108 protein-coding genes, 1 tRNA gene and 1 riboswitch (2 of these 110 cut by a window edge) are annotated in these 115343 nt (G+C 56.9%); of the genes, 62 read left to right on the top strand and 47 right to left on the bottom strand.

Annotated elements, in window-relative coordinates; all coding sequences use genetic code 11:
- On the bottom strand, window positions 1-942 hold the 5' portion of the coding sequence (locus IM314_RS07275; RefSeq protein ID WP_193358478.1) for an ABC transporter substrate-binding protein. The gene continues 648 nt to the left of window position 1, outside the view; only the first 942 of its 1590 coding nucleotides appear in the window; the start codon lies at window positions 940-942; the stop codon falls past the left edge of the window.
- A 245-nt stretch (window positions 943-1187) separates the two neighbouring features.
- On the opposite strand from IM314_RS07275, the gene yghU reads away from it, so the two are divergent.
- Both yghU and IM314_RS07285 read left to right on the top strand, forming a co-directional pair.
- A complete protein-coding gene (gene yghU / locus IM314_RS07280) occupies window positions 1188-2054 on the top strand; it encodes a glutathione-dependent disulfide-bond oxidoreductase (protein ID WP_028014407.1) in 867 nt (288 codons plus the stop codon).
- A 158-nt stretch (window positions 2055-2212) separates the two neighbouring features.
- Complete coding sequence (locus tag IM314_RS07285) at window positions 2213-2545, top strand: glycine zipper domain-containing protein (RefSeq protein WP_041908148.1); 333 nt, start codon at window positions 2213-2215, stop codon at window positions 2543-2545.
- 49 nt (window positions 2546-2594) lie between these two features.
- Here the strand turns inward: IM314_RS07285 and IM314_RS07290 are convergent, their stop codons facing one another.
- Window positions 2595-4142 (bottom strand): methyl-accepting chemotaxis protein, encoded by a 1548-nt coding sequence (locus tag IM314_RS07290; RefSeq protein ID WP_045260793.1) that lies wholly within the window; start codon window positions 4140-4142, stop codon window positions 2595-2597.
- A gap of 677 nt (window positions 4143-4819) precedes the next feature.
- Between IM314_RS07290 and IM314_RS07295 the strand changes: the two genes are divergently transcribed.
- Window positions 4820-7240: an autotransporter domain-containing protein gene (locus IM314_RS07295; RefSeq protein ID WP_370529576.1), complete on the top strand. Its 2421-nt coding sequence runs from the start codon at window positions 4820-4822 to the stop codon at window positions 7238-7240.
- Window positions 7241-7422: 182 nt separating this feature from the next.
- On the top strand, window positions 7423-8463 hold the full coding sequence (locus IM314_RS07300; protein ID WP_041908142.1) for an aldo/keto reductase: 1041 nt from the start codon (window positions 7423-7425) through the stop codon (window positions 8461-8463).
- 76 nt (window positions 8464-8539) lie between these two features.
- Here IM314_RS07300 and IM314_RS07305 read toward each other — a convergent pair whose 3' ends face one another.
- Window positions 8540-9028, bottom strand: coding sequence for a TIGR00645 family protein (locus IM314_RS07305; protein WP_003862473.1), 489 nt, complete (start codon window positions 9026-9028; stop codon window positions 8540-8542).
- Between the two features lie 81 nt (window positions 9029-9109).
- Window positions 9110-9613 (bottom strand): ESA_00282 family adhesion-associated protein, encoded by a 504-nt coding sequence (locus IM314_RS07310; RefSeq protein WP_041908140.1) that lies wholly within the window; start codon window positions 9611-9613, stop codon window positions 9110-9112.
- Between the two features lie 103 nt (window positions 9614-9716).
- Between IM314_RS07310 and IM314_RS07315 the strand changes: the two genes are divergently transcribed.
- Together IM314_RS07315 and IM314_RS07320 are read left to right on the top strand one after the other, a co-directional pair.
- Window positions 9717-10121 carry a hypothetical protein gene (locus IM314_RS07315; RefSeq protein WP_041908138.1) on the top strand — a complete coding sequence of 135 codons (405 nt, stop codon included), beginning with the start codon at window positions 9717-9719 and terminating at the stop codon, window positions 10119-10121.
- Window position 10122: 1 nt separating this feature from the next.
- Entirely contained in the window at window positions 10123-10572 is a 450-nt protein-coding gene (locus IM314_RS07320; RefSeq protein WP_041908137.1) for a hypothetical protein, read from the top strand.
- A gap of 42 nt (window positions 10573-10614) precedes the next feature.
- On the opposite strand, the gene exbD is transcribed toward IM314_RS07320, so the two are convergent.
- Both exbD and exbB read right to left on the bottom strand, forming a co-directional pair.
- Complete coding sequence (gene exbD, locus IM314_RS07325) at window positions 10615-11040, bottom strand: TonB system transport protein ExbD (RefSeq protein WP_032643392.1); 426 nt, start codon at window positions 11038-11040, stop codon at window positions 10615-10617.
- Window positions 11041-11044: 4 nt separating this feature from the next.
- Window positions 11045-11776, bottom strand: coding sequence for a tol-pal system-associated acyl-CoA thioesterase (gene exbB, locus IM314_RS07330; RefSeq protein ID WP_028014417.1), 732 nt, complete (start codon window positions 11774-11776; stop codon window positions 11045-11047).
- Between the two features lie 251 nt (window positions 11777-12027).
- Here exbB and metC point away from each other — a divergent pair, with 251 nt between their 5' ends.
- Together metC and yghB are read left to right on the top strand one after the other, a co-directional pair.
- A complete protein-coding gene (gene metC / locus IM314_RS07335) occupies window positions 12028-13215 on the top strand; it encodes a cystathionine beta-lyase (RefSeq protein WP_041908135.1) in 1188 nt (395 codons plus the stop codon).
- 142 nt (window positions 13216-13357) lie between these two features.
- The gene (yghB, locus tag IM314_RS07340) at window positions 13358-14017 is read left to right on the top strand and encodes a DedA family general envelope maintenance protein YghB (RefSeq protein WP_060572143.1); all 660 of its coding nucleotides are present in this window, start codon (window positions 13358-13360) and stop codon (window positions 14015-14017) included.
- A 45-nt stretch (window positions 14018-14062) separates the two neighbouring features.
- Here the strand turns inward: yghB and IM314_RS07345 are convergent, their stop codons facing one another.
- A complete protein-coding gene (locus IM314_RS07345) occupies window positions 14063-14962 on the bottom strand; it encodes an AraC family transcriptional regulator (RefSeq protein WP_060572141.1) in 900 nt (299 codons plus the stop codon).
- A 195-nt stretch (window positions 14963-15157) separates the two neighbouring features.
- On the opposite strand from IM314_RS07345, the gene yqhD reads away from it, so the two are divergent.
- Window positions 15158-16321 (top strand): alcohol dehydrogenase, encoded by a 1164-nt coding sequence (gene yqhD / locus IM314_RS07350; RefSeq protein ID WP_047364583.1) that lies wholly within the window; start codon window positions 15158-15160, stop codon window positions 16319-16321.
- 105 nt (window positions 16322-16426) lie between these two features.
- Window positions 16427-17254 (top strand): 2,5-didehydrogluconate reductase DkgA, encoded by an 828-nt coding sequence (gene dkgA, locus IM314_RS07355; RefSeq protein ID WP_193358480.1) that lies wholly within the window; start codon window positions 16427-16429, stop codon window positions 17252-17254.
- A gap of 83 nt (window positions 17255-17337) precedes the next feature.
- Here the strand turns inward: dkgA and IM314_RS07360 are convergent, their stop codons facing one another.
- From IM314_RS07360 to IM314_RS07380, 5 genes are all read right to left on the bottom strand, one after another.
- On the bottom strand, window positions 17338-19509 hold the full coding sequence (locus IM314_RS07360; protein WP_227008548.1) for a YgiQ family radical SAM protein: 2172 nt from the start codon (window positions 19507-19509) through the stop codon (window positions 17338-17340).
- 131 nt (window positions 19510-19640) lie between these two features.
- Complete coding sequence (gene ftsP, locus IM314_RS07365; protein ID WP_028014423.1) at window positions 19641-21053, bottom strand: cell division protein FtsP; 1413 nt, start codon at window positions 21051-21053, stop codon at window positions 19641-19643.
- A 58-nt stretch (window positions 21054-21111) separates the two neighbouring features.
- Window positions 21112-21849, bottom strand: a complete 738-nt coding sequence (gene plsC / locus IM314_RS07370) for a 1-acylglycerol-3-phosphate O-acyltransferase (protein ID WP_028014424.1) — start codon at window positions 21847-21849, stop codon at window positions 21112-21114.
- Between the two features lie 162 nt (window positions 21850-22011).
- Window positions 22012-24270 carry a DNA topoisomerase IV subunit A gene (gene parC / locus IM314_RS07375; RefSeq protein WP_041908127.1) on the bottom strand — a complete coding sequence of 753 codons (2259 nt, stop codon included), beginning with the start codon at window positions 24268-24270 and terminating at the stop codon, window positions 22012-22014.
- A gap of 118 nt (window positions 24271-24388) precedes the next feature.
- Window positions 24389-24790 carry a YgiW/YdeI family stress tolerance OB fold protein gene (locus IM314_RS07380; RefSeq protein WP_023309189.1) on the bottom strand — a complete coding sequence of 134 codons (402 nt, stop codon included), beginning with the start codon at window positions 24788-24790 and terminating at the stop codon, window positions 24389-24391.
- A gap of 139 nt (window positions 24791-24929) precedes the next feature.
- Here IM314_RS07380 and qseB point away from each other — a divergent pair, with 139 nt between their 5' ends.
- The 5 genes from qseB (at window position 24930) to lysM (ending at window position 28482) form a co-directional block, all read left to right on the top strand.
- Entirely contained in the window at window positions 24930-25589 is a 660-nt protein-coding gene (gene qseB, locus IM314_RS07385; RefSeq protein WP_045631558.1) for a quorum sensing response regulator transcription factor QseB, read from the top strand.
- Entirely contained in the window at window positions 25586-26923 is a 1338-nt protein-coding gene (gene qseC, locus IM314_RS07390; protein WP_193358481.1) for a quorum sensing histidine kinase QseC, read from the top strand. The genes qseB and qseC overlap by 4 nt, the downstream gene beginning before the upstream one ends.
- A 105-nt stretch (window positions 26924-27028) precedes the next feature.
- The gene (locus tag IM314_RS07395) at window positions 27029-27610 is read left to right on the top strand and encodes an NAD(P)H-dependent oxidoreductase (RefSeq protein WP_193358482.1); all 582 of its coding nucleotides are present in this window, start codon (window positions 27029-27031) and stop codon (window positions 27608-27610) included.
- A gap of 31 nt (window positions 27611-27641) precedes the next feature.
- On the top strand, window positions 27642-27956 hold the full coding sequence (locus IM314_RS07400) for a putative quinol monooxygenase (protein ID WP_008502984.1): 315 nt from the start codon (window positions 27642-27644) through the stop codon (window positions 27954-27956).
- Between the two features lie 85 nt (window positions 27957-28041).
- Complete coding sequence (gene lysM, locus IM314_RS07405) at window positions 28042-28482, top strand: peptidoglycan-binding protein LysM (protein WP_028014428.1); 441 nt, start codon at window positions 28042-28044, stop codon at window positions 28480-28482.
- A 32-nt stretch (window positions 28483-28514) separates the two neighbouring features.
- On the opposite strand, the gene IM314_RS07410 is transcribed toward lysM, so the two are convergent.
- From IM314_RS07410 to IM314_RS07420, 3 genes are read right to left on the bottom strand one after another with little or no spacing between them, the layout of a single operon-like run.
- Window positions 28515-29702 carry a glycoside hydrolase family 88 protein gene (locus IM314_RS07410; protein ID WP_049138337.1) on the bottom strand — a complete coding sequence of 396 codons (1188 nt, stop codon included), beginning with the start codon at window positions 29700-29702 and terminating at the stop codon, window positions 28515-28517.
- 17 nt (window positions 29703-29719) lie between these two features.
- The gene (locus tag IM314_RS07415; protein WP_193358483.1) at window positions 29720-30985 is read right to left on the bottom strand and encodes an oligosaccharide MFS transporter; all 1266 of its coding nucleotides are present in this window, start codon (window positions 30983-30985) and stop codon (window positions 29720-29722) included.
- Between the two features lie 32 nt (window positions 30986-31017).
- Window positions 31018-32832 (bottom strand): DUF2264 domain-containing protein, encoded by a 1815-nt coding sequence (locus IM314_RS07420; RefSeq protein ID WP_193358484.1) that lies wholly within the window; start codon window positions 32830-32832, stop codon window positions 31018-31020.
- A 166-nt stretch (window positions 32833-32998) separates the two neighbouring features.
- Here IM314_RS07420 and IM314_RS07425 point away from each other — a divergent pair, with 166 nt between their 5' ends.
- Window positions 32999-33838, top strand: a complete 840-nt coding sequence (locus IM314_RS07425; protein WP_041908113.1) for an AraC family transcriptional regulator — start codon at window positions 32999-33001, stop codon at window positions 33836-33838.
- Window positions 33839-33878: 40 nt separating this feature from the next.
- On the opposite strand, the gene IM314_RS07430 is transcribed toward IM314_RS07425, so the two are convergent.
- The 5 genes from IM314_RS07430 to IM314_RS07450 are packed head-to-tail and all read right to left on the bottom strand — an operon-like array spanning window position 33879 to window position 38540.
- Window positions 33879-34754, bottom strand: a complete 876-nt coding sequence (locus IM314_RS07430) for a MurR/RpiR family transcriptional regulator (protein ID WP_028014433.1) — start codon at window positions 34752-34754, stop codon at window positions 33879-33881.
- Window positions 34751-35701: an iron-siderophore ABC transporter substrate-binding protein gene (locus IM314_RS07435; RefSeq protein WP_041908111.1), complete on the bottom strand. Its 951-nt coding sequence runs from the start codon at window positions 35699-35701 to the stop codon at window positions 34751-34753. The genes IM314_RS07430 and IM314_RS07435 overlap by 4 nt, the downstream gene beginning before the upstream one ends.
- A 9-nt stretch (window positions 35702-35710) precedes the next feature.
- Entirely contained in the window at window positions 35711-36751 is a 1041-nt protein-coding gene (locus IM314_RS07440) for an iron ABC transporter permease (RefSeq protein WP_193358485.1), read from the bottom strand.
- The gene (locus IM314_RS07445; RefSeq protein ID WP_047364596.1) at window positions 36748-37731 is read right to left on the bottom strand and encodes an iron ABC transporter permease; all 984 of its coding nucleotides are present in this window, start codon (window positions 37729-37731) and stop codon (window positions 36748-36750) included. The genes IM314_RS07440 and IM314_RS07445 overlap by 4 nt, the downstream gene beginning before the upstream one ends.
- On the bottom strand, window positions 37728-38540 hold the full coding sequence (locus tag IM314_RS07450) for an ABC transporter ATP-binding protein (RefSeq protein ID WP_028014437.1): 813 nt from the start codon (window positions 38538-38540) through the stop codon (window positions 37728-37730). The genes IM314_RS07445 and IM314_RS07450 overlap by 4 nt, the downstream gene beginning before the upstream one ends.
- 384 nt (window positions 38541-38924) lie before the next feature.
- Here IM314_RS07450 and IM314_RS07455 point away from each other — a divergent pair, with 384 nt between their 5' ends.
- Complete coding sequence (locus IM314_RS07455) at window positions 38925-41063, top strand: TonB-dependent siderophore receptor (RefSeq protein WP_193358486.1); 2139 nt, start codon at window positions 38925-38927, stop codon at window positions 41061-41063.
- 83 nt (window positions 41064-41146) lie between these two features.
- Here IM314_RS07455 and parE read toward each other — a convergent pair whose 3' ends face one another.
- Genes parE through nudF form a run of 5 tightly spaced genes read right to left on the bottom strand, consistent with a single transcriptional unit; the run spans window position 41147 to window position 45555 of the window.
- On the bottom strand, window positions 41147-43039 hold the full coding sequence (gene parE, locus IM314_RS07460) for a DNA topoisomerase IV subunit B (protein ID WP_028014439.1): 1893 nt from the start codon (window positions 43037-43039) through the stop codon (window positions 41147-41149).
- Between the two features lie 28 nt (window positions 43040-43067).
- Entirely contained in the window at window positions 43068-43649 is a 582-nt protein-coding gene (yqiA, locus tag IM314_RS07465) for an esterase YqiA (protein ID WP_041908103.1), read from the bottom strand.
- Entirely contained in the window at window positions 43649-44476 is an 828-nt protein-coding gene (cpdA, locus tag IM314_RS07470) for a 3',5'-cyclic-AMP phosphodiesterase (RefSeq protein WP_193358487.1), read from the bottom strand. The genes yqiA and cpdA overlap by 1 nt, the downstream gene beginning before the upstream one ends.
- 27 nt (window positions 44477-44503) lie before the next feature.
- Window positions 44504-44926 carry a DUF1249 family protein gene (locus IM314_RS07475; protein ID WP_003862516.1) on the bottom strand — a complete coding sequence of 141 codons (423 nt, stop codon included), beginning with the start codon at window positions 44924-44926 and terminating at the stop codon, window positions 44504-44506.
- Window positions 44923-45555, bottom strand: a complete 633-nt coding sequence (gene nudF, locus IM314_RS07480) for an ADP-ribose diphosphatase (RefSeq protein WP_045631567.1) — start codon at window positions 45553-45555, stop codon at window positions 44923-44925. Before nudF ends, IM314_RS07475 begins: the two co-directional genes overlap by 4 nt.
- A 204-nt stretch (window positions 45556-45759) precedes the next feature.
- Here nudF and tolC point away from each other — a divergent pair, with 204 nt between their 5' ends.
- The 3 genes from tolC (at window position 45760) to IM314_RS07495 (ending at window position 49228) form a co-directional block, all read left to right on the top strand.
- Window positions 45760-47238, top strand: a complete 1479-nt coding sequence (tolC, locus tag IM314_RS07485; protein WP_193358488.1) for an outer membrane channel protein TolC — start codon at window positions 45760-45762, stop codon at window positions 47236-47238.
- Window positions 47239-47399: 161 nt separating this feature from the next.
- Window positions 47400-48065, top strand: a complete 666-nt coding sequence (locus IM314_RS07490) for a DUF1190 family protein (protein WP_028014445.1) — start codon at window positions 47400-47402, stop codon at window positions 48063-48065.
- Between the two features lie 2 nt (window positions 48066-48067).
- On the top strand, window positions 48068-49228 hold the full coding sequence (locus tag IM314_RS07495; protein ID WP_045631568.1) for a glutathionylspermidine synthase family protein: 1161 nt from the start codon (window positions 48068-48070) through the stop codon (window positions 49226-49228).
- Window positions 49229-49265: 37 nt separating this feature from the next.
- Here IM314_RS07495 and ygiD read toward each other — a convergent pair whose 3' ends face one another.
- Entirely contained in the window at window positions 49266-50054 is a 789-nt protein-coding gene (gene ygiD / locus IM314_RS07500) for a 4,5-DOPA dioxygenase extradiol (RefSeq protein ID WP_045631569.1), read from the bottom strand.
- 130 nt (window positions 50055-50184) lie between these two features.
- On the opposite strand from ygiD, the gene zupT reads away from it, so the two are divergent.
- The 5 genes from zupT to IM314_RS07525 all read left to right on the top strand — a co-directional run bounded on the left by zupT (window position 50185) and on the right by IM314_RS07525 (window position 56118).
- Entirely contained in the window at window positions 50185-50958 is a 774-nt protein-coding gene (gene zupT, locus IM314_RS07505; protein ID WP_153656883.1) for a zinc transporter ZupT, read from the top strand.
- A 271-nt stretch (window positions 50959-51229) separates the two neighbouring features.
- A complete protein-coding gene (locus IM314_RS07510) occupies window positions 51230-51790 on the top strand; it encodes a fimbrial protein (RefSeq protein WP_048957253.1) in 561 nt (186 codons plus the stop codon).
- 118 nt (window positions 51791-51908) lie between these two features.
- A complete protein-coding gene (locus IM314_RS07515) occupies window positions 51909-54302 on the top strand; it encodes a fimbria/pilus outer membrane usher protein (protein ID WP_227008547.1) in 2394 nt (797 codons plus the stop codon).
- A gap of 9 nt (window positions 54303-54311) precedes the next feature.
- Window positions 54312-55073 carry a molecular chaperone gene (locus tag IM314_RS07520; protein ID WP_193358506.1) on the top strand — a complete coding sequence of 254 codons (762 nt, stop codon included), beginning with the start codon at window positions 54312-54314 and terminating at the stop codon, window positions 55071-55073.
- Entirely contained in the window at window positions 55057-56118 is a 1062-nt protein-coding gene (locus IM314_RS07525; RefSeq protein ID WP_028014452.1) for a fimbrial protein, read from the top strand. Before IM314_RS07520 ends, IM314_RS07525 begins: the two co-directional genes overlap by 17 nt.
- A gap of 44 nt (window positions 56119-56162) precedes the next feature.
- Here the strand turns inward: IM314_RS07525 and ribB are convergent, their stop codons facing one another.
- Window positions 56163-56816, bottom strand: a complete 654-nt coding sequence (gene ribB / locus IM314_RS07530) for a 3,4-dihydroxy-2-butanone-4-phosphate synthase (protein ID WP_028017147.1) — start codon at window positions 56814-56816, stop codon at window positions 56163-56165.
- 106 nt (window positions 56817-56922) lie between these two features.
- A riboswitch (FMN riboswitch) is annotated at window positions 56923-57073 on the bottom strand.
- A gap of 121 nt (window positions 57074-57194) precedes the next feature.
- On the opposite strand from ribB, the gene ubiK reads away from it, so the two are divergent.
- Window positions 57195-57491 carry a ubiquinone biosynthesis accessory factor UbiK gene (gene ubiK / locus IM314_RS07535; protein WP_000566823.1) on the top strand — a complete coding sequence of 99 codons (297 nt, stop codon included), beginning with the start codon at window positions 57195-57197 and terminating at the stop codon, window positions 57489-57491.
- A gap of 65 nt (window positions 57492-57556) precedes the next feature.
- On the opposite strand, the gene hldE is transcribed toward ubiK, so the two are convergent.
- Genes hldE through IM314_RS07550 form a run of 3 tightly spaced genes read right to left on the bottom strand, consistent with a single transcriptional unit; the run spans window position 57557 to window position 63206 of the window.
- Window positions 57557-58987 (bottom strand): bifunctional D-glycero-beta-D-manno-heptose-7-phosphate kinase/D-glycero-beta-D-manno-heptose 1-phosphate adenylyltransferase HldE, encoded by a 1431-nt coding sequence (hldE, locus tag IM314_RS07540; protein ID WP_003862540.1) that lies wholly within the window; start codon window positions 58985-58987, stop codon window positions 57557-57559.
- 40 nt (window positions 58988-59027) lie between these two features.
- The gene (gene glnE / locus IM314_RS07545) at window positions 59028-61883 is read right to left on the bottom strand and encodes a bifunctional [glutamate--ammonia ligase]-adenylyl-L-tyrosine phosphorylase/[glutamate--ammonia-ligase] adenylyltransferase (protein WP_193358489.1); all 2856 of its coding nucleotides are present in this window, start codon (window positions 61881-61883) and stop codon (window positions 59028-59030) included.
- A 21-nt stretch (window positions 61884-61904) separates the two neighbouring features.
- Window positions 61905-63206 carry an inorganic triphosphatase gene (locus IM314_RS07550; RefSeq protein WP_028014456.1) on the bottom strand — a complete coding sequence of 434 codons (1302 nt, stop codon included), beginning with the start codon at window positions 63204-63206 and terminating at the stop codon, window positions 61905-61907.
- A 229-nt stretch (window positions 63207-63435) separates the two neighbouring features.
- On the opposite strand from IM314_RS07550, the gene IM314_RS07555 reads away from it, so the two are divergent.
- Window positions 63436-64056, top strand: coding sequence for a TIGR04211 family SH3 domain-containing protein (locus IM314_RS07555; protein ID WP_028014457.1), 621 nt, complete (start codon window positions 63436-63438; stop codon window positions 64054-64056).
- Between the two features lie 60 nt (window positions 64057-64116).
- Window positions 64117-65358 (top strand): multifunctional CCA addition/repair protein, encoded by a 1242-nt coding sequence (locus tag IM314_RS07560; RefSeq protein WP_028014458.1) that lies wholly within the window; start codon window positions 64117-64119, stop codon window positions 65356-65358.
- A 13-nt stretch (window positions 65359-65371) separates the two neighbouring features.
- Here the strand turns inward: IM314_RS07560 and bacA are convergent, their stop codons facing one another.
- Together bacA and folB are read right to left on the bottom strand one after the other, a co-directional pair.
- The gene (gene bacA, locus IM314_RS07565; protein WP_028014459.1) at window positions 65372-66193 is read right to left on the bottom strand and encodes an undecaprenyl-diphosphate phosphatase; all 822 of its coding nucleotides are present in this window, start codon (window positions 66191-66193) and stop codon (window positions 65372-65374) included.
- A gap of 108 nt (window positions 66194-66301) precedes the next feature.
- Complete coding sequence (gene folB, locus IM314_RS07570; RefSeq protein ID WP_028014460.1) at window positions 66302-66670, bottom strand: bifunctional dihydroneopterin aldolase/7,8-dihydroneopterin epimerase; 369 nt, start codon at window positions 66668-66670, stop codon at window positions 66302-66304.
- Window positions 66671-66777: 107 nt separating this feature from the next.
- On the opposite strand from folB, the gene plsY reads away from it, so the two are divergent.
- The 10 genes from plsY to ureG all read left to right on the top strand — a co-directional run bounded on the left by plsY (window position 66778) and on the right by ureG (window position 74547).
- Window positions 66778-67392 carry a glycerol-3-phosphate 1-O-acyltransferase PlsY gene (gene plsY, locus IM314_RS07575; RefSeq protein ID WP_014833311.1) on the top strand — a complete coding sequence of 205 codons (615 nt, stop codon included), beginning with the start codon at window positions 66778-66780 and terminating at the stop codon, window positions 67390-67392.
- A 92-nt stretch (window positions 67393-67484) separates the two neighbouring features.
- Entirely contained in the window at window positions 67485-68951 is a 1467-nt protein-coding gene (locus IM314_RS07580) for an MFS transporter (RefSeq protein ID WP_028014461.1), read from the top strand.
- Between the two features lie 116 nt (window positions 68952-69067).
- Entirely contained in the window at window positions 69068-69895 is an 828-nt protein-coding gene (locus IM314_RS07585) for an urease accessory protein UreD (protein WP_193358490.1), read from the top strand.
- Window positions 69896-69905: 10 nt separating this feature from the next.
- Window positions 69906-70208 (top strand): urease subunit gamma, encoded by a 303-nt coding sequence (locus IM314_RS07590; RefSeq protein WP_003862556.1) that lies wholly within the window; start codon window positions 69906-69908, stop codon window positions 70206-70208.
- A gap of 10 nt (window positions 70209-70218) precedes the next feature.
- A complete protein-coding gene (locus IM314_RS07595) occupies window positions 70219-70533 on the top strand; it encodes an urease subunit beta (RefSeq protein ID WP_041908070.1) in 315 nt (104 codons plus the stop codon).
- A complete protein-coding gene (gene ureC / locus IM314_RS07600; RefSeq protein WP_193358491.1) occupies window positions 70526-72229 on the top strand; it encodes an urease subunit alpha in 1704 nt (567 codons plus the stop codon). The genes IM314_RS07595 and ureC overlap by 8 nt, the downstream gene beginning before the upstream one ends.
- Before the next feature lie 9 nt (window positions 72230-72238).
- Window positions 72239-72697, top strand: coding sequence for an urease accessory protein UreE (gene ureE / locus IM314_RS07605; protein ID WP_193358507.1), 459 nt, complete (start codon window positions 72239-72241; stop codon window positions 72695-72697).
- 9 nt (window positions 72698-72706) lie between these two features.
- The gene (locus IM314_RS07610; protein WP_063943058.1) at window positions 72707-73246 is read left to right on the top strand and encodes a HupE/UreJ family protein; all 540 of its coding nucleotides are present in this window, start codon (window positions 72707-72709) and stop codon (window positions 73244-73246) included.
- Window positions 73246-73920, top strand: coding sequence for an urease accessory protein UreF (locus tag IM314_RS07615; RefSeq protein ID WP_193358492.1), 675 nt, complete (start codon window positions 73246-73248; stop codon window positions 73918-73920). The genes IM314_RS07610 and IM314_RS07615 overlap by 1 nt, the downstream gene beginning before the upstream one ends.
- A 9-nt stretch (window positions 73921-73929) precedes the next feature.
- Complete coding sequence (ureG, locus tag IM314_RS07620) at window positions 73930-74547, top strand: urease accessory protein UreG (protein WP_008503187.1); 618 nt, start codon at window positions 73930-73932, stop codon at window positions 74545-74547.
- Window positions 74548-74633: 86 nt separating this feature from the next.
- Here ureG and tsaD read toward each other — a convergent pair whose 3' ends face one another.
- A complete protein-coding gene (gene tsaD, locus IM314_RS07625; protein ID WP_047364618.1) occupies window positions 74634-75647 on the bottom strand; it encodes a tRNA (adenosine(37)-N6)-threonylcarbamoyltransferase complex transferase subunit TsaD in 1014 nt (337 codons plus the stop codon).
- A gap of 236 nt (window positions 75648-75883) precedes the next feature.
- On the opposite strand from tsaD, the gene rpsU reads away from it, so the two are divergent.
- From rpsU to rpoD, 3 genes are all read left to right on the top strand, one after another.
- Window positions 75884-76099, top strand: coding sequence for a 30S ribosomal protein S21 (gene rpsU, locus IM314_RS07630; RefSeq protein WP_001144069.1), 216 nt, complete (start codon window positions 75884-75886; stop codon window positions 76097-76099).
- A gap of 115 nt (window positions 76100-76214) precedes the next feature.
- On the top strand, window positions 76215-77960 hold the full coding sequence (gene dnaG / locus IM314_RS07635; RefSeq protein WP_028014472.1) for a DNA primase: 1746 nt from the start codon (window positions 76215-76217) through the stop codon (window positions 77958-77960).
- A 153-nt stretch (window positions 77961-78113) separates the two neighbouring features.
- The gene (gene rpoD / locus IM314_RS07640) at window positions 78114-79958 is read left to right on the top strand and encodes an RNA polymerase sigma factor RpoD (RefSeq protein ID WP_028014473.1); all 1845 of its coding nucleotides are present in this window, start codon (window positions 78114-78116) and stop codon (window positions 79956-79958) included.
- Between the two features lie 102 nt (window positions 79959-80060).
- Here rpoD and mug read toward each other — a convergent pair whose 3' ends face one another.
- Window positions 80061-80567, bottom strand: a complete 507-nt coding sequence (gene mug, locus IM314_RS07645) for a G/U mismatch-specific DNA glycosylase (protein WP_023333460.1) — start codon at window positions 80565-80567, stop codon at window positions 80061-80063.
- Between the two features lie 124 nt (window positions 80568-80691).
- Between mug and IM314_RS07650 the strand changes: the two genes are divergently transcribed.
- Together IM314_RS07650 and IM314_RS22110 are read left to right on the top strand one after the other, a co-directional pair.
- Window positions 80692-80767: transfer RNA gene (locus IM314_RS07650), tRNA-Ile, on the top strand.
- A 170-nt stretch (window positions 80768-80937) separates the two neighbouring features.
- Window positions 80938-81741 carry an abortive infection family protein gene (locus IM314_RS22110; protein ID WP_370529577.1) on the top strand — a complete coding sequence of 268 codons (804 nt, stop codon included), beginning with the start codon at window positions 80938-80940 and terminating at the stop codon, window positions 81739-81741.
- A 798-nt stretch (window positions 81742-82539) separates the two neighbouring features.
- Here IM314_RS22110 and IM314_RS07660 read toward each other — a convergent pair.
- Together IM314_RS07660 and IM314_RS07665 are read right to left on the bottom strand one after the other, a co-directional pair.
- Window positions 82540-83013: a hypothetical protein gene (locus tag IM314_RS07660; protein WP_193358493.1), complete on the bottom strand. Its 474-nt coding sequence runs from the start codon at window positions 83011-83013 to the stop codon at window positions 82540-82542.
- Window positions 82991-83293, bottom strand: coding sequence for a polymorphic toxin type 44 domain-containing protein (locus IM314_RS07665; RefSeq protein ID WP_008503179.1), 303 nt, complete (start codon window positions 83291-83293; stop codon window positions 82991-82993). The genes IM314_RS07660 and IM314_RS07665 overlap by 23 nt, the downstream gene beginning before the upstream one ends.
- Before the next feature lie 299 nt (window positions 83294-83592).
- On the opposite strand from IM314_RS07665, the gene IM314_RS07670 reads away from it, so the two are divergent.
- Complete coding sequence (locus IM314_RS07670; protein WP_023294612.1) at window positions 83593-84084, top strand: Hcp family type VI secretion system effector; 492 nt, start codon at window positions 83593-83595, stop codon at window positions 84082-84084.
- A gap of 389 nt (window positions 84085-84473) precedes the next feature.
- Complete coding sequence (locus tag IM314_RS07675) at window positions 84474-85643, top strand: DNA repair protein (RefSeq protein WP_193358494.1); 1170 nt, start codon at window positions 84474-84476, stop codon at window positions 85641-85643.
- Here the strand turns inward: IM314_RS07675 and IM314_RS07680 are convergent, their stop codons facing one another.
- Window positions 85644-86408, bottom strand: a complete 765-nt coding sequence (locus IM314_RS07680; protein ID WP_041908015.1) for a siderophore-interacting protein — start codon at window positions 86406-86408, stop codon at window positions 85644-85646.
- Window positions 86409-86555: 147 nt separating this feature from the next.
- On the opposite strand from IM314_RS07680, the gene IM314_RS07685 reads away from it, so the two are divergent.
- Complete coding sequence (locus IM314_RS07685; RefSeq protein ID WP_041908013.1) at window positions 86556-87050, top strand: PadR family transcriptional regulator; 495 nt, start codon at window positions 86556-86558, stop codon at window positions 87048-87050.
- On the opposite strand, the gene IM314_RS07690 is transcribed toward IM314_RS07685, so the two are convergent.
- Together IM314_RS07690 and IM314_RS07695 are read right to left on the bottom strand one after the other, a co-directional pair.
- Window positions 87047-88606 carry a methyl-accepting chemotaxis protein gene (locus IM314_RS07690; RefSeq protein ID WP_028014479.1) on the bottom strand — a complete coding sequence of 520 codons (1560 nt, stop codon included), beginning with the start codon at window positions 88604-88606 and terminating at the stop codon, window positions 87047-87049. The two genes, IM314_RS07685 and IM314_RS07690, sit on opposite strands and share 4 nt — an antisense overlap.
- 336 nt (window positions 88607-88942) lie before the next feature.
- Window positions 88943-90463, bottom strand: a complete 1521-nt coding sequence (locus tag IM314_RS07695) for a PAS domain-containing methyl-accepting chemotaxis protein (protein WP_060572079.1) — start codon at window positions 90461-90463, stop codon at window positions 88943-88945.
- A gap of 435 nt (window positions 90464-90898) precedes the next feature.
- On the opposite strand from IM314_RS07695, the gene ygjG reads away from it, so the two are divergent.
- From ygjG to IM314_RS07740, 9 genes are all read left to right on the top strand, one after another.
- Window positions 90899-92278, top strand: coding sequence for a putrescine aminotransferase (ygjG, locus tag IM314_RS07700; RefSeq protein WP_048339182.1), 1380 nt, complete (start codon window positions 90899-90901; stop codon window positions 92276-92278).
- Window positions 92279-92718: 440 nt separating this feature from the next.
- Window positions 92719-93261, top strand: coding sequence for a fimbrial protein BcfA (locus IM314_RS07705; protein ID WP_041908007.1), 543 nt, complete (start codon window positions 92719-92721; stop codon window positions 93259-93261).
- A gap of 64 nt (window positions 93262-93325) precedes the next feature.
- Complete coding sequence (locus IM314_RS07710) at window positions 93326-93862, top strand: fimbrial protein (protein ID WP_227008546.1); 537 nt, start codon at window positions 93326-93328, stop codon at window positions 93860-93862.
- A gap of 80 nt (window positions 93863-93942) precedes the next feature.
- Complete coding sequence (locus IM314_RS07715; protein WP_181013178.1) at window positions 93943-94605, top strand: fimbria/pilus periplasmic chaperone; 663 nt, start codon at window positions 93943-93945, stop codon at window positions 94603-94605.
- 68 nt (window positions 94606-94673) lie between these two features.
- Complete coding sequence (locus tag IM314_RS07720; protein WP_060572078.1) at window positions 94674-97301, top strand: fimbrial biogenesis usher protein; 2628 nt, start codon at window positions 94674-94676, stop codon at window positions 97299-97301.
- A complete protein-coding gene (locus IM314_RS07725) occupies window positions 97302-98309 on the top strand; it encodes a fimbrial protein (protein ID WP_041908003.1) in 1008 nt (335 codons plus the stop codon).
- Window positions 98310-98318: 9 nt separating this feature from the next.
- Window positions 98319-98858 (top strand): fimbrial protein, encoded by a 540-nt coding sequence (locus IM314_RS07730; protein ID WP_072201711.1) that lies wholly within the window; start codon window positions 98319-98321, stop codon window positions 98856-98858.
- A gap of 8 nt (window positions 98859-98866) precedes the next feature.
- Window positions 98867-99397 (top strand): fimbrial protein, encoded by a 531-nt coding sequence (locus IM314_RS07735; RefSeq protein WP_060572074.1) that lies wholly within the window; start codon window positions 98867-98869, stop codon window positions 99395-99397.
- Window positions 99398-99404: 7 nt separating this feature from the next.
- A complete protein-coding gene (locus IM314_RS07740; protein ID WP_127336334.1) occupies window positions 99405-100151 on the top strand; it encodes a fimbria/pilus periplasmic chaperone in 747 nt (248 codons plus the stop codon).
- On the opposite strand, the gene IM314_RS07745 is transcribed toward IM314_RS07740, so the two are convergent.
- Window positions 100123-100725 (bottom strand): helix-turn-helix domain-containing protein, encoded by a 603-nt coding sequence (locus tag IM314_RS07745; RefSeq protein ID WP_193358495.1) that lies wholly within the window; start codon window positions 100723-100725, stop codon window positions 100123-100125. The genes IM314_RS07740 and IM314_RS07745 overlap by 29 nt on opposite strands.
- Window positions 100726-100767: 42 nt before the next feature.
- Here IM314_RS07745 and IM314_RS07750 point away from each other — a divergent pair, with 42 nt between their 5' ends.
- Window positions 100768-101457, top strand: coding sequence for a B3/4 domain-containing protein (locus IM314_RS07750; RefSeq protein WP_188245726.1), 690 nt, complete (start codon window positions 100768-100770; stop codon window positions 101455-101457).
- Window positions 101458-101479: 22 nt separating this feature from the next.
- Here IM314_RS07750 and lsrG read toward each other — a convergent pair whose 3' ends face one another.
- The 6 genes from lsrG to lsrA are packed head-to-tail and all read right to left on the bottom strand — an operon-like array spanning window position 101480 to window position 107165.
- A complete protein-coding gene (gene lsrG / locus IM314_RS07755; RefSeq protein ID WP_003862606.1) occupies window positions 101480-101773 on the bottom strand; it encodes a (4S)-4-hydroxy-5-phosphonooxypentane-2,3-dione isomerase in 294 nt (97 codons plus the stop codon).
- Window positions 101770-102657 carry a 3-hydroxy-5-phosphonooxypentane-2,4-dione thiolase gene (lsrF, locus tag IM314_RS07760; RefSeq protein ID WP_048957229.1) on the bottom strand — a complete coding sequence of 296 codons (888 nt, stop codon included), beginning with the start codon at window positions 102655-102657 and terminating at the stop codon, window positions 101770-101772. The genes lsrG and lsrF overlap by 4 nt, the downstream gene beginning before the upstream one ends.
- Window positions 102658-102668: 11 nt before the next feature.
- Window positions 102669-103670 (bottom strand): autoinducer 2 ABC transporter substrate-binding protein LsrB, encoded by a 1002-nt coding sequence (gene lsrB, locus IM314_RS07765; RefSeq protein ID WP_188245727.1) that lies wholly within the window; start codon window positions 103668-103670, stop codon window positions 102669-102671.
- A gap of 1 nt (window position 103671) precedes the next feature.
- Window positions 103672-104649, bottom strand: coding sequence for an autoinducer 2 ABC transporter permease LsrD (gene lsrD, locus IM314_RS07770; RefSeq protein WP_193358496.1), 978 nt, complete (start codon window positions 104647-104649; stop codon window positions 103672-103674).
- Window positions 104650-105681 carry an autoinducer 2 ABC transporter permease LsrC gene (gene lsrC / locus IM314_RS07775; RefSeq protein WP_193358497.1) on the bottom strand — a complete coding sequence of 344 codons (1032 nt, stop codon included), beginning with the start codon at window positions 105679-105681 and terminating at the stop codon, window positions 104650-104652. It lies immediately after the preceding gene.
- Entirely contained in the window at window positions 105678-107165 is a 1488-nt protein-coding gene (gene lsrA / locus IM314_RS07780; RefSeq protein WP_047364660.1) for an autoinducer 2 ABC transporter ATP-binding protein LsrA, read from the bottom strand. Before lsrA ends, lsrC begins: the two co-directional genes overlap by 4 nt.
- A gap of 215 nt (window positions 107166-107380) precedes the next feature.
- Here lsrA and lsrR point away from each other — a divergent pair, with 215 nt between their 5' ends.
- The 3 genes from lsrR to IM314_RS07795 all read left to right on the top strand — a co-directional run bounded on the left by lsrR (window position 107381) and on the right by IM314_RS07795 (window position 112171).
- Window positions 107381-108349, top strand: a complete 969-nt coding sequence (gene lsrR / locus IM314_RS07785; protein WP_193358498.1) for a transcriptional regulator LsrR — start codon at window positions 107381-107383, stop codon at window positions 108347-108349.
- A gap of 34 nt (window positions 108350-108383) precedes the next feature.
- On the top strand, window positions 108384-109964 hold the full coding sequence (gene lsrK, locus IM314_RS07790) for an autoinducer-2 kinase (RefSeq protein ID WP_041907976.1): 1581 nt from the start codon (window positions 108384-108386) through the stop codon (window positions 109962-109964).
- Between the two features lie 185 nt (window positions 109965-110149).
- The gene (locus IM314_RS07795) at window positions 110150-112171 is read left to right on the top strand and encodes an NADPH-dependent 2,4-dienoyl-CoA reductase (protein ID WP_193358499.1); all 2022 of its coding nucleotides are present in this window, start codon (window positions 110150-110152) and stop codon (window positions 112169-112171) included.
- Here IM314_RS07795 and rlmG read toward each other — a convergent pair.
- Window positions 112168-113304: a 23S rRNA (guanine(1835)-N(2))-methyltransferase RlmG gene (rlmG, locus tag IM314_RS07800; protein ID WP_041907973.1), complete on the bottom strand. Its 1137-nt coding sequence runs from the start codon at window positions 113302-113304 to the stop codon at window positions 112168-112170. The genes IM314_RS07795 and rlmG overlap by 4 nt on opposite strands.
- 83 nt (window positions 113305-113387) lie before the next feature.
- Here rlmG and IM314_RS07805 point away from each other — a divergent pair, with 83 nt between their 5' ends.
- The 3 genes from IM314_RS07805 to IM314_RS07815 all read left to right on the top strand — a co-directional run.
- On the top strand, window positions 113388-113891 hold the full coding sequence (locus IM314_RS07805; protein ID WP_023333531.1) for a YgjP-like metallopeptidase domain-containing protein: 504 nt from the start codon (window positions 113388-113390) through the stop codon (window positions 113889-113891).
- Window positions 113892-113961: 70 nt separating this feature from the next.
- Window positions 113962-114960 (top strand): Gfo/Idh/MocA family protein, encoded by a 999-nt coding sequence (locus IM314_RS07810; protein ID WP_193358500.1) that lies wholly within the window; start codon window positions 113962-113964, stop codon window positions 114958-114960.
- 250 nt (window positions 114961-115210) lie between these two features.
- Window positions 115211-115343 carry the start of a TerC family protein gene (locus IM314_RS07815; protein ID WP_047367080.1) on the top strand. It continues 836 nt past the right edge of the window, so 133 of the gene's 969 nt are visible here — the first part of the coding sequence; it begins with the start codon at window positions 115211-115213; its stop codon lies off the right edge, out of view.

Raw genomic sequence — 115343 nt, forward strand, 5'->3', positions numbered from 1 at the left:
GTCTTTGTTGATGGCGTACGCGATGGCCTGACGCAGCGCTTTGCTCTTCATCACCGCCACGTTCTGGTTGAACGTCATATAGGCCAGACGGCCTTCCGGATAGACCACGAAGTCAAATTTCCCGGTATTTTTCAGGCGGTTCACATCCTGCGGGTCAACCATCTTGAGGTTGATTTCACCGTTTTGCAGCGCCAGGTTGGCGGCGTTGCTGTCTTTGGCGAAACGGTAGGTGACGGAATCGAGCTTCGGTTTGCCGTTCCAGTAATCGTCGAAGCGCGTAAGGGCGTAATACTGACCGGCGCGATACTCTTTAAATTTGAACGGCCCGGAACCGACCGGCGCATCGTTTTTGGTGCTCTTTTCCAGGTCGCCTTCACCGGCGAACACGTGCTGCGGGATCGGGTAGATCTGCACCAGGGTGCCGGTAAAGGCCGCGCTGACCTGCGGTAAGGTGAACTTAACGGTGCGCTCATCAACCTTGCTCACTTCAACAGGCTTGCCGCCGTAGGTAAACATGCTGCGGAAGAAGCTGTGCTGTTTGGCATCCAGCAGCTTATTGAAGGTGAAGACCACGTCGTCCGCCGTCAGCGGCTGGCCGTCCTGCCATTTTAGGTTGGGTTTTAGCGTCAGGGTATAGCTCAGGTTGTCGGCAGAAGGCGTCAGGCTTTCCGCCAGGCCCCACTCAATGTTGCCGTTATTAAAGCTGTACAGCGGGGCATAAAGCGCCTGCATGATGGTTAATGTTGTGCGGTCGCTGGCGTAGAGCGGATTAACGGCTAACGGGTCGCCGGAGGTAATCCCGATAATGAGCGAACCGCCCTCTTTTGGCGCGTCGCTTTTTGCCGCCGCGGCCGAATTTGTCTCTTTATTTTTCGCATTATCACAGCCCGCCAGGCCTAACGCGAGCGAAACGACCACTGCCGATAACAGAAGCTTGCGCATCTCACTAACTCCTTGCCTTATAAAGTGTTTATTACTGCATCTTTTATTTATGTTGAAGCATCATATTCAGCTTTAGCGGTTTACGCATTAATTATGAAAATGCGATTTTCGATTAAGCTTATGCCGGATTTGATATATATAAGCAGCAGAAGGAATAGCGGTTAATTGCTTGCGCTCACAACGTTAAACGCTTCACAAATCTCCTGCTACACTGCCTCAACACATCACTAAAAAGGCAGGCCAACATGTCAGACAACACGTATCAGCCACCAAAAGTATGGGAATGGAAAAAGAACGGCGGCGGCGCGTTCGCCAACATCAACCGTCCAATTTCCGGCGCAACGCATGAGAAGGATTTGCCCGTAGGCTCTCACCCGCTGCAGCTCTACTCGCTGGGCACACCGAACGGCCAGAAGGTGACGATCATGCTCGAAGAGCTGCTGGCGCTGGGCGTGACGGGCGCGGAATACGATGCGTGGTTGATCCGCATCGGCGAGGGCGACCAGTTCTCCAGCGGGTTTGTCGACGTGAACCCGAACTCGAAAATCCCGGCGCTGCGTGACCACTCTACAAACCCGCCAACGCGCGTCTTTGAATCCGGCAATATCCTGCTTTACCTGGCAGAGAAATTCGGCCACTTCCTGCCGAAAGATCCGGCGGGACGCACCGAGACGCTGAACTGGCTGTTCTGGCTCCAGGGTGCGGCACCGTTCCTCGGCGGCGGCTTTGGCCACTTCTACAACTATGCGCCGGTAAAAATCGAGTACGCGATTGACCGCTTCACCATGGAAGCTAAGCGCCTGTTCGACGTGCTGGATAAACAGCTGGCGCGCGGTCGCTACGTGGCGGGTGAGGAGTACACCATCGCGGATATGGCGATTTGGCCTTGGTTCGGCTGCGTGGCGCTGGGCAGCGTCTATAACGCCGCCGAATTCCTGGACGCGGAGAAGTACACCAACGTCCAGCGCTGGGCGAAGGACGTGGCGAACCGCCATGCGGTTAAGCGCGGTCGCATCGTTAACCGCACCAGCGGCGAGCTGAACGAGCAGCTCCACGAACGCCACGCGGCGAGCGACTTCGATACCAATACGGAAGACAAGCGTCAGGCGTAACGTTTCGCCGGGCGGCTCCCCGCCCGGCAGCCGAGATCCTTGCCCAGGGCATGATTAGCCTAAAGGTTGAGTGGCTATTGCTGGCACTATCTGGACGTTTTTCTCACCTCAGACTGAGAAACGCCGTATCAACTGACAGCAGTCACAAAGGATCTGTTATGAAACTTATTAAAACAACGCTGGTTATCAGCGCCCTCATTTTTTCCACCTCTGGAATGGCCATCGACAAAACCGCCGCCGGCGCGGTAGCAGGTGCTGCTATTGGCGCAGCCACGGGCAAAGATTTGAAATCAACCGTGGGTGGTGCCGTGGTTGGCGCAGGCACGGGTGCAATGTTCAAAAACGGCGAAAAAGGCAAAGACGCACGTAAGGGCGGTGCCGTGGGTGCCGTCGTTGGCGCGGGCGCGGCTGCGGTGACGGGCAATAGCGTGCTGAAAGGCGCGGCAGTGGGTGCCGGCACGGGCGCGCTGATTGGTGAAGCGACGCACTAACAGCATCGGGAAAAGAAAGAAGTAAGGCCGCATCAGGCGGCCTGTTGTGTTATGCCGTCAGGCGGAACTTCTGCACCGAACGCTGAAGCTCTTCGGTCTGGCGTTCCAGCGCCGCGGCTGCCGCAGAAACCTCTTCGACCAGCGAGGCGTTCTGCTGGGTGACGCCGTCCATCTGCGTAATAGCAATCCCGACCTGCGAAATGCCCTTACTTTGCTCTTCAGAAGCCGACGCGATTTGCTTCATAATGGTCGTCACCTCCGTCACGTCACGCAAAATCGCATCCATGGTGGTGCCCGTGTCGCTCACCAGCTGCGCACCCTGCTCGACGCGGGTCACGGAATCGGTAATCAGACCCTCAATTTCTTTTGCCGCATTGGCGCTGCGGCTTGCCAGGTTGCGGACTTCACCCGCCACCACGGCGAATCCACGCCCCTGCTCGCCCGCGCGCGCCGCTTCTACGGCCGCATTGAGCGCCAGAATATTGGTCTGGAAGGCAATGCTGTTGATGACGTTGGTGATTTCAGCAATTTTCTTCGAGCTTTCCGAAATACCGCTCATGGTGGTGACCACCTCTTCCACCAGCGAGCCGCCGCGGCTGGCGGTGGTTGAGGCCACATCGGCAAGCTGGCTGGCCTGACGCGCGCTTTCGGCGTTCAGCTTCACGGTAGCGGTCAGCTGTTCCATGCTGGCCGCCGTCTCTTCCAGCGCGGCAGCCTGCTCTTCGGTACGGGAAGAGAGATCGTTGTTGCCGCTGGAGATCTCCGTCGCGCCGCGCCAGATATTCTCACTGCCGGAGCGAATGGTGCTGACCGCTTCACGCAGGCTGTCCTGCATGGCGCTCAGCAGCGGCACCAGCTGTCCCACGCAGTTGCGGCCGAAAGGCGCAATGGGCTGGCTGAGATCGCCCTGGGCAATCTGGCGAAACTGCTGGCGAATGCGCTCCAGCGGTTTGACCAGCATCGCCACCAGGTAGCGGTCGGTAAAGAGCAGGATCAGCAGGCCGATAATGGTGGCGACGATAATAACCGTGCGGGTCATGCTGGTCAGGCCGTCGACCACCATGCGGGTGCTGTCGAGCGTCTTCGCGGCGGCATTATTGAACTTCTCGGCGGCGGCACCGAACGCACGGCTTAGCGGCGGCGTAACGTTGTTGGCCTGCTGGCGGTAGCCGTCCAGGGTCGCCTGCTTCGCCTGCTCCATTTGCGGCGTCACGCCCTGTTCAAGCAGCGCCTGCCAGGCACCGATCACCTGCGCAGAGACCTGCTCATCCATTGGGCCAGGCGAGATCGCCTTCATTTCGGCCAGTTTCTTACCCATGTTGTCCAGCGCCTGTTGGGCAGAGGACAAATCCGGCGTGCCGCCAGCGGCTTTGACCTCCATGGCGCGGCTCAGACGGGTCACAAAGCGGAAATACTGATCGTTGCCCTGGCTGAGCACCATCATCTGTTTGACCAGCTGGCGATCGACTTCATTGCCGTCTGATACCCGTGACAGGGACCAAGTGCTGTACAGCCCGACGCCCGCCCACATTAAACAAAAAATCCCGAGGATCGTCAGCATGACGAAACGGATCGTGAAATTACGGAGCATATTCATAAGTCTTCCTTGCCGTGAGGGTGAATTCGCCCAGAGGCGAGTCTTACCCTCGTTATCGGCAGAAACTGGCGAAATTATAATATTTCGCGAGTAATTTTATAAAAATCTTCACTACCCTGCCGATCGCCGGAAAAGGATAATCGCTGCGGGGAAAATCCGCCTGCACAATACGTGTTTTAATATTTCAGCAGCCCTCGAAATGTAAAACAGACAAACAGTTAATTAACCTCATAACCCTAAAGGGTTAATACCCCGGTGAATAAGAAGGTCAAAGAACCGCACGACCGGTCAAGAAACCCTTTAATTTGTATGCAAATCATTCAAAAACATTTAGATCATGAATTAATTCAAATTTATTAATAAGGTTTAATTATTTAACCGTCAACTATTGCGCGGTATATATCTTTAGATTTCATTACATCCTTAGCCGCTAAGAAAGTTCTTATTTTAAATAAATTAAATTAAAAAGAGCCGGACAATTTTCGACTCATCCAGAGAACTTAAAAATGCGCAAATTAATGAATCGTACGTTGCTTTCGCAATGTGTATTAGTGGCTTTTACGTCATTGGGTGCCCAGGCTGCCGTCACTCCCGCTACGCCCTGCCAGCCCGGCGTGACGTCGCAGACCTGTGGCTTATCGAAATATAAAGATAATAGTTTCTATCAGGATCCCGGCGTGACGGATGCCGTTATGGCCGACGCCACCGCAAATAATATCTTTATGGATGGAAGCCGTGAATCAGGGGATACCCAGTCATTGACCGTTTCCGGTACCGACATGTCCGGCCATTATATCCAGGGCAGCAACGGGGGGACGGCTAATATTACGATAAATAACGGCGCCACCGTCGATATGATCGAAGTGGGCAATACCGGTGCAACCACCAATACGACGGTGACCATCGATGGCGCCACGCTGAATGGTGAAAATGACGCCGGAAGCTACGAAGGTAAAAAAGCCTATATGATGGGTTCAGCCATTTACCTCGACCCGATGGATAAAGGCTACCACACCGTGAACGTTGAGAACGGCAGCGTACTGCACGGCAGTATTCTCAGCGCGGGGGCCGGTGCGCAAAATATTGCTATCAGCGACAGCACGATGGATAAAGGCGGTATCTACGCGGGTAGCGATAAATCTGATACCACTATTACGCTGACGAACGCTTCCGTGGATGCCTCGCAGAGCGAAATCGCGCAGAACATCGACACGCTGGCGGTAAAACTGAGCGAATACAAGCCCTTCAGCGACATCAACCTCGATGCCTTTGGCGATGTCGCCATCGCGATGTACGGAACGAAGGTCGATTCGCTGGCGCTGAATAACAGCACGATCACCGGAGACATCGGGGCCATTAACGAAAACGGCACCACCAGTATCTCACTGACAAATAACAGCGTTGTAAATGGTAATGTAACCATCGAGGGTAATTCCGCAAATTCCGTTCTGGTGGATAACAGCACCGTGAATGGCGAGATAAATACCAGCCAGAATACGGGCAGCAGCACCATCACGCTGCAGAACAATGCGACCATCAACGGTGATATTACAACGGGTGCGGGTGATGATACGGTCGTGCTGACCAATGATTCACATGTTAATGGCAATGTTAACGGGGGTGACGGCAGCGATACCCTGTCAATGGATGCGGGCAGTTCCATATCCGGACAAATAAGCCAGTTTGAAACGGTCAATACCACCAGCGATAACAGCATTGCCATTGATAAAATTAACGACGCAACCAGCTGGAGTTTGCAAAACGGTTCAACCCTGATTGCCACCACCACCGGCAGCAATGCACTGGTTACCATGAGCACCGACAGCTATGTGAATTTCGGAAATATTACCGGCGCCAATAACACCGTGATTGTGAATAGCATCACTCCGTCGGCACAAAATCAGCGTAACGTTATTCTGGGTACGTTCACCACCTCAGGCAGCAGCGCACCAGAAAATTATGCCGCAGCAAGTTTTACCAACGGCCAACAGACTGTTGAGAACCGTAGCGGAGCCTATAATTACGACAATAGCCTGAATATTGTTGCTGCCGACAGCGCGCCACAGACGATGCTGGCAGCTGATAACAGCCAAAGCTGGAATATTGAATTTAATAGCCAAAAAGGCAATCTCGCGAGCGACGTTCAGGGGCTGGTTGCAGGTCTGGATGCCGCGGAACAAGCCGGTCATCAGGTGGCTGATGACATTAGCAACCACATGAACCAGGTGCATCTGGCGAACCTGCAGGGAGAACAGCAGGACGGCGCGCAGGTGTGGGGTGATTTCCTCTATCAGAATGGTAATTTCAGCAACGACGTCGACTATAAAAGCATCACTCAGGGAGCGCAGGGCGGCGTAGACTGGACGGCGCATATGGACAACGGCGACAGCGTGACCGGCGGTATAGCGCTGGCGTGGACGCGCAGCCGCGTGCAGGACACCAGCGATGGTGCGGATAGCTTCAAAGACAGCGTTTACGGTAACTACTACAGCCTGTATGGCGGCTGGCAGCAGGCACTGAACGGCCGCAACTGGGGTCTCTTTGCTGACGGTAGCTTCAGCTACGGCGATATGCGTTACTCGCTGTCTGCCAACAACGTGACGGGCGATACCAGCGGCATGACGGAGGCGCTACACGGCTCCACCGATGGCAGCCTGTATATGGCTCAAGCCCGTACCGGCGTCAATGTCCTGCTGCCGGGCGAAACGCTGCTGCAGCCTTACGCGACGTTAGGCTGGGATCAGACCAAAGCAAACGGCTTCTCGGATAGCGCGGTGACGTTTGCCGACAGCCAGGTCTCTTCCTGGAACGGTGGCGCGGGCGTGAGGCTCACCACCACCCTTCGCGATTTGAACAAGAACGTGAAGGTGATGCCGTGGATCGACGCGCGCTTCCAGAAAGAGTTCAGCGATAACACCGACATTCAGGCGGCGGATTATCACAACACCTCTGGTCACAACAACACAATGGGCATCTTTGGAGCAGGCATCAACGCCACCATCGCCCATAACTTTACCCTGAACACCGGGGTGTATGTCGGTACCGGTGATGTGGATAACGGTGCCAGTGTGCAGGCGGGGATGAGCTACAGCTTCTGATTGTCGTCTGGTTGCCCGGTGACGCTACGTTTACCGGGCAGGTCGGGGCTCAACGTCTGACGTATCCCGGGGAAAAGTGCCGGCAGCGCGTTCTGCCATCGCATCTCTCCGGGATTTATGTTTTGATAAGGACAGAATGAAAACGCCGTTTCAAAAATTCATCGATAAGAAAAGGAGACATCATGTCCTGGTACCCTGACGCTACCCGCTACGAGAATATGCAGTACCGCTACTGTGGCAAGAGCGGCCTGCGCCTGCCCGCCCTGTCGCTGGGCCTGTGGCATAGCTTCGGCCACGTTCAGCCCCTTGATTCCCAGCGCGCGCTGCTGCGTAAAGCCTTCGACCTCGGTATTACCCATTTCGATCTTGCCAACAACTACGGACCGCCTGCGGGTAGCGCGGAAGAGAACTTTGGCCGCCTGCTGCGTGAGGACTTTGCCCGGTATCGCGACGAGTTGATTATCTCCACTAAAGCCGGTTACGACATGTGGCCAGGCCCGTACGGTTCAGGCGGCTCACGCAAGTACCTGCTCGCCAGTCTCGACCAGAGCCTGAAACGTATGGGCGTCGAATACGTGGATATTTTCTATTCCCACCGCGTGGATGAAAATACGCCAATGGAAGAGACGGCCTCCGCGCTGGCTCATGCTGTTCAGAGTGGGAAAGCACTGTACGTGGGCATTTCCTCCTACTCTACCGAGCGCACACAAAAAATGGCCGCGCTGCTGCACGAGTGGAAGATCCCGCTGCTGATCCACCAGCCGTCCTATAACCTGCTTAACCGCTGGGTCGATAAGACCGGCTTGCTGGATACGCTGGAAGCAAACGGCACGGGGTGTATTGCCTTTACCCCGCTGGCGCAGGGTCTGCTGACCGGAAAATACCTGAACGGTATTCCGGAAGGTTCTCGCATGCAGCGCGAGGGGAACAAAGTGCGCGGCCTGACGCAGAAAATGCTGACGGAAGCTAATCTGATCAGTCTTCGTCTGCTTAATGAGATGGCGCAGGCGCGCGGGCAGACGATGGCGCAGATGGCGTTGAGCTGGCTGCTGAAAGATGCTCGCGTGACGTCAGTGCTGATTGGCGCGAGCCGCCCGGAACAGCTGGAGGAGAACGTTCAGGCGCTGGGTAATCTGCGCTTTACGGAAGATGAACTGACGCGGATTGACCAGCACGTGGCGGACGGGGAACTGAATTTGTGGCAGGCGTCGTCGGATAAATAGTGTGGTTCGATGCTTTCTCCCCTCACCCTAACCCTCTCCCCGGGAGAGGGTTAGGGTGAGGGGAGAAATGTGTACCTTATTTCTTACTGATCTTATCCAGATACCCCATCACAAACGCCGACAGCACAAACGTCAGGTGGATAATCACATACCACATCAGCTTATTATCCGGGACGTTTTTCGCGTCCATAAACACGCGTAACAGGTGGATAGAGGAGATTGCCACTATAGATGCCGCAACTTTATTCTTCAGCGACGAGGCGTCCATTTTCCCCAGCCAGCTGAGCTTTTCTTTATGCTCGGCGATATCAAGCTGAGAGACGAAGTTCTCATAACCGGAGAACATCACCATCACCAGTAAGCCGCCCACCAGCGTCATATCCACCAGCGACAGCAGAACCAGAATTAAATCAGCTTCCGCCACGGAGAAAATGTTAGGCAATACGTGGAAAATCTCCTGGAAGAACTTGATCGTCAGGGCGACCAGAGCCAGGGAAAGACCGAAATAGACGGGGGCGAGCAGCCAGCGAGAGGCATACATTGCGTTTTCAAAGAAGCGTTCCATAAAATCCTGTCTGCAAACGAAACCAGCGCTCAGTATATCTCAACGGCGCTGACTGTTTGCAAGAACTAACCAGTACGCCACTCAGACGTCGTCCGGGTTAACCTCAGGACGCGCATACTCCGGCCAGACCAGCACCACCAGCTCCGGGTAGGCTTCCAGGCTAAACTCGCGAAAACACTGGCGAAGGTTTAATACGTCCAGGTCTGAATACGAGACCTTCTCACCGTTAAGACAGCGCTTTTTGATGTTGTCGTAATATTTATAAACCGCTGAATTCAGATCGCTACAGCGACGCTGGGCCTCAAACAGACCGGGCGTGTCATTAATTTCCGACATTTTCATGCGCTTAATTGTCGCGTGTAAGAAGTCGATATATTCATGATTCACCCGCCAGTACCAGACAGGCGTAACGGAGTTCATTAAAACAGAGAAATGATCTTCTCCTTCCTCTTTTGTCATTAGTTCAGGTTGTGGCGGTTCACTGGTGTCTTTCGACACTTTCGTTTTATTGAACTCCTGCATCAATAAAAGCACACCAGCGGTCAGTAATAGTAATGTGATGACCGTAAAAAAGATGCTGTTCATGGGTTGGCTCCATTTTTTTTGATTTTAAAATTGCCTCATGATATTGTCAACGAATCTCACGCCTTTACCAACCTCACCCTGTTGAAATTAAAGGAAATTAAAAATGCTGCCCGACTATCTCGTCCCGGCTAAGTACCACATTACGCCTGTGGAACAGCAACCGACGGAAGAAGAAAAAAAGGCCAGTTTCACTCAGGGGAAAAGAAAGCTCTCTGATTTCGAGCCTGATATATTAATTGGCGTTTCTCACACTGGCAAATCCCGTAATATGCTGCTGGAAGAGCACGATCGCCATATAAAAGACCGCTTATTTCGCGCTATAAAAATTGAAGCCTTCGTCCACCTGCTGAATGACCTGCAGGCAGAAGGCGAAATAGATGCCCAGAAACTAAGTCAAATAATGGCTGAAAAAACGAAGGAAATAAATGAGGCCGGCAATGAAATTTGGCTTAATCTAATTACGCGAGAAAAAAACAACCCTATTTTTTATACCCTGGGGGAAGATTAACGTGAAAGAAGTTAAAGACAATAACGTTTATTTGACTTTAGATGATAAAAAAAGTGATGAATTTATCTTAAAGCAAAATATCGAGGCGCTAAGAAATGCAAAAAATGCCGAGATGACGCGTATTACACAAGACCTGGTATCGATCCCGGCAACGCTGGTGCGTCTGAAATGGCAGAATCGCCGCGAGATTTATCCGTTACAGGTCAAAGAAGAAATTTACGGCGCCGTGATGAACGCCATCATCGAACAGCTTCCAGAACTGAAAGAGAAACTGCTGGGACGTCTTGAGGCCAACTACCAGTATCTGCTTGCCAGAGAAGTCGCCACCCTGCGCCTGACGCGCAAACTGTCAGCCGGCGAGTACCGTACGTCAAATGTCACCTGCGTTGCGCTCGATGAGGACGCGCTGACAACCCCCTCTACCGCACCGACGGACAACAAAAACGCATAAACCAACAGGCATAAAAAAAGCCGGCTTTCGCCAGCTTCTTTATCACTTCGAGGCCGCTTTCTCTTCCCCGACCAGCCCAATCTTCAGATAACCCGCCTGATGCAGCGTGTCCATTACCTTCATCATGGTTTCGTAGTCGACGGTTTTGTCCGCCCGGAAGAAGACGGTGGTGTCCTTCTTGCCGCCGGTCAGCTGGTCCAGCGCCGGAATAACGGAGGCATCCGTCACAGGGTCGTTCCCCAGGAACATGGATTTATCCGCTTTCACCGACAAATAAATTGGCTTTTCCGGACGCGGCTGCGGCTGGCTGGAGGAGGCAGGCAGATTCACCTTCACGTCGACCGTCGCCAGGGGTGCTGCCACCATGAAGATAATCAGCAGCACCAGCATGACGTCGATAAACGGCGTCACGTTGATTTCGTGCATTTCGCCGTTATCGTCCAGATTTTCGTTTAGACGCATTGCCATACAATCAACCTACGCGCAGTTTAGACGCCGCATGCACCGGCTTCACGGCGCTGGCGTTCAGGTCGAGATCGCGGCTTTGCAGCAGCAGAACCTGAGCGGCAACGTCGCCGAGCGTGGCTTTGTAGTTGCCGATCATACGCGCGAAAATGTTGTAGATAACCACCGCCGGAATTGCTGCAACCAGACCGATTGCCGTCGCCAGCAGCGCTTCCGCGATCCCCGGGGCAACTACCGCCAGGTTGGTGGTTTGGGTCTGAGCAATACCGATAAAGCTGTTCATGATGCCCCAGACCGTACCGAAAAGACCGATGAACGGTGAAATCGCGCCGATGGTCGCCAGATACCCATTGCCGCGTCCCATGTGTCGGCCAACGGCCGCCACGCGACGCTCAAGACGGAAACCGGTACGCTCTTTAATGCCTTCGTTATCTTCACTGCCGGCGGAGAGTTCCAGCTCGTTCTGAGCTTCATTCACTAACAGGGTGGTCAGGCTTTTCGGGTGGAAGGATGAGGTCATCTCAGAAGCCTGATCCAGAGAGCGGGCTTCTGCCAGCTGCTGCTGTTCCCGCTTGAGGCGACGCTTCTGCGAAAGCAGCTCGGCGCTTTTGCTGAAGAAGATAGCCCAGGTGACAACGGACGCCAGAATCAGGCCGATCATCACAATCTTAACCACGATGTCAGCATGATGATACATGCCCCAAACGGAGAGATCCGTCTGCATCAAATTATTACCCACTCTGTATCTCCAGGACGCAAATCACAAAATCTGAACGTAATAATATCAAAAAGCCGTCGAATTGATAGTCGTTCTCATTAGTATTTACATGGTGCCGTAATTTTCGCTCAGTTTCCTTGCGCTTACGCAGTAAAAATTTCTTATGCGCTTTTTTGCTACTATTTTCTGCTTATTCGATAAGCATGCGGGTGCAGTTTTTTACAATCGTGGTAGTCTGGACGTCCAGACGTATAAAAACAGGGTTAGCGAACATGACGAAGAAGCATCTTGATACCACGCTGGTGCAGGCGGGACGCAGCAAAAAATACACTCAGGGATCGGTCAACAGCGTGATTCAACGCGCCTCCTCGCTGGTGTTTGATACCGTTGAGGAGAAAAAAATCGCCACGCGTAACCGCGCAAAAGGCGGGCTGTTCTACGGTCGCCGCGGCACGCTAACCCATTTTTCGCTGCAGGAAGCGATGTGCGAGCTGGAGGGGGGCGCAGGCTGCGCGCTGTTCCCGTGCGGTGCGGCGGCGGTCGCCAACACCATTCTGGCGTTTGTGGAACAGGGCGACCATATCCTGATGACCAACACCGCCTATGAACCCAGCCAGGATTTCTGCACAAAAATTCTCAGCAAGCTCGGCGTGACCACCAGCTGGTTTGACCCGCTGATTGGTGAAGGCATTGCTGAACTTATCCAGCCAAACACGCGCATTGTGTTCCTGGAATCTCCTGGCTCCATCACCATGGAAGTGCACGACGTTCCGGCTATCGTGAAGGCCGTGCGCAGCAAAGCGCCAGAGGCGATTATCATGATCGACAACACCTGGGCGGCAGGCGTGCTGTTTAAGGCGCTGGAATTCGATATTGATATCTCGATTCAGGCGGCAACGAAATACCTGATTGGACACTCTGACGGGATGATTGGCACCGCGGTTTCCAACGCGCGCTGCTGGGAGCAGCTGCGGGAAAATGCCTACCTGATGGGCCAGATGGTGGATGCAGACACGGCATACATGACCAGCCGGGGCATTCGTACGCTCGGCGTGCGTCTGCGTCAGCATCATGAAAGTAGCCTGAAAATCGCTGAATGGCTGGCGCAGCATCCGCAGGTTGAGCGCGTGAACCATCCAGCTCTTCCAGGTAGTAAAGGCCATGAATTCTGGCAACGTGACTTTACGGGCAGCAGCGGTTTGTTCTCGTTTGTGCTGAAAAAACGGCTGAGTAATGACGAGCTGGCAAGCTATCTGGATAATTTTACCCTCTTCAGCATGGCCTACTCCTGGGGCGGTTTTGAATCCCTGATCCTGCCGAATCAGCCGGAGCAGATCGCGGCCCTGCGCCCCGGCGGAGAAGTGGACTTCAGCGGCACCCTCATTAGATTGCATATCGGTTTAGAAAATGTGGACGATTTAATTGCGGATTTATCTGCAGGCTTTGAACGTATCGTGTAGAGTGCGGGCTGAAAATGTACTCCCGGACGCTTTTGTGAACACTGCAAGCAGAAAAGTCTGCATGAGTTGCGCCTGCGATCAATCCCGACAGGTGAAATTGGGAGTACAATAGCGTTATCTCTGCTGTTCCACAGGAAAGTCCATGGCTGTTATTCAAGATATTATCGCGGCGCTCTGGCAACATGATTTTGCCGCCCTGGCGGATCCCCACGTTGTAGGCGTCGTCTATTTCGTGATGTTCGCGACGCTGTTTCTGGAAAATGGATTACTGCCAGCCTCGTTTTTACCCGGTGACAGTTTGCTTTTGCTTGCCGGGGCGTTGATCGGCAAAGGCGTCATGGACTTTACGCCAACGATGGTTATCCTTACCTCCGCCGCGAGCCTGGGCTGCTGGCTGAGCTATCTGCAGGGCCGCTGGCTGGGGAACACGCGCGTGGTGAAGGGCTGGCTGGCGCAGTTACCGCATAAATATCACCAGCGTGCGACCTGTATGTTTGACCGCCACGGCCTGCTGGCGCTGCTCGTCGGGCGTTTCCTGGCGTTTGTGCGCACCCTTCTGCCCACCATGGCGGGTATTTCCGGGCTGTCTAACCGCCGCTTCCAGTTCTTCAACTGGCTGAGCGCCCTGCTGTGGGTTGGCGTGGTCACCACCCTCGGCTACGCGCTGAACATGATCCCCTTTGTGAAGCACCATGAAGATCAGGTGATGACCTTCCTGATGATCCTGCCGATATTCCTGCTGGTTGCTGGGCTGGTGGGTACCATTGCGGTGGTGATTAAGAAAAAGTATTGCAGTGCATAAACAAAAGCCGGGTGGCGCTACCGCTTTCCCGGCCTACGTTTCCCCTCAGGCGCCCTGCATCGTTCTTATACGTGACGCATCCTCTCCCGGCGTGACGCCGAAATAGCGCTTAAACTCCCGACTGAACTGCGACGCACTTTCGTAGCCGACGCGCATGGCCGCCGCGCTGGCCTTCATGCCGTCGTGGATCATCAGCATCCGCGCCTTGTGCAAACGGTAGGTTTTAAGGTACTGCAGCGGCGAGGTGCTGGTCACCGACTTAAAGTTGTGGTGAAACGCCGAAACGCTCATGTTCGCTTCCGCCGCCAGCTGGTCAACGCTGAGGTTCTCCGTGTACTGGCTTTCAATACGCTTGAGCACGCGGCTGATCAGGCTGAAGTGGGTCTGTCGGCTCACCAGCGCAAGTAACGCCCCGCCGCCCGGCCCCAGCAGCACGTGATAAAGAATTTCGCGGATAATCTGCTTGCCGAGAATACGCGCGTCCAGCGGCCTTTCCATGACGTCCAGCAGGCGCTCAATGGCGCAGAGGATCTCTTCCGACAGCGTCGCCGAGTTAATCCCGCTGGAGGCCATCGACGGCTGGAAAAGCTCGTCTTCGCCAATCTCCATCAGCAGCTCCTGCAGTTGAAGAATATCGACGTTGACGCGAATACCCGCCAGCGGGACCGCTTCTGTCGCGAAGGTTTCACATTCGAAGGGTAAAGGTACCGTCAGGAGCAGATATTCATTGGTGTCGTAGCGGAACACCCGCTCGTTGATATAGCCAATCTTATGGCCTGAAAAGAGAAAAACGATGCCCGGCTGGTACATCACCGGCGTGCGCGTCCCGGGCTGCGTGCCGTAGAGCAGGCGAATGTCCGGCAGCAGGTCGCCAACATTATTTTCTTTATTTATCAGCATTTTAATCTGCGAGGTAAGCTGAAGGCAGATCGCTTCACGGTTCATTTTACGTTACTCCGGGTACGGTTTCCGACCCTCACAGTCTGCGCATTTTTACGAAGTTTCTCCAGCGCTCTGTAGAAATGGGCAAGACATCGGCAGGAATGTGCATTGAGAGCCTGGCCCCGGACGGCCACAATGAGCAGCATCAGGTAGCCATCAGCGCCACCACGGTTTTTCACCCACTAAAGGGAACGAGCAATGAACAACTTTAATCTTCACACCCCAACCCGCATTCTGTTTGGTAAAGACGCTATCGCCGACCTGCGCGCGCAGATCCCTGCTGACGCCCGCGTGCTGATCACCTACGGTGGCGGCAGCGTGAAAAAAACCGGCGTGCTGGATCAAGTTTACAGCGCTCTGGACGGACTGGACGTACGTGAGTTCGGCGGCATTGAGCCAAACCCGTCTTACGAAACGCTGATGAACGCGGTGAAAATCGCCCGCGAAGAAAACATCACCTTCCTGCTGGCGGTCGGCGGCGGCTCCGTGCTGGACGGCACTAAATTCATCGCGGCGGCAGCGTACTACGCTGATGGCATCGATCCGTGGCACATCCTGGAAACCCGCGGCAGCGACATTAAAAGCGCTATCCCGATGGGATCCGTATTGACCCTGCCAGCGACGGGTTCTGAATCCAACAAGGGCGCGGTGATCTCCCGCAAAACCACCGGCGACAAGCAGGCCTTTATGAACGAACACGTTCAGCCTGTCTTTGCCATTCTGGATCCGGTTTACACCTATACCCTGCCCGCGCGTCAGGTGGCGAACGGCGTGGTCGACGCCTTTGTACACACCGTCGAGCAGTACGTGACCTACCCTGTTAATGCCAAAATTCAGGATCGCTTCGCGGAAGGCATTCTGCTCACGCTGATTGAAGACGGCCCGAAAGCGCTGAAAGAGCCGGAAAACTACGACGTGCGTGCCAACGTCATGTGGGCCGCGACGCAGGCGCTGAACGGCCTGATCGGCGCTGGCGTGCCGCAGGACTGGGCAACCCATATGCTGGGCCACGAGCTGACGGCGATGCACGGCCTGGACCACGCCCAGACGCTGGCCGTTGTGCTGCCTGCGCTGTGGAACGAAAAACGGGATACCAAGCGTGCCAAGCTGCTGCAGTACGCCGAGCGCGTGTGGAACATCACCGAGGGTTCTGACGATGCGCGTATTGATGCCGCCATTGCAGCGACCCGTAACTTCTTTGAAAGCCTGGGCGTGCCAACGCGTCTGTCCGGCTACGGCCTGGACGGCAGCTCCATTCCTGCCCTGCTGGCAAAACTCGAAGAGCACGGCATGACCCAGTTGGGCGAGCACGGTGACATTACGCTGGACGTCAGCCGTCGGATCTACGAAGCGGCACGCTAAGCGTTTTTGGCATCCTGACTTTCGTTTTTTGACATTTCGTCCAGACTTAATGCACACCCCATCGCCGGAGTCCCCCTCCGGCGATGCGCACCTGAAGGAGGAAAAATGGCAAACCAAACCGTAATCAAGCTGCAGGACGGCAACGTGATGCCCCAACTGGGGCTAGGTGTATGGAAAGCCGGTAACGACGAGGTCGTCTCCGCCATTCATAAAGCACTCGAAGTCGGCTATCGGTCGATTGATACCGCCGCCGCGTACAAAAACGAGGAAGGCGTGGGGACCGCGCTGGCCAGCGCCGGCGTCCCTCGCGATGAGCTGTTCATCACCACTAAACTGTGGAACGACGATCAAAAGCGCCCCCGCGAAGCGTTGCAGGAGAGCCTGGAGAAAATCCAGCTTGATTTCGTCGATCTGTACCTGATGCACTGGCCGGTTCCGGCTATCGATCACTACGTTGACGCCTGGAAAGGGATGATTGAACTGCAGAAAGAGGGGCTGGTGAAAAGCATCGGCGTCTGTAACTTCCAGGTGCATCACCTGCAGCGCCTGATTGACGAAACGGGCGTCGCTCCGGTGATTAACCAGATCGAGCTGCACCCGCTGCTGCAGCAGCGCCAGCTTCACGCCTGGAACGCCACCCACAAGATCCAGACCGAGTCCTGGAGCCCGCTGGCGCAGGGCGGTGAAGGCGTGTTCGATCAGAAAATCATCCGCGACCTGGCGGATAAATACGGCAAAACCCCGGCGCAGATCGTCATTCGCTGGCATCTGGACAACGGCCTGGTGGTGATCCCGAAATCGGTCACGCCGTCGCGCATTGCCGAGAACTTCGACGTCTGGGATTTCCGACTGGACAAAGACGAGCTGGGTGAAATTGCGAAGCTGGATAAAGGTAAGCGGCTTGGGCCAGATCCGGATCAGTTTGGCGGATAATCGCGTAAAAAAACCGGGTGGCGGCTACGCCTTACCCGGCCTACATGTCGACATAAAAACCCCGGCTTGCCGGGGTTTTTTATTTACGCTTTGCGCTTCACGGGCTTCTTCACACTCGAATTACCGTTCGAACGCTGATGCACAATCGGCGTGTGCTTGGTCAGCGCCGGGCGCGTATTGCGATTATGGCGACGCGCTTCGCGCATCTCCTCCAGCGTCGGGGCCGGTACCAGGCAGTCGCGGCGCGAGCCAATAAGGTGTTTTTTACCCATCTCTTCCAGCGCCTGGCGGATCAGCGGCCAGTTTTTCGGGTCGTGGTAACGCAGCAGCGCCTTATGCAGACGACGCTGTTTATCCCCTTTCGGCACCACCACCTCTTCGCTCTTGTAGCCAATCTTACTCAGCGGGTTCTTGCCGGTGTAGTACATGGTCGTCGAGTTGGCGAGCGGTGAAGGATAGAAGTTCTGCACCTGATCCAGACGGAAGCGACGCTGCTTCAGCCACAGCGCCAGGTTCACCATGTCTTCATCGCGCGTGCCAGGATGCGCGGAGATGAAGTACGGGATCAGATACTGCTCTTTGCCCGCCTGCTTCGAGTAGGTGTCGAACAGCTGTTTAAAACGATCGTAGCTGCCCATGCCCGGCTTCATCATCTTCGACAGCGGGCCTTCTTCGGTGTGCTCCGGCGCAATCTTGAGATAGCCACCCACATGGTGCGTCGCCAGCTCTTTGATATAGCGAGGATCTTCCACGGCGATGTCGTAACGCACCCCGGACGCGATGAGGATCTTCTTGATGCCCTTCAGGTCGCGCGCGCGGCGGTAGAGGTTGATCGTCGGCTCGTGGTTAGTATCCATGTGCTCGCAAATGCTCGGGTAGACGCAGGAGAGACGACGGCAGGTCTGCTCCGCGCGCGGTGATTTGCAGCGCAGCATATACATGTTCGCGGTTGGGCCGCCGAGATCGGAGATCACGCCGGTAAAGCCCGGCACCGAGTCGCGAATGGCTTCGATCTCATTGATGATCGAATCTTCAGAGCGGCTCTGGATAATACGACCTTCGTGTTCGGTAATGGAGCAGAAGGAGCAGCCGCCGAAGCAGCCGCGCATGATGTTGATCGAGAAGCGGATCATCTCATACGCCGGGATGCGGGCGTTGCCGTACGCCGGGTGTGGCACGCGCTTGTACGGCAGCGCAAAGACGCTGTCCATCTCTTCGGTGGAGAGCGGGATCGCCGGCGGGTTGATCCAGATGAAGCGCTCGCCGTGCTTCTGCATTAGCGCGCGGGCGCAGCCCGGGTTGGTTTCATGGTGCAGAATACGGGACGCGTGCGCGTAGAGCACCTTGTCGGCTTTCACCTTCTCATAGGACGGCAGCAGCACGTAGGTCTTTTCCCACGGCTTCGGGCGCGGCGGCTGCACAACGATAGCCTTCGCTTCCGCTTTCTTCGGCTCAACCGGCTTGTTATCGGCACACGGCAGATCTTCACCGTACGGGTGCGGGATCGGGTCAATTTTGCCCGGCATATCAATAATGCGGGAATCCACCCCGCTCCAGCCCGGCAGCGCTTCTTTCACCATGATCGCAGTATTGCGCACGTCGCGGATGCTGCTTACCGGCTCGCCCTGCGAAAGACGGTGCGCCACTTCCACCAGCGGACGCTCGCCGTTACCGTAAATCAGCATGTCGGCCTTGGAGTCCACCAGCACCGAGCGGCGCACGGTATCTGACCAGTAGTCGTAGTGCGCGGTGCGGCGCAGGCTCGCCTCGATGCCGCCGAGGATCACCGGCACGTCTTTCCAGGCTTCTTTGCAGCGCTGGGTATAAACCAGGGTCGCGCGGTCCGGACGTTTGCCCGCCACGTTATCCGGCGTGTAGGCGTCGTCATGGCGCAGCTTACGGTCGGCGGTATAGCGGTTGATCATCGAGTCCATGTTGCCGGCGGTCACGCCGAAGAACAGGTTTGGTTTCCCCAGACGCATGAAGTCGTCTTTGCTGTTCCAGTCGGGCTGGGAGATGATCCCCACGCGGAAGCCCTGCGCTTCGAGCATACGGCCACAGATGGCCATGCCGAAGCTCGGGTGGTCAACGTAGGCATCGCCCGTGACCAGAATGATATCGCAGCTGTCCCAGCCCAGTTGGTCCATCTCTTCCCGGGACATCGGCAGGAACGGCGCCGGTCCAAAGCAGGCCGCCCAGTACTGGGGCCAGGAGAAGAGGTCACGATCCGGCTGGATCAGGGAAATTGCGCTCATAGTGCTTCCGAAGAAAAAATAGACAAAAGGGCGGGGATTATACGCTGGAACATTGTGGGAAATGAAGGGGTATTATGCGGGCTGTTGCCCTCACCCCAACCCTCTCCCACAGGGAGAGGGAGAAAAGCACGTTACGGCGCCGGATTCACCAGCATCTGCCCTACCGAGCCCCTGTCCATCATCTCCAGCGTCTGGCTGTGGAACAGGAACGGGAAGTGCGGCCACGAAGGCTGGCCGTAGTAGACGAGCAGTTCAACCTGGCCGTCCACCCACACGGTATCTTTCCAGCCGCGATCTTCCGGGAACGGCATCGCGCCATTAACGTTGCGGATCAGGAATGACACACCTTCAATATGGAACGACTGCGGCATGTCTGATCGGACCGTCCAGCGCTCCCACGTTCCCTGCTGAGCGGTGATATCAATGCGATTTACATCCCACAGCGCGCCGTTGATGCCCGGATCGTCGCCCAGGCTGATATCACGGCTGCGCACCGGCGAGCCGCTCATGATCTCCTGCGGCAGCAGGCGCATCGGCAGGCTATCGGTGACCAGCGGCAGCAGGCCGGTTGGACGCAGAGTAAGCACCAGCGTGGAGACCAGAATGCTCGACGGCTCAAAGAAACCGCGAATACGGTCAACGATGCTCGCGGCTTCACCACAGGTGACGGAGACTTCGTCCCCGTTGGTCATATCCACCAGAATTTCACGACGTTCACCCGGCGCCAGTGCAAGCTGTTTAACGGAGACCGGCGCGGGTAAAAAGCCCTGGTCGCCGGAGATCACGTGCAGCGGGCGGCCATCACTCATCTGCAGCTGATAGCGACGCGAGTTAGAGGCGTTGAGCAGGCGCAGGCGCACCCAGCCGCGGGACACTTCCACGTACGGGCTCTGCGCGCCGTTAACCAGCAAGGTATCGCCGACAAAGCCACCGCTGCCCGGCTCGCTGTACTCCGGCGTGCCGAAGTTATCCAGACGTTTGTCCTGAATAATGACCGGGAAATCGTCCACGCCGTAGTGGTTCGGGATCGGCAGAGATTTACTGACCTCATCTTCCACCAGCCACATGCCGGCCAGACCGTTATAGACCTGCTGCGCCGTACGGTTAGGGGTATTGGCGTGATACCACAGGGTTGCCGCACTCTGGCGAATCGGCAGGACGGGCGCCCAGTCGGCGTTGGGGGACATCATTCGCGCCGCGCCGCCAATCAAAGGTCCAGGAACCTGTAAGCCGCTGATGGTCATGGCGACATTTTCAGCCGTACGGTTGCTGTAAATGAGCTTAACGTCATCGCCGTTCCACACGCGGATGGTCGGCCCGAGGTAGCGCCCGTTAATGCCCCACACCGGCGCGCGCGTGCCCTGGGTAAAGGACCAGTGGCTGCGCTGAAGCGTAAGGAAAAGCGGCTGCCCGCGACGGGATTCAATCAACGGCGGAATGGGCAGCGGCTGCTGCTGCCCGGCGGCGCTGGCTGTCAGCGGCATCGCACCCGCACAAAGGGCAATCCCCGAAGCCTGAATAAACTGACGCCGACTGAGTGACATATAAGCTCCATCTGAAACGACTAACAACGCGGGAATTCTTTTTCCCTTTAACGCCGAATTAAACCTTACCGGCGGCTTCTCTTTCTGCGACTTCTTTATCCAGCAGCGCAATATGCTGAGCCATGAGCTCGCGGCAGTGTGCTGCCAGTTCGCGCACCTGGTCTTTACCGTATTTGCTGGTATCGACGGGTGGCAGCATTTCGACAATCACCAGACCATTATTCAGGCGGTTAAGATTAATCTTATTAGAAGTATTGGAAACGCACACGGGAATAATTGGAACACCTGCCGCAATTGCGGCATGAAACGCGCCGGTTTTGAACGGCAGCAGGCCGCGGCCGCGGCTACGCGTCCCTTCCGGGAACATCCAGATTGAGATCCGGCGCTTTTTAAAATGATTCACCACTTCTGCAATCGTGCCGTGCGCTTTTGCACGGTTGTTACGGTCGATCAGCAGGTTACCGGTCAGCCAGTACAGCTGACCAAAAAACGGGATCCACAGCAGGCTTTTTTTCCCCACCGTCACGGTCGGAGGCAGAACAATATTGGAGGCCGTCACCATATCGTAGTTGTTCTGATGATTGGCGATATAGATGGCGTTACCGAAGTTCTCCGCTCCTTCAGGCAGGCGTTTTTCAACCTTCAGACCAAACAGCGGCGCAAGGCGACCGAACATATGGCCAAAGGTGGCAACATGCTTCGGATTACGCGGGCTGAACAGGCAGTAAATAGAGCCGAAAATACAGACCAGAATGCAGTAAATAACGGTAAGAATGAGACGAACAATGTATAGCATAGCGACCTCTGAAGCCCTGACAGCTGACAATTATACTTCACCTGTGGCCAGGTAAGGACTTTATTACGAGCGCGTATTGTTAATCGCAACGCACGAATTAACAACGATTTTACGGGAAATTTTATTGAAATACCCCCTCCGGACAGAGGGGGTGTCATGACATTACTCTTCGCTGTCGCCCGCGCTGCTGCGCGCAGGCGAATCAATCTCCACGCGGTCGATACGCTGCAGGCCGCGCATCAGCGAACCGCGGCGACCGCGCTCGCCCACCACTTTCTGCAGCTCTTCCGGGCGAAGCTTGATTTTACGCTTGCCAACGTGGATGGTCAGCGTGCTCTGCGGCGGCAGCAGGAAGAGGTGCGCCAGGCCATCTTCACCTTTCGCGGCTTCCGCCGACGGGATGTTGATGATCTTGTTGCCCTTACCTTTCGACAGCTCCGGCAGGTCGCTGACCGGGAACATCAGCATGCGTCCGGCAGAGGTGATCGCCAGCAGCATGTCGCTCTCGTTCTCAATCACCAGCGGTGTCATCACGCGGGCATTGTCCGGCAGGCTGATCAGCGCTTTACCGGCACGGTTACGCGACACGAGGTCGTTAAAGGTACAGATAAAGCCGTAGCCCGCATCGGACGCCATCAGCAGCTTCTGGTCGTCGGCCTCCATCAGCATGTGGTCAACCGTTGCGCCCGGCGGCAGCGTCAGCTTACCGGTGAGCGGTTCGCCCTGGCCGCGCGCGGAAGGCAGCGTGATCGGGTCGATAGCGTAGCTGCGGCCCGTGGAGTCGATAAACGCCACCGGCTGGTTGCTCTTGCCTTTCACCGCCGCTTTAAAGCTATCGCCCGCTTTGTAGCTCAGACCCGGCGCGTCGATATCGTGGCCTTTGGCGCTGCGCACCCAGCCGCTCTGCGACAGGACAATGGTCACCGGCTCGGACGGCTGCATGTCGTGCTCGTTCATCGCCTTCGCTTCTTCGCGCTCGTGCAGCGGAGAACGACGGTCGTCGCCGAAGGCATCGGCATCCGCCTGCAGCTCTTTCTTCAGCAGGGTGTTCATCTTGCGCTCGGAGGCGAGGATCGCCTGCAGCTGATCGCGCTCTTTTTCCAGCTCGCTTTGCTCGCCGCGGATCTTCATCTCCTCCAGCTTAGCGAGATGGCGCAGCTTCAGTTCGAGGATCGCTTCGGCCTGGGTTTCGCTGATGCCAAAGCGCGACATCAGCGCGGGCTTCGGCTCGTCCTCGGTACGGATGATCTCAATCACTTCATCGATATTGAGGAATGCCACCAGCAAACCTTCGAGGATATGCAGGCGCTTAAGCACTTTCTCCAGACGATGGTTCAGACGACGGCGCACCGTATCGCGGCGGAACGTCAGCCACTCGCTGAGGATCTCCAGCAGGTTTTTCACCGCCGGACGACCGTCCAGACCAATCATATTCAGGTTGATGCGGTAGCTTTTTTCCAGATCGGTAGTGGCGAACAGGTGGTTCATCACCTGCTCCATGTCCACGCGGTTAGAGCGCGGCACGATCACCAGACGAGTCGGGTTCTCGTGGTCGGATTCGTCGCGCAGATCGTCCACCATCGGCAGCTTTTTATTGCGCATCTGGGCGGCGATCTGCTCCAGCACTTTGGCACCGGAAACCTGGTGCGGCAGCGCGGTGATCACCACGGCGCCGTCCTCTTTATTCCACACCGCGCGCATGCGCACGGAGCCGCGACCGTTCTGGTAGATTTTGCGGATTTCTGCACGCGAGGTGATGATCTCGGCTTCGGTCGGGTAATCCGGCCCCTGCACGATATCCAGCAGCTCGTCCAGCGAGGTTTTTGGCTGCTCGATCAGGGTGATGGCGGCTTTCGCCACTTCACGCAGGTTGTGCGGCGGAATGTCCGTCGCCATGCCGACCGCAATACCGGTCGTGCCGTTCAGCAGGATGTTCGGCAGACGCGCAGGCAGCATCTTCGGCTCCTGCAGCGTACCGTCGAAGTTTGGCACCCAGTCAACGGTTCCCTGACCCAGCTCGCCCAGCAGCACTTCGGCGTATTTGGACAGGCGGGATTCGGTATAACGCATCGCTGCGAAGGATTTCGGATCGTCCGGCGCACCCCAGTTCCCCTGCCCGTCCACCAGCGGATATCGGTAAGAGAACGGCTGGGCCATCAGCACCATCGCTTCATAGCAGGCGCTGTCGCCGTGCGGATGGTATTTACCCAGTACGTCACCCACGGTACGGGCGGATTTCTTGAACTTGGCGGTGGCGTTCAGCCCCAGTTCGGACATCGCATAGACGATGCGGCGCTGAACGGGCTTCAGGCCATCCCCGATAAACGGCAACGCCCTGTCCATGATGACGTACATGGAGTAGTTCAGGTAGGCGTTTTCCGTGAATTCATGTAGCGCGAGGCGCTCTGCCATATCGCTCATTACGTGTGATTCCTCAACTCAGAAACCGAAGGGTTTCAGGCAATATTGCCGCAGATACTACCTCATCTGACGAATTGAGTCACAAAGAAAAAGGGCCGCATAAGCGGCCCTTTACGGGTTATTTGTTCAGCTTGATAACCTGCTTCACGTCGATTTCAAACTCGTTCCAGTCTTTGTCGACTTTACCCTGCAGCTCTACTTTATCCTGCGGGGTGACGGTCACGCCGTTCCAGCGCTTGTGGTCAATCTCAACCACCACCGTGCCGGACTCGTCGCGGAAGGTGTAGCGGTCATCGGACAGGCGCTCGGTAATGTTCCCGCGCAGCTTCACCCAGGCATCGTCCTTCAGATCTTTCACTTTAGCCGCGGTGGTGAGGTTGGCGTTGTTATCGACAAAACCGCCCTGCTGGGTTTGCGTCTGGGTCTGTGTCGCAGATGGGCCAGTAAAGCCGCCCTGTGCGGCAAAGACCGGCGCGGTGGTCATCATCATGATGGCAGCAATTGCAGCGAATTTTTTCATCTTCATCTCTCCCTTTAATGTCGTTTCGCAATCCATTAAACAGGGTAAACCTTAACAACTTCTTAAGGGGAAAATTTATTTATTTTTACTGTACAGCAGGCGCTTGCAGAGGGTTTACTGACGGCATCAAGGAGGGAACATGCGCATTTTACTGGTAGAAGACGACAGGTTAATCGGCGATGGCATCAAAGCAGGCTTAAGCAAACTGGGCTTTAGCGTGGACTGGTTTACCGACGGGAAAACCGGGCAGGCCGCGCTTGCCTCTGCGCCCTATGATGCCGTGGTGCTTGACCTGACCCTACCGGGAATTGACGGTCTGGAGATCCTGCGCGCCTGGCGCGAAAGCGGTAAGCGCGAGCCGGTACTGATCCTGACCGCGCGGGATGCGCTGAACCAGCGCGTTGAAGGGCTGCGCCTCGGTGCGGACGATTATCTCTGTAAGCCGTTCGCGCTGATAGAAGTGGCCGCCCGTCTGGAAGCACTGGTGCGCCGCAGCCACGGTCAGACCCGCAGCGAGCTGCGCCACGGCAAGGTGACGCTCGATCCGGCAAGCCTCGTCGCCACGCTGGAGGGCGAAACGCTGACGCTTAAACCCAAAGAGTTCGCCCTGCTGGAGCTGCTGATGCGCAACGCGGGCCGGGTGCTGCCGCGCAAGCTGATCGAGGAAAAGCTTTATACCTGGGACGATGACGTCTCCAGCAACGCCGTCGAAGTCCATGTCCATCATTTACGCCGCAAGCTCGGGAGCGAGTTTATCCGCACCGTGCACGGCATCGGCTACACCCTGGGTGACGCATGAAGCTGAGCCTGAAGCTGCGCCTGACGCTCCTCTTTTTAGCGCTGTCTCTGACGGCCTGGTTTGCCGCCAGCCTGGTGGCGTGGCAGCAGACCACCCACAAGCTCGATAAGCTGTTCGACACCCAGCAGATGCTGTTTGCCAAACGGCTGCTGACGATGGATCTGGACGAGATCCGCGCGCCGGAGCGCATGCGCGAGGTGCCGAAAAAGGCCAAACACGGGCATCTGGACGATGACGCGCTGGCCTTCGCTATTTACGCTTCAGACGGCACGATGATCCTTAACGACGGCGAAAACGGGCGCGATATCCCGTATCACTATCGTCGTGACGGCTTTGATGACGGACGGCTTCAGGATGACAACGATGAATGGCGCTTTTTATGGCTGACGTCGCCAGACGGAAAATACCGTGTCGTTGTCGGCCAGGAGTGGGAGTACCGGCAGGATATGGCGCTGGACGTGGTCAGCTCGCAGCTGACGCCGTGGCTGGTGGCGCTGCCGGTGATGCTACTGTTGCTGATCGTCCTGCTGAGCCGGGAGCTGAAGCCCCTGAAAAAGCTGGCCCAGACCCTGCGTTCCCGCTCGCCGGACGCCACCGACGCCCTGCCCACTCAGGGCGTGCCGGCGGAAGTGCGCCCCCTGCTCGACTCGCTGAACCATCTCTTTACCCGTACCCAGGAGATGATGACTCGCGAGCGCCGCTTTACCTCCGACGCCGCCCACGAGCTGCGCAGCCCACTGGCGGCGCTGAAGGTGCAAACCGACGTGGCGCAGCTTTCTCAGGACGATCCGCAGGCGCAGGAAAAAGCGCTGGCTCAGCTGCACGCGGGTATCGACCGCGCCTCCCGGCTGGTGGATCAGCTCCTCACCCTGTCGCGCCTGGACTCGCTGGACAGCCTGGACGGCGTAGAACAGATAGCGATGGCCGACCTGCTGCAGTCTGCGGTAATGGATATTTATCCTGCTGCACAGCAGGCGGGTATTGATATTCGCCTGCACATCAACGCGCCGGAGGTGACCCGAACGGGTCAGCAGCTGCTTCTGAGCCTGATGGCGCGCAACCTGCTGGATAACGCCACCCGCTACAGCCCGCGCGGCAGCGTGGTAGACGTGACGCTGAACACCCGTAGTGTTACCGTGCGCGACAATGGCCCGGGCATTTCGCCCGATGCGCTGGCGCGTCTCGGCGAGCGCTTTTATCGTCCACCGGGTCAGGACGCCACGGGCAGCGGGCTGGGGCTATCCATTGTGAAACGCATTGCCGCGCTACACGGCATGCGCGTCTCGCTGGGCAATGCGCCAGAAGGCGGCTTTGAAGTAAAGGTTAACTGGTAAGGGATTATTGCATTTAGCGCAAAAGACTTTGCACATTTTGCTTATTTTTCCGCTCCGTCCTCGCGCGTAGAATACCCGGCATACTCTCATGACCGAGGACAAATAATGAGCAATATTCTGATTATCAACGGCGCGAAAGAGTTCGCGCACTCTAAAGGCCAGCTGAATGACACCCTGACCGAGGTCGCGGACGGTTTCCTGCGCGACGCCGGGCATGATGTTAAGGTCGTGCGCGCGGACAGCAACTATGACGTGAAGGCCGAAGTGCAGAACTTCCTGTGGGCCGATGTGGTTGTCTGGCAGATGCCGGGCTGGTGGATGGGCGCGCCGTGGACCGTGAAAAAGTACATGGACGACGTTTTCACCGAAGGTCACGGTTCGCTGTATGCCAGCGACGGACGCACCCGCTCAGACGCCTCTAAAAAATACGGCTCCGGCGGCCTGATTCAGGGCAAAAAATATATGCTCTCCCTGACCTGGAACGCCCCTCTGGAAGCCTTCACCGAAAAAGATCAGTTCTTCGAAGGCGTGGGCGTAGACGGCGCGTATCTGCCGTTCCACAAGGCGAACCAGTTCCTGGGAATGAATCCGCTGCCGACTTTTATCGTCAACGACGTGATTAAAATGCCTGACGTCCCGAGCTATATCGCAGAATATCGCAAGCATCTCGCGAAAATTTTTGCTTAACTGGTAGCCTGGAATTAAAGGAGTAGTAACCATGCTTACAGTAATCGCAGAAATCCGTACTCGTCCAGGTCAACATCACCGCCAGGCGGTGCTGGATCAGTTCGCGAAAATCATCCCAACCGTACTGAAAGAAGAAGGCTGCCACGGCTACGCGCCGATGGTGGACGCCGCTACCGACGCAAGCTTCCAGGCCACTGCGCCAGACTCCATTATCATGGTTGAGCAGTGGGAAACCGTCGCGCACCTTGAAGCACACCTGCAGACCGCGCACATGAAAGCGTGGAGCGATGCGGTGAAGGGTGACGTGCTGGAGACCCACATCCGTATTCTGGAGCAAGGGGTTTAAAACCTGCCTTCCCTCTCCTTACGGGGAGGGAATTCTCTCTGACCTGCTATGCTTATTCTGACTTCATGATTAACAGGAGGATGGAATGGGTCTTTTTAACTTCGTGAAAGAAGCAGGCGAAAAGCTATGGGATAACCTGACCGACCACAAAGGTCAGAGCGACAAAATCACCGAGCACCTCAAGAAACTCAACATTCCCGGTTCAGACAAAGTTCAGGTTAACGTTACCGACGGCAAGGCCAGCGTGACGGGTGACGGGCTGACCCAGGAGCAGAAAGAAAAAATCCAGGTCGCCGTCGGCAACATCGCGGGCGTCAGCGAGGTGGAGAACAACATCACCACGACCGATGCCAAAGATGAAGCCACCTACTACACGGTAAAATCCGGCGACACCCTGAGCGCTATCTCCAAAACCGTGTACGGCGATGCCAACCAGTACAACAAGATTTTTGAGGCTAACCGCCCGATGCTCTCCAGCCCGGATAAAATCTACCCCGGCCAGACGCTACGTATTCCTAAAGCGTGATCCGCGAGTCGGGGGTCGCCCCCCGACCGTTTTTACCAGTACAGTTTCCAGCTCTGCGTAAAGCGCACCAGCGCCTCCACGTAGAAGTAATCTCCCCAGCTCGCACACTCGTCCACCCCTTTGTTGCTCGCCAGGTGATAGACCGAGTGCTTCAGCAGCCCGGTGCCCTTCTCCTCTTTGCCCATCAGGTAGTGCTTCGTCAGTGACGACATAATGCCTTTGGCCCACTCCAGATACCGCTCCCGGTCCGGATCCGTCACGGGCAGGTGCTTCACCAGCTCCAGCAGCCCGCACACCGCAATCGCCGCCGAGGACGAATCGCGCAGCGCGTCGGTCCCCACCAGCGCCAGATCCCAGTGGCAGACGTAGTCTTCCGGGAGGCGGTTGAGGAAGTAGTTCGCCAGCCGCTTCGACAGGGCAATCATCGTCTCGTCGCCGGTATAGATATAGCTCAGCAGGAAGCCGTAAATCCCCCACGCCTGCCCGCGCGACCAGCAGGAGTCATCGGCATAGCCCTGCTGGGTATTGCCGTAGCGCGGCGCGCCGGTTTGTACGTCCATATAATAGGTGTGGAACGTGGAGGCATCGTCGCGGATGAGATAGTTTGCCGCCTGCATGACGTGCGCTTTTGCGGCGTCAGCAAAGCGCGGATCCCCCGTCTGCTCCGTCGCCCAGTAGAGCAGCGGCAGGTTCATGTTGCAGTCGATGATCATCCGTCCGGCCTGCTCCGGGTCTGAAAGATCGCCCCACGCCTGAATGATTTTCGCCTTCTCATGAAAGCGCTCCAGCAGGGCTTCAGCCGCCAGCAGGGAGAAACCGCGCGCCTCGCGGCTGCCGGTAAGTCTCCAGGCCGCCACGCAGGAGAGCGTGTACAGGAAGCCCAGATCGTGAGTGTTGGTGTCGCTGCGCCCGGCGATGCGCAGGCCGAAGGAGCGCACGTGTTTTTCCGCCATCGAGCGGAATTTCTCCTCGCCGCTCATCTCCCACGCCAGCCACAGCTGGCCGGTCCAGAAGCTGGTTGTCCACTCTACGTTGTCGGTCAGCGGGTAATAACCGTTCCGGCAGGTTTCCGCCGGGAACTGCTCTCCGAATGCCGTTAAATGACGGCTAATCAACTCGAGGACGTGGCTACGCGCAGAGATCAGTTCATCGCTAAACAGGCGCGAGTCTACGGGAGCAGGAATGGCAGACAGGCGTTCCTCTCTGATACGACTTAACATATTTCGGTTCCTTGTGGTCAGCGTGATGAAGGTTCTGCTACGTTCAGCGGGCGGGGGCCGCGCCATTTGCTCTGGCAGGCGGATAACGTAAAGGCAGAAATAAGGGTAAAGATCAGCGCCGTCGCCCCCATGATGATATAGGTCTGTTCAAAGCCGATGCGGTCATACATATATCCGGCAGGCGAGGAAACCACCACGTTCCCCACGTACAGCATCGCCTGATAGCCCAGTAAATACATGGTGGCGTTCACGCGCTTGTCGAAATGCTCCGCAATATATTTAAAGACCGACACCAGCAGCAGGCAAATTTCTATACCGTATAGCGGCTTGAGCACGGAAATTAACAGATGCGAGTCGCACATCCCGGAAATAATCAAACGCGCCCCGACGATCAGCCCGACAATTAATAGCCCGCGCCTGGCGCCAATAAAGTTAACGAACAGCGGGACAATCATATACATGACGAATTCTATGCCCGACTGCACGGTGCCGAGATAGCCAAACACCGCGTTGCCCTCATGAATATCGTCAAAGAAGGTAACGAAATAGCGCGAGAACTGCTGCTCGGCGATAAACATCATCCACGCCACGCCCGCCACGTACAGGCAAAAAGCCCAGAATTTACGGTTACGCAGCAGGGCATACACATCTGCCGGGGCGATTTTCTCTTTGGTCAATACCGCATCGGCATGAACGGAGTTAGTGTTCACTTTCAGGCTGAGCAGGACAACCAGCATCACGATCGACGTCACGCTGCCCATAATGAAGTTATAGGTCGGTGAGAGGTTGAACAGCAGGCCGGAGAAGGACGATGCCACCGCCCAGCCGAGCGAGCCCCACATACGAATTTGCCCGAACTCCATGCCGTTTAAGCGGCTGAAGCGGTCGGAATAGGATTCACACGCCGCCACGCCCGCATACCAGGCAAAGCTTAAATAGAGTGCGCCGATAATAATCCCCAGCAAGGTGCTGGACATTAACAGCGGCTGATAGACGTAAATAAAAAACGGCGCCATCAGGGCCGACATGGCGACCACAAAATAGAGCAGATATTTGCTCATGCCGATTTTATCGAGAATATAGCCGTAGATGGGTTTGAGAATAACGGAAAATATTCCGTTCACCGCGAACACGGTTCCAATTACCGTCCCGCTGAGATTCGCTTTTTGACCCAGCCAGATCGCCAGCAGGCCAATACTCGCGGACCAGGTAAAGAAATAGAGAAAAATAAAGCTGCTGATTTTGTAATATTCGGTTCTGTTGGTTGTCGATGTATTTTTCATACCATCCTCGCCGAGGTGTAGGGTCAGAATTTTTATAACGTGAACGACAGCAGACGTTCGCCTCCAGGGTCGCGGATTACGACCCGGTTATGGTTCATATCCAGCTGCGGCGCGGCCGCAACGTTCTGTTTTTCACTGGCAATGACGGCGCAGCAGAGCCAGCGCTCTCCCGGTTGGAGATCGGTTTTTAACAGCGGAATGGAGGCGCACTCCGGGAACATGATGCTGCTGTTCGGCGGCGTGACGATGCTGTCCGGGGTGCGTTCAATGAGAGGCGACAGATCGACAATCGCACTGCTGCCGTTCTCTGCCGCCAGATAACTGCCGCGCGCGCGGATTTGGTGCTCCGTTTTCATCACGGCGAAACCGCCCTCCGCCGTTTGCAGCGTGCGCGCGCTGTTGATGCGGTGCAGGCGCAAATGCCACTCGCCGAAGGGGATTTGCCAGGTCTCGATGCGCACGTCGTGCCACGGCGACCAGCGTGAATAGATGTAGTTTTCATCCACCCGCACCGCGTCGCACTCGCGACGGCCGCGGAAATAGTTATCCCCGTCCGCCAGCAGCAGCATGGAATCACAGGCCGCATGCTTCAGGCCAAAGCGCCCGCGCTCAATGGTGAAGCCAAAGCGGCTGGAGTAGGCAAATTTGGTGTATTTCGCTTCGGTGTTGACGTAGTTGTTCAGCTCCAGCTGACCGGCGGTGAGCATGGTGACGTGCTGAGAGTTCGTCGAATGCATCAGGATCTGCTGCGCGCGCGGGATGACGTGCTTCTCCGCCAGCGCGGGCAGCGGCTGTTCTTCTGCCTGCCAGAACGGATGCGTCTCCGGCAGCGCCAGAATCAGGTAGCTTTTTAGCGCCCAGTAGGGCGAGCCGGGAGAGTTATAGTCCTCACACATGGCGAGGTTCGGACAGGCAAAACCGAGGGTCAGAATGCCGTCCCGGTCGGTAATCGTCCGCTGCTGCCACCAGCGGAGATGGCGCAGGATAATGCCCTTCACAATACCCGGCGTGAACACGTCAAGTTCAGAGAAGGCAACCGCGCTCCAGAAGGCGACCATCGCAAAGCGGTAGGTCAGGCTGCGGCCAAACGGTACCGACGCGCCGTCCGCGGCGGACCAGTAGATAAAGTCCTCCGCAAACAGACGCGAGCGCTCGCGCAGCACTTCTGCCCTCGCCTCATCGCCGCTTAAAGTGGCGTAAATCAGGCCGTAGAAGTGGAACGCCATGGAGATGTAATAATCTTTCGGGCGACCCGCGCCGTCGGAATACCAGCCGTCACCCAGGTAATAGGCCTCCATCAGCGCAAACCGATGGTCGATGGCGGCCTGGTCGTACGGCAGCCCGGCGCGTTTGAAGCCCAGCTGGACCATAATGGCAAAGTAGTTCCAGTTGCTGTCGGGCATCTGCGCGTCGGCAATCTGCTTCAGCCACGCGTGCAGGTTCATCACCTCGCGCTCGCTGAAGCAATCGGTGAGTTTATTCCCCAGCAGGGAAAGCCCCAGACCGTAGGATGCCATCTCGACCAGACGCTGATCGTACGGACCGGTTTCGCCCCAGTAGCCCGGACTTTGCGGATCGGTGCCGATCCTGATGGCCTGCATGTACTTCTCGCTAAATGGCGAAGCATCGCCCGAAGCCAACAGCGGAAACAGCCCCCATAGCGCGCGGGAGAGCCCCTCCATCTGCGCGATATCCGTCGCGTAGTGCGCGCAGGTATCACCCAGCGAGAACCGCGAATGATTTACCGGAAACTGCTTATCCAGCGCGCCAAGTAAGGTATTCAGAGACGCCACGACGTCCTGGCGTGAAGACAACAGATTTGATTTTTCTTCGCTTTCCGCCCGCATAGTTCCACCCTCGTCATCAACTGCGGCCAAGCATAGTGAATGCGTAAGGTGGAGAAATGTTAGCCACGTCACAGGTGAGAACGTTCGATAAACCTGCGGTTGATAAAATTTAAAAAGGTGGTTTATAAATCTCTTCTGACGGGGAAAAGTTGAGTTTTATTGCACTATGCATGACGCGCCCATAACCGATCGTCTTGAGCTCATTACCTTAAACGACACCGTGGCGTCGTTTAGCCGCCTGTTTGCTAACACGGTGCGTTACCACCACTGGCATCAGTGTCTTGAAATTCTCTATGTGGAAGAAGGGTTTGGCGTCGCGATTGTCGATAACCGTCACTACACCATGCGCCCCGGACGCCTGTTTTTCTTTCCGCCGTTCACCCTGCATAAAGTCAGGGTAGACGAACAGGCGGAAGCGATTTACCGGCGCACGATTATTCACCTCGACCACCATGCGGTGCTGAAGTGTCTGCGTGATTTTCCGCACACGCAGCAGCGGCTGGAAAAACTCTCGCGTCGCGGCTCAGAGGCGTGGGTGGTTGACCTGGCACACTGCCACAGCCATGTCGATCATCTGTTCAGCTGTTATCCGCCGCCGATGAGCAGCGAAAGCATCGCCGGGCTGCTGATTAGCCTGTTTGCTATGTTGCCTGACGATCGTACCGGCGCACCGGGCAGCAGCACGGGGATCGCCAGCCAGGTGATGTTCTGGCTGGACGAGCATTATCAGGAGAAATTCCGCCTCGACGCGCTGGCAGCGGAACTGGGCAGATCGCGCAGCTACGTGTCGCGAAAATTTCATGCGGAGACGGGGGAGAAAATCCACCACTACCTGAACACGCTCCGCCTGCGTAAGGCGTGCGAATGCCTGCTGCACAGTGACGCGAGCGTGCGGGAGATTGCCGCGCGGGTGGGATTTTCTGACGTGACCTGGTTTATCAGCGCGTTTAAGAAGGGGATTGGTGAGACGCCGCTGCAGTACCGGAAAAACCATCGTGCGGTATGACACCCTCACCCGCCCCTCTCCCGCGGGAAGAGGGAGACAATCAACTGCTTTTCTTGCCCGGCTTTAGCCCACGGTGAAGCTCGTTGATGCGCTTCATCGACTTGATGGTGCGCTGCGGCTCGGTGGAGGCGACGGATAAAACAATCATCTCCAGGCACAGCAGCACCGTGCCGTGGAGCGGGATTTTGCCCTTCTCGCCGCCGCGCGGAACGTGGATCACCACGCTGGCCTCTTTGCTGAATCGCGAGTCGGTGGCATTGGTGAGCAAAATGGTGGGGATCCCCAGCCGTTTCGCTTCGCGCAGCGTGGTCTGTCCTTCCCGATGCGCGGATTTTTGCGCCATCATGATCAGCACATCCCCGCGCTGGAGACCTATCAGCTGCTCGGCCAGCCCTATTCCGGTGCGGTTAAGCGGCGTGGCGGGTAGCCCCATCCGGCTGAACAGCCTGGCGGTGTAGTCGGCCAGAATGCCGGACGCGCCAATCCCAAATATGGCAACCTGCCTCGCCTGCGCCAGCAGCGAGACCGCCTGCGCCATCGCGAAGCGGTTGTGGGGTTCAGACAATACTTCACACGTATGCTGATGCCCCTCCAGCACGAAATCAATGCTCGCATTGACGTCGCTGGTCAGCGTATTCACCGTGGTGGAGATCTTTTCGCTGGAGGTCACGACCGGGCCAAACCACTGCTCCAGCGTCTGCTTGAGATCGCGCAGCCCGGCGAAACCCAGCGCCTGGATGGCGCGAACGACGGTAGCGTCCGACGTTTTCAGCAGCGTCGCGATCTCCATTGCCGTCTGCTCCATCACCGCTTCACGATTTTCATTGATATAGCGCGCCACCTGCAGCAGGCGCGGCGTGAGCTGGTGCGACCGGGAGCGGAGGCGGTCGCCGAAGAGATCAACTTTACGGCTCATCGTGACGCCTCCGGCAGCGGACGCCCGGCAATCTGCGACTGGACCTGCGCGGCCATCAGCCCTAACGAGGCGAACGAGTTCGAGATGGCCTCTTCACGCGAGATCAGCACGTAATGTCCGGTCCGACAGGCATTCAGGAACTGACACCAGCCCGGCATCACCGCATCCATCGCCGCCAGTTCATCCTGCGGTTTGCCGCCCGTATCCCCGCGCCAGGTGGCGAAAACGAAATCCGCATCCAGCTCCGGCAGCCGCTCTGCGCTGACGTCAATGCGTCCCCCTTCCGGGATGGACTCAATCAGCGGCGGGAAGGTGAACCCGGCATCACGCAGCACGCGGCCCAGCGAGTGATAGCTGTGCATGGCGTTGATTTTCCCCTGATTGGCCTGAATCACCGACACGCTCACTTTGCGGGTATCAATAGTCGCTTTCAGCGCCTTAATTTGCTCCTGATAGCGCCGCTCCAAAACCTTGAGCCGCGCCTGCGTGCCCGTCAGTTGCGCCAGCTTGCGGTAGATCTCCGGCGCGCCGCCGTCGAGATGATCGATACTCACCGTCGGGGCAATTTTCTCCAGCTGTTCCACCGGGGTATTGCGCGTCGGCTCGGTAACGATCAGGTCAGGCTTTGCGGCGGCGATGGCTTCAATGTCGATATCCGCAGTGCCGATAAACTTGATGTCGGAATTATCGAAATCGACGCCGGTCAACATGCCGCTGGAGCGCAGAAAATGGCTGCCGTCCGGCCGGGTGCGGCCATGGCTCGCCACCGGCGGCACGCCAAGCTCAATCAGCGGAATAGTGATGTCCAGGTCGTGTAGCGAGACGATCCTTTTCGGATGCACCGGCACCACCACCTTACGGTTCAGATCGTCAGTAAACGTCTGCGTCGGCTCGGTCGCGCTCGCCGCAAACCCCACCAGCAACAGCAATGAAAACAGTATGCGCATGTTAATCCCCTAAAATCTGTCCCGACGCTGCCAGAGCAGCAGCAGGAAAAACGGTCCGCCAATCAGTGAAATCACAATTCCCGCTGGCAGCTGCAGCGGGAGGAATGCCAGCCGCCCGACGTTATCCGCCAGTAGCACAAGCAGCGCCCCCAGCACGGCGCTACCCGTCAGGAGCGCCGTTTGCCCGCCGCGGAGCAGCAGGCGCGCCATGTGCGGCGCAATCAGCCCGACAAAACCAATGCTGCCCACGCAGGAGACGCAGGCCGCCGTCAGCACTACTGGGGCGAGAACCCTTAGAAGCGCCAGCCGGTTTGTGCGCACGCCAAGGCCCGCTGCGGTGTGGTTACCAAGCAGCGCCACGTCCGCAGCGCGGGCGGTAAACAGCAGCAGCGCAAACGCCGGAAGCGCCCAGGCAGCGGCAATGCAGACCAGCGTCCAGTTTGCCGCATGGAGGCTGCCCGCCAGCCATAGCATCGCCGTCTGCACGTCGCGCACGTCCGCCGTGGTCATAAAAACGCCCATTGCGGCGGCAAAGACCCACGACACGCCGATGCCGATCAGGATGAATCGCGGACGTGAGATATCGCGCGCCAGGACCACCACCAGCAGCGCGGTGAGCAGCCCCCCGGCCATGCCAACCAGCGGCCGCCAGGCCAGGCCCAGCGCCGGGAACTGAAATATCAGCAGCAGTACCGCCGCGCTACAGCCCTCTTTCACCCCGATAAGCCCCGGATCGGCCAGGCCATTGCGGGTAATGGACTGCATTGCCGCCCCCGCCATGCCGAGCATCCCACCGCACAGCGCCGCCATCAGCAGGCGCGGCAGGCGGATATCCATCACGATGTAGCGCGTCTCTGACATCAGGGTTTCTGGATAAAACAGCGCGCGCCCGATGGCGGAAGTGGGGATGGGCAGAGAGCCGTGCGTCAGGCCAAACCCCGTCAGCAGGCAGGCGGCCAGCGTCAGGATGACCAGACATACCAGCGCCTTTGGGCGGACCAGCGCCGAGAAGGTGCCAACGCGTAGCGCACGCAGTCCGGCGCGGTTCATTTAAACATCCTCGAGGCCATGAAGATAAAGACCGGGGCGCCAACCAGCGCGGTCATGATGCCGGTTGCCAGCTCCCAGGGCGAAAACAGCGTGCGGGCAGCGATATCCGCCAGCAGCAGAACCAGCGCCCCGCACAGGGCGGACAGCGGCACCATCACGCGCAGATCGACAGACACCAGACGGCGAACGAGCTGAGGCACCACGAGCCCAATAAAGCCGATCGGCCCGGCGAGGGAGACCGCCGCACCGCAGAGCAGCGCGATAGCCATCAGGGCGAGCAGCCGGGTTTTCAGCAGCGATACGCCAAGCCCCTGCGCCATTCTGTCGCCCAGCGCCAGCATGTTGAGCGAGGGCGACAGCCAGAGCGCCAGCGCAAAGCCCACGCCAGCCACCCACAGGGCAGCGGCAATCGTTTCACCGCTGACCCCCGCTAAATCCCCCGCCAGCCAGGTGCGCATGGCGAGCAGCGTCTGTTCATCGAGGATGAGCACCGTGGCGGTAATCGACGAGGCAAACGCCGACATCGCCACGCCGCACAGCGTGACCTTCATCGGTGTAAGCCCGGTGCGTCCGGACGAGGAGAACGTGAGCACCAGCAGAAACAGCGCCGCGGCTCCGGCGGCGGCAATCAGCGGGCGCCCAAACGGCAGCGTCATCCCCAGCGCGCTCGTCAGCACCACAGCCAGCGCCGCCCCGGCGTTGAGCCCCAGAATATGCGGTTCGCCGAGCGGGTTGCGGATCGTGGATTGCAGCAGCACGCCCGCCACGCCGAGCGCGGCCCCCGTCACCATCGCGGCGCAGAGGCGCAGCAGTCTGAGCTTGATGATGATGTTATGGTCGAAATTGCGCGGATCGAAGTGGAGGATGGCCTCCACCACCGTTTGCGGGGCGATAAAGCGGGCGCCGATCCCCAGATGGGCAATCGCGCCCGTTGCAAGCAGCAGGGCGAACATCAGGAAAGCCAGAGAGGTGCGCATCATGGCTGTTTTGCGACCTGGCGAAACGGCATAAAGAACGGTTTACCGGTCAGCGGATTGATGGACATATGCACGTCGACATCAAACACCGCTTTAATCAGCTCCGGCGTGCAGGCGTCCCCTTCATGCAGTACGCCCTCGACTTTTCCCTGGCGTAAAAAGACCAGCGAATCGCCGTAGCTCACGGCGAAGTTGAGATCGTGCAGCACCACCACCACGGTACGTCCGTGCTCGCGCGTCAGCGTATGCAGCAGTTCGAGGATCTCCACCTGATAGCGGAGATCGAGGAACGTGGTGGGTTCATCCAACAGGATATAGGGCGTTTGCTGCGCCAGCGCCATGGCGATCCAGCAGCGCTGACGCTGGCCGCCGGACAGGCTTTCGACGGGCATGTGGGCAAACTCGGCCGTGCCGGTCAGGCGCAGGGCCTCCTCCACCGCCTGCTCGTCCTCGTCGCTCCACTGGCGCATAACGTTCTGCCAGGGAAAACGCCCGCGCGAGACCAGCTCAAAGACGGTTAACCCTTCCGGCAGCAGCGGAGACTGCGGCAGGATGCCAAGCTGGCGGGCGACGGCTTTCGTCGGCTGCGCGTGGATCGCCTTGCCGTCGAGAACCGCCGCGCCGCCAAGCGGCTGAAGCAAACGCGCGATGGTACTCAGCAGCGTGGATTTTCCGCAGCCGTTCGCCCCCACCAGAACGGTGATTTTCTGCTGGGGGATCGCAAGGGAAATATCATCAACGATGATTTTTTTCTGATAACCGGCAGAAAGATTCTCCAGAACCAGACCCGGTTTTGTCGTGTTGTGAGCCACGTGCATGCCAACGTAATAAAAAAGGGAAACAAATATAAATAAAAATCATTCTCTTTTGAGAGTTTGAGGCCGCGCCATGTAGTAGTCAAGGGAAGAAACACCCTGAAAAAACCAGGGGTAACGGTGTGCTACTACACTGGCCGGCAAAACAATAAAGACTTAATTTTCAATTAATTAACAGGCTACCACTGCGCTTTTCCGTTGCGTTTCAGAGATGTAGTCGATTTTTAGCTTTTTTCATTTACTACTACATTTCCGCATGATTGAATGATTCTCAATTACATGTTCGATGCCAGTTCTGGCTAACGGGCAGACCATAAAGGGCAATGACTCACAGGTTCTTCCGTGAAGCACCTTCACGGATATTTTGGGATAACAGTTGTAATGGCTACGTTCACACCTTCACTCTCTGGGATAAAAGGGCGCGCGCTCTTTTCACTGCTGTTTATGGCGCCGCTGTCGCAGGCAGCAGACACCACGGCTAAAGACGGCGAAACGCTTACCGTCACCGCCGATCCAAATGCTACGGCGGAGGCCACCAACGGCTACCAGCCGCTGAACACCTCCACCGCCACGCTGACCAACATGCCGATGCTGGATATCCCGCAGGTGGTGAATACCGTCAGCGATAAGGTGCTGGCGGATCAGCACGCCACCACGCTCGATGAAGCGCTCTATAACGTCAGCAACGTGGTGCAGACCAACACCCTGGGCGGTACGCAGGATGCCTTTGTGCGCCGCGGGTTTGGCGCAAACCGCGACGGCTCGATCATGACCAACGGCCTGCGCACCGTGTTGCCGCGCAGCTTTAACGCCGCAACCGAACGCGTGGAGGTGCTGAAAGGCCCGGCCTCAACGCTGTACGGCATTCTCGATCCGGGCGGCCTGATTAACGTCGTCACGAAGCGCCCGGAGAAAATCTTCGGTGGCTCGATTTCTGCCACCTCTTCCAGCTTTGGCGGCGGCACCGGACAGATCGATGTCACCGGTCCGATTGAGGGCACGCGCCTGGCGTATCGCCTCACGGGCGAGTATCAGGACGAGGATTACTGGCGCAACTTCGGCAACGAACGCAGCACCTTTATCGCCCCGTCGCTGACCTGGTTCGGCGACGATGCCACCGTGAGCGTGCTCTATTCGCATCGCGACTATAAGACGCCGTTCGATCGCGGAACGATCTTCGATCTCAACACTAAAAAGGCCGTCGACGTCGATCGCAAAACCCGCTTTGACGAGCCGTTTAATGTGACCGACGGGCAGTCCGATCTCGCTCAGCTTAACGCGGAATACCGCCTCAACAGCCAGTGGACCGCGAAGTTCGACTACAGCTACAGCCAGGATAAGTACAGCGATAATCAGGCGCGCGTGATGGCCTACGATTCAAAAACCGGCACCCTGACCCGCCGGGTGGATGCAACCCAGGGCTCGACCCAGCGCATGCACAGCACCCGTGCGGATCTGCAGGGCAACGTGGATATCGCGGGCTTTTATAATGAGATCCTCACCGGCGTGTCGTATGAAAATTACGATCTGCTGCGCACGGACATGATGCGCTGTAAGAACGTCAAAGGTTTCAATATCTATAATCCGGTTTACGGCAAACTCGACGAGTGTACAACCGTCTCCGCCGCTGACAGCGACCAGACGCTCAAGCAGGAGAGCTACTCGGCCTACGCCCAGGATGCCCTGTACCTGACGGATAAATGGATTGCCGTCGCCGGGCTGCGCTACCAGTATTACACCCAGTACGCGGGCAAAGGTCGTCCGTTTAACGTCAATACCGACAGCCGCGACGAGCAGTGGACGCCGAAGCTGGGGCTGGTTTACAAACTGACGCCCGCGGTCTCGCTGTTTGCCAACTATTCGCAGACGTTTATGCCGCAGTCATCCATTGCGAGCTACATTGGCGACCTGCCGCCGGAAACCTCAAACGCGTACGAAGTAGGCGCAAAGTTCGATCTGTTCGACGGCATAACCGCCAATATCGCGCTGTTTGATATTCACAAGCGCAACGTGCTGTACACCGAAAGCATCGGGGGCGAAACCATCGCCAAAACCGCGGGCCGCGTGCGCTCTCAGGGCGTGGAGGTGGATCTTGCCGGGTCACTGACCGAGAACACTAACATTATCGCCAGCTACGGCTATACCGACGCGAAGGTGCTGGAGGACCCGGATTACGCGGGTAAACCGCTGCCGAACGTGCCGCGCCACACCGGCTCACTCTTCCTCACCTACGATATTCACAATGCGTTTGCCGGAAATACCCTGACGCTCGGCGGCGGCGGGCACGGCGTAAGCCGCCGCTCGGCGACCAACGGTGCGGATTATTATCTGCCGGGCTATTTCGTGGCGGATGCGTTTGCGGCGTATAAGATGAAGCTGCAGTATCCGGTGACGCTGCAGGTGAACGTGAAGAACCTGTTTGATAAGACCTACTACACGTCGTCGATTGCGACCAACAACCTGGGCAACCAGATTGGCGACCCGCGCGAAGTGCAGTTTACGGTGAAGATGGAGTTTTGATGTAAAAAAGCCCGGTGGCGCTAATGCTTACCGGGCCTACGATCCATTCCCTCTCCCTGTGGGAGAGGGTTAGGGTGAGGGCATCAGGCTTCAATATCCGCCATATCCCCTTTCTCCTGCAGCCAGTTACGTCGGTCTTCCGAACGTTTCTTGGCGAGGAGCATATCCATCACGGCGTTGGTTTGCTGTTCGTCTTCGTCGCTGATCGTCAGCTGCACCAGGCGGCGCGTGTTCGGATCCAGCGTCGTTTCGCGCAGCTGCATCGGGTTCATTTCGCCCAGCCCTTTAAAGCGCTGCACATTTGGTTTGCCCTTCTTACGCTTAAGCTGCTCCAGCACGCCCGCCTTCTCTTCTTCCGTCAGCGCGTAGTAAACCTCTTTGCCGAGGTCGATACGGTAGAGCGGCGGCAGCGCCACGTGAACGTGACCGTTTTTCACCAGCGTGCGGAAGTGTTTAACAAACAGCGCGCACAGCAGCGTGGCGATGTGCAGACCATCGGAGTCCGCATCCGCGAGAATACAGATCTTGCCGTAGCGCAGCTGGCTCAGATCCTCGCTGTCCGGATCGATGCCGATCGCAACGGAGATGTCGTGCACTTCCTGCGAGGCCAGCACTTCGTCTGAAGAGACTTCCCAGGTGTTCAGGATCTTACCCTTGAGTGGCATGATCGCCTGATATTCACGATCGCGCGCCTGTTTGGCCGACCCACCCGCCGAATCCCCTTCCACGAGGAACAGCTCGGTGCGGTTGAGATCCTGCGCGGTGCAGTCCGCCAGCTTGCCCGGTAGCGCAGGGCCGCTGGTCAGCTTTTTACGCACCACTTTCTTCGCGGCACGCAGACGACGCTGGGCGCTGGAGATGGCCATTTCAGCCAGCATCTCAGCCGCCTGAACGTTCTGGTTCAGCCACAGGGTAAACGCATCTTTCACCACGCCGGAGACGAACGCCGCGCACTGGCGCGATGACAGACGTTCTTTGGTCTGACCGGCAAACTGCGGATCCTGCATCTTCACGGAGAGCACGTAGGCGCAGCGGTCCCAGATATCTTCCGCCGAGAGCTTCACGCCGCGCGGCAGAATGTTGCGGTATTCGCAGAACTCACGCATCGCGTCCAGCAGTCCCTGACGCAGGCCGTTGACGTGGGTACCGCCGAGCATGGTTGGGATCAGGTTGACGTAGCTTTCGGTCAGCAGCTCGCCGCCTTCCGGCAGCCACAGCAGCGCCCAGTCCACCGCTTCGGTATCACCGCTAAAGTTACCGACAAACGGTTTTTCCGGCAGTGTTGGCAGGCCGTTTACCGCTTCGCACAGGTAGTCGTTCAGGCCATCGGCGTAGCACCAGGTCTGCTCGGTGTTGTTGACGTGATCTTTAAAGGTAATTTCCACGCCCGGGCACAGTACCGCTTTGGCTTTCAGCAGGTGCGTCAGGCGAGAAACGGAAAAGCGCGGGCTGTCGAAGAAGCTTTCGTCAGGCCAGAAGTGGACGCTTGTGCCGGTGTTGCGTTTAGCGCACGTGCCGACAACCTGCAGATCCTGCACCTTCTCGCCGTTTTCAAACGCGATATTGTAGACCTGACCGTCGCGACGGACGTTCACTTCCACGCGTTTGGACAGGGCGTTCACCACGGAAATCCCCACGCCGTGCAGGCCGCCGGAGAACTGATAGTTCTTGTTGGAGAACTTACCGCCCGCGTGCAGACGGCAGAGAATCAGCTCAACGGCAGGCACGCCCTCTTCGGGGTGGATGTCCACCGGCATGCCGCGACCGTCGTCGATGACCTCCAGCGACTGATCGGCGTGCAGGATGACGTCAACGCGTTTGGCATGGCCCGCCAGCGCTTCGTCCACACTGTTATCAATAACTTCCTGGCCCAGATGGTTCGGGCGCGTCGTATCGGTATACATCCCCGGGCGGCGGCGAACCGGCTCAAGCCCGGTGAGTACCTCAATGGCATCAGCGTTATAGGTTTGCGTCATGATTTAAACTAGCAATTCGCATTGATTGTCAGTGGCTGTGCAGTCCAAGAAAATCGACAATCTGGGTGAAATGATCCTCAAAGCCCGTGAAAGCATGGTTTCCGCCCTCTTCTATAGTCTGGCGGCAGGAGGCGTAATACGCCACTGCCTGGCGGTAATCCAGCACTTCATCACCCGTCTGCTGCAGCAGCCAGATGAGATCCGGCGCTTCAAGCGGGTCGACCTGCATAACTTTGAGATCGTAAATATGGCGTGACTCTAGCACATATTGCTGCCCGGTGTAGGGGTTCTCGTTTTCGCCAAGAAAGTCCCTCAGCAGCTCAAATGGCCGTACCGCCGGATTAACCACAACGGCGGGCAGCATAAAGCATTGTGAGAGCCAGGTGGCATAGTACCCGCCAAGCGATGAGCCGACTACGCCAAAGGATTCACCGCCGTGTTCAAGCACGATCGACTCGAGCATTTCCGCCGCCTCCGCCGGATACGGCGGCAGCTGCGGGATAATCATCTCAACGTGGGGGTGATGCTCGCTCAGCCACTGGCGAAACTGCGTCGCTTTTGCGGAGCGCGGCGAGCTGTTGAATCCGTGCAGATAAAGGAGCGTAGACATCAGTAGCCTTCTGAAGCGGTATCCGGGCGGAACTCTGCGCCTGCCAGACGGCAGACTTCCGTGGTCAGCGTGCCGTCGGCATGCAGTTCCAGCCAGCGCCAGCCTGGCGCGATGGTATCCAGCGTAAAGTTGGCGCAGTGCGGCTTAAACTGCACACAGGTCGACGGCGTCGCCAGCATGCGGCGTCCGTTCCAGTCGAGATCCTGTTCCTGATGGATGTGTCCGCACAGCAGGTGTTTCACGCGCGGGTATTTCGCCAGCACGCTATCCAGCGCCGCGGAGTTACGCAGGCTGTGCTGATCCAGCCAGCTGCAGCCTGCCGGCAGCGGATGATGATGGAGCAACAGCAGCGTATGACGTTCAGGTTCGGCAGCCAGTTTGGTCTCCAGCCAGTCGAGTTGAAACTCGCTTAATTCACCGTGCGGAACGCCAAATACCTGGCTGTCCAGCAGCAGGATCTGCCACTGTTCACCCGCAAATACGCACTTCGCCGGAGAAATCCCCGCATCCTGAAGGGAACTGTACATTGCGGGCTGGAAATCGTGGTTTCCGGGCAGCCAGACGCAAGGCATGCTAAAGCTCGCGATGCCTTCAGCAAAATGCTGGTAGGCCGCGGAGGACTGGTCCTGCGCCAAATCGCCCGTTGCGACAATCAGGTCGCAGTCGCGATGTTCAGCGTGAATGGCGCTCAGTACCGCCTGATAACTCTCCCAGGTATTAACCCCCAGCAAAGTTTCATGCTTTTCGGCAAAAAGGTGGGTATCGGTGATTTGTAATATCCTGACTGGCGCCCCACCAGCAACAGTCAGGTTCAACAGGCTTTCCAAATGGTGTCCTTAGGTAGGTTTATGACGCTAACAAACCGGAATCGCCATTGCTCCATGTGCTAAACAATATCTTAGCCAGTCGGCTAAAAACTGGTTAATTTGATGCTTTTCGTCGCGTTGATGCAACTTTTTATTCGGATAATCATACCGCGCCTTGAAGCGAAAGATCTGCTGACTTGAACACACTTCAGCGACCATCGCGTCATGATAGAGACGCACCGTCATCGACGGCAGGCTCCAGTAGCTGATGCTGGGCGCTGTTTGTTCTATTTCCACCAGCGTAGTGTAGCGCGTTGATTCTGTTATCGTTAACCGATACTGCGCGTTGCTCACCTGATAGCTTACCGTTTCGCCGGGTGCGTCGTTTCTCGGCAGCAGGCGGCGCAGCTGTGCGAAATTGGTTTCGCACAGGCGCATCATTTCTGGGAAGTCAGGCGTATAGCGCTTCATTTTTTCCACTCGTTTCGTAATGTCTGATAATGCAGCTGCAGCCATTGCAGGGCGATGACAGACGCTGCGTTGTCGATTTTCCCCTCTTCTACCCACTGATAAGCCTGTTCCCGGCTCACCACATGAACCCGAATATCTTCGTTTTCATCAGCCAGACCGTGAATACCTTCTGCGGTCGTGGCGTCCACTTCGCCCACCATAATGGATAAGCGTTCGCTGGTGCCACCCGGACTCGCCAGATAGCTCAACACCGGTTTTGTGCGGCCTACCAACAGCCCGGCCTCTTCCAGCGCCTCGCGACGGGCGACGTCTTCAACCGACTCGCCCTCTTCGATCATCCCGGCCACCATCTCCAGCAGCCACGGGCTTTCACTGGTGTCATACGCGGCAATGCGGATTTGCTCCACCAGCACGACTTCGTCACGCACTGGGTCAAAGGGTAGCAAGACAGCCGCATGCCCGCGCTCAAAAATTTCACGTCTGATTTCGCCGCTCATTTCACCGTTGAACAGGCGATGCCTGAAACGGTAAAGATCCATCGAAAAAAAACCGCTATAAAGCGTTTCTCGTGCAATAATTTCTACATCGTTTTTGGCGAATGTCACGGGCAACTTTTCTGGTTTTTGCATGAGTCGAGTCCTGGTAGCAATGGTGATGAAATTGTGAATTTCAAGGCTGTTTGGCTGCCGTTTGTAAGGCTATATGGTAGATTGGTGCAAATTACCGCCAGATGGCACGTAACGCCAACCTTTTGGTGTGGATGATTCTGTTAGAATCGGCAATTATTTTTTAATTAGATCAGCGCTAATACTGCTTCACAACAAGGAATGCAAATGAAGAAATTGCTCCCCATCCTTATCGGCCTGAGCCTGACGGGCTTCAGTGCAATGAGCCAGGCGGAAAACCTGTTACAGGTCTACCAGCAGGCACGTCTGGGCAACCCTGATTTACGTAAATCAGCGGCCGATCGTGATGCTGCGTTTGAAAAGATTAACGAAGCGCGTAGCCCACTGCTGCCGCAGTTAGGGTTAGGTGCAGATTATACCTACAGCAACGGTTTCCGCGACGCTAACGGCGTAAACTCCAATGCTACCAGCGCCTCACTGCAATTAACACAGACGCTGTTTGATATGTCCAAATGGCGTGCCCTGACCCTGCAGGAAAAAAGCGCGGGCATCCAGGATGTGACCTATCAGACCGACCAGCAAACGCTGATCCTGAATACTGCCACCGCGTACTTCAACGTGCTGAGCGCCATTGATGCGCTCTCCTACACCGAAGCGCAGAAACAGGCGATCTACCGCCAGTTGGATCAAACCACCCAGCGCTTCAACGTGGGTCTGGTGGCGATCACCGACGTGCAGAACGCCCGTTCACAGTACGACACCGTGCTGGCCAACGAAGTGACCGCGCGTAACAACCTCGACAACGCGCTGGAATCCCTGCGCCAGGTGACCGGGAATTACTATCCTGAGCTGGCTTCCCTGAACGTCGACAGCTTCAAAACGGATAAGCCGCAGGCCGTTAACGCCCTGCTGAAAGAGGCGGAAAACCGCAACCTGACGTTGCTGCAGGCGCGTCTGAGCCAGGACCTGGCCCGCGAGCAAATTCGTCAGGCGCAGGACGGCCATCTGCCAACCCTGAGCCTGAGCGCGTCTACCGGTGTCTCTGATACGAGCTATAGCGGCTCTAAAACCAATACGTCCCAGTATGACGACAGCAATCTGGGTCAGAATAAAGTGGGCCTGAGCTTCTCCCTGCCGCTGTACCAGGGCGGTCAGGTCAACTCTCAGGTGAAACAGGCGCAGTACAACTTTGTTGGCGCGAGCGAGCAGCTGGAAAGCGCACACCGCAACGTGGTGCAGACCGTCCGTTCCTCCTTCAACAACGTGAACGCCTCCATCAGCAGCATCAACGCGTACAAACAGGCCGTTGTGTCTGCACAAAGCTCCCTGGATGCAATGGAAGCGGGTTACTCGGTCGGTACACGTACTATCGTTGACGTGCTGGACGCGACCACCACGCTGTACAACGCGAAACAGCAGCTCTCCAGCGCGCGTTATCAGTACCTGATTAACCAGCTGAACATTAAGCAGGCTCTGGGTACGCTGAACGAGCAAGACCTGCAGATGCTGAACAGCGCGCTGGGCAAACCGGTCTCTACCTCGCCGGACAGCGTTGCGCCGGAGAACCCGGAGCAGGTTGCCGCCGTTGATAACTTCAACGCTAACGGCAGCGCCCCTGCCGCACAGCCAGCGGCCGCGCGTAGCACGGCACCTGCAAGCAGCGGTTCTAACCCGTTCCGTAACTAAGAGTGTTATCACGCCCTCTCTCACCGGGAGAGGGCGCAGCTGAATCACACCCGAACGTAAGCCAACGTAAAGATCCCCCTGATTCCGCCCCTCTTCGCTTCATTTTCAACCACTCATCCACTATCCTGAGCGTTATTACCACTGGGTCCTGGAAGACAAACATGAAACGGACAAAAACGATTAACCACGCGTCGTTCCGCAAAAGCTGGAACGCACGTCATCTCACCCCTGTTGCGCTGGCAGTAACCGCGGTCTTTATGCTGGCAGGCTGTGAGAAAAACGACGAAACGGTTTCGCTGTATCAAAACGCGGACGACTGCTCCGCCGCAACCGGCCAGGCAGCAGAATGTAAAACCGCCTACACCAACGCCCTGAAAGAAGCGGAACGCACCGCGCCGAAATATGCCTCACGCGAAGACTGCGTGGCGGAATTTGGTGAAGGACAGTGTCAGCAGACGCCAGCTCAGGCAGGTACTGCGCCGGAAAATCAGGCGCAGGCGCAGTCCAGCGGCAGCTTCTGGATGCCATTAATGGCAGGCTACATGATGGGCCGCCTGATGGGCGGCGGTGCGGGCTATCAGCAGCAACCGCTGTTTAGCTCGAAAAACCCGGCCAGCCCGGCTTATGGTCAATATACCGATGCCAGCGGCAAAGGCTATGGCGCAGCGACCCCGGGCCGCACCGTGACCGTCCCGAAAACCGCGATGGCGCCGAAGCCTGCGACCACCAGCACCATCACCCGCGGTGGGTTCGGTGAGTCTGTGGCGAAACAGACCAGCATGCAGCGTAGTGCAACAGGCACTTCCACTCGCTCAATGGGCGGCTGATCATGGAACGAGTCAGTATTACCGAGCGCCCGGACTGGCGCGAAAAAGCCACTGAATACGGTTTTAACTTCCACACCATGTACGGCGAGCCGTACTGGTGTGAAGATGCTTACTACAAACTGACGCTCGACCAGGTGGAAAAACTGGAAGAGGTGACGGCCGAGCTGCACCAGATGTGCCTTAAGGTGGTGGATAAAGTCATCGACAGCGACGAGCTGATGACTAAATTCCGTATTCCGAAGCACACCTGGAGTTTCGTCCGTCAGTCGTGGAAAACGAATCAGCCTTCGCTTTACTCTCGCCTCGATCTGGCGTGGGATGGCGTGGGTGAGCCGAAGCTTTTAGAAAACAACGCGGATACGCCGACCTCTCTTTACGAAGCGGCATTCTTCCAGTGGATTTGGCTGGAAGATCAGATGAACGCCGGAAACCTGCCGGAAGGTAGCGACCAGTTCAACAGCCTGCAGGAAAAGCTGATTGAGCGTTTCGCCGAACTGCGGGAGCAGTTTGGCTTCAATCTGCTGCATCTTGCCTGCTGTCGCGACACGGAAGAAGACAGGGGCACGGTTCAGTATCTGCAGGACTGCGCGGCCGAAGCGGAAGTGGCGACTGAATTCCTCTATATCGAAGATATTGGCCTGGGGGAAAAAGGTCAGTTTACGGATATGCAGGATCAGGTGATCAGCAACCTGTTCAAGCTCTATCCGTGGGAATATATGCTGCGTGAAATGTTCTCCACCAAGCTGGAAGACGCGGGCGTGCGCTGGCTGGAACCGGCGTGGAAGAGCATTATCTCCAACAAAGCCCTGCTGCCGATGCTGTGGGAGATGTTCCCGAACCATCCTAACCTGTTGCCAGCTTACTTTGCCGAAGATGAGTTCCCGCCGATGGAGAAATACGTCGTTAAGCCTATCTTTTCCCGCGAAGGCGCGAACGTCTCCATTATCGAAAACGGTAAAACGCTGGAAGCGGTTGAAGGGCCGTACGGTGAAGAAGGGATGATCGTCCAGGAGTTTTATCAACTGCCGAAGTTTGGCGACAGCTATACGCTGATCGGCAGCTGGCTTATTAATGATCAACCTGCCGGGATTGGTATTCGCGAAGATCGCGCGTTGATTACGCAGGATCTGTCACGGTTTTATCCACATATTTTTGTTGAATAAAACTTGCCCGGTGGCGCTACGCTTACCGGGCATGTTTTTACCCCACCTGCACCGACAGCATACTCAAACTGCCCATCTCAATGCCGTCAATCGGAATGGTAACCGGCTCCTGACCATCCCATGCACCTAATACATACAGCAGCGGCAGGAAGTGTTCCGGCGTCGGGTTAGAGAGCGAACCGCCTTCGTGATCCAGATAGTTCACTAACGGATGCTTCTCAACCGGGCCTTGCCAGGTCAGGTTCGCTTTGACGTAGGCGTTAAAAGCGCTCGCCCACGGGTATGGCGTGTTTTCGCCATGCCAGCGCGCCGTACGCAGGTTGTGCACCACGTTGCCACTCGCCACCAGCATGATGCCTTCATCACGCAGGGTTGCCAGCTTGCGGCCCATTTCCAGATGCCAGGCGGCGGGTTTGGTGCTGTCGATGCTCAACTGCACCATTGGGATATCGGCATCCGGGTACATCTTAATCAGCACGCCCCACGAGCCGTGGTCAAAGCCCCAGGCTTCTTTATCCAGCGTGACCGGGACGGGAGCCAGTAAATCAACCAGTTGCTGCGCCAGTTCAGGCGAACCCGGCGCAGGATAATGCGTGTCGTACAGCGCCTGCGGGAAGCCGCCGAAATCATGGATGGTCTTTGGTGCTTCCATCGCGGTGACGCCCGTACCACGGGTAAACCAGTGTGCAGATACCACCACAATCGCCTTCGGACGCGGCAACGTCTCGCCCAGATGATGCCAGGCACGGGTATAGACGTTATCTTCCAGAACGTTCATTGGGCTACCGTGGCCTAAAAACAGTGCTGGCATACGTGAAGAAGTCATGGTGATATCCTTAGAGATATTGGCAATTTGATGGTGCTACATTACGCGCATTCAGGTGAAGATAAACGCAGATAACCGTGAAGATCATCACCAGGAAATTTGAACGTAAGATATCCCTTAAGGAGAGTGCATGTCAGTACCCTTAATTTTGACCGTGCTTGCGGGTGCCGCGACCTTTATCGGTGCGTTCCTCGGCGTGCTCGGGCAAAAACCGTCTAATCGTCTTCTGGCGTTCTCGCTGGGCTTCGCCGCTGGGATCATGCTGCTTATCTCGCTGATGGAGATGCTGCCAGCAGCGCTTCACACCGAGGGAATGTCTCCGGTTCTGGGCTACGGCATGTTCATCGTCGGCCTGCTGGGCTATTTTGCGCTCGACCGTATGCTGCCCCACGCCCATCCTCAGGATTTAATGCAAAAAAGCGTTACTCCAATCCCCGGCAACATCAAGCGCACGGCCATCCTGCTGACGCTGGGTATCAGTCTGCATAACTTCCCGGAAGGGGTCGCCACGTATGTCACGGCCAGCAGCAATCTGGAGATGGGCTTTGGCGTGGCGCTGGCCGTGGCCTTGCACAATATTCCTGAAGGACTTGCGGTTGCCGGGCCGGTTTATGCTGCGACCGGCTCAAAACGTACGGCCGTATTCTGGGCGGGAATCTCCGGAATGGCCGAAATTCTCGGCGGGGTACTGGCGTGGCTGATCCTCGGCAGCCTGGTGTCTCCTGTCATGATGGCAGCAATTATGGCTGCCGTCGCCGGGATCATGGTTGCGCTCTCCGTCGATGAGCTGATGCCGCTGGCGAAAGAGATCGACCCGAATAATAACCCGAGCTATGGCGTGCTGTGTGGAATGTCGGTGATGGGGTTGAGTCTGGTGTTGCTGCAAACAGCAGGTATTGGTTGAGCATTTTGCCTCCGTTAAACGCGGAGGCATTATTTCCTTATTTTGTCGAAGGCAATCTACATTTTTTATTCTGCTTATTCACTTCGAATATATCTGGATAACATAGTCATCATATGCGCGACTTACATTAACCAGGCATTATAATTTAATATTTCCTTAAAAAGAGTTTTAGCCAATTTATTCGCATCCCCTCCTCTTTAGTCCGTATAATTCACGAGCATTCTGAAATTTAATATTCATTTTATGAATTCATTTGAAAAAGGATATTTTCATGTATATGGGTAAAAAAGTACTGTTAGCGGTTGCGATGGCTGCCATCGTTTCGGGTTCTGCTTTTGCTGATGACCAGGGTTCCGGCAAAATCAAATTCAAAGGCGTGGTCATTGATGCTCCGTGCAGCATTGCACCAGACAGCGTTGATAAAGAAGTGGACCTCGGTGAAGTTACCACTGCCGTGATCAACGCTAACAAAAAGTCTACCGCTGTTCCGGTTGATATCAATCTGGAGAACTGCCAGCTTGACGATCCGGCGGACGAGACTGACACACCAGTTACCAAAGTCGATGTCACCTTTACCAGCTCTGCGACAGACGCGACTGACAGCAGCCTGATGACCAACACCTTTGCGAGTGGTGCACAGAACGTGGGCGTTCGTCTTCTGGATAACGCCGAAGACAACATTACGCTGGGTGCGGCTAATGAGGTTGCTTTGCTGGCAGGTTCAACGACTCAAACGCTGCACTTCAAAGCATTAATGGAAGTTGCTCAGGGTAAAACTGCCACAGCGGGTCAGGTTGAAGCGACTGCCAACTATGTGCTGATGTACAAATAAGGCAATGCATCACGATAAAACCGGCTGGCATTATTTGCCAGCCGGTATGTGATATTATTTTGGTAACAGGATGATGACATATAAATTACAATCTAAAATCATCATTGCGTCCCTGTTAATGACGAAGATTACCTCTGCCACCGAGTTTAATATCAATGCCATTGATAAAGACCAGCGGAGCAGCGTTGACCTCTCCCTTTTTAAAAATGAAATAGCGGTTACCCCGGGCAACTATTTTGTTACCGTATCCATTAACGACACACCGCTGGCTAACGGTTGGCAGCTTAGCTGGAAAGAGGTAAATAACACGGTACAGGTGTGTATTCCTCCTGAACTGGCGGATAAGTTTGCCCTGAAAGAGGAAGTCCGCGACGCCTTACCCGAAAAAGAGGGATGCGTCGACTTTTCCTCCAGACCGGATATCACTTTTAAATTTGAACAAGCGACCCAGACGCTGAAGGTCACCGTACCCCAGGCATGGTTGCAGTACCGCGCCGCCGACTGGATGCCACCCGCAACGTGGGACTATGGCGTACCGGGCGTGATTCTGGATTACAACCTGTTCGCCAGCCACTATCAGCCTAGCGACGGCAGCAGCACCAACAACGCCAACACCTATGGCACGGCGGGCGCGAATATGGGCGCATGGCGCCTGCGCAGTGATTATCAGTACAGCCAAACGCATACCGATGCAGGTTCGGATCATGACGGACGCTTTTCGCGCGTCTACATGTTCCGCCCTCTTCCTTCGCTTGGTGCTAAGCTGACGCTGGGTGAAACGGACTTCCAGTCCTCAATCTTTGACGCTTTTACCTATACCGGCGCCTCCCTGATCAGCGATGAGCGCATGCTCCCCTGGTCGCTGCGTGGCTATGCGCCACAAATTACCGGTATCGCGCAAACCAACGCGACCGTCACCGTCAGCCTGGCCGATCGCGTAATTTATCAAAGTAAAGTTCCGCCTGGCCCCTTTGTTATTCAAGATCTTAACCAGTCCGTTCAGGGGACGCTGGACGTAAAAGTGACGGAGGAAGACGGGCGCGTCAGCACCTTCCAGGTCTCGGCGGAATGGGTGCCTTTTTTAACGCGTAAAGGGCAGGTTCGCTACAAGCTGGCGGCGGGTAAAGCGCGTAAAGACGCCTCTCATGACGTCGAAGACACCGATTTTATGAGCGGTGAATTCTCATGGGGAATGCTGTCAAACACCTCGCTCTATGGCGGGACGCTTGCCGACGGGGATCATTACCGTTCCATTGCCGCCGGGATCGGGCAAAATATGGCGCATCTGGGTGCCCTCTCTTTTGACGTCACGCAGGCCACCAGCCAGCTCCCCTTCCAGGATAGCCAGACGGGTTACAGCTACCGTTTTAACTACAGTAAGCGTTTCGATACCACCGGCAGCCAGCTTACGCTTGCCAGCTACCGCTACTCCGATCGGAAGTTCCTGAGCTATGCCCGCTTCCTTGATTATGACGACAACGATCGTCAGACAGAAAAGCAGACGCTGAGCGTAACCGCCAGCCAGTACATCAGCCCGTTATCGCTCAACCTCTACGTCAACGTACTGCGTCAGACCTGGTGGAACGAAGCCCCGTCCACGACCGGAAGCATTACCGCAGGCTATAACTTTGATCTGGGGCGCTGGAAAAATCTCGGCGTCACCCTCTCCTGGAGCAAAACGCATTACGAAGATGAAGACGACGATACGCAGTTTTACCTGTCCCTGAGCGTACCGATCGATCCGGATCATCGCCTCAGTTACGATCTGCACAACAGCGATAGCCTGAGCCAAAATGTCTCCTGGTACGACACGTCCGATCGCAATAATACCTGGGGCGTCTCCGCGGGGACGGAGAGTGAACACGCGTACGCGGGTGCACAGATGAGCGGCAACTATCAGCACTATTCACCGTTTGGCGATCTGAATATCTCCGGAAGTTATAAAGCTGATGAATATAACTCCCTGAGCGCCAGCTGGAATGGCTCGTTTACCTCAACGGCCAAAGGCGCGGCGCTGCACCGTCGCAGCTACGGTAACGAACCGCGCGTGATGGTCAGCACCGACGGCGTCGGCAACATTCCGCTGAACATGTCGCGGGATGAAACCAACCGCTTTGGTATCGGCGTTTTACCGTCGGTTTCCAGTTACTCTCCCGCCAGCGTACAGGTCAATCTGGATAACCTGCCTGACGGCGTCGATGTGGACAACCGCATCACGACCAACACCTGGACCGAGGGGGCGATTGGCTACCGCCAGATTGCCACACGCGCTGGCAACGATATTGCCGGCATTATCCGTACGCCAGCCGGCACTCCGCCGCTGGGCTCGATTGTTCACCTGCTGGAAAGTGACCAGCAAATCGGCATGGTCGCCGACGAAGGCCACGTCTGGCTGGGAGCCGTCGAGCCTGAACAACAATTCCGGGTAACGTGGGGTGACAATCATCAGTGTCGCTTCTCGCTGCCTTCACACCTTGAAAACAGTATGCAATTGATACTGCCATGCCAGTAAGAAACCATGATGAAACTGACCTCATTCACTAGCCTGTGCCTGATGTTAATCGGCACCGCATTTACCACCCACGCCGCCGTTAACCTCGACCGCACCCGCATTGTGTTTCCGGAAAGCGATAAGGCCAGCAGCCTCAAGATTGATAACCAGAGCAAAACGTTGCCTTATCTGGCGCTCTCCTGGATAGAAGATGAAAACGGACGCAAGGAGGACAGCCATTTTATGGCGCTTCCGCCGATTCAACGTCTTGAAGCGGGCGCCTCGTCTCAGGTCCGGATTGTGAAGCAGGCCGCGACCGCCCGGTTGCCGAAAGACCGGGAATCACTGTTTTATTTCAACCTGCGCGAGGTGCCGCCGAAAAGTTCCAGCGCGAGCGAGGAACGCAGCGTCATGCAGGTCGCGATGCAGAGCAGGATCAAACTGTTCTGGCGTCCTAAAGCGATCGTCAAAAAGGCAGGCGATCAGGCAGAAATGCGTATGGAAGTCACCGCAAACGCGAAAGGGCTCACCGTGCATAACCCTACGCCTTATTACATCACGCTGGCGTGGCTGAGCAAAAATGCGAAAACCATGCTGCCCGGTTTTGACAGCCTGATGATCGCCCCGTTTGCGACGGCGACAACCTCTACCGGTGACTATCACGGCAACTACTACAGCATTGGCTACATCGATGATTACGGTGCGCTGAAAAAGGTCGACGCGCAATGTTCAGGTACGGCGAAATGTACGTTCAGCGAGCATAAGGTCGATAAAGATGCGCAAGCTCGCTAATCTGCTGTTCCTGCTGCTGATATCCGCTCTGCCCGTAAGAGAAGCGCTGGCGCTGGACTGCTATCTTGGTGCTTCAGGCGGGCCGGTTGAAGAGACAAAAACCATCTCGCCCTTTGCCATCCCCAGCAACGCGCAGGTGGGGCAGAAAATCTGGGAATCAGATGACATTAAAATCCCGGTTACCTGCGATCACAACGTCACCAGCGGCTTTCAGCCGGAAGACGTTTACGCCTGGGTCAACCCTTACCCGGCCGCAACGGACCCTTACTATGAGCTTGGCGTAACCTACGAAGGGGTGGACTACGATGCCACGGGCCAGCCGAATGGCGTGGATACCCGCCAGTGTCTCGATAACAAGAACATCCTCATCTATACCCCGGCTCAGATCCGGCAGATGGGCTGGGAAAACCTGATCTGCTCCGGTAACCCGGATGACGTCCATACGACACGCACGTTTATTGCCCGCTTTCGCCTGTTTGTAAAAATTAAGGCGATTCCGCCTCACGGCTACGTGAGTTCCCTCGGCGATTACATCGTGGTGCAGTTTGACGGTAAAGGCGGGGTCAACCAGATGGCCGACGCGAAAAACCTGAAGTATCACATCAACGGCTTGCAAAACATTACCGTTCTGGACTGCGGGGCAACCTTCAGCATCTACCCTGAAAACCAGGAGATCGATTTTGGCACCTTCAGCGCACGCGACATCGTGAACCAGAAAACGCGCGTTCGCGAATTTACGGTCAAAACCACCAAGGTGCAGGACGCGCAGTGCTCAGATGGATTCAAAATGGACTCGTCATTCTACACGAACGAAAAACTCAGCGCTGACGATACGGCGCTGTTGATTGGCAACGGGCTAAAACTGCGTATTCTGAACGGAACGGATCCGTTTACCTTCAACCACTACCAGGAGTATGCCGACTTCACCGGGAGTACGTTGCAGTATGAGCAAAAGTACACGGCAGAGCTGTCGTGGGATGAGGGAAAAGCGATCCAGTCCGGACCGTTTGAAACCGTGGTGCTGTTTAAAATTAACTACCACTAGCGACAAAAAAGCCGGGTTTCCCCGGCTTTTTCACATCAGCTGTCTCAGCTGGCCTTGCGCTCGTGCGCCTGGCGGTATTCCACCAGATCTTCAATTGTGACAACCGGCATGTTGTGCAGACGCGCAAAGGTGATGCACTCTGGCGCGCGGGCCATGGTGCCGTCATCGTTGGTCAGTTCACACAGCACGCCCGCAGGCTTAAAGCCCGCCAGTGTCACCAGGTCGATCGTCGCTTCGGTGTGACCGCCACGGGTCAGCACACCGCCCGCCTGCGCGCGCAGCGGGAAGACGTGGCCTGGACGATGCAGATCGGAGGGTTTCGCATCATCAGCAATGGCGGCACGCACGGTGGTCAGGCGGTCAGCCGCCGATACACCGGTAGTCACGCCATGCGCCGCTTCAATGGTCACGGTGAAGCCGGTACCAAAGGCGCTGGTGTTGTTTTCGACCATCATCGGCAGCTCAAGCTGCTTACGACGATCTTCGGTAATACACAGGCATACGATGCCGCTGCCGTGACGGATGGTCAGCGCCATCTGTTCAACGGTCATGTTTTCGGCGGCGAAAATCATGTCGCCTTCGTTTTCACGGTTTTCATCGTCAAGCACCATCACACCGCGGCCTTCGCGCAGTGCATCCAGTGCATGTTCAACACGTTGAGTTGAAGTGCCAAAAGAGGAAAGTAGCGTCTGATTCATGGTAAAAAAACCTCATTAACAATATGGTTACCAGAATCAGGGCAGTCTTAGGAGCGCCGTATAAGCGGCAAAAAGATAACGTGAGCGGGCCCATGCCCGACTGGATCGTTACTCTCTCCCATCCGGACTCTAACCGTCGGCCCCGGAATTACACCGGATCTGCTGACCTTTGAGAATTCACCCAAAGCGCTCGCGGGCTTTCAGCGCTAAGCTGATTTACCGCCGGTGGGGAATTTCGCCCCGCCCTGAGAATAAGCGAGATAACTATAACGCTATTGATTAACCTGGGCAATGCATAAGCTTCAAACAAATCTGCTTTATCCTGGGTCATGACGCGCTACAATGTTCATCAACACCGACTTATCAAGGGAAGCCATTATGATTGACCCGAAAAAAATTGAGCAGATCGCGCGTCAGGTTCATGAGTCCATGCCAAAGGGCATTCGTGAATTTGGTGATGACGTTGAGAAGAAAATCCGCCAGACGCTGCAGGCGCAGTTGGTTCGCCTTGATTTAGTCAGCCGCGAAGAGTTTGACGTGCAGACCCAGGTTCTGCTACGCACCCGCGAGAAGCTGGCGCTGCTGGAACAGCGTCTGAGCGAGCTGGAGAGCCGCAATGCGCCGGAAGAAGTGAAGCCAGCACCGGCTATTCCACCGGTGGATGACCAGGCGTAAGTGCGGCCTGAAGCCCTCTCCCACAGGGAGAGGGTGAAAATCGAACGGGCCAATAGGCCCGTTTTTTACTGACTGTCTTTCTGGATCTTCTTGATGATGTTGGTGGTTGAACACCCGTCCTCAAAGTTGAGCACCATCACCTCGCCGCCGTTGGCCCAGACCTCTTCGCTACCCGCGATTTGCTCTGGTTTGTAATCACCGCCCTTCACCAGCAGGTCAGGCAAAATTCCGGCAATCAGGCGCTGCGGGGTGTCTTCTTCAAATGAGACCACCCAATCCACCGCTTCCAGCGCGCCGAGCACGATCATGCGCTGCTCCAGCGGGTTCACCGGACGCGTTTCACCCTTCAGACGCTTCGTCGACGCATCGCTGTTCACCGCCACAATCAGGCGATCGCCCAGCTTGCGCGCATTCGCCAGATACGAGACGTGGCCCGCATGCAGGATGTCGAACACGCCGTTGGTCATCACCACTTTTTCACCGCGTTTGCGCGCGGCGGCAACGGCCACCTTCAGCTCGTCTTCGGTCATCACGCCAAAACCGGTATCCGCACGCCCGCGCACCGCGTTTTCCAGCTCGATTGGCGAAACGGTTGAAGTACCCAATTTACCGACGACCACGCCCGCCGCGGCGTTTGCGAAGTAGCACGCCTCTTCCAGGGAGTTACCCGCCGCCAGCGTCGCCGCCAGCACGCCGATCACCGTATCACCGGCACCGGTCACGTCGTACACTTCCTGCGCCTGGGTTGGCATATGCAGCGGCGCCTTGCCCGGCTGCAGCAGCGTCATCCCCTGCTCGGAGCGGGTGACCAGCAGCGCGGACAGCTCGAAGTCAGCAATGATCTTCATGCCGCGCTCAACCAGTTCTTCCTCGGTTTTGCACTTGCCCGCCACCGCTTCGAACTCAGAAAGGTTTGGCGTCAGCAGGGTTGCGCCGCGATAGCGCTCAAAATCGGTGCCTTTCGGGTCGATCAGCACCGGCACGCTGGCTTTACGCGCCAGCTGAATCATCGTTTGCACGCTCGCCAGCGCGCCTTTGGCGTAGTCAGACAGCACCAGCGCCCCGATGTTGCCCAGCGCCTGGTTAATGCGCTCGTGCAGCGGCTCAGGATCAACGCCTTCGAACCCTTCTTCGAAATCGAGGCGGATCAGCTGCTGGTTACGCGACAGCACGCGCAGCTTGGTGATGGTTGGGTGTGTCGGAACAGAAACGAAGTCGCACTTCACGTTCACGTCCGCCAGCGACTTGCTCAGCGCACGCGCCGCATCGTCGATACCGGTCAGGCCCACCAGACGCGAGTGCGCGCCCAGCGAGGCTATGTTCATCGCCACGTTTGCCGCGCCGCCGGGACGCTCTTCAATGGTGTCGACCTTAACCACCGGCACCGGCGCTTCAGGAGAGATGCGGCTGGTCGGCCCATACCAGTAGCGATCCAGCATCACATCCCCGACAACCATTACTCCAGCACGTTCAAACTCTGGCAGTGTTACTTTCATTCCTGACTCCAGAAAGATTCACAATTTGCGCGCGATAATATCACACTTGTTTTGTTACGCACGGCTCCACCAGCCATTTCTGCCAGCTTGCCGTCACCTGGGCGCGCTCTGCGGTAAAACAGTCCAGCGCCACGTGGCCCGGCTGTTCCTGCAACGCCAGGTGATGAAGTTCGTCGCGCAGCGTGGTGTAGGCGCGGGTTAAGGCCTGCGCCTCCTGCTCGTCCATGATGTCGTTTTGCGCCAGCAGTTCCAGAATACGCACGTTATCGGACCAGCGGGTTAACTTCGGCTTGTCGTGGGCATGCAGTAGCACCAGGTACTGAGTGATGAACTCAATATCGGTAATCCCGCCCTCATCGGCTTTGATATCAAAGCGATCGCGATGTTTGTTACCCAAATGCGCGCGCATTTTCTCACGCATTTCGCGCACTTCAATTTGCAGGGTGCTGCCTTCGCGCGGGGTCGTCATGACTGACTTGCGGATCGCATCGAACTGCGTTTTGAGCTGCGGATCGCCGTACACCACGCGGGCGCGCACTAACGCCTGATGTTCCCACGTCCAGGCTTCGTTCTTCTGATAGTCAGCAAAAGCGTCCGTCGAGGTGACCAGCATGCCTGCCGCGCCGGACGGGCGCAGGCGCGCGTCCACCTCGTACAGAATGCCCGACGAAGTGCGGGTGCTGAACAGGTGCATGATGCGCTGGGCCAGGCGCAGGTAGAACTGCCGCCCGTCAATCTCACGTTCGCCGTCGGTCATGACGTCCGCCGGACAGTCGTGCAGGAAAATCAGATCCAGATCGGAGCTGTAGCCCAGCTCCCAGCCGCCCAGCTTGCCGTAACCGACCACGGCAAACCCTCGCCCCTCGCGGTCAGCAAGATGCTTCGGCTGGCCGTAGCGGGCCACCATCTGCACCCACGCCTGGTGGACTACCGCGTCGATGATCGCCTCCGCCAGCCAGGTTAAGTGATCGCTCACTTTCATTACCGGCAGCGTACCGGCGATATCCGCCGCCGCCACGCGCAGCATCTGCGCCTGCTTAAACTGACGCAGCGCCTCGAGCTGCTGCTCTTCGTCCTCTTCCGGCACGCGCAGCAGATACTGGCGCAGCTCGTCGCGGTAGGCGTCCGTCGCCGTCGGCTGATAGAGCGTGTTCGGGTCGAGCAGTTCGTCCAGCAGCAGCGGGTATCGCGCCAGCTTGTTGGCCACCATCGGCGACGCGGCGCAGAGGGAAATCAGGTGCTTCAGCGCCCCCGGAAACTCGCTCAGCAGTTCCAGGTAGGTGGTACGCGTGATAATCCCGCTCAGCAGCGGCATCATGCGCGACAGCGGCACCGGCGCATCCTCGCGGGAGCAGACCTCGCTCAGCAGGTGCGGCATCAGATGATCCAGCACCTGACGACCGCGCGGCCCAATGGCACGCTTGTTCAGTTCGAGACGGAAATCGGCAATCAGGGCCACCACGCGATGGCGGGCGTCGTCGCTTAAGTGCGCCAGCACCGGCGTGGTGTCATCTTCCTGGAGCGCGTCCTGCCACAGTTCGCGCCAGTGCTCGGGGAGCGCATCGTCCGGCGATTCACTTTCGTCGTCACCAATAAGATCGTTAAAGATGCGGCGAACGCCTGCCATATGGGCTTCCAGCCGTTCGGTCAACGTTGACCAGTCATCCACCCGCATGCCCCAGGCCAGACGCGCCCGGTTAAGGTCATCCCCCGGCAGGGTCTGGGTCTGTTCGTCGTTAATGCTTTGCAGCAGGTTTTCCAGACGGCGCAGGAACAGATAGGCCTCGCGCAGGGTTTGCGCGTCGCCGTCCGGCAGCAAATGCAGTTGCTCAATGGCGCTCAGCGTCGGCAGTAGCGAGCGGGACTGCAGCGACGGCTCGCGCCCGCCGCGAATCAGCTGGAAGACCTGAACGATAAATTCGATTTCGCGGATGCCGCCCGCGCCAAGCTTGATGTTGTCCTTCAGGCCGCGACGGCGCACCTCGCGGGCGATCATCCCTTTCATATTGCGCAGGGACTGGATCACGCTAAAGTCGATGTAACGGCGGAACACGAACGGGCGCAGCATGGCGCGAAGCTCGTTGGCGTAGGCGTCGTCGCTGTCGCCCATGATCCGCGCTTTGACCATCGCGTAACGCTCCCAGTCGCGCCCCTGCTCCTGGTAATAATCTTCCAGCGCGGCGAAGCTCAGTACCAGCGGGCCGCTGTCGCCAAACGGGCGCAGGCGCATGTCCACGCGGTAAACAAAGCCGTCCTGCGTAGGCTGATCCAACGCCTTAATCAGACGCTGCCCGAGTCGGGTAAAGAACTGGGCGTTATCCAGCTCGCGACGACCGCCTCGCGTGGCGCCATTCTCCGGCCAGGCAAAGATCAGGTCGATATCCGAGGAAAAGTTCAGCTCGCAGCCGCCCAGCTTGCCCATCCCCAGAATCAACAGCGGCTGCGGAACCCCTTCTTCGCTGCACGGCGTGCCCCACTCTTTACAGCAGGCGGCGTAGAGCCAGTCCCGCGCGGCGACAATCAGCGTCTGCGCCAGCTCGCTCAGCTGCTGCAAGGTGCTCTCTTCACTCACCAGCTCCAGCGCCTGCGCCCAGGCAATGCGCACCATCACCCGGCGGCGGAACTGACGCAGAACGCGCATCAGCGTGGCTTCATCCGCCACCTCTGCCAGCGCGGTTTGCAGCCAGCCAGCATAGTGCCGCCACTCGTCAGCCTGCGGCGGCGCGCTTTCCAGCTCTGCCAGCCAGTCAGGATTCGCGCTGACGCTCTCCTGCACAAAATCACTGAACGTGAGCACGCTTTTCGCCTGCTCGCTTAACGATGACGCGGGTAACGACTCGGGCAGACGTTCGCAAACGGTTTGCCAGTGCTGCTGTAACTGCGAAGAAAGCGGCATATCAGGGGTTCCTTGCCAGAATTAACGTTTTCCGCTGTGCAGCCAGTATGGATCCTGCGAAATGGCTTCGTTGCGGAAATGCTCGATCTCAATCTGCTGACGGGTCTCAATGGCATGCTTAAGCCCCTGCCAGTTCTCCAGCCAGGCCTGCGCCTTCACGCCCTCGTATGCTCCTGACAGAAGCAACATGCTGTCGATATTACGCGCCAGGCGGGGAAGCTGGTCGCCATACTGGTCGCCCAGCGGATGCGCGAAGGTGGTTCTCAGCTCGGCGGCGTGGCGGGAAAGATGGATATCCGCGAAGCGTTTAAAGTTGTCCGCGATTTTGGTCTGCGCTTTTGCATCGAGGAAGACGCGCCAGCCGCGCGTCACCAGAAACTCGGTCAGCGCCAGTTTTGCCGCGGCATTTTGCGGGCTATAAAGCGCGGTTTGCGCCGACACGTCGGAAAGCAGCAGCGTTTCGGTCTGGGTCAGCAGATCGCGTAAGTGAGCGCTAGCTTTACGCGGTACGATACCGCCAAACAGCGTCAGGGTATGACGCACCAGACCAATCGCGGCCAGCACCTGTTTTTTGGCATTTTTGACGTTACGCGCCCACAGTTCTTCATGGTACTGCCATTGGGAGAGCGCCAGCTCCAGCGCCGCTTCCATGCCCTGCTCAATGCTGGCTTTCGGGACGACGCGCAAAATCGGAGTCTCTCTCAGCACGCGTGGCGCATTTCCGGCAGCCAGGTGGTAGCCGCGCGCCGCTTTGCTCAAGCTGCCCTGACGTAAACCCGGCTGGCTTACCAGCTTGCGCGCCAGCTTCAGCACGTCGCTCGCATCCCCTTCCAGAAGTTCCAGCTCCAGCTCGCAGATCGGTTCCTGGAACTCACCCGCCTTCACCTCGCCTAAATCCAGCGCGATTTCAATGCGGCTCTTGCCTTCCGTCACCAGCCATTTCTCGCGAGCGAAATCGGTGCTGAACAGCGGCTGCACTTGCCCTGCCAGCGTGGCGGGCAGTTCGCCTTCCGGCCAGACTTCCGCCGGGAAACGTTCCAGCTCAAGTTCTGGCTTACTGATGTCGATATTGTATTCCGGGCGCTGATGCAAACCGCCGACCACGCGGCCGGCGATTTTCATCGTCATCTCGTAGCGTCCGTTCGCGCCGCGGATGCGCAGCCCCATATCGTGGTTGCGCAGCCAGTTGTCCGGCGTTTCGTAGTAGATGTTGAGCAACGGTACGGGTTCATGGTGCTCGCCGGAGAGCGTATTCAGATGCTGACGGAGCGCGTCAACGCTGTCTTTTTCGACGATAAATTTTAATTCGATTTCCTGAGCCATAGCCTTGTACTTTTGCGGGCGTCACAGACGCGTCAATGAGGGCGAACTTCCTCGCCATTTATTTGTCAGTACATAGTATTTTGCGCCAAATTGCCATGCAATGAGCAATTTGTCGGGCGTAAATGTGTAGAGTCGTGACACAGATGATTCTGATTGCTGATGAATGCTTTGCGTAGAGACACTGTTGCCACTACTATCGTTCCACTTTTTATGAAAATAACGACTAATGATGCTTAAATTACGCCTGATTGGACTTACTTTACTCGCTTTTAGCGCCGCAACCGCAGTGCACGCTGAAGAGAAGCGTTACGTTTCTGACGAACTTAACACCTGGGTGCGCAGTGGCCCCGGAGACAATTATCGCCTCGTGGGCACGGTGAATGCCGGCGAGGAAGTCACCCTGTTGCAGACCAACGCGGAGACCAATTACGGTCAGGTTCGCGACAGTTCCGGCCGTACCTCCTGGATCCCAATGAAAGAGCTGAGCACCGTGCCAAGCCTGCGCACCCGCGTGCCGGATCTGGAAAACCAGGTGAAGACCCTGACCGACAAGCTGAACAACATTGACGGGACCTGGAACCAGCGCACCGCTGAAATGCAGCAGAAAGTGGCGCAGAGCGACGGCGTGATCAACGGTCTGAAAGAAGAGAATCAAAAGCTCAAAAACGAGCTGATCGTCGCGCAGAAAAAAGTGAACGCCGCGAACCTGCAGCTTGATGACAAACAGCGCACCATTATCATGCAGTGGTTTATGTATGGTGGCGGCGTGCTGGGCGTTGGTCTGGTGCTGGGTCTGGTTCTGCCACATCTGATCCCAAGCCGTAAGCGTAAAGATCGCTGGATGAACTAATTCGTCTTCTCTGCCAGACTTACGTATCATTCTGGAAAAGAGAAAACGGGAGAGTTGGGCGTGAAGAGTTATCTGGTCGGTGGTGCGGTACGTGATGCGTTGTTAGGTCTGCCGGTCAAAGATAAAGACTGGGTGGTGGTGGGCGCCACCCCGGAAGAGATGCTCGACGCGGGCTACCAGCAGGTAGGCCGCGATTTTCCCGTGTTCCTGCATCCGAAAAGCCGGGAAGAGTACGCCCTGGCGCGTACCGAACGGAAATCCGGTTCCGGTTATACCGGCTTCACCTGCTACGCCGCGCCGGATGTGACGCTGGAGCAGGATCTGCTGCGCCGCGATCTCACCATTAACGCCCTGGCCCAGGATGAAAACGGCCATATCATCGACGCCTACGGCGGGCAGGACGACCTGCGCGATCGTCTTTTGCGTCACGTCTCCCCGGCATTTTCTGAAGATCCGCTCCGCGTGCTGCGCGTGGCGCGTTTTGCCGCGCGTTACGCGCATCTGAGCTTCCGTATTGCGGATGAGACGATGGCGTTGATGACGGCCATGACCGAGGCGGGCGAGCTGGAACACCTGACGCCGGAGCGCGTCTGGAAAGAGACGGAAAATGCCCTCACCACCCGCAACCCGCAGGTCTTTTTCCAGGTTCTTCGCGACTGCGGCGCGCTGAAGGTGCTGTTCCCGGAAATCGACGCGCTGTTTGGCGTGCCCGCACCGGCGAAATGGCATCCCGAAATTGATACCGGCGTGCACACGCTGATGACGCTGAGCATGGCCGCCATGCTCAGCCCTGAGGTGGACGTACGTTTTTCCACCCTGTGCCACGATCTCGGCAAAGGCTTAACGCCGAAAGAGTTCTGGCCGCGCCATCACGGGCACGGTCCGGCGGGGGTAAAGCTGGTTGACGGGCTCTGCCAGCGTCTGCGCGTGCCGAATGACATCCGCGATCTGGCAAAGCTGGTCGCCGAGTTCCACGACCTGATCCATACCTTCCCGATCCTGAAGCCCGCCACCATCGTGAAGCTGTTCGATAATATCGACGCCTGGCGCAAGCCGCAGCGCGTGGAGCAGATTGCGCTCACCAGCGAAGCGGACGTGCGCGGCCGCACCGGGTTTGAAGCGTCCGATTATCCCCAGGGGCGTTTGCTGCGCGAAGCGTGGGAAGTCGCAAAAGCGGTGCCAACGAAAGACGTGGTTGAGGCAGGATTTAAAGGCCCGGAGATTCGCGAGGAGCTAACCAAACGGCGGATTGACGCGGTTACCGCGTGGAAGGAAAAGCGTTGCCCTCAGCCGAAAGAGTGAGGGCAATCGGTTATCAGAAGAAGACCACGTACACCGCAGCCGCGACGATAAAGCGGTAGATCGCGAACGGAATAAACGAGATACGCTTAATCAGCTGCAGGAAGGTTTTGATGGCAATCAGCGCCACGATAAAGGCGGTGATAAAGCCCACGGCAAACATCGGAATATCGCCTGTGGTCAGGAAGCCAATGCTTTTGTAAAGGTCCAGCGCGGTGGCGCCCATCATCATCGGCACCGCCAGCAGGAACGAGAACTCGGAAGCCGCATAGCGGCTCACGCCCATCAGCATCCCGCCTGAAATGGTCGCACCTGAACGGGAGAAGCCCGGCCACAGCGCCAGACACTGGAAGCAGCCAATGATAAACGCCTGACGATAGGTCATATCGTCCAGGCCTTCCGCACGCGGGACTTTTGGCTTCAGCACTTCCGCGGCAATCAGCAGGAAACCGCCCACCACCAGCGCGTACATGACGTTAATCGGGTTAAACAGCGATTTAATGGTGTCGTGGAATACCAGCCCCAATACCACCGCCGGGATCATCCCGAGCAGGATGTGAATCAGCGTCAGGCGGCCTTTGCCCTCTCCTTCACGCTGCGGCAGACGGCCAAAGTGGATGCCGATCAGGCCAAACAAGCGACGCCAGAACATCACCACCACCGCCAGAATCGAGCCCAGCTGAATTACCACCTCAAACGTCTTTGCGGTATCGCCTTCGAAGCCCAGCAGATGGCCAACGATAATCATATGGCCCGTACTGGAAACCGGTAAAAACTCCGTCAATCCTTCGACCACACCCAGAATTGCCGCCACCAGCAGCGAGTGCATATCGCTCATCTATAAACCCCTAAAAAAAGATATAAAAAAACGGTCGCCCCTAACGGCTACCGTGAAAGATACAGCCTTAAGACCGATATAACCTAAAATGGTTTAGCAATTATGACGTTAAATCTTTCCTTTCAGATTTGTGCCACGCTCAATGATGACGCCCACGTTGGCGGCGCGCGCCACCGCGCCCGGCTTGCTCAGCTTAATGCGTACCCACGGTGAGTTGAATTTGGTCAGCAGCAGATCCGCCACCTCTTCCGCCACCCGTTCCACCAGCGCAAAACGCTGTCCTTCCACGTGGCCGATCACCGCTTCGCTGATGTCGGCATAGCTCAGACAGTCATTCACGTCATCGCTTTTTGCCGATTTGCGGTTATCCCATCCCATTTCGATATCGAACACCAGTTTCTGCTCGATGGTCTGTTCCCAGTCGTAAACACCAATTGTGGTGATTACCGAAAGTTGCTCTATAAATACAATATCCATCACGACCTGCCTGCTTTTTGGCTAAACCGGATACCACTTCCGGCGAATTATGCGTATTATCCACAGATGCTGAGAATACAGATACATTTTCAAAACGGAACAGCGTTATGAGTGCAATCGCGCCTGGAATGATCCTCCTCGCCTATCTTTGCGGCTCAATCTCCAGCGCCATTCTGGTCTGCCGCATTGCCGGGTTACCTGACCCGCGTGAAAGTGGTTCCGGGAATCCGGGAGCGACCAACGTGCTTCGAATTGGCGGCAAGGGAGCAGCCGTAGCGGTTTTGATTTTTGATGTTCTGAAGGGGATGCTACCCGTCTGGGGCGCCTATGCGCTGGGCGTCACGCCGTTCTGGCTGGGGCTCATCGCCATCGCCGCCTGCGTCGGCCATATCTGGCCCGTATTCTTCGGCTTTAAAGGCGGCAAAGGGGTGGCGACCGCCTTTGGTGCCATCGCGCCCATCGGATGGGACTTAACCGGCGTCATGGCCGGGACCTGGCTGCTGACCATTCTGCTGAGCGGCTATTCGTCGCTGGGCGCCATCGTCAGCGCGCTGATTGCTCCGTTCTATGTCTGGTGGTTCAAACCGCAATTTACCTTCCCGGTGTCGATGCTCTCCTGCCTGATCCTGCTGCGTCATCACGACAATATCCAGCGCCTGTGGCGACGCCAGGAAACGAAGATCTGGACGAAGCTCAAGCGAAAGAAAAAAGATCCCGAGTAGGCGGTTAGTTATGCCTTATAACCAAATGTGATTTTTGTCACCTTCTGCCTGTGGTAACTGTTAGATACACAACACCACTACACAAAAAGAAAATGGCAGAAATCACAGACACAACTCCCCTTTCAACGGCAGGAATTCCCCCTGATGGCGACATTCAGTGGGTGCGCAGTGCATCGGACGTTTCACGTCTCGTTAATGACGGCTCACAGGGCCGGGCTAACGCCCGAATCGTGGTGGGTATCGCACTCGGGGGAATTTTCCTCGATGCCTACGATCTGGGTGCACTGGCCTTTGGCATCAAAGACATTACCCGCGAATTTAACCTGACGCCCGCCGGTACCGGCATGGTGGCCTCGGCAATTACCTTTGGTGCCATTGTCGGGGCGCTGCTCGGCGGTTACCTCACGGATAAAATCGGGCGCTACCGCGTCTTTATGGCCGACATGGTATTCTTTGTCGTCGCCGCTATCGCCTGCGCGCTGGCCCCGAATGAATATGTGCTGGCGGGCGCGCGCTTTGTGATGGGGCTCGGCGTGGGGATCGACCTTCCCGTAGCGATGGCGTTTCTCAGCGAGTTCGCCAGACTGAAAGGTCCGGGAAACAAAGCGTCCAGCGTCGCGATGTGGTGCCCCACCTGGTATGCGGCGATCAGCATCTCTTACCTTCTGGTTCTCTTTTTCTACGCCGTGCTGCCGGAAAGCCACAGCGACTGGCTCTGGCGTTTGATTCTCGGCTTTGGTGCAGTACCCGCGCTGGTGATTATCGCCATCCGCAGCCGCTATATGAGCGAATCGCCGGTCTGGGCGGCGAATCAGGGCAACCTGAAAGAGGCGGCGTCCATTTTACGGCAGTCGTACAATATTAACGCCCACGTCCCGCAGGATGCGCTCACCCAGCCTGCGCCTGTCGTGAATAAAGCCAAATGGTCGAACTATCTGAACCTGTTCCGCGGCATCTATCTGCGGCGTACCACGCTCGCCACGCTGCTGTCCGTCGTCTCCTCGTTCGCCTATAACGCCGTGGCCTTTGGCCTGCCGGTGATTATTTCAAGCTTCTTCGTGCAGTCTATGCTGACCACTATTGTGATCTCGCTGGCGCTGAACCTGCTTTTTGCGTTTATCGGCGGATTACTGGCGGTGCGCTACGTGCCGCGCTTCGGCGCGTGGCGGATGTCGCTGGCGGGTTACGCCTGTCAGCTTGTGGCGCTGCTGGGGCTGGCGCTGATTGGTCGACCGGACGGTGCTTCTGAAGGGGTGCTTGCCGTGGCGATGCTTGCGCTTTTTCTGTTCGGTCAGGGATTTGGCCCGGGCGCGCATACCATGACGTTCGCCTCGCTGAGCTACCCGACCTCGCTGCGCGGCGTGGGCGTGGGTCTCAACCAGACGCTGATGCGCAGCAGCTCCACGCTGTCGCTGTTCCTGTTCCCGCTGCTGGTCGCGTCTCTCGACACCGCCGTGTTCTGGGTGATTGCGCTGGCGCCGTTTATCGGTCTGGCGTCATTGCTGGCGATCCGCTGGGAGCCGTCCGGGTATGATGTGGATGCAGAAGATTACCGCTAGTCTCGCAAACCGGCTCACATGAGCCGGTTTTTTATCCATAAGCGACTCATATGACAGCCTTCATTTCCGCCAGGGCATACTGAAACGTACCCCGATAGTGTGGAAATGGAAGCACCATGTTAGCAGCTCAGGTCACTGATAATCTGTACAAAGGCTGGCAGGCCTCGCTTGCCCTCCAGTTTTGTCATACCCCTGAGAAAACCCTCCTCCATTCCGCGCGTCACATCGGACCGCTCACCGTTCAGCGTCCGTTTTATCCCGAAGGTGAAACCTGCCACCTTTACCTGCTGCACCCGCCAGGCGGAATTGTCGGCGGAGATACGCTGGATATTTCCGTGCGGCTCGACGCCAAAAGCCATGCCCTCATTACCATGCCCGGCGCCAGCAAGTTCTATCGCAGCAGCGGCCCGCTGGCCTGCCTCAGTCAGCACTTTTACCTCGACGAAGAGGCCACGCTGGAGTGGCTGCCGCAGGACACCATTATCTTCCCCGGTGCGAATGCCGCGCTGCGCTCCGTCTTCCACCTGAAGGCCTCCAGCACGCTGCTGGCGTGGGAGCTGTACTGCCTGGGCCGCCCGGTAATCGGTGAGACCTTCAGCCACGGCACGCTGGAGAGCCGCCTTGAGGTGTGGGTGGATGACGAACCGCGCCTGATAGAGCGCCAGCACCTCGGCGACGGCGATCTCACGCCCGTTGCCGGACACCCGTGGATCGGCACCCTGCTGTTCTATCCGGCCCGGGAAGAACATCTCGACACGGTGCGCGCGCTGCTCGCGCCTCTGGGCCGTTTTGCGGGGGCAACGCTCACCGACGCTCTGCTGTCGGTGCGTTTTCTCTCCCACGACAACCTGATTTGCCAGCGGGCGATGCGCGACATCTGGCAGTCGCTTCGCCCGCTTCTTACTACCAAAACCGCCTGTTCGCCGCGCATCTGGCAGACATAAGAGAAACGTTATGGAACTGACCCCCAGAGAAAAAGACAAGCTGTTGCTGTTTACCGCCGCGCTGGTTGCCGAACGCCGCCTTGCGCGCGGGGTAAAGCTCAACTACCCGGAATCGGTCGCGCTGATCAGCGCCTTTATCATGGAAGGCGCGCGCGATGGCGAAACCGTCGCCTCGCTGATGGAGGCGGGCCGCCACGTCCTGACGCGCGATCAGGTGATGGAGGGCGTGCCGGAGATGATCCCGGATATTCAGGTGGAAGCCACCTTCCCGGACGGCTCCAAGCTCGTCACCGTCCACAACCCGATCGTGTAAGGAGCACGTGATGATCCCAGGTGAATACCAGATCCAGCCCGGCACTATTGCGATCAACGTCGGGCGTGAAGCCCAAAGTGTTGTTGTTGAAAATCACGGCGACAGGCCGATCCAGGTCGGATCGCACTATCACTTTTACGAGGTCAACCCGGCGCTGAAGTTTGATCGCGAAGCCACCAGAGGCTACCGGCTGAACATTCCGGCGGGCACCGCCGTGCGCTTCGAGCCAGGCCAGAAGCGAGAGGTGACGCTGGTGCTGGTGACAGGCGCGCAGCGCATTTTTGGCTTTCGCGGCGAGGTCATGGGCGAGGTGAAACATGGCTGAAATTTCACGTCAGGCGTATGCCGACATGTTCGGCCCCACCACCGGGGATAAGGTGCGGCTGGCGGACAGCGAGCTGTGGATCGAAGTGGAAGACGATCTCACGATCTACGGCGAAGAGGTCAAGTTCGGCGGCGGGAAGGTGATCCGCGACGGCATGGGCCAGGGGCAGATGACCGCTGACGGCTGCGTGGATCTGGTTCTCACCAACGCGCTGATCGTCGACCACTGGGGGATCGTGAAGGCCGATATCGGCGTGAAGAACGGGCGGATCTTCGCCGTCGGCAAAGCCGGGAACCCGGACATTCAGCCCGGCGTGACGATCCCGATCGGCGCCGCGACGGAAGTGATTGCCGCCGAAGGGAAGATCGTCACCGCAGGCGGGATCGACACCCACATCCACTGGATCTGTCCGCAGCAGGCGGAAGAGGCGCTGGTCTCTGGCGTCACCACCATGATCGGCGGCGGCACAGGCCCCGCGGCAGGTACAAACGCCACCACCTGCACGCCGGGGCCGTGGTATATCGCCCGCATGTTGCAGGCCGCCGATACGCTGCCGGTGAATATTGGCCTGCTGGGCAAAGGGAACGGCTCAAACCCGGACGCGCTGCGCGAGCAGATCGCGGCGGGTGCCATCGGGCTTAAGATCCACGAAGACTGGGGCGCGACGCCAGCGGCCATCAACTGCTCGCTGGAGGTGGCCGAAGAGATGGATATTCAGGTGGCGCTGCACAGCGACACGCTGAACGAGTCCGGGTTTGTCGAGGACACGCTGGCGGCCATCGGCGGGCGCACCATCCACACCTTCCACACCGAAGGCGCGGGCGGCGGCCACGCGCCGGATATCATCACCGCCTGCGCGCACCCGAATATTCTGCCCTCTTCCACCAATCCTACCTTGCCCTACACGGTGAACACCATCGACGAGCACCTCGACATGCTGATGGTTTGCCATCACCTTGACCCGGATATCGCCGAGGACGTGGCGTTTGCCGAATCTCGCATTCGCCGTGAGACCATCGCCGCGGAAGACGTGCTGCACGATATCGGCGCGTTCTCGCTCACCTCGTCAGATTCGCAGGCCATGGGCCGAGTCGGGGAAGTGATTATCCGCACCTGGCAGGTGGCGCACCGCATGAAGGTCCAGCGCGGCGCGCTGCCGGAAGAGACGGGCGATAACGACAACTTCCGGGTGAAGCGCTATGTCGCCAAATACACCATTAACCCGGCGCTGACCCATGGCATCGCCCATGAAGTCGGTTCGATTGAGGCGGGCAAGCTGGCGGATCTGGTGGTCTGGTCCCCCGCCTTCTTTGGCGTAAAACCCGCCACCATCGTCAAGGGCGGGATGATCGCCTGCGCGCCGATGGGCGACATCAACGCCTCGATCCCCACGCCGCAGCCAGTGCATTACCGCCCGATGTTTGGCGCGCTGGGCGCCGCACGTCGCGCCACGCGGCTGACGTTTGTTTCTCAGGCGGCCCACGCGAACGGCATCCCGCAGCAGCTCAGCCTGCAGAGCGCCACGGCGGTGGTAAAAGGCTGCCGGACGGTGAAAAAGGCCGACATGATCCACAACGCTCTGCAACCGAACATCACCGTCGATTCGCAAACCTACGAGGTGCGCGTCGACGGTGAACTGATTACCAGCGAACCGGCCGACGTTCTGCCGATGGCGCAACGCTATTTCCTGTTTTGAGGAGTGATGATGATCTACTTAACACAACGTCTGGACCACGCGCATCCGACTACCGCCAGCGTCACGCTGCCGATTGACGTGCGGGTGAAAAGCCGCGCTCGCGTGGCGCTTAACGACGGGCGCGAAGCCGGACTGCTGCTGCCGCGCGGCCTGCTGCTGCGCGGGGGCGATCTGCTCAGTAACGAAGACGGCAGCGAGGTGATCGAAGTGATCGCCGCTCCGGAGTCGGTTTCCGTGGTGCGCTGCGCCGATCCGTTCCTGCTCGCCCGCGCCTGCTACCACCTGGGCAACCGCCACGTGCCGCTGCAGGTCATGCCCGGCGAGCTGCGTTATCACCACGATCACGTTCTCGACGACATGCTGCGCCAGTTCGGGCTGGAGGTAACCTTCGCCAGCCTGCCGTTTGAACCGGAAGCGGGCGCTTACACCAGCGATACCCACAGTCACTCTCACGCTCATTCACATTAAGGATCAATCATGCGTAAGTATTTACCGCTGTTACTGCTAGCTTTTTCCGTTCCCGCGCTCGCGCATCCCGGCCACGGCGCCGACAGCTTTCAGGCCGGTTTTCTCCATCCGCTGACCGGGCTGGATCACCTGCTGATGCTGACCGGGGCTGGCGTGCTGTCTGCCCTGAGCGGCCGCAAGCTCCTGCTGCCGTTTGCCACCCTCGGCATGATGCTTGTTGGTGCCATTGCGGGCAGCCTGCTCGGCGGCTTCAGCGGCATGGAGATGCTGATTATCGCCTCGCTGGCGGTCTGCGGCGTGATGATGTTTAAAACCGAAAACCGCCTGCTGCTGGCGGTGCCTGCCCTGGCGATGTTCCACGGCTGGGCGCACGGCGTGGAGATGTCTGGCCACAGCTTCTGGCTGTTCACCAGCGGTTTTATGCTGGCCAGCGCGACGGTGCTGGGCGCCAGCTTCGCCGCAGGCTTGCTGCTGCGCCGTCACGATGGGCTGCGTAAAACCTTCGGCGGCGGGCTGATCGTCTCCGCCCTGCTGGCGCTGATGAGCTGATGGAGCACGCCCGCCAGCGGCTGCGCCTGATGCAGCTCTCCAGCAGCAGCCTGCCGGTCGGGTCGTTTACCTGGTCGCAGGGGCTGGAGTGGGCCGTAGAGGCGGGCTGGGTTACGAGCACCGACGCCTTCAGACGCTGGCAGATCCAGCAGATGGAGCAGAGCTTTTTCTGCATCGATCTGCCGATGTTTATCCGGCTGTTCCGGGCCTGCGAACAGCAGGACATCGCGGCAGCAAAACGCTGGACGGCATATCTGCTCGCCTGCCGGGAAACGCGCGAGCTGCGCGAAGAGGAGCGCAACCGTGGGGCGGCCTTTACGCGCCTGATTAAAAGCTGGGAGCCGAACTGCCCGGCAGAGTGGCTGCCGCTGTTTGCGCAGAGCCAGCTCTGCGGCATGGCGTGGCTCGGCGTGCGCTGGGGCATTGGCGCGCGCGAGCTGGCGCTGAGCCTCGGCTACAGCTGGATTGAGAGTGCGGTGATGGCGGGCGTCAAGCTGGTGCCGTTCGGGCAGCAGGCCGCACAGCAGCTGATTATCGAGCTGAGCGACCATTTTGCCGCCGGGTTTGAACAGGCATTTTTACGTGGCGACGACGCGCTGGGGGCAGCTACGCCACTGTCGGCCATCGCCTCCGCGCGCCACGAAACACAATATTCACGACTATTCCGTTCCTGAGGAGTCAACATGGCTGATTACAAACATCCCCTGCGCGTGGGCGTGGGCGGTCCGGTAGGATCGGGCAAAACCGCGCTGCTGGAAGCGCTCTGCAAGGCGATGCGCGACACGTACCATCTGGCGGTGGTGACCAATGATATCTACACCAAAGAGGATCAGCGCATCCTCACCGAGGCGGGCGCACTTGCGCCAGAGCGCATCGTGGGGGTAGAGACCGGCGGCTGCCCGCATACCGCCATCCGCGAAGATGCCTCAATGAACCTCGCGGCGGTAGAAGCACTCAGCGAGAAGTTCGGTAATCTGGATCTGATCTTCGTGGAAAGCGGCGGCGACAACCTGAGCGCGACCTTCAGCCCGGAGCTGGCGGACCTGACCATCTACGTGATCGACGTGGCCGAAGGGGAAAAAATCCCGCGCAAGGGCGGACCGGGGATCACCAAATCCGATTTTCTGGTGATCAACAAAACCGATCTTGCGCCCTACGTCGGGGCGTCGCTGGAGGTAATGGAGCGCGATACCAACCGCATGCGCGGCGAGCGCCCGTGGACGTTTACCAACCTGAAGGCGGGTGACGGTCTGGGGACGATTATTGCGTTTCTGGAAGAGAAAGGGATGCTGCGGGTGTAGTGCGGTTTGTTGCCGGGTGGCGGCTTCGCCTGACCCGGCCTACGGTTTTGTAGGCCCGGTAAGCGCAGCGCCACCGGGCAAAAAACTCACGCCTCAGGCAGTTCCGCCAGCGGCCAGCGCGGACGCACGGACACGCTCAGGTCGGACGTTGCCCCCGCATTCAGGCGCACCATCCCGGCGTAAGCGATCATCGCCCCGTTATCGGTACAGAATTCCGGACGCGCGTAGAACACTTCCCCACGACGCTTTTGCATCATCTCCGCAAGCTTCGCGCGCAGCGTGCGGTTGGCGCTGACGCCGCCCGCCATCACCAGGCGCTTAAACCCGGTCTGATCCAGCGCGCGCTTGCACTTGATCATCAGCGTATCCACCACCGCGTCTTCAAACGCGCGGGCGATATCGGCGCGGGTCTGCTCGTCGTTGTCGTTATTGCGGATAGTATTCGCCGCGAAGGTTTTCAGCCCGGAGAAGCTGAAATCCAGCCCCGGACGGTCAGTCATCGGACGCGGGAAGACGAAGCGCCCTTCCGTTCCCTGCGACGCCATTTTTGACAGCATCGGGCCGCCTGGGTAATCCAGACCCAGCAGCTTGGCGGTTTTGTCGAACGCTTCGCCGGCGGCGTCGTCGATCGACTCGCCCAGCAGCTCGTACTTGCCAATACCCGTTACGCTAATCAGCTGGGTATGCCCACCGGAGACCAGCAGCGCCACGAACGGGAACTCGGGCGGATTCTCTTCCAGCATCGGCGCCAGAAGATGCCCTTCCATGTGGTGAACCGGAATGGCGGGAACGTCCCACGCGAAGGCCAGCGAACGGCCAACCGTCGCGCCGACCAGCAGCGCACCGACCAGACCCGGCCCTGCGGTATAGGCTACGGCGTCAATATCGGTTGAGCTTAATCCGGCCTCTTTCAGCGCCGCCTGAATCAGGGGAACCGTTTTACGCACGTGGTCACGAGAGGCCAGTTCAGGTACGACGCCGCCGTAGTCAGCGTGCAATTTCACCTGACTATACAGCTGGTTGGCCAGAAGCCCTTTTTCGTCGTCGTAAATGGCGATGCCGGTTTCATCGCAGGATGTTTCAATACCCAGTACACGCATGACTTGTTTTACCTCGTTTCAATACCGCGCAGTGTAGAGCCTGGGCGGGTTGATGTAAAACTTTGTTCGCCCCAGGAAGAAGGCTCGTGTATACTCCTCACCCTTATTAAAGTCCCTTTCAAAATCGCATCGGTGCTTTACAAAGCAGCAGCATTTGCAGTAAAATTCCGCACCATTTTGAAATAAGCTGGCGTTGATGCCAGCGGCAAACCGAATTTATTAAAGGTGAGAGTTACATGCCGGTAATTAAAGTACGTGAAAACGAGCCGTTCGACGTAGCACTGCGTCGCTTCAAACGTTCATGCGAGAAAGCAGGTGTTCTGGCTGAAGTTCGTCGTCGTGAGTTTTATGAAAAACCAACGACCGAACGTAAGCGCGCTAAAGCTTCCGCTGTGAAACGTCACGCGAAGAAACTGGCTCGCGAAAACGCACGCCGTACTCGTCTGTACTAATCTGTTGAGGGCCAACGCCCTCAATTGACAGACAGAGTAGTAGTCGTAAGGCCGTGCTTCCGGAAGGAATGCGCGGCTTGTTTTCGTTTATAAGTCGCTTAAATTTTTGGGGCATATGGCCGGAAGAATCCCACGCGTTTTCATCAATGACCTGCTCGCCAGAACCGACATCGTCGATCTCATCGACGCGCGGGTAAAGCTGAAAAAGCAGGGCAAGAACTACCATGCGTGCTGTCCGTTCCATAACGAAAAAACCCCCTCCTTCACCGTAAACGGTGAAAAGCAGTTTTACCATTGCTTCGGCTGTGGCGCACACGGTAATGCCGTCGATTTTTTAATGAACTACGACAAGCTCGAGTTCGTTGAAACCGTCGAAGAACTGGCGGCGATGCATAATCTTGAAGTGCCGTATGAAGCAGGCAGTGGGCCAAGTCAGATCGAGCGCCATCAGCGGCAAACGCTGTATCAACTGATGGATGGCCTGAATTCGTTTTACCAACAGTCTCTTAAGCACTCTGCGGCTGAGCCTGCGCGTCAGTATCTGAACAAGCGCGGACTGAGCGACGATGTGATTGCGCGTTTCGCTATTGGTTACGCCCCGCCCGGCTGGGACAACGTGTTAAAGCGTTTTGGCGGCAATAGCGAAGATCGTAAATCCCTCATCGACGCAGGCATGCTGGTCACTAACGACCAGGGACGAAGCTACGACCGCTTCCGTGAACGGGTGATGTTCCCGATCCGCGACAAGCGTGGCCGGGTAATTGGTTTTGGTGGTCGCGTGCTGGGTGATGCCCTGCCGAAATACCTCAACTCTCCGGAAACCGATATTTTCCATAAGGGCCGCCAGTTGTACGGTCTTTATGAGGCGCAGCAGGACAATGCGGAACCTCCGCGTCTGTTGGTCGTCGAAGGCTATATGGACGTCGTTGCGCTGGCGCAGTACGACATTAACTACGCGGTTGCGTCGTTAGGTACGTCCACCACTGCCGATCATATTCAACTGCTGTTCAGGGTGACCAACAACGTCATCTGCTGTTACGACGGTGACCGAGCCGGACGAGACGCCGCCTGGCGAGCGCTGGAAACCGCGCTGCCGTATATGACCGACGGACGTCAGCTACGCTTTATGTTCCTGCCCGACGGTGAAGACCCGGATACGCTGGTGCGTAAAGAGGGCAAAGCGGCATTCGAAGCGCGGATGGAGCAGGCACAGCCGCTCTCGACGTTTCTGTTTAACAGCCTGATGCCGCAGGTGGATTTGAGTACCCCTGACGGGCGCGCGCAGCTCAGTACCCTGGCGCTGCCGTTAATCAGCCAGGTGCCCGGCGAAACGCTGCGCATCTACCTGCGTCAGGAGTTAGGCAACAAGCTCGGTATCCTGGATGACAGCCAGCTTGAACGTTTAATGCCTAAACAGGCTGAAAACGGCACGGTTCGCCCCGCGCCTCAGCTAAAACGCACAACCATGCGTATACTGATAGGGTTACTGGTGCAAAACCCCGAACTTGCTCCGCAAGTACCGTCGCTGGCGGGTTTGAACCACGAAAAGTTGCCCGGACTTGGCTTATTTTCAGAACTGGTCAACACTTGTTTGTCTCAGCCAGGTCTGACCACCGGACAACTTTTAGAGCATTATCGCGGCACAAAAGAGGCCGCTACCCTTGAAAAACTGTCGATGTGGGACGATATAGCAGATAAGGAAATTGCAGAAAAAACGTTCACCGACTCGCTCAACCATATGTTTGATTCGATGCTTGAGTTGCGCCAGGAAGAGTTGATAGCTCGCGAGCGCACCCATGGCTTAAGCAGCGAAGAACGCCGGGAGCTCTGGATGATTAACCAGGAACTGGCGAAGAAATAAAAAATTTAACGGCTTAAGTGCCGAATATCGATCGGGAAGCCCCCGGCAGCCGCACTGAGAGGCAGCGGCAAAAATATAAGTACGCCCTCGCTTTAAAGGTTGGCAGCACCATCGCCGACACCAATCAAACGAATTAAGTGTGGATACCGTCTTATGGAGCAAAACCCGCAGTCACAGCTGAAACTTCTTGTCCAACGCGGTAAGGAGCAAGGCTATCTGACCTATGCCGAGGTCAATGACCATCTGCCGGAAGATATCGTCGATTCAGACCAGATCGAAGACATCATCCAAATGATCAATGACATGGGCATTCAGGTGATGGAAGAAGCACCGGATGCCGATGATCTGTTGCTGGCTGAAACCTCCAACAACACTGACGAAGATGCGGAAGAAGCTGCTGCACAGGTCCTGTCCAGCGTGGAATCTGAAATCGGGCGTACCACTGACCCGGTCCGCATGTACATGCGCGAAATGGGTACCGTTGAACTGTTGACCCGCGAAGGCGAAATTGACATCGCAAAACGCATCGAAGACGGGATCAACCAGGTTCAGTGCTCTGTTGCCGAATACCCGGAAGCGATTACCTATCTGCTGGAGCAGTACGATCGCGTTGAAGCGGAAGAAGCGCGCCTGTCTGACCTGATCACCGGTTTTGTCGACCCGAACGCTGAAGAAGATATGGCGCCTACCGCCACTCACGTCGGTTCTGAGCTGTCTCAGGAAGAGATGGATGACGACGAAGATGAAGATGAGGAAGAAGACGACGACAGCGCGGACGATGACAACAGCATCGACCCGGAACTGGCGCGCGAGAAGTTTGCCGAGCTGCGTACCCAGTATGAAGTAACGCGTGACACCATCAAAGCGAAAGGCCGCAGCCATGCCGCCGCTCAGGAAGAGATCCTGAAGCTGTCTGAAGTGTTCAAACAGTTCCGCCTGGTGCCAAAACAGTTCGACTACCTGGTAAACAGCATGCGCGTGATGATGGATCGCGTACGCACCCAGGAACGCATCATCATGAAGCTGTGCGTTGAGCAGTGCAAAATGCCGAAGAAGAACTTCATCACCCTCTTCACCGGCAACGAAACCAGCGAAACCTGGTTCAACGCGGCTATCGCGATGAACAAGCCTTGGTCTGAAAAACTGCACGACGTGAAGGACGATGTCTATCGCGGTCTGCAGAAGCTGCAGCAAATTGAAGAAGAGACCGGCCTGACCATCGAGCAGGTCAAAGACATCAACCGTCGTATGTCCATCGGTGAAGCGAAAGCGCGCCGTGCGAAGAAAGAGATGGTTGAGGCGAACTTGCGTCTGGTTATCTCTATCGCCAAGAAATACACCAACCGCGGTCTGCAGTTCCTGGATCTGATTCAGGAAGGCAACATCGGTCTGATGAAAGCGGTAGATAAGTTTGAATACCGTCGTGGTTACAAGTTCTCTACTTACGCGACATGGTGGATCCGTCAGGCGATCACCCGCTCTATCGCGGACCAGGCACGCACCATCCGTATTCCGGTTCATATGATTGAGACCATCAACAAGCTCAACCGTATCTCCCGCCAGATGCTGCAGGAGATGGGCCGCGAGCCGACGCCGGAAGAGCTGGCTGAACGCATGCTGATGCCGGAAGACAAGATCCGTAAAGTGCTGAAGATCGCCAAAGAGCCAATCTCCATGGAAACACCAATCGGTGACGATGAAGATTCGCATCTGGGTGATTTTATCGAGGATACCACCCTCGAGCTGCCGCTGGACTCGGCTACAACCGAGAGCCTGCGTGCCGCAACGCACGACGTCCTGGCTGGCCTGACCGCCCGTGAAGCAAAAGTGCTGCGTATGCGTTTCGGTATCGACATGAATACCGACCACACGCTGGAAGAAGTGGGTAAACAGTTCGACGTGACACGCGAACGTATCCGTCAGATCGAAGCGAAGGCGCTGCGTAAGCTGCGTCATCCAAGCCGCTCTGAAGTGCTGCGTAGCTTCCTGGACGACTAATCCTGATAAACAGCAAAAAGCTCCCAATCGGGAGCTTTTTTTTTGTTTATTCCCTCTCCCCGTGGGAGAGGGCCAGGGTAAGGGCATCAGGCCGCAAAAAAGCTAAAGCCCCCGCACCATCAGCGCCTCATCCAGCTCCCTGTAGGCCTCCACCAGCTTGTCCAGCGTCGCTCTGTTGAGCCCGCTAGGATTCGGCAACACCCACACCTGCGTAACGCCAATGGTGATGCTCTGCTTACCCCACTTAGCCCCGCGCTGGCTAAACGCCTGCTCGTAGGCCTGCTTACCGAGGATCGCCAGCGCGGCTGGCTGGTAGTCTTCAATCTTCTTCACCAGCTCCCGCCCGCCGCTGCGCAGCTCATGCAAGTTGACCTCGCTTGCCTGTACCGTCGGCCGCTCGACCAACATGGTGATCCCGCAGCGCGTGTCCAGCAGGTGCTGCTCCTCTTCGGGCTTGAGTAACCTGTCGGTAAACCCGGCCTGATAGATCACCTTCCAGAAGCGATTGCCCGGATGGGCGAAGTGAAAGCCGGTGTGCGCCGAGGACTTTCCCGGGTTGATTCCGCAAAACACCACCCGCAGGCCAGGGGCCAGAATGTCGTTGATCATCTTTACTCCCACTGATACGTCGTTATGGAAGTATAAAGGATTGATAATGCGTTGTTTATAAAAACAGCAGGCAGGTGTGAATGGCTGGATTGCTGCGGGGAGTTACTTTATAATTCACCGCCACGGCCCCTTAGCTCAGTGGTTAGAGCAGGCGACTCATAATCGCTTGGTCGCTGGTTCAAGTCCAGCAGGGGCCACCAAATTTTCCCTTTAGTATCAGCAATATATCCATCGCAAATCCTTGTAAAACTAGCTGTTCTCTTCCGTTGTGTCGCAAAAGTGTCGCACGACTTAGCCACTGCGAGCCAACGCACCAACATTTCAAACGACGAGTTAGAGGAAAATGGAAAGAAAAATTCCGTAGCCTTTAGTGTCAGTTGTAGCCGATCACATATCATCCGTAGAAACCCACGCTAGTTTAGATAGTCTTTTTTTCTATGCCGATGCTCCGGGAGATGCTCCCGAAGGTTCAAAGCATGTAAAAGCTTTAGAATGGTTACGTAGAATTAATAAAGTATGCGAAGACCCTTTATCGGTACTCGGCAAGTTGATCGAGGGATACATGGAGAGTGAGGAATCTTACCCTACACCATCGCCGTTCAGCTTTCTTGCAGATAACAAAAACGAGCCAACCTTCAAAGAAAACGTAAATAAAATGTTGGCTAAATACGGTTTTTCTTACATGACAGGCGGCTTTATTGCTTCTGGTGGATCGAAGCCATCGCTATCATTGCAAGAGGCAATTGTAGGTAAAAACATGCCTGCGATTGAAATGGAATTCAATCGAGCCCTGGAGCACATTCAAAAAGAGCCAAAAGAATCAGTTTCGGCTGCATGTAACATTCTTGAATCTGTATGCAAAATTTATATTACAGACGAAGGTTTACAAATGCCCGCCAAACAAGACCTTCAGAGCGTCTGGAAGGTAGTGAAAGATAGTTTAGGTATGAATCCACAAGTCATTGAGGATAATGATCTGCGCAGGATCCTCACAGGATTGTTCTCTATAGTAGATGGTATTGGCGCTTTTCGTACACATGCCAGCACAGCACACGGCGCAGGAAGAAAGTCCTATAAGGTTCTGCCTCGCCATGCAAGGCTTGCAATTAACTCAGCTCATACGCTTGTTTTGTATATTCTTGAGTCATGGGACGAGAGGAAAAAGAAAGAATAGATTTCAGTTTTTATATAACAGATTACTGTCCACAAACCCGCACCCTACTTGGTTTCGCGGCTTTCTATTTCCCTCCTCGCACCAACATAACTTGATCCATTCAACTCACAAAAATCAAAAAATATTCATATTTTTCTGGATGTTAAGCTCACAATCAGATCCTGTTAAGATCCACTAAACTGAAAAATACTGAAATTCTGTTCACTCTTTTCAGTTCTGGTTTTACGCAAAGGCGCCAGCACTGGCGCGGTCTGGCGGTCTGGTTTGAAGAAAAATAAAACTGAAAAATTTTTATGATCCAAAAACCGCAGGCGGGTGCGGTAATGTTTGGGGCGCACTCACGCCGGTTGCAGTTAGTGGAGCAAACTGCATAAACCACAACAATTAAAATGATATTATGTTCTGCGCCCGGCGTGTCCATCATCACATTTTAGAGATTCATGCTTTGAACTGTTATTTGTGACGAGCGCCAGAACCTTAGCAAAACTTAACATTTCAAATTGCGAATTCGTAATTTTGACGGATCCGCGTGTCGGTTTCGTTTTTTAACGGTAATTTTCTGCGAATTCGCAGATCGTATGTGGGGGATTCTGGCTGTAATTTTTGCAGGGAAGTTCTTCCCTGACAATATCAACCGGATCTCCCCCTCGCCCCAGCCATTAACCTGCATGGGTAATACCCGGCGGGCAATCACAATGTACTTTTGATCCATGAACCGCTACGGGTACGCCGTGAAACTTACACGCGGCTCATCGAGTCATTGACACGACCGCAGGGGATTTTTAAATAAATAATTATCTATCGACTAAATTTCCCCTTGCCCCAGCCCTCGCCACGGGCCGTTAAGTCGATTGACGGCGCGGCAGCTATTCCCTCAGCATCATAAAAAAATGCGGACGTTGTAAAGCTGTACACGGTGCCATAAACAGTAAATGAGATATTGTTGCCTATGCCGTCAACTTTCGCACGGGCGGTGTTCGCGGTAAGCGTTGGGGCGATATGTTGTTTTTCGAGAGCCGCCAGCGGATCGCCGTCAATCTTGCTTGCTAAAAAATAACGATATACTTCCCCTGTGGTCATGTTCGAGCCGTCATATTCAGTTATATATAACCACGTATGGGGCGTGAGTTGGCGAACCTCATAAAGTTTGTCACTCACCGTTAAGCGCTGGATATGCTGAAAATAACAGTATCCCGCAATCACGATAGCCATGGTGAATGTAGCCACCCAATGCAACGCCTTAAACGCCTTAATAGTGGTGCTGCTTAACATAGTCAATGCCTTGCTTTATCCAAAATTGGTCCATCGGATCATCACCAAACGGCGGGGCTCCCGTAAAATTGCCCCATTCCGGCCTTGATGTGCCGGCCTTCCATTGCGCCGCGCCAGCGGCAATAAGCAAAATCTTTTCAGGGATGCACGCTGCATAACCCACAGCGCCGTAATGAAAATTTCCGAAGTCAGCGTAAGCCCGTTTTTGTTGTTTGTAATCCCACGGCCCGCCGTTCCTTACTCGCTCATAAAACCACGTATACGTAAGCGGGGTGGCCATGTCCTGAACTCCGTGACGCGCCCGCGCAAGCCTGATGTGTTCGCGCAATATCTCCAGCCCGCGGGGCGGGTAAATCGGTATACATGCCATTGTTATTCCCTTTTGCCTGGCAAAACCAGCAACATAAGAGCAACAGCACGGCGCGATACTGTTTGAGATCAATCTATTAATTTTATTTGCAACATCAATAAGTAACCCGATTAAATAACACGAATCTATAACACAATTTGTATCACCTGCGATCGGTTTTTAGCCGTTAATGAGGGTTTATTCTCTTTACATAAAATGGAGTTTTAAAAATGGCTATTCCTGCTTACCTGTGGCTTAGAGACGATGGCGGCAACCCGATTTATGGATCTGTGGATGTTCAAAACCGCGAGGGAAGCATTGAGGTGCTTTCTTTTAGTCACGGCCTGTTAGTTCCTACCGATAACAACACGGGCAAAATCACCGGTACACGCTTACATGCGCCGCTCGTAATAGAAAAGGAGTTTGATAGCTCCAGCCCATATCTTTATAAGGCCGTAGCTACCGGGCAGACGCTGAAAAGCGCGGAAATTAAGTGGTATAAAATCAACGATGCGGGGCAAGAGGTAGAGTATTTCAACATGCTGTTGGAAAACGTCCGGATAGTCAGCATTAACCCCGTTATGCATAACTGCAAAGAGCCAGGTTTACAGATGCATAATCATAATGAGGGCGTACAGCTGCGCTATGAGCGGATCACCTGGAAGTATTGCGATGGGAACGTCCAATATTCAGACGCGTGGAACGAGCGTGTAACAGCGTAAAAAAAAGGGCGGTTAATCCGCCCTATATTGTTTTTAGTGCCAATTCTTTCGCACCTTGGGTTTGCCAGCACATAGCCTCCCTCGATGGCAATACCTCGCGCGATCACCCGGTGCCGGCTCTCCGCACTTCTTACACGTTTGGGGTATTTTAATCATGCTTAATGCTGTTAAGCATTCTCTGGCAGTTACCGCCTCTGATTTTTGCTGCACCCTATGCAAGCACATACGTAATCAATCACACATAGCCCGGCCTGCCGCTCACCCTCACAAACCCTAAAAACTAAAGAAATCCCCCATCGCGCCGATCATCATCCGTGTGTATTATTTCCTGTAGCTTTTACAACAACTAACCTTAACTCAAATACTTAAGCGCCAAAGCGAAAGGCATCATGAGCACACCGATCAAACGGCTAGAAATCATTAAAAATGCCATTGAACTGGAAGATGACGACATCATCCAGAGCCAGCTGACACGCCTGAAAAATGAAGCGTTTGACGATGAGCTACAGGCAATCGTCGTGGCGCTTGAGGAGAAGAACTACACCTCTGCGATGGCGGCAATTACCGCCTGGCTGCAGGGCCAGCGCGCTGTTACCCAGTGGCGCGATCCGCAGGTGGCTGCCAGCAAGCTGGAGCTGAAAGCGCTGGAAGAGCGTCTGCGCGATCTGATTGATCGCCGCAACGCCCGGGTGCAGCAGCTCGATGAGTTCAACGATCTCTATTTCTCCCGTCTGGGCCCGCTGATGCAGCAGATCCTCGCCCTGCGTAAAACGCTGGCAGAGCTAAACCTGCGTCGTCAACAAGCGGAAGCGCGTCGTCGCGAAGAAGATTACCGTCGCTGCCAGCGCTATATGGCACAGGCGGTAGAGGTGCTGGCAACGCTCACCCAGCGCTGGCGCGATCTCCCGGCCGACTCCGTTCAGGCCGCCGAGGCGCGCAAGCATCTGGAGCAGCAAAGCAATTTGATTGCCAACCTGCTGGCTGAAGCGCTGGAGCTGGAAAACGGCTTAACGCGCGAAGAAGAGCCCGCGCGTCAGGCGCGCGACGAGGCCAACGAAGAGTACGAGAAGTATCGCGAACAGCATCACGATGCCGAAGTGCGGCTGCGCAAGGGCAAACATCTCTCGGAAGAAGATCAGAACGAACTCAAGCGCCTCTGGCGGCAGGCGAGCAAGCTCTGCCATCCGGATTTAGTCGCAGACGATCTGAAAGAGGAAGCCAACGCGATGATGGTGCAGCTCAACCAGGCCAAACAGCGCGGCGACGTCAAAACCATTCGCTCGCTGGTGGCCCGCCTGCAGCAGGGGTTCGAGCCATTGATGGCGAGCGACAGGCTGAACGATCTGGAGCGTATCCGCAAAAAAATGGCGCAGGTCCGCGAGCAAATCGACACCTTAGTGAACGAGCTGGCGGAGCTGGAAAAAGAGGAGTCCTGGCTGCTGGTCTCGTCGCTGAGCAATATGGAAGCGTACTTTGCTCAGCAGGAGAAAGCGCTAAAAGAGGTATGCGCCTCGCTCGAACACCAGGTTAACGAAGCGCAAATGGATTCGGCAGCCTGATTATTTAGCGTGCCAGTATGCGCTGGCACGCACCAGATGCTGGTCAATCGCGTTGGTTTCAAACTGGCGGCTCAGGCTTTTTACCACCTTCCCTTCTCCGGTCAGCCAGATAAAGTAATCCTCCTCCGGCACGGCCAGCGCCGCCAGACGGTCAGCCACTGCCTGCTCGCTGTGGCCCACCACCCAGGTGATGTTGAAATCACTCAGGTGCGCCAGATAGTCCTTATAAGATTCGTCACCTACGGTCACCACCGCGTGAATCTCCGGACAAACCGGCAGTTTAGCAATGCTCTCTAAACGTCGACGCAGCGCCGGCATGCCGGACTCGTCGCACACGTACAACTGCCAGGCGTAATCCTCCGGCACTACCAGCGAACCGCGCGGGCCGCCGATCGTCAACCTGTCGCCCACCTTCGCCTCGACTGCCCAGCCGCTGGCAATCCCGCCGTCATGAATGAAGAAATCGAGCGCCAGCTCATGATTTGCCTCATCGTACAGCGGCGTATAGTCGCGCGCCTGTGGACGTACGCCGTCGCCCCAGTCGATGCCTTCATCGGTGACCTTCGGCGGGACAAACGTGGTGCCAGGTGCAGGGAAAAAGACTTTGGTGTGGTCGTCGAAGCCGCGGGAGCTAAAGCCCTCCAGCGCCTCGCCGCCTAAAACAATGCGCTGAAAGCCTGCGCTAACGCGTTCAACGCGGCGCACCGTCAGCTCGCGAAAGCGCAGGTCATTACGCACGCGCTGTGGGTAACGGGTAGATGCCATTTTTAGCCTCTTCTCTGGTGAATACGATATATCGGAATTGATTTTTAAATGATAATGATTACTAATCAGTAAAAAAGCAAGATTTTTTAGATTGCATCTGAATATATCTTAGATATAGTTTAGATATATCAAATTAAGAGACATAACATGCGACATGAACACGACGGCGGCGGACGCCGACCGCGCTTTTTCGGCCACGGCGACCTGCGACTGGTGATTCTGGATATCCTGACCCGCAGCGCCAGCCACGGCTATGAGCTGATCAAAGAGATCGAGAACCTGACCCAGGGGAACTACACGCCGAGCCCCGGTGTGATCTACCCGACGCTGGATTATCTGCAGGATCAAACCTTTATCACTATTACGGAAGAAGAGAGCGGTCGTAAGAAGATTGCGATTACCGCTGAAGGACAACGCTGGCTGGACGAAAACCGGGAACAGCTGGAACAGATCCAGGTGCGTATTAAGGCGCGCAGCGTCGGCTTTGAGCTGCGCAAAAACCCGCAGATGAAGCGGGCGCTGGATAACTTTAAAGCGGTGTTAGACCTGAAGGTAAATCAGGGAGAGCTCAGCGACGCGCAGCTCAAGCAGATTATCGGCATAATCGACCGCGCAGCGCTGGAGATCTCCCAGCTGGATTAAGCCGGCGCGTGCTCGCTCACTCGGAATACGCGTACCAGCTCTTTCAGGTGCATCGCCTGCTCGTTAAGGGATGCCGCCGCCGCGACGGACTCCTCCACCAGCGCAGAGTTCTGCTGGGTGGTGGCATCAATCAGGCCAATCGCGCTGTTGATCTGCGAGATCCCTTCCGTCTGCTCGTGGCTGGCCTGGCGGATCTCGCGCAGGATCGTGTCCATCTCCTCCACGTTGCCGACCATGCCATTGATCAACGCGCTCGCTTTTTCCACCAGATTCATCCCGTCCTGGGTCTGGCTGGTGGAACTCTCGATCAGCTCGCGAATTTCACTGGCAGACGACGCGCTCTTCTGGGCAAGCTGGCGAACCTCACCGGCAACCACCGCGAAGCCGCGGCCGTGCTCGCCCGCACGCGCCGCTTCCACCGCCGCGTTCAGCGCCAGAATGTTGGTCTGGAACGCAATGGCGTCGATCAGGTCGATAATGTCGGACATCCGGTTCGACGTCTCGTTAATCAGGCGCATTTTGCTGGTCACCTGCTTCATCATCTCCCCGTTGTTTTTGACCACCGTGGCGGCATCTGCCGAGAGATTAGTCGCTTCCCCGGTGTGCGAGGCGGTGTTTTTCACCGTCGCGGTGATCTGCTCCATCGAGGCGGCGGTCTGTTCAACGGAACTTGCCTGCTCCTCGGTGCGCGCGGCAAGATCCTGGTTACCGGCGACAATCTGCGCGGCTGCGCTGGAGATATTCTCCGAGCCTGTTTGCACCTGCTGCACAATATCCAGCAGGCGGTTTTTCATCTCCATCAGCGCGTGCAGCAATAGGCCCGTTTCGTCTTTGCCGTGCGGCGTGATGCTGCCCGTCAGGTCGCCCTCTGAAATGGCATTGGCAAAATTCACCGCCTCGCCGAGTGGGCGGGTAATAGCGCGCACGATAAACCAGCCAATCAGGCTGCCAGCGGCGACGCTAAAGAGGGTGATCAGGATCAGCAGCAGTCGGCTGGACCTGAAGTCTCCTTCCACCTGCGCCCCCGCGCTCTGCATCTCATGGTTCTGAATCGCAATCAGCTCCTGCACTTTAGCTTTATAGGCCTGCTGCACGGTGAGGGTATGGGTCATCATCTCCTGGATAGCACCCGCACGGTCATTATTCTGCACCGCCTGCAAAATGCGATAGCGCGAGTCCAGATACTGCTGACGAACGTCGCGGATCTCGGCAAGGACCTGCTGCGATTTCGGGTCCTGCAACACCGTATTCAGCTCGCCCAAAATCACCGTGATATGCTCGCTGATCTCTTTAAGATGCTGCTGCGACTGTGCCGTGTACGTTCCCTGTTCATCCAGCAGCATGAGCTGCTGAGTGCTAATAAATTCCTGGAAGTTGTCGATTAACTGGTTCGCTTTTACCGTGGTGGGATAATCATGGGTAATGATGGATTGCATCCCGTTGTTAGCCCGGTTCAGGCTCAGTAAGGACATACTGGCGCTGATCACCATCAGGACAATAAAGAATCCAAACGCCAGAAATAATTTCGTGCCGATCTTTACGTCATGTAAGAACATATTTTCTCCATCGATGTGATTATTTCTCAGACGATCGCTGTTATCGGTAACGAATCCGCTAACTTTATGACTTTGATCGTTTTTTTATTTCATAACCATCACAATGGATAGGTAGAGGCTATTAATTCCGCCCCATCGATCGTTACCAGACCACCAGAACAGGGTTTTGCAAAATAGCATCGGGGAAAACTGACTTAGGCAGGAATAAATAACTGAGGCAATTTCTTTAGTTACTTAATATCTCATTAACAATAAATAACATTAATAGTCACAATCAAAAATAAAAAAGCCGTTTATTCCTTACGGTATAAACGGCTTTTCCGGAACATTACTGGCTCAATGGAGCACCGTCACCGCATCCTTAAGACGCCCGGCGCGGTGTTTCACCATGGCAGAGATGTGCGCGCTCTCCTCGACCAGGTCGGCATTTTTTTGCGTAATGCTGTCCAGTTCCGCCACCGCGCGGGTTAGCTCTGACAACCCGGTCGCCTGTTCGGACGTCGAGTGGCTTATCTGCGCGATGAGCTGCGTGACGTTTTTCACCTGCTCGACAATGTCATCCATCGTGCGGCCTGCGGCGTGCACCTGCTCGGAGCCGGACTGTACCCTGCTGGCGCTGGCATCAATCAGCTTGCGGATATCGTTAGCCGCATTCGCGCTGCGGCTGGCAAGGTGGCGAACTTCCCCCGCGACCACGGCAAAGCCTTTCCCCTGCTCGCCGGCTCTTGCCGCTTCAACGGCCGCATTCAGCGCCAGGATATTGGTCTGGAAAGCGATGTCGTTAATCAGGGAGGTAATCGAGCCGATGCGCTGCGTGCTATCGGCGATGTCATCCATCGTTTTCACCACGGTCTGCATCGCGTTGCCGCCTTTCGTCGCCGCGCTGCTCGCGGCGACGGAGAGTTTGTCCACTTCGGCGGCGGTTTCTGAGTTGCTCTGAACGGACGCGGCCATCTGGTTCATCGTTGCGACGGTCTGCTGAACGTTCGCCACGGTCTGACGCGTACGATCGTTCAGCGCTTCGTTCCCCTGCGCCAGCCTGTCGCTGCCGTCACGGACGCTCATCACCTGGCTTGAGACGTCATTGATGAGCCAGCGGCACATCAGCCCCAGTTGTCCTACCGCGCGCAGGGTCAGCCCCAGCTCGTCGCTGCGGTTCAGATGCTGCACGCTGTTGCGCTCGCCGGTCGCCACCTTCAGCGCCTGATGCGCGACGTTTTCGATCGGGCGGACAATTTGCTGCTCAAACAGCAGCGTTCCCAGCAGCGTTATCACGGCGGCCGCGGCGAGCGGCACCCAGCCTGCGGAGGTGGTCACCAGGGTAGCGGCAAGCGCGGCAAAGAGCACCGCCATCACGCTGCGTACGCGCCAGCGTAGCGGCATGGAAGGAAGTTTACCCAACCAGCCCTTACGCACCACCAGTCCTTTTTGGATGCGTTTTTTACAGCTCCCGTTATTCAGCGCCCGGTAGAGCGGCTCTACGGCAGCGATCTCTTCCTCCGTGGCTTTGGTGCGGATCGACATATACCCCGTCACCTGCCCATTCCGCACCATCGGTACCGCATTCGCGCGCACCCAGTAATGATCGCCATTCTTACGTCGGTTTTTGACAATGCCACTCCACGGCTCACCCTGCTGCAGGGTGTACCACATATCGGCAAACGCCGCTTTTGGCATGTCGGGATGGCGCACCAGATTGTGCGGCTGGCCCATCAACTCATCAAGCTGATAGCCGCTCACCTGCACAAAGGTGTCGTTCGCATGGGTCATATAGCTGTGGACGTCGGTGGTCGACATTAAGGTGGTGTCATCGTCCAGAGGATAATTATTCTGGGTGACACAGGAAGGAGAAGACATGACGGGCATTCCTTGCAGGTTATTCGAATGTTAATTTTGTGGTTTATTGTTTTTTCGGCGGTAAACAATTTATCTTTAGTTGTTAAACTTGATGGAGATCGCAGATTTCACTTAAACCGCACTTTTTGTGAGATTTTATAATTCATTGATTCCAAATACTTTCGCAAAGAAATTACCTATAAAGCATGACCTGTTAACGCCCACTTAAGCCGCAAGCCATGCACTCCTTTAGTGCAATTGCCTTTTTATGCACCTGAGAATGCGGGTTGCCCTGTACCCCTAAATCCCGTTTCGATTGCTCCGGCATGATTAAATATTGCGCAACATAATTTTAACCTGGCGTTTATCCCGATTTTCGTTAAGTCATCTGAAGTGGCGTAATCCCTGCAATACTTAACTCAGTATCATGTGATACGCGATCCCCGGGAGCATATTTTGAACAGGTTACCTTCCAGCGCCTCGGCTCTTGCCTGTACCGCGCACGCACTGAATCTCATTGAGAAGCGAACGCTCGATCATGAGGAGATGAAACAACTTAACCGAGAGGTCATTGATTACTTTAAAGAGCATGTGAATCCTGGTTTTCTGGAGTATCGCAAATCTGTTACCGCCGGCGGGGATTACGGAGCCGTAGAGTGGCAAGCGGGAAGTCTCAACACGCTTGTCGACACCCAGGGACAGGAGTTTATAGATTGCCTGGGTGGTTTCGGTATCTTTAACGTGGGGCACCGTAATCCAGTAGTGGTTTCCGCCGTACAGAATCAACTTGCGAAACAACCTCTCCATAGCCAGGAACTGCTCGACCCGCTTCGCGCCATGCTCGCGAAAACGCTGGCGGCCTTAACGCCCGGCAAGCTGAAATACAGCTTCTTCAGCAACAGCGGCACCGAGTCGGTCGAAGCGGCGATTAAGCTCGCCAAAGCGTACCAGTCGCCGCGCGGGAAATTTACCTTTATCGCCACCAGCGGCGCGTTCCACGGGAAATCCCTGGGCGCACTGTCGGCGACCGCCAAATCCACCTTCCGCAAACCGTTTATGCCGCTGCTGCCGGGCTTCCGCCACGTGCCGTTCGGTGACATTAACGCCATGCGCACCGTGCTGAGTGAATGCCGCAAAACCGGCGACGACGTGGCGGCGGTGATCCTGGAGCCGATTCAGGGCGAAGGCGGCGTCATCCTGCCTCCGCAGGGCTATCTGCCCGCCGTGCGACAGCTGTGCGATGAGTTTGGCGCGCTGCTGATCTTCGACGAGGTCCAGACCGGGATGGGGCGCACGGGCAAGATGTTTGCCTGCGAGCATGAGAACGTTCAGCCGGACATCCTGTGCCTGGCGAAAGCGTTGGGCGGCGGCGTGATGCCAATAGGTGCGACGGTGGCGACGGAAGAGGTCTTCTCTGTGCTGTTCGACAACCCGTTCCTGCATACCACCACCTTTGGCGGTAACCCGCTGGCCTGCGCGGCGGCGCTGGCGACCATCAACGTGCTGCTGGAGCAAAACCTGCCTGCGCAGGCGGAGCAGAAAGGCGACATGCTGCTGGACGGCTTCCGCCAGCTGGGCCGGGAATACCCGGACCTGGTGCAGGAGGCCCGCGGCAAAGGGATGCTGATGGCAATTGAATTTGTTGATAACGAAATCGGCTACAGCTTCGCGAGCGAGATGTTCCGCCAGCGGGTGCTGGTGGCCGGGACGCTCAACAACTCGAAAACCATCCGCATTGAGCCACCGCTGACGCTCACCGTTGAGCAGTGTGAGCAGGTGCTGAAAGCGGCGCGCAAAGCGCTGGCAGCCCTGCGCGTGAGCGTGGCAGAGGCGTAATAATGAGCCCCCCTATTTAGTGGGGGCTCCTGTTATTTCTTAACGTAATAAAATAATCATTACGGCAACATTTACCACAACCGTAAATAAATCAGGGACTGATAATAGTTATTCAAACGGTATTCGTATGCCTCGCTACTGATATCACCGATTTCACATATTATATATTCACATAAATTAATATAACTCCGGCAAATAGGTTCCCATAGATTAAGATTATTTTAATCATAAATTAAGAAGTTCTAATAAAAAACACCGAACAAATCGATTGCATTACCTTCGATACATTTCTACCATGTAAATATTAAATTATAAATTATAAATTTCGATATCAAAATATCTAATATAATATTTTTACTGTTGATATTTTTGGATGTATAGCAAGGCCCTTCTGGTATTCCAGATATTATTAACGTTAATTTTGTTTTAAAAGGATTTCTATGAAGAAGCAATTGTTGGGTATGGCTGTGACTACAGCGTTGTTGGGCGGCCTGGCGATGAACGCTCAGGCTGATACCGTAACCGTCTCCGGCGGTACGGTGAACTTCGTCGGTCAGGTGGTTAACGCCGCGTGTTCCGTTGCGGCTGATTCCGTCGATCAGACCGTCATTTTGAGCCAGGTTCGCACTGTCAAACTGACCGCTGCCGGTATGCAGGCAAATCAAAAAGAAGATTTCAGCATCGTGCTGGAAGATTGCGACACGACCGTCAGCCAAAACGCTGCGGTTATCTTTAACGGCCAACAGGATGCCGCTCAGGTTGGCTCCCTGGCGAATACCGCAGGCGCAGGTGCCGCCACCAACGTTGCTCTGCAACTGTTTGGCCCAGATGGCAACACGCTGAAGCTGGGTGAGACGTCCTCCTCCACAAAACTCATCAACGGCGAAAATATCATTCCTCTGAGCGTGGACTACATCGCGACGGGAGCCGCAACACCCGGTAACGTCTCATCCACGGCAACATTCCAGATGGTTTACTCCTGATTCGCTAACGTCTGTGACACCTCTCTGACGGAGAGGTGTTACGCGTTCAATGGAAATTTAGCGAATGATGAAGTATGCCACTCAATACGTATTACTCGCTCTGGGCCTGATAGCGTGTACTTCAGGGCATGCTTTGGCGAGTGAAGATGGGCAGGTCACCTTTATGGGTCAGGTCGTTAATGCCGCCTGTACCGTGAACACCGACAGCCAGGATCTGGTCGTTCACATGGGGCAGGTACGTAGCAGCCAGTTCATCTCGACCGGGGACTGGGCTATGCCGACGCCTTTTCAAATCAAACTTGAAGAGTGTGATGCCAGCGTAAGCCAACGTGCCGGCGTACTGTTTTACGGAGAGACGGCGTTAAAAGATCCCCAGATCTTTCATGCCGGTAAGGGTGCAGGGGCCGCGAAGGGTATTGGGATAGGTATTTTTGATGCGACAGGTCATCTGCTCATTCCGGGTACCACGCCCCTCTGGAAAGCTCCCCTCCGAGGGGGTGAGAACGTGCTGAGATTCATCGCGAAATATCGGTCGACAGCCCCTCACGTGCAGGCAGGAAATGCCGATGCGCAGATCTGGTTTAACGTCATCTATCAATAAAATGCATAAAGTCGTCTCATTGAGAGAATAAAGAGAAAATGAAAGGATTCATGATTAATCAATTACGTGCTGGCTTATTCATGGCCGCAACGTTTACGCTTACAGCAGGTATGACACCTGATGCAAATGCCGGCGGCATCGCCCTGGGAGCCACTCGTGTCATTTATCCTCAGGGTGATAAACAGGCATCACTACCTGTTATTAACTCGTCAAGTAATAATACATTCCTGATTCAGACTTGGGTGGCCAATGCTGATGGTGTAAAATCTTCTGATTTTATTATTACCCCACCGCTGTTTGTTATACACCCTAAAAAAGAAAATACGTTACGTATTATGTATGCGGGGCCGGACCTGCCCACCGATCGTGAAAGCGTATTTTATCTTAACAGTAAAGCAATTCCCTCTATTGATAAAAGTAAGCTGAATGGGAACACGCTGCAGATTGCCACGCAAAGCGTAATAAAACTGTTTGTCCGTCCGAAAAAATTGGCGTCTCTCTCCGCCGATGCGCCCAAAACACTCTCCTGCCAGACAGCCAACGGCCAGGTGTCCATTAAAAATCCGTCCCCCTATTACGTTTCGCTTGTGCAGTTTTTCGTCGGTGATACACAACTGCCAAATTCGATGGTGGCCCCCTTCAACACCCTTACCCTGCCTGTTCCAGGCGGCGGTGCCGGGCGCGTCAGGTTCCAGACGGTGAATGATTTTGGCGCTAATACGCCCGCACAAACGTGTTCTTGATAGCAGACTGGAAAACACGATCTGCATGCAGACAAAAAGTGCCTTGCCATGGATAGCAGGAAAAGTAGATGAAGCGTAACGATTCACCGGCTCCAGACACAGCCTATTTAACCTCGCTGACGCCCGTGGCAGTAGCCGTTACGGCACTCCTCGCACTTACCGAAGCGCGCGCTGAGTATTTTTTCAATCCTGCCTTCTTGTCAGGCGATCCTTCAGCAGTTGCCGATCTGTCGCGTTTTTCCACTAACGGTCAGGCGCCCGGCGTCTACCGCGTGGATATATGGCTGAATGAGCACTTTATCGCTACGCGCGATATCACCTTCGATGCCCGGAAAGTGGAAGACAGTGCCCCGGCAAAATCGACGGATGACACTGGCCTTGTCGCCTGCCTGTCGGCGAAGTCTCTTGAGAATATGGGGGTCAACCTTCAGGCTCTCTCTTTACAGGCATCGGCTCAAAAAGATAACTGTACTGATGTGGCGGGTGCCATTCCAGATGCCAGCACCACGTTTGATTTTGAAAAGCTCAGACTGGATATCAGCATCCCCCAGGTTGCCATGAGAAACAATGCGCGAGGCTATATTCCTCCCGACCAGTGGGATGAGGGGATTAACGCGCTCCTGCTTAATTATAATTTTTCCGGATCGCGCAGTCGCGATCGCGGAACCGATAATGGGACCAGCAACAACGCTTTTCTCGGCCTTAACAGCGGTTTAAATATCGGCCCGTGGCGTTTGCGTGACAATGTCTCCTGGAACCATTCCAGTAGCGCTCAGGGCAAAAGCGATAGCTGGCAGCATATCAGCACCTATGCGGAGCGTACGGTCGTCCCCCTTCAGGGAAGGCTAACGCTGGGAGACAGCTATACCCCCTCAGATGTCTTTGACAGCCTGCCCTTCCGCGGTGCGCAAATTGCCTCTGATGACAATATGCTGCCGGACAGCATGAAGGGCTTTGCGCCAACCATTCGCGGAATCGCGAAAAGTCATGCCCAGGTAACCATCAGGCAGAACGGCTACGTCATTTATCAAAGCTACGTGCCGCCCGGCGCATTCGCGATCAACGACCTTTTCCCCACCTCATCCAGCGGTGACTTGATGGTCGAAGTCAAAGAGGCAGACGGCAGCATCAATAGCTACTCCGTGCCCTATTCCGCCGTGCCCATTCTTCAGCGCGAAGGACGACTAAAATACGCCCTGACGGCGGCTGAATACCGTAGCAGCGGTAGCCAGCAGGATGACGTTGAGTTTATTCAGGGCTCTCTGATCTGGGGGCTTCCTCACGGTCTTACCGCGTACGGCGGATCGCAATTGACCCGGAACTACACTGCCGCCGCATTGGGCGCAGGGCTGAACATGGGCGAGGCGGGTGCCCTCTCTGTTGACGTGACGCACGCAAAAAGCCGCCTCGCCGATGATAGCAGTCACTCCGGACAGTCCATTCGTTTTCTGTACGCGAAATCCTTAAACGCCATTGGCACAAACTTTCAGCTGCTGGGCTATCGCTACTCCACCTCCGGGTTTTACACCCTGGATGAAACCGCCTACAGACAAATGCGGGGCTATAAAGGCGACGCTCAGGAGGAGGATAACGCGCAAACCCTCTGGATGGATTACTACAACCTTTACTACACCAAACGCGGCAAGGTGCAGTTCAATCTCTCTCAGCAATTGCCTGGTTCGGGCTCTGTTTATGTTACCGGTAGCCAGCAAAGCTACTGGCACACGGATGAGAAAAATACGCTATTGCAGATTGGATACAGCGGAACCTGGGCAGACGTCTCCTGGAGCCTCTCCTATAACTACAATAAGGCCCCCGGCATGACGGGAAGTGATGAAATCTACGCGCTGAATGTATCGCTGCCATTAAGCCAGTGGTTAGCCCCGCAGAATGAAGTGGGACAAAAACATAATTATGCCTATGCAACCTATAGCCTGAGCACGAACAAACAGGGTGACACGTCCCAGAACGCAGGCATAAACGGCACGCTGCTGGAGGACAACAACCTCAGCTACAGCGTGCAGCAAGGCTATACCCGCCATGGCTCGCACGCTCAGGGGGCGAGCAGCATGGAATACGACAGCGCATACGGTAATGCCAGCGTCGGGTATAACTATAGCCAAAACGGGGACTATCAGCAGGTCAACTACGGGTTAAAAGGCGGCGTTATCGCGCACCGCAACGGCATCACCCTGAGCCAGCCTCTGGGCGATACCAACGTACTCATTGCTGCGCCAGGAGCAAAAGAGGTCAAGATTGAAAATGAACCCGGCATCCACACGGACTGGCGTGGTTATGCCGTTGTTCCCTACGCCTCGTCCTATCGCCTCAATCGCATGGCACTGGATACCAACTCGCTGGCCGACGATGTGGATATTGACGATGCGGTGACGCACGTTGTGCCGACACGAGGTGCTGTTGTGCGCGCGACGTTCAAAGCGCGCCCCGGTACGCGCGCCTTAATGACCCTGCTCTATCGTGGAAAACCCGTTCCTTTCGGCGCCATGGTGACCCGCGACGACGGTGGCAGCAACACGATTGTCGGTGAAGAGGGTGAGACCTATCTGTCCGGCCTGAACCCAACAGGAACGCTGAATATTCAATGGGGAGAAGGTGCAAACCGGCAGTGTACGGCGAGATATCAACTACCGGAAAGCAAAGCGCCGCTGGTACGGCTGAAAATGGAGTGTTTATAAATGAAGCTATGGATAATGTTAATCAGCGTAGCGGGGCTGGCGTTTAGCGGTAATGGCCTCGCCAAAACCTGCGTTAACGCCAATGGCAGCATTTCCATCGTTAACTACGACCTGACCACTACACTCACGACCGATCAGAATCGCCCCGGTAGCGGTACAGAATTAGAGAAAAGTCAGGATGTTAATATCGGTGCAAGATGTCCGGCGGGGGACTGGGACAAACGAACCTATCGTACTTACCTGAGCCCGTATCCCGTCATCAAAACCGAAGGCGAATGGAAGTATCTGCAGCTTGATCCGGATTACATCATTGGGGCCATGAAAATTCACGATGCCACCATCGGCGATTTCTATCCGCCAGTTGAATATGTGCATATGGGCGGCCATGACGAAGTCGATACGGGAGGGGTATTCCCCGTCAACGACAGTCATCTTGTGTTCAGGCTGCAAATTGTAAAACCCTTTATCGGCACCGTCGTGATCCCCTCAAGGCTCATGTTTAACGTCTATATCACCACAACGGATCATGAGCCGGTTAATACGGTTGTTTATAAAATCATCTACAGCGGGGTGATTAGCGTTCCGCAAAACTGCGTCATCAACGCCGGGCAAACCGTCACGGTGGATCTGGGTAAACTCTACCACGGTGATTTCAGACAGGCGGGGCAGATGCCCGATAATGTCCGTCCAAAAACCTTTAACGTTCCGGTCGAATGCAATGGGGACGTTGAATCTCCCGCGCAGTTAACGCTGCGCTTAACGGGCACGGCGGACAGTCGTTATCCACAGGCGCTGGCTACGGACAATCCGGACGTGGGGGTCGTCGTTACCCGTGAGGACGGCACGCCCCTTACGCCGAACGTCTTTTCAAGTAACGCGCCCTTCGAGACGGATATCTCTGGAAAAGCCAACGTGACGCTGCAAGCGTATCCAATCAGCACCACGGGTCTTTCTCCCGAGCTGGGTGTTTTCACCGCTCTGGCACTGTTACGCATTGATTTCGCCTGAGGATAAATGATGAATATTACCTGGAAAAAAGGGCTGTATCTGACAGCCCTGTTATTCACCCCGTTCGTCATGGCTGACGGCAGTTATAACCTTCACGTTTTCGGTACCATTGTGGGTGAATCCTGCAATGTCGATACGCAAAGCGTGGAGCAGACTGTCGACATGGGCGAGTTTTCCGTAGGCAATTTTCCCGTACCGGGCTCCACCACTCCCCCGAAAAAATTCGATATCAGTCTCAAAGGCTGTACCGCTGCGATTACCGATACTCAGGTGTGGTTTACCGGACAGGCGGATCGGGACAATCCCTCTCTGCTGGCGCTTTCAGATACCGGTAAAGGCCACCTCTCAACCATGGCGACCGGTCTGGGCGTAGAGCTTCTGGATAGCACTCTCACGCCCATCGATATTAACAACACCGAATCTGCCCACTATCCGCTCGCGCCGGGGGACAATCTGTTGACCTTCTTTTTACGCTACAAATCCACCTTGCCCACCGTCACATCAGGCGAAGCCACGGCGGTGATGTATTTCGATCTGCTGTATCAGTGAGGCACCGCGTGAAACCCTTCATCAGATTAGCTTTACTTAGCGTATCTCTGACACTGTTCCCGCTGGCCGAAGCAAGGTCGCATGACGGAACGATTTATATTACGGGAACGATAAAAAACAAAACCTGCGTCATTTCCCCCGACTCAGAACATCTGGTCGTTACCATGACGCAGGTTAATGCCACCCAGCTTGAGAAGGCTAAAAATGAGACACCGTATGAGCGGTTCACGATTAACGTCGAGCAGTGCGGGGCGGGGCTTAACACCATTACTACCCGTTTCGAAGGAACACCTGACGGACTGAACAACGCGCTTTTGGCGCTTACCGAGGCGCAAGATAGCGCCACTGGTGTCGCAATCGGCCTTTTCAACACCGATAAATCCTCGCTGCCGCTGAGCGGAGAGAGCCTACCCTTTGTGCTTACCGGAAATCAAACGACCGCCGAGCTCGTTTTCTTTGCCCGCTATCTCGCCGTCACGGATACCGTCACCCCAGGTACCGCAAACGCGGCAGCAACCTTTGTTTTGACTTATGCATAAATTTGTCATGTCGGCGAAAATATTCGCGATTTCACTGATGATTGTGTTGCTGGTCAACGCGCAGGGACATGCGGGCGTAGTTGTTGGTGGAACCCGGTTTATCATTCAGCAAAGAGATAAATCAACCACCGTCCCGGTGCGCAACAAGTCGGACATACCTTACCTTGTTACTGTCCGAATCTCTCCCGGTGGAAAATGGCCCGGCGCAGAAGCGCCCGGGTCTGCGGGCCGTTCGCTGGTGGTTATACCACCGCTGTTTGCCATAAAACCCGGACATGAACATATTATCCGCCTGCTGCAGGCAGAGGCTGACCTGCCAGCCGATCGCGAATCGCTCTTTACGCTTAACATCGCCAGTATTCCGTCAGCCCATGAGGGCAGTCGGGATGTGCAGATAGCGGTACGTTCGGCGTTTAAGCTGCTCTATCGCCCGGAGGGATTAAAAGGAAACCCCGATCGCGCCTATCGGGAAATACGCTGGTCTTACTCCGATGAGGGATTAATCGCGACGAATCCTACCCCGTATTACGTGACGCTTTTCCAGACCGTCATCAACGGCACGCCCGTTGTTAACGCTGGTGTTGTTGCTCCCTTCAGCCAACGAAAAACCGAATGGTGCCGTCGCGCACCGCGCTGCGAGATACGCTGGCAAACCCTCAATGACGCCGGGCGGGTGTTGCCCATGATGGTTCAGACGCTGCATCGAGGAACCCACAAACCCGACACTAACGGTGAAACTCCGCCACCGTCATAGTGAAGCGAAGCACGCTCTCCCCTTCGTTCGCATAGCCGTGCGCCGCTTCGGTTTTCGCCACCGCCGACGCGCCAGCATTCACCTGCGTCACCGTCTCGTCCACCGTCAGCGTCAAGACGCCTTCGTTCACGTGCAGCAGCTCAAAGGTTCCCGCCGGATGCCCTGTCGAAGTGAAATACTCCCCCGGATGCATCTCCCACTGCCACAGCTCAATCATGTCCGGGCCCGCAGTGCCCGCCAGAAGCCTGGCGTAGCCACCCTGTGGGCCCTGCCACAGAACCGGGATCGCCGCTTCTTCGATAATATGGACCAGCGGCTCGCTGGAGACGTTAACGATATCCGCCACGGAGATGCCGAGCGCGGCGGCCAGCTTGCACAAAATGGCGATGCTGGGGTTGGCTGCCCCCTTTTCGATCTCCACCAGCATCCCTTTGCTGACGCTGGCCCGGCGGGACAGCTCGTCCAGCGACAGCTTTTTCTCTTTCCGCCAGTTGCGGATGCGGTTCGCCACGGCCAGGCTTACCTGGGCAACATCGGAACCCAAATCAGTCATTATATTGACTTTATCTGTCATTGGTCACTACCATGGTATAAAACAGTCAATACAGGATTATTTATGTCTCTCGTTACGCCGTCAATAGATTCGCGTCTTGCCGGGATTGCCCCTGGCTTTCGGGCGCTGAGCATTCTGGTTGAAGCTGCGCCGATTACCTACCCGGAGGTTGCGCCCGCCGCGCTGGCGCAGGCCTGCCAGCAGATGTTGAATGATGATGTGCCGTGGGCTAATGCACACCTATCGGACTGGGATAACGTATTCAAAGCCTTCGGCGCGAAACCGAAACGTACGCCCTGCTCGGCCGCGGCCCTGCGCAAGCGGGTACTGAAAGACGGTTCGCTGCCGTCGCTGGATCCGGTCGTGGATATCTATAACGCGGTGAGCATTCGCTACGCCATTCCGGTGGGTGGGGAAAATCTCGCGGCGTACTCGGGCGCGCCGCGTCTGACGCTGGCCGACGGCAGCGAGCCGTTTGATACATTTAAAGAGGGAGAGCCGGTGGTGGAACATCCGGAACCGGGCGAGGTTATCTGGCGCGACGATCTCGGCGTCACCTGCCGCCGCTGGAACTGGCGACAGGGGATACGGACCCGCCTGGACAGCCAGGCGCAATCGATGTGGTTTATCCTTGAAAGCCTGCCGTCGATGCCGCTTGCGGCACTGGAAGAGGCAGGGCAAGAGCTGGTCAACAATTTGCAGCAGTTGATGCCGGGGGCAACGGTGCAGGTGAAGCTGCTGGAGCTGGCCTGAACAGCGCCACCGGGCAAAGCCGCTACTCGGGCAACAATCCCACAAAGCTGCGTTTTTTGCGCGGCTCCGACATCAGCTCCTCGAGCTTATCCACGCACGCCAGATAGTGCGGCGTTTGCTTATGCGCCAGCACCGCCTCTTCGTCTTTATAGGCCTCGTAGATAAAGAAGCGGGTTTTCACCCGCGGGTCCTGCAATACGTCAAAGCGCAGGTTTCCCGGCTCCTTGATGGCCCCCTCGTGGTTGGCGCGAAACACCTCAAGAAACTCGTCCACCCGCTCGGGCTTGATGTTAATTTCAACCAGCGTCACGTTCATTTTGCTTCTCCCTGTTTCTCGTCCTGCCAGAACTGGAACGCCTCCCGGGCGCTCACGTTCTCGTGAACCACTTTTTTCACCGCTTTCAGCATGGCGAGCGGCGCGCTGGACTGGAAGATATTGCGTCCCATGTCCACGCCGGACGCCCCCTGATCAATCGCCCGCCAGCACATCTCCAGCGCCTCGAGCTCCGGCAGCTTTTTGCCCCCGGCGATGACGATCGGCACCGGGCAGCTGGCGGTCACTTTTTCAAAGCCCTCGTCCACGTAGTAGGTTTTGACGAACTGCGCCCCCATCTCGGCGGCGATGCGGCTGGCGAGCGAGAAGTAGCGCGCGTCACGCGCCATCTCCTTGCCGACGCCCGTTACCGCCAGCGTTGGCATGCCGTAGCGCGCCCCTGCATCGACAAGCTTGATGATGTTGTTGATAGATTGATGCTCAAACTCGCTTCCGATGTACACCTGCGCCGCCACCGCGCAGACGTTCAGGCGCAGGGCATCTTCCATCGCCACCGCCACGCACTCGTTCGACAGCTCGCCCAGAATGGAGTTACCGCCGGAGGCGCGCAGCACCACCGGTTTGTTTGTCGCGGCGGGCACCTGGCTTCGCAGAATGCCGCGGGTACACATCAGCACGTCTGTTTCACCGAACAGCGGCGCAATGGAGAGATCGATACGCTCAAGGCCGGTGGTCGGCCCCTGAAAGTAGCCGTGGTCAAAGGCCAGCATCACCGTGCGGTTGCTCTGCGGGTTAAAGATGCGCGCCAGGCGGGACTGCATGCCCCAGTCCAGCGAGCCGCAGCCCTTCAGCGTGAACGGCACATTCTGCTGCGGCGTGCCGATGCCAAAATCCTTGCCGTCTTTGATGTCGTCTAAATCAGCCATTTGCTCCCCCGTCAGAAATCGTATTTGATGATGTTTTCTTTGGTGAACACCACCCGCTCCGGCAGCAGCACGATGCCGTTGCCCTTCGCCTCATACTGATAGCCCTGCACGCTGTTCGGCTCCACCTTCAGCGCACCGATACCTTTTACGTCCACGCTGTCGCCAGGGTTAAGATCGCCTTTTTTCAGCAGACGATCGGCGACATTGACCGCAATTTTGCCCTGTTGTACGACATCCCACAGGCCGAAGGCTTTCACCGTCCCGCGCTCAACGTACGGACGCATGACGTTCGGCGTGCTGAAGCCGACAATCGCCACCCCTTCCCGCTTCAGGTTTTCCGCCGCCTGCGCCGCCGCCGGCAGGGCGTTGGCGTCCGGCGCGATGATCGCGTCCAGATCCGGATACGCTTTTAAGATCCCCTCGGCGGTTTGCAGGGATTTGGTGGCGTCGTTATAGCCAAACTGGGTGGTCACGACCTGCCACTGGGGGTGATCTTTCTCGATTTTGGCCTTCGCCTCTTTCACCCACTGGTTCTGGTCGGTGACGGTGGGGCTGGAGTAGAAGAACGCCACTTTGGCATTCGGCTTGGTGACCTGTTTGCCCGCCATCTCCACCAGCAGGCCGCCCAGCTGTTCCGGCGTTCCCTGGTTAATGTAGATGCTGCGGCACTCCGGTTTGGTGTCGGAATCCCAGGTCAGGACCTTCACGCCGCGCTGCATCGCCCGCTTCAGCGCCGGGCAGAGACCGTCCGGCGACACGGCGGAGACGATAATGGCGTTATAGCCCTGGTTGACGAAGTTGTTGATGAGCTGCACCTGGCCGGAAACGCTCGGCTCGGTCGGACCGTCGTAGGTGACGTCCACGCCGAGATCTTTCCCCGCCTCTTTCGCGCCGTTGCCGCCGCTGGTGAAGAAGCCCACGCCCACCAGCTTGGGGATAAAGGCAATGCGGTCCGCCGCCTGCGCCGAGGCGAAGCTGAGGGCCATTGCCAGGACGAGCAGTTTTGTTTTCATCTTACGCTCCGGAGTGTTTTCTAAAGAGAGACCGCACCCATTCACGGTGCAGACTCAGCGAACGTCCCATCACCACCGCAACCAGCAGCGCCCCCGACAGCGCGCTCGACACCTGGTTGGGGATGCCGACCATCTGTAATCCCTGCTGGAGATACCCCACCAGCAGCGCCGCCAGCGCCGTACCCAGCACCGACCCTGAACCGCCGTAAATATTTGCCCCGCCGAGTACGGCGGCGGTGAGCGCGGGCATCAGCAAATCGCGCCCCAGATCCGAACGCGCAGAGCCGAAATAGGAGACCATCACCAGCGCGGCAATCGCCGAGGCCACGCCCACCAGGCCGTACAGCGCATACGGCATGCCGTTGACCGACAGCGCCGCATAGCGCGCCGCGCGCGGGTTCTGCCCAATCAAAAACAGATGACGGCCAAAGCGCCCGCGGTGGGTCATCAGCCAGAAGAAAGCGGTAATTACCGCGAACAGCACCAGCGGGATCGGCAGCCCCAACACCGTGAGGTTAGCGAAGGCGGTAAAGCTGTCCGGGAAGCCGCCGATGCCCTCATAGCCCGTCGCCCCCGCCATGCCGGAAAGCAGCAGCGCCCCGCCGCCGTAGAGGTAGAGCGTGCCGAGGGTGATCACCAGTGGGCTGATGCCGGTGTAGTGGATCAGCGCCGCGTTCAAAAGCCCGCACAGCAGGCCGAGCAGCAGCGTCAATGGAATGGCGAGTGCCATCGGCCAACCGGCCTGCATCATCACCCCCAGCGCAATCGCGCACAGCCCAATGGTGGAGCCGAGGGAGATGTCGATCCCGCCGCTGATAATCACCAGCGTCAGCGGCAGCGCCACAATGCCGATGCAGATAAAATCGCTGGTGCTGAACAGCAGCATGTTGATATCGAGCATCCGCGGGTTGATGGCCCCGAAAAGCAGGATCTCCAGCACCAGCAAAATGAGCAGCGCGCTTTCCCAGTTAAGCCTCATTTACGCCACCTCTTTTTTGCGTTTGGGAAACGGGGTGACGTGCTTTCCCCCTTTGTTACCCGGCTGGAAGCGACCGTACTTCAGCGCCCGCTGATGCCTTGAAAGCGCCTGACGCAGGCGTCCGTCAAGTACCAGCACGCCCAGCAGCACCAGCCCGGCGATAAAGTCGTTCCACCATGCCGGGAGTCTGAACAGCACCAGCACGGTATCGATTTGGGTGAGGAAGAAAGCCCCAAGCAGAGCACCGATCAGCGTGCCAGTGCCACCCAAAAGCGAGATCCCCCCGAGGACGCAGGCGGCGATAGCCTTCATCTCCAGCCCGCTGCCGGTCTGGTTGGGCACAAAGCCAATCTGCGCGGCAAAGACGATCCCGGCGCAGGCCGCCAGCATGCCGTTGAGGGTAAAGGCAATCATGCGGGTGCGGTTCACCGCCACGCCCAGCTGTCGCGCGGCGGCGAGGTTATCCCCCACCGCGTAGAAATCACGCCCGAACGCGGTGCGCGACAGCGTCCACGCGCCGGTGGCCGCGATGATCAACACCACCATGCCGAGCGGCGAAATGCCGACGGCGGCAGGCTCAGAGAGAGATTTCAGTCCCGGCGGCAGCCCCTCAATCCACTTTCCGCCGGTCCAGAGCAGCATCGCCCCGCGGTAAAGCCCCAGCGTGCCGAGGGTGGCGACAATCGCCGGGATGCGCAGCCCCACCACCAGCACGCCGTTGAACGCCCCGGCCAGCGCGCCGATGGACAGCGCGAAGAGAATGGAAACGGGCAGGCTGTAGCCGCTATTAAGCGCCACGCCGACGGCAATGGCGGACAGCCCGACGGTTGAGCCCACAGAGACGTCAATATTGCGGGTCAGCATCACCAGCGCCGCGCCGATCGCCAGCAGGATCAGGATCTGCGCGCTGGCGAAGATCATCCCCAGCGTTTGCAGGCTGAAGTAGGACGGATTCAGCGCCACCAGCACGGCGAACAGCGCCAGAATGGCAAGAAACGCGCTCAGCTCGCGGTTTTTCAGTAAGATCTTCATGATTGTCCTCCAAACGCCAGCGCCATCATCCGATCGAGACTGACGGCGTGGCGCGGCAGCTCGCCGCTGAGTACGCCCTGATGCATCACCAGCACGCGGTCCGCGAGGCCGGGAAATTCATCGAGATCGCTTGAGATCATCAGCACCGCAACATTCTGCGCCGCCACGCTTTTAATGAGCTGGTAGATATCGGCGCGCGCCGACACGTCCACGCCGCGCGTCGGCTCATCGACGATCAGCAACAAAGGATTGGCCTCCAGACAGCGCGCCAGCAGCACCTTCTGCTGGTTGCCGCCGGAGAGCGTGCGCACGGTTTGATCCGCATGATTGAGCTTGATCCCCAGCGCCCGGTGATAGCGCTCCACCACCGCAGACTCCCGCTTTCGCTGCTGCCAGAGCGACGGCTCGTTCAGCGCCACCGTGTTCCAGCGGACAGGCGCGTCGAGAAACAGGCCGGACACCTGCCTGTCTTCCGGCAGATAAACCAGCCCTTTTTCCAGACGTAAACCCACCGGATCGGAGGTGATCTCCCGGCTCTCCAGCCACACCCGCCCGCCGCGTACGGGACGCAGGCCATAGAGCGTTTCGGCAAACTCGGTGCGCCCGGATCCGACCAGTCCGGCAAGGCCGACGATCTCCCCGGCGTAAATCTCCAGGCTGAGATCGATAAAGCCCTCTCCGGTGAGATCTTCCACGCGCAGCACCGGGAAATCCTGCGCCTGGGTGCGGCGGTTGCCCGGCAGCGCCAGCCACAGCTTTTGCGTATCGCTGAGGGATTTCTCACGGCTTATCGGCGTCATGGCGGCGATCAGGGCGTTATCGTCAAACTGGGCGGTTTCGCCGCTGAGCACCACCGCGCCGTCGCGCATCACCGAAACGTGGCTCGACAGCGTGCGGATTTCCGGCAGCTTATGCGAGATAAAGACAATCCCGACGCCGAGCGCCTGTAAGGCGCGGATCTGGCGAAACAGCCGTTCGGTTTCGCCGGGCGTCAGCGAGGCCGTGGGCTCGTCGAGGATCAGAATTCTGGCGTTGCGCATCAGCCCGCGCAGGATCTCAACCATCTGCTGGTCCGCCACTTCCAGGGTGCTGGCCATTGCGTCGAGATTAAGCTGACATTGCAGCTGCTGGAGTTTCTCCGCCAGCCGCTTTTCCCGATCGCGCTCGCGCGGCAGGCGGAACAGGATGTTTTCCCTCACGGTCAGGTTGGGGAAAAGCAGAGGCTCCTGCGGCACCAGATAAATGCCTAACCGGTGCGCCTGCGCCGGGGTAAGCCGTGCAAAAGACTCGCCCGCAACCGAAAGTTCACCGCTATCCGGCGTTTCCACCCCAGCGATGATCTTCATTAGCGTCGATTTTCCCGCGCCGTTACCGCCCATCAGCGCGTGCACCTGCCCCGCAAGCAGCGTGAAATCAATGCCTTTTAAGACCGGCACGCCTGAGAACTGCTTGCTGATATTTCGCGCGTTGAGAAGTGGTGTCATCATCGCTCCGCTATTGAACAAATGATTTTTAGATTTAATAATGTTCAAAAGCGTAGACGGTGAACTATATTTACAACCGTGCAGGGATCACAGTTTTATCGATTGAGATTCAGATTAACCAGAAACGATCTAAAAGATCCGTTTTGCCGCGTGGCTCACATTTTCACGCCGCGCCATTACGAACATATGATCTAAATTTTTATAAGAGTTCAATTATGAGCGATAAACGCACTGCGGAAGAAGGTCGGTTTGCCGGGCTGGCACTGGCGGAAGAGGAGCTGGTGGCGCGCGTGGCCTGGTGCTATTACCACGACGGATTGACCCAGAACGACATCGGTGAACGGCTCGGGCTGCCGCGTTTGAAGATTTCCCGCCTGCTGGAGAAGGGCCGCCAGTCCGGGGTTATCCGCGTGCAGATCAACTCCCGCTACGAGGGCTGTCTGGCGCTGGAGACCGAGCTACAGCAGCGCTTTGGCCTGAAGCTGGTGCGCGTAATGCCCGCTCTGAATACCCCGCCGATGAACATGCGGCTCGGCATTGGCGCGGCGCAGTCGCTGATGGGCGTGTTGGAGCCCGGCCAGCTGCTGGCGGTGGGGTTTGGTGAAACCACCATGAGCAGCCTGCAGCACCTGAGCGGCTTTATCAGCTCACAGCAGATCCGCCTGGTGACGCTCTCCGGCGGCGTCGGGCCATATATGACCGGTATCGGACAGCTGGACGCGGCCTGCAGCGTCAGCATGATCCCCGCCCCGCTTCGCGTGTCTTCCGCCGAAGTGGCCGGGATCTTAAAACGCGAAACCAGCGTGCGGGACGTGATCCTCGCCGCCACCGCCGCTGACGTGGCGGTGGTCGGTATTGGTTCAGTAAACCAGCGCCGTAACGCCACGATCCTGCGCTCCGGCTACATCAGCGAAGGTGAACAGCTGATGTATGCCCGCAAAGGGGCGGTGGGCGATATCCTCGGTTATTTCCTTAACGCCGAAGGGGAATGCGTCGAGGAGCTGGAGATCCACAAAGAACTGCTGGGCGTCACTCTCGATGAACTGGCGCAACTGCCCACCATCGTTGGCGTGGCCGGAGGGGAAGAGAAAGCCGATGCGATTTATGCCGCACTGAAGGGTCGCCGTATCAATGGCCTGGTGACGGAGGAGACGACAGCCCGCGCGGTGCTGGCCCTGACGTAAAGGGCATGCCCTGCGCTAACAATGAGGCAAGCTCATGAGTTACCTTTTAGCGTTAGATGCAGGGACAGGCAGCGTTCGCGCCGTGATTTTCGATTTGCAGGGCAACCAGATTGCCGTCGGCCAGGCCGAATGGAAGCACCTGAGCGTGGAGAACGTGCCGGGGTCGATGGAGTTCGATCTCGACACCAACTGGCAGCTGGCCTGCCGGTGCATTCAGCAGGCGCTGGAGCGCGCGCGCCTGAGCGCGGCGGATATTCAGTCCGTCGCCTGCTGTTCGATGCGCGAAGGGATCGTGCTGTACGACCGCAGCGGCGAGGCCATCTGGGCCTGCGCCAACGTCGACGCCCGCGCCAGCCGCGAGGTGGCTGAACTCAAAGAGATCCACGACTACCGTTTTGAATCCGAAGTGTATGACGTTTCCGGCCAGACGCTTGCTCTTAGCGCCATGCCGCGCCTGCTCTGGCTGGCGCATCACCGTCCGGACATCTACCGCAAGGCCGCGACCATCACCATGATCAGCGACTGGCTGGCGGCAAAGCTCTCCGGTGAGCTGGCGGTGGACCCGTCGAACGCGGGCACGACGGGCATGCTGGATCTCTTCTCCCGCGACTGGCGTCCGGCGCTGCTCGACATGGCCGGGCTGCGCGCCGATATTCTCTCACCGGTAAAAGAGACCGGCACCGTGCTGGGTGCCATTACCCATGAAGCCGCGCAGCAGAGCGGCCTGCGCGAAGGCACGCCGGTAGTGATGGGCGGCGGCGACGTGCAGCTGGGCTGTCTGGGGCTGGGCGTGGTTCGCGCCGGACAAACGGCGGTGCTGGGCGGCACCTTCTGGCAGCAGGTGGTTAACCTGCCGCAGGTGCGCACCGACCCTGAGATGAACATCCGCGTGAACCCGCACGTTATCCCCGGCATGGCACAGGCGGAGTCGATCAGCTTCTTTACCGGGCTGACCATGCGCTGGTTCCGCGACGCCTTTTGTGCCGAAGAGAAGCTGATTGCCGAGCGGATGGGGATGGACACCTATTCCCTGCTGGAAGAGATGGCGGGCCGCGTACCCGCTGGCTCCCACGGCGTAATGCCAATCTTCTCCGACGCGATGCATTTCAAGCAGTGGTACCACGCCGCGCCGTCGTTTATTAACCTCTCCATCGACCCGGAAAAGTGCAACAAAGCGACGCTGTTCCGCGCCCTGGAGGAGAACGCGGCAATCGTCTCGGCCTGTAACCTGACGCAGATTTCGCGCTTCTCCGGCGTGACGTTTGATAGCCTGGTGTTTGCGGGCGGCGGCGCAAAGGGCGCCCTGTGGAGCCAGATTTTAAGCGACGTCACCGGGCTGCCGGTGCGCGTGCCGGAAGTGAAAGAGGCGACGGCGCTCGGCTGCGCGATTGCGGCAGGTGCTGGCGCGGGGCTGTTTGCGGATATGGCCTCGACGGGCGAGCGGCTGGTGAAGTGGAGCCGGGAGTTTACGCCGAACCCGGCGCACCGCGAGCTGTATGACGGCATGATGCAGAAATGGCAGGCGGTGTACGCGGATCAGCTCGGGCTGGTGGACAGCGGGCTGACCACGTCGATGTGGCAGGCGCCGGGGTTAGCGCGGGCAGCGACGCCGTAAATAACGCCGGATGGCGCTTCGCTTATCCGTCCTGGGGTTTTGTAGCCCCGGTAAGCGTAGCGCCACCGGGGAAGTTCTTTGAGATCTATCACAATCATTCGATCCCGCTTTTACCTTTCTGCTGCCGCTGGCTAAATTAGTAACTCATCCGACCACATAACAATAATTTTACACTGGAAGAGACTATGAGCCGCTACCCGTCGCTATTCGCCCCCCTCGATCTGGGGTTTACCACCCTCAAAAACCGCGTGCTGATGGGCTCGATGCACACCGGGCTGGAAGAGCGTCCGGACGGAGCCGAGCGCCTGGCGGCCTTCTATGCCGAACGCGCCCGCCACGGGGTGGCGCTGATTGTCACCGGCGGCGTAGCCCCTGCCCCTTCAGGCGTGACGATGGAGGGCGGCGCAGTTCTGAATGATGCGACACAGCTGCCGCATCACCGCATTGTCACGGACGCGGTGCATAACGAAGGCGGCAAAATCGCCCTGCAAATTCTGCACACCGGGCGCTACAGCTATCAGCCAAAGCTGGTTGCGCCATCGGCTATTCAGGCGCCGATTAACCGCTTTACCCCTCACGCCCTCAGCCACGACGAGATCCTGACGCTGATCGACGATTTTGCCCGCTGCGCCGCGCTGGCGCGTGAGGCGGGCTACGACGGCGTGGAGGTGATGGGCTCAGAAGGCTATCTGATTAACGAATTCCTCGCCGCACGCACCAACCAGCGCGACGACGAATGGGGCGGTGACTATGCCCGCCGGATGCGCTTTGCCGTGGAGGTGGTGCGCGCGGTGCGCGAACGTGCGGGCGCGGACTTTATTATTATCTTCCGCCTGTCGATGCTCGACCTGGTGGAGGGCGGCGGCACGTTCGACGAAACCGTGCAACTGGCGCAGGCGATTGAAGCCGCAGGTGCTACCATCATCAACACCGGGATTGGCTGGCACGAAGCGCGCATCCCGACCATCGCCACGCCGGTGCCGCGCGCGGCGTTCAGCTGGGTAACGCGCAAGCTGAAGGGCAAAGTCTCCGTTCCGCTGGTCACCACTAACCGCATTAACGACCCGCAGGTGGCGGACGATGTGATCTCACGCGGCGACGCCGATATGGTATCGATGGCGCGTCCGTTCCTCGCGGACTCCGAACTGCTCTCCAAAGCGCAAAGCGGCCGTGCGGATGAGATCAACACCTGCATCGGCTGTAACCAGGCCTGTCTGGATCAAATATTCGCCGGCAAAGTCACCTCATGCCTGGTGAACCCCCGCGCCTGCCATGAAACCAAAATGCCGGTGGTTGCGACAGTCAATAAAAAACGCCTGGCCGTGGTGGGCGCTGGCCCCGCTGGGCTGGCGTTTGCGGTGAATGCCGCCTCGCGCGGGCACAGCGTGACGCTGTTTGATGCAGCCGGTGAAATTGGCGGGCAGTTTAATATCGCCAAACAGATCCCCGGCAAAGAGGAGTTCTATGAAACCCTGCGCTACTACCGCCGGATGATCGATCTGACGGGTGTTGATCTGCGGCTTAACCAGCTTGTCAGCGCGGCGGATCTGATCGGTTTCGACGAGGTGATCCTCGCGAGCGGGATCGCACCGCGCACGCCTGCAATCGAGGGTATCGATCATCCGAAGGTGTTGAGCTATCTGGACGTATTGCGTGACAAAGCGCCCGTTGGCGAGAAGGTGGCTATTATCGGCTGCGGCGGGATCGGCTTTGATACCGCGATGTATTTAAGCCAGCCGGGCGAGGCCACCAGCCAGAACATCGCCGAGTTTTGCGTAGAATGGGGCATTGATACCAGCCTGAGCCAGTCCGGCGGATTACGGCCGGAAGGGCCGCAGCTGCCGAAAAGCCCGCGCCAGATCGTGATGCTCCAGCGTAAGGCCAGTAAGCCGGGTGAAGGGCTGGGCAAAACCACGGGCTGGATCCACCGCGCCACCCTGCTCTCGCGCGGGGTGAAGATGATCCCGGGGGTGAGCTACCAGAAGATCGACGACGACGGGCTGCATGTGCTGATCGGTGGTGAACCGCAGCTGCTGCGCGTGGATCATGTGATTTTGTGCGCCGGACAGGAGCCAAAGCGCGATCTGGCCGATCCGCTGCGCGAAGCGGGTAAAACGGTGCATTTGATCGGCGGGTGCGACATGGCGATGGAGCTGGATGCGCGGCGGGCGATTGCGCAGGGCACCCAGCTTGCACTGGTTATTTAGCGACGGCGACCCAGCTTCACCGCTTTCAGCACCACAAACTTGTTATTGGTCGCAATGGTGACGCAGTTGCCGAAAATCTTCTTCAGCTTGTGGAAGTAGTCCAGGTGGCGGTTCGCCACGATATACAGCTCGCCGTTGATTTTCAGGCAGCGGCGCGCGTGGTGGAACATCTCCCACGCGACGTTATCCGTCAGGGCGTGCTTCTGGTGGAACGGCGGGTTGCAGAACACTGCGTTGAAGCGGAACGGCTCTACGCCAGACAGCGCGTTGTTGATCATAAACTCGCAGCGGTCCAGCGCGTCCGGCATGTTGGTTTCCACGTTCAGACGGCTGGAGGCCACCGCCATCGGCGACTCGTCGCTGAACACCACGCTGGCGTCCGGATTCTTCGCCAGCAGCGTCAGGCCAATCACGCCGTTGCCGCAGCCCAGGTCGACAATTTCACCTTCCAGATTTTCCGGCAGATGTTCGATAAAGAAACGTGCGCCAATATCCAGCCCGGTGCGGGAGAAGACGTTCGCATGGTTATGGATGGTCCAGTCGGTGCCTTCCAGTTTCCAGCTTAGCGTCTCCGGCGCGTCGGCCAGCTCCGGTGCGCTGAAGGTGCAGTTGATCAGGCGCGCTTTTTTCCAGGCAAGCGTGGTAGTGGTCGGGCCGAGTACTTTCTCGAACAGCTCCAGCGTTGAGGTGTGAATATCGCGCGCTTTGGCACCCGCAATGATGCGGGTTTCCGGCGTGACGACTTTGCGCAGCGCGCGCAGCTGCTGCTCCAGCAGCGCCATGGTTTTTGGCACCTTTATCAATACCACGCCCGGCGCCTGCGGGTAGTCCGCGGTGCTGTCGAGGAACTTCACGCTGGACTCGTCGATGTCGTTATGGCGCAGGTTTTCACGCGTCGCCAGTTCGCTCAGGTAGGAATCGCCAATGCTGTACGGCGTGTGCTCTGCCAGGGCGCAGCCCAGGGCACCAAACGCGTCATTCAGGATCAGAACCGGGCCGCGGATTTCAGTCTCATCCAACTGCTGCAGCAGATATTCATCCGCCGCTTCCCACGCCTGAAGCGGGTTTACGTCGTCCGTTTCCGGGAAACGTTTAAGGTTGAGTGAACGGAAACCGTTGTCTAAGTGGCTCATCGGCCCTCCTGAATGGTAAAATTTGGCGTATCCCTGAAAAGGGTGCGTGAGTATACCCGTTTTCGCATTAATTTGGGCTTTTGATGAACCAACTTACTTATCTCCAGGGCTATCCGGAGCATTTACTGACTCAGGTTCGCAGCCTGATTGCCGAGCAGAAGCTCGGCGCGGTGCTGGAAAAACGCTATCCCGGCACGCACGATTTCGCGACCGATAAGGCCCTCTGGCAGTATACGCAGGATCTGAAAAGCCGGTATCTGAAGAGCGCGCCGCCGATCAACAAGGTGATGTACGACAACAAGATCCACGTGCTGAAAAACGCGCTCGGTCTGCACACCGCCATCTCCCGCGTGCAGGGCGGCAAGCTGAAGGCTAAGGCGGAGATCCGCGTGGCGACGGTGTTTCGTAACGCGCCGGAAGCCTTTCTGCGGATGATCGTGGTGCATGAACTGGCGCACCTGAAAGAGAAAGAGCACGACAAAGCGTTCTATTCCCTGTGCTGCCACATGGAGCCGCAGTATCACCAGCTGGAGTTTGATACCCGCCTGTGGCTTACGCATTTATCGTTAAATGGTAATGCGGAATAGCGCACTGGTTTTGCAATAATCCCGTGCTACAGTGGCTAAAGGTTCCCCGCTACGGAGTACGTAAACGTTTATGATACGTTTCGCAGTCATTGGAACGAACTGGATCACGCGCCAGTTCGTCGACGCCGCCCACGAAACCGGCAAACTTAAACTCACCGCAGTCTATTCCCGCAGCCTTGAGCAGGCGCAGAACTTTGCTAACGACTACCTCGTCGAGCATCTCTTCACCTCCCTGGATGAAATGGCGCAAAGCGACGCCATTGACGCGGTTTATATCGCCAGCCCGAACTCCCTGCACTTCCCGCAAACGGCGCTGTTTCTCAGCCACAAAAAGCACGTGATTTGCGAGAAGCCGCTGGCCTCGAATATTGAGGAAGTGGAAGCGGCCATTGCGCTTGCCCGCGAAAACCAGGTGGTGCTGTTCGAAGCGTTCAAAACCGCCAGCCTGCCGAATTTCCTTCTGCTGCAGCAGTCCCTGCCGAAAATTGGCAAAGTGCGCAAAGCCTTTATCAACTACTGCCAGTATTCGTCGCGCTATCAGCGCTATCTGGACGGCGAGAATCCGAATACCTTTAACCCGGCCTTCTCAAACGGCTCGATTATGGATATCGGTTTTTACTGCCTGGCCTCTGCCGTAGCGCTGTGGGGCGAGCCGCACGGCGTTACGGCCACCGCCAGCCTGCTGGAGAGCGGCGTGGATGCACACGGTTTGGTGGTGCTGGATTACGGTGATTTCAGCGTCACGCTGCAGCACTCCAAGGTGAGCGATTCCGTGTTGCCGAGCGAAATTCAGGGCGAAGCCGGGTCGCTGGTCATCGAGAAGATCTCCGAATGCCAGAAGGTGAGCTTCGTGCCGCGCGGCGGCAAAGCGCAGGAACTGACGCAGCCTCAGCATATTAACACTATGCTCTATGAGGCAGAGGTCTTCGCCCGTCTGGTGGAAGACAACGAAGTGAATCACCCAGGCCTTGCGGTAAGCCGCACCACGGCGAAGCTGCAAACCGAGATCCGCCGCCAGACCGGCGTGGTGTTCCCGGCAGACGGCGTCGGCGCGGAAGCGATCGCGTAAAGCTGTGTAATGAAACGGCGCAGGCCATTGACGAAACCGATGGTCTGACATATTTTGTTACCTGCAAAGGGGAGTAACTTCTTCGCCGGTGGATCGTCATTACGATGCGTAAAATATGCATCCGGTCGCCGGGCAACCTTCGTGGTTGTAAGTGAGACCTTGCCGGAAGGCGAGGTCTATGCATAAAAAGCTAACGGCTATCGTCTTCTGACCATGGCCGTTTTTGTTTTTTATGTGTAAGGAAAATAGTATGCATTCTGTCGGCACTCCAATGCTGTGGGGCGGATTCGCGGTTGTCGTGCTCATCATGCTGGCGATCGACCTCTTTTTGCAGGGTCGTCGCGGCGAGCACGGCATGAGCGTTAAGCAGGCCGCCGTCTGGT

It is taken from the genome of Enterobacter cloacae complex sp. P42RS (genome assembly GCF_014930595.1).
In the GTDB taxonomy this organism is placed as follows: domain Bacteria; phylum Pseudomonadota; class Gammaproteobacteria; order Enterobacterales; family Enterobacteriaceae; genus Enterobacter; species Enterobacter bugandensis.

Excerpts from the sequence above, each read along its gene's own strand:
- yghU (WP_028014407.1), top strand. The coding sequence starts at position 1,188 with ATGTCAGACAACACGTATCAGCCACCAAAAGTATGGGAATGGAAAAAG.
- IM314_RS07285 (WP_041908148.1), top strand. The coding sequence starts at position 2,213 with ATGAAACTTATTAAAACAACGCTGGTTATCAGCGCCCTCATTTTTTCC.
- IM314_RS07290 (WP_045260793.1), bottom strand. The coding sequence starts at position 4,142 with ATGAATATGCTCCGTAATTTCACGATCCGTTTCGTCATGCTGACGATC.
- IM314_RS07300 (WP_041908142.1), top strand. The coding sequence starts at position 7,423 with ATGTCCTGGTACCCTGACGCTACCCGCTACGAGAATATGCAGTACCGC.
- IM314_RS07305 (WP_003862473.1), bottom strand. The coding sequence starts at position 9,028 with ATGGAACGCTTCTTTGAAAACGCAATGTATGCCTCTCGCTGGCTGCTC.
- IM314_RS07310 (WP_041908140.1), bottom strand. The coding sequence starts at position 9,613 with ATGAACAGCATCTTTTTTACGGTCATCACATTACTATTACTGACCGCT.
- IM314_RS07315 (WP_041908138.1), top strand. The coding sequence starts at position 9,717 with ATGCTGCCCGACTATCTCGTCCCGGCTAAGTACCACATTACGCCTGTG.
- exbD (WP_032643392.1), bottom strand. The coding sequence starts at position 11,040 with ATGGCAATGCGTCTAAACGAAAATCTGGACGATAACGGCGAAATGCAC.
- metC (WP_041908135.1), top strand. The coding sequence starts at position 12,028 with ATGACGAAGAAGCATCTTGATACCACGCTGGTGCAGGCGGGACGCAGC.
- yghB (WP_060572143.1), top strand. The coding sequence starts at position 13,358 with ATGGCTGTTATTCAAGATATTATCGCGGCGCTCTGGCAACATGATTTT.
- IM314_RS07345 (WP_060572141.1), bottom strand. The coding sequence starts at position 14,962 with ATGAACCGTGAAGCGATCTGCCTTCAGCTTACCTCGCAGATTAAAATG.
- yqhD (WP_047364583.1), top strand. The coding sequence starts at position 15,158 with ATGAACAACTTTAATCTTCACACCCCAACCCGCATTCTGTTTGGTAAA.
- dkgA (WP_193358480.1), top strand. The coding sequence starts at position 16,427 with ATGGCAAACCAAACCGTAATCAAGCTGCAGGACGGCAACGTGATGCCC.
- IM314_RS07360 (WP_227008548.1), bottom strand. The coding sequence starts at position 19,509 with ATGAGCGCAATTTCCCTGATCCAGCCGGATCGTGACCTCTTCTCCTGG.
- ftsP (WP_028014423.1), bottom strand. The coding sequence starts at position 21,053 with ATGTCACTCAGTCGGCGTCAGTTTATTCAGGCTTCGGGGATTGCCCTT.
- plsC (WP_028014424.1), bottom strand. The coding sequence starts at position 21,849 with ATGCTATACATTGTTCGTCTCATTCTTACCGTTATTTACTGCATTCTG.
- parC (WP_041908127.1), bottom strand. The coding sequence starts at position 24,270 with ATGAGCGATATGGCAGAGCGCCTCGCGCTACATGAATTCACGGAAAAC.
- IM314_RS07380 (WP_023309189.1), bottom strand. The coding sequence starts at position 24,790 with ATGAAAAAATTCGCTGCAATTGCTGCCATCATGATGATGACCACCGCG.
- qseB (WP_045631558.1), top strand. The coding sequence starts at position 24,930 with ATGCGCATTTTACTGGTAGAAGACGACAGGTTAATCGGCGATGGCATC.
- qseC (WP_193358481.1), top strand. The coding sequence starts at position 25,586 with ATGAAGCTGAGCCTGAAGCTGCGCCTGACGCTCCTCTTTTTAGCGCTG.
- IM314_RS07395 (WP_193358482.1), top strand. The coding sequence starts at position 27,029 with ATGAGCAATATTCTGATTATCAACGGCGCGAAAGAGTTCGCGCACTCT.
- IM314_RS07400 (WP_008502984.1), top strand. The coding sequence starts at position 27,642 with ATGCTTACAGTAATCGCAGAAATCCGTACTCGTCCAGGTCAACATCAC.
- lysM (WP_028014428.1), top strand. The coding sequence starts at position 28,042 with ATGGGTCTTTTTAACTTCGTGAAAGAAGCAGGCGAAAAGCTATGGGAT.
- IM314_RS07410 (WP_049138337.1), bottom strand. The coding sequence starts at position 29,702 with ATGTTAAGTCGTATCAGAGAGGAACGCCTGTCTGCCATTCCTGCTCCC.
- IM314_RS07415 (WP_193358483.1), bottom strand. The coding sequence starts at position 30,985 with ATGAAAAATACATCGACAACCAACAGAACCGAATATTACAAAATCAGC.
- IM314_RS07420 (WP_193358484.1), bottom strand. The coding sequence starts at position 32,832 with ATGCGGGCGGAAAGCGAAGAAAAATCAAATCTGTTGTCTTCACGCCAG.
- IM314_RS07425 (WP_041908113.1), top strand. The coding sequence starts at position 32,999 with ATGCATGACGCGCCCATAACCGATCGTCTTGAGCTCATTACCTTAAAC.
- IM314_RS07430 (WP_028014433.1), bottom strand. The coding sequence starts at position 34,754 with ATGAGCCGTAAAGTTGATCTCTTCGGCGACCGCCTCCGCTCCCGGTCG.
- IM314_RS07435 (WP_041908111.1), bottom strand. The coding sequence starts at position 35,701 with ATGCGCATACTGTTTTCATTGCTGTTGCTGGTGGGGTTTGCGGCGAGC.
- IM314_RS07440 (WP_193358485.1), bottom strand. The coding sequence starts at position 36,751 with ATGAACCGCGCCGGACTGCGTGCGCTACGCGTTGGCACCTTCTCGGCG.
- IM314_RS07445 (WP_047364596.1), bottom strand. The coding sequence starts at position 37,731 with ATGATGCGCACCTCTCTGGCTTTCCTGATGTTCGCCCTGCTGCTTGCA.
- IM314_RS07455 (WP_193358486.1), top strand. The coding sequence starts at position 38,925 with ATGGCTACGTTCACACCTTCACTCTCTGGGATAAAAGGGCGCGCGCTC.
- parE (WP_028014439.1), bottom strand. The coding sequence starts at position 43,039 with ATGACGCAAACCTATAACGCTGATGCCATTGAGGTACTCACCGGGCTT.
- yqiA (WP_041908103.1), bottom strand. The coding sequence starts at position 43,649 with ATGTCTACGCTCCTTTATCTGCACGGATTCAACAGCTCGCCGCGCTCC.
- IM314_RS07475 (WP_003862516.1), bottom strand. The coding sequence starts at position 44,926 with ATGAAGCGCTATACGCCTGACTTCCCAGAAATGATGCGCCTGTGCGAA.
- nudF (WP_045631567.1), bottom strand. The coding sequence starts at position 45,555 with ATGCAAAAACCAGAAAAGTTGCCCGTGACATTCGCCAAAAACGATGTA.
- tolC (WP_193358488.1), top strand. The coding sequence starts at position 45,760 with ATGAAGAAATTGCTCCCCATCCTTATCGGCCTGAGCCTGACGGGCTTC.
- IM314_RS07490 (WP_028014445.1), top strand. The coding sequence starts at position 47,400 with ATGAAACGGACAAAAACGATTAACCACGCGTCGTTCCGCAAAAGCTGG.
- IM314_RS07495 (WP_045631568.1), top strand. The coding sequence starts at position 48,068 with ATGGAACGAGTCAGTATTACCGAGCGCCCGGACTGGCGCGAAAAAGCC.
- ygiD (WP_045631569.1), bottom strand. The coding sequence starts at position 50,054 with ATGACTTCTTCACGTATGCCAGCACTGTTTTTAGGCCACGGTAGCCCA.
- zupT (WP_153656883.1), top strand. The coding sequence starts at position 50,185 with ATGTCAGTACCCTTAATTTTGACCGTGCTTGCGGGTGCCGCGACCTTT.
- IM314_RS07510 (WP_048957253.1), top strand. The coding sequence starts at position 51,230 with ATGTATATGGGTAAAAAAGTACTGTTAGCGGTTGCGATGGCTGCCATC.
- IM314_RS07515 (WP_227008547.1), top strand. The coding sequence starts at position 51,909 with ATGACGAAGATTACCTCTGCCACCGAGTTTAATATCAATGCCATTGAT.
- IM314_RS07520 (WP_193358506.1), top strand. The coding sequence starts at position 54,312 with ATGAAACTGACCTCATTCACTAGCCTGTGCCTGATGTTAATCGGCACC.
- IM314_RS07525 (WP_028014452.1), top strand. The coding sequence starts at position 55,057 with ATGCGCAAGCTCGCTAATCTGCTGTTCCTGCTGCTGATATCCGCTCTG.
- ribB (WP_028017147.1), bottom strand. The coding sequence starts at position 56,816 with ATGAATCAGACGCTACTTTCCTCTTTTGGCACTTCAACTCAACGTGTT.
- ubiK (WP_000566823.1), top strand. The coding sequence starts at position 57,195 with ATGATTGACCCGAAAAAAATTGAGCAGATCGCGCGTCAGGTTCATGAG.
- hldE (WP_003862540.1), bottom strand. The coding sequence starts at position 58,987 with ATGAAAGTAACACTGCCAGAGTTTGAACGTGCTGGAGTAATGGTTGTC.
- glnE (WP_193358489.1), bottom strand. The coding sequence starts at position 61,883 with ATGCCGCTTTCTTCGCAGTTACAGCAGCACTGGCAAACCGTTTGCGAA.
- IM314_RS07550 (WP_028014456.1), bottom strand. The coding sequence starts at position 63,206 with ATGGCTCAGGAAATCGAATTAAAATTTATCGTCGAAAAAGACAGCGTT.
- IM314_RS07555 (WP_028014457.1), top strand. The coding sequence starts at position 63,436 with ATGCTTAAATTACGCCTGATTGGACTTACTTTACTCGCTTTTAGCGCC.
- bacA (WP_028014459.1), bottom strand. The coding sequence starts at position 66,193 with ATGAGCGATATGCACTCGCTGCTGGTGGCGGCAATTCTGGGTGTGGTC.
- folB (WP_028014460.1), bottom strand. The coding sequence starts at position 66,670 with ATGGATATTGTATTTATAGAGCAACTTTCGGTAATCACCACAATTGGT.
- plsY (WP_014833311.1), top strand. The coding sequence starts at position 66,778 with ATGAGTGCAATCGCGCCTGGAATGATCCTCCTCGCCTATCTTTGCGGC.
- IM314_RS07580 (WP_028014461.1), top strand. The coding sequence starts at position 67,485 with ATGGCAGAAATCACAGACACAACTCCCCTTTCAACGGCAGGAATTCCC.
- IM314_RS07585 (WP_193358490.1), top strand. The coding sequence starts at position 69,068 with ATGTTAGCAGCTCAGGTCACTGATAATCTGTACAAAGGCTGGCAGGCC.
- IM314_RS07590 (WP_003862556.1), top strand. The coding sequence starts at position 69,906 with ATGGAACTGACCCCCAGAGAAAAAGACAAGCTGTTGCTGTTTACCGCC.
- IM314_RS07595 (WP_041908070.1), top strand. The coding sequence starts at position 70,219 with ATGATCCCAGGTGAATACCAGATCCAGCCCGGCACTATTGCGATCAAC.
- ureC (WP_193358491.1), top strand. The coding sequence starts at position 70,526 with ATGGCTGAAATTTCACGTCAGGCGTATGCCGACATGTTCGGCCCCACC.
- ureE (WP_193358507.1), top strand. The coding sequence starts at position 72,239 with ATGATCTACTTAACACAACGTCTGGACCACGCGCATCCGACTACCGCC.
- IM314_RS07610 (WP_063943058.1), top strand. The coding sequence starts at position 72,707 with ATGCGTAAGTATTTACCGCTGTTACTGCTAGCTTTTTCCGTTCCCGCG.
- IM314_RS07615 (WP_193358492.1), top strand. The coding sequence starts at position 73,246 with ATGGAGCACGCCCGCCAGCGGCTGCGCCTGATGCAGCTCTCCAGCAGC.
- ureG (WP_008503187.1), top strand. The coding sequence starts at position 73,930 with ATGGCTGATTACAAACATCCCCTGCGCGTGGGCGTGGGCGGTCCGGTA.
- tsaD (WP_047364618.1), bottom strand. The coding sequence starts at position 75,647 with ATGCGTGTACTGGGTATTGAAACATCCTGCGATGAAACCGGCATCGCC.
- rpsU (WP_001144069.1), top strand. The coding sequence starts at position 75,884 with ATGCCGGTAATTAAAGTACGTGAAAACGAGCCGTTCGACGTAGCACTG.
- dnaG (WP_028014472.1), top strand. The coding sequence starts at position 76,215 with ATGGCCGGAAGAATCCCACGCGTTTTCATCAATGACCTGCTCGCCAGA.
- rpoD (WP_028014473.1), top strand. The coding sequence starts at position 78,114 with ATGGAGCAAAACCCGCAGTCACAGCTGAAACTTCTTGTCCAACGCGGT.
- mug (WP_023333460.1), bottom strand. The coding sequence starts at position 80,567 with ATGATCAACGACATTCTGGCCCCTGGCCTGCGGGTGGTGTTTTGCGGA.
- IM314_RS07660 (WP_193358493.1), bottom strand. The coding sequence starts at position 83,013 with ATGTTAAGCAGCACCACTATTAAGGCGTTTAAGGCGTTGCATTGGGTG.
- IM314_RS07665 (WP_008503179.1), bottom strand. The coding sequence starts at position 83,293 with ATGGCCACCCCGCTTACGTATACGTGGTTTTATGAGCGAGTAAGGAAC.
- IM314_RS07670 (WP_023294612.1), top strand. The coding sequence starts at position 83,593 with ATGGCTATTCCTGCTTACCTGTGGCTTAGAGACGATGGCGGCAACCCG.
- IM314_RS07675 (WP_193358494.1), top strand. The coding sequence starts at position 84,474 with ATGAGCACACCGATCAAACGGCTAGAAATCATTAAAAATGCCATTGAA.
- IM314_RS07680 (WP_041908015.1), bottom strand. The coding sequence starts at position 86,408 with ATGGCATCTACCCGTTACCCACAGCGCGTGCGTAATGACCTGCGCTTT.
- IM314_RS07685 (WP_041908013.1), top strand. The coding sequence starts at position 86,556 with ATGCGACATGAACACGACGGCGGCGGACGCCGACCGCGCTTTTTCGGC.
- IM314_RS07690 (WP_028014479.1), bottom strand. The coding sequence starts at position 88,606 with ATGTTCTTACATGACGTAAAGATCGGCACGAAATTATTTCTGGCGTTT.
- IM314_RS07695 (WP_060572079.1), bottom strand. The coding sequence starts at position 90,463 with ATGTCTTCTCCTTCCTGTGTCACCCAGAATAATTATCCTCTGGACGAT.
- IM314_RS07705 (WP_041908007.1), top strand. The coding sequence starts at position 92,719 with ATGAAGAAGCAATTGTTGGGTATGGCTGTGACTACAGCGTTGTTGGGC.
- IM314_RS07710 (WP_227008546.1), top strand. The coding sequence starts at position 93,326 with ATGATGAAGTATGCCACTCAATACGTATTACTCGCTCTGGGCCTGATA.
- IM314_RS07715 (WP_181013178.1), top strand. The coding sequence starts at position 93,943 with ATGGCCGCAACGTTTACGCTTACAGCAGGTATGACACCTGATGCAAAT.
- IM314_RS07720 (WP_060572078.1), top strand. The coding sequence starts at position 94,674 with ATGAAGCGTAACGATTCACCGGCTCCAGACACAGCCTATTTAACCTCG.
- IM314_RS07725 (WP_041908003.1), top strand. The coding sequence starts at position 97,302 with ATGAAGCTATGGATAATGTTAATCAGCGTAGCGGGGCTGGCGTTTAGC.
- IM314_RS07730 (WP_072201711.1), top strand. The coding sequence starts at position 98,319 with ATGAATATTACCTGGAAAAAAGGGCTGTATCTGACAGCCCTGTTATTC.
- IM314_RS07740 (WP_127336334.1), top strand. The coding sequence starts at position 99,405 with ATGTCGGCGAAAATATTCGCGATTTCACTGATGATTGTGTTGCTGGTC.
- IM314_RS07745 (WP_193358495.1), bottom strand. The coding sequence starts at position 100,725 with ATGACAGATAAAGTCAATATAATGACTGATTTGGGTTCCGATGTTGCC.
- IM314_RS07750 (WP_188245726.1), top strand. The coding sequence starts at position 100,768 with ATGTCTCTCGTTACGCCGTCAATAGATTCGCGTCTTGCCGGGATTGCC.
- lsrG (WP_003862606.1), bottom strand. The coding sequence starts at position 101,773 with ATGAACGTGACGCTGGTTGAAATTAACATCAAGCCCGAGCGGGTGGAC.
- lsrF (WP_048957229.1), bottom strand. The coding sequence starts at position 102,657 with ATGGCTGATTTAGACGACATCAAAGACGGCAAGGATTTTGGCATCGGC.
- lsrB (WP_188245727.1), bottom strand. The coding sequence starts at position 103,670 with ATGAAAACAAAACTGCTCGTCCTGGCAATGGCCCTCAGCTTCGCCTCG.
- lsrD (WP_193358496.1), bottom strand. The coding sequence starts at position 104,649 with ATGAGGCTTAACTGGGAAAGCGCGCTGCTCATTTTGCTGGTGCTGGAG.
- lsrC (WP_193358497.1), bottom strand. The coding sequence starts at position 105,681 with ATGAAGATCTTACTGAAAAACCGCGAGCTGAGCGCGTTTCTTGCCATT.
- lsrA (WP_047364660.1), bottom strand. The coding sequence starts at position 107,165 with ATGACACCACTTCTCAACGCGCGAAATATCAGCAAGCAGTTCTCAGGC.
- lsrR (WP_193358498.1), top strand. The coding sequence starts at position 107,381 with ATGAGCGATAAACGCACTGCGGAAGAAGGTCGGTTTGCCGGGCTGGCA.
- lsrK (WP_041907976.1), top strand. The coding sequence starts at position 108,384 with ATGAGTTACCTTTTAGCGTTAGATGCAGGGACAGGCAGCGTTCGCGCC.
- IM314_RS07795 (WP_193358499.1), top strand. The coding sequence starts at position 110,150 with ATGAGCCGCTACCCGTCGCTATTCGCCCCCCTCGATCTGGGGTTTACC.
- rlmG (WP_041907973.1), bottom strand. The coding sequence starts at position 113,304 with ATGAGCCACTTAGACAACGGTTTCCGTTCACTCAACCTTAAACGTTTC.
- IM314_RS07805 (WP_023333531.1), top strand. The coding sequence starts at position 113,388 with ATGAACCAACTTACTTATCTCCAGGGCTATCCGGAGCATTTACTGACT.
- IM314_RS07810 (WP_193358500.1), top strand. The coding sequence starts at position 113,962 with ATGATACGTTTCGCAGTCATTGGAACGAACTGGATCACGCGCCAGTTC.